Here is a 115,343-nt window from a genome sequence, read left to right as displayed (position 1 = left end):
GCACTGCTATACGTTTGCCCTTGTAACACAGTATCAATTGCAAAAGCATCAATCGAATGAATCGCTTGTTCCATACCTTGAATGGTCGCCGTACATACAGCATTCATGCTTTGAGTTTGGCTTTGTACTTCTCCGAAATACATATTTAAACTCATGCATTGACCTCCCTTGCTAATTTTTGTTGTTGATAGGAAAGGTCGTTTTCTAAATCACTAAGGTCTCGTCTTTCTTTAAGCAACGTTTCTTTTTTGTTTTCCAATTCAAATGTGACTTTTCTTTCAACATGTTGTGCATCTTGATATGTATTCATAAGAAACTGAGACATTTCTCTATCACCATGCCAAGTTCCTAAAATTCGATCAAACAAACGATGGCTTCGACCTCTCCATTCATAAAAATCCGCTTCCGCTTGTTCTTGAGCTTGAATCGCAGATTGATTTCGGTCTTGTTCTTCAAATACACTTCGTAACTTTTGATTTACTTGATTAATTTGTTTTTCAATATCTTGACTCATCTTTTTCCTCCTACTATTTTACTTTACGTAGGTTGTCACATTAGCGAAAAGTATTGTGGAGTTCGTTATCCATTCTCTCAAATTCATTAGATACCGAATGAATATTATCAACCGCTTGTTGAAAGGCAGCGGAAAATTGTTTCGTCAAGTCTAACATTTGTTGATTCGCTTCTTGTGCTTTGAAGTTAACAGATAGTGTTGTACGCGTCGCCTTTGTTATAGAACGATTTGTTGCACTTTGGATTATATTCGAAGCTGTTCTCATCTGCGTAGCAATTTGTTGTGCCGTTTGAAAATTACTTTGAAATTGTCCCATCACTCAAATCCTTTCTCTAATTTTCAGAACCTGCCAAAGAAATCCCAATAAATATATGAAAATTCCCTATCAATATCACTCTTTTTAAACGTGTGTCCAGCTAAGTTGGGCACGCAATCAAATGAGCCATACAATATAAGCTGTATGGCTCATTTGAAATACTTGTTATATAGAGTAAAACAATTTTTATTTCAAACCGAAATTACGTGATAATTCTTCATCATGAGAAGCAACAGCTTCTGCAGTTTTATTAAGCTGCATATTAATTTCTTGTAATAGCTGTGCAAAGTTTTGTACTTTTGGCTTTAATTGATTGAACTGTTGATCAAAACCTTCGAAAGCACGACCTTCCCATTCTCCTCTTAATTCATTTTGTAAGTTTTGTAGTTGACTTAAAATGTCCTCAATTTGATTTGCACCTTGTCCATATCGAGCCGCTTTCGATTTAAGCTCCTCTGGTGACATACGAATTTGTCCAGCCATTTTCATTTCCCCTTTAATACATAATGAGCAAAATATAAATTGGTTAATTTTACTAAATATATTATAAAGTATTATTTTGAACTTTAAAACATTTTATCTTTCTATTGAATATTAGAATATTAATATTCAACTTTTTCTTACTTTACAAGATTTTATGCAAAAAAGACCACCAAAAGGCAGTCCCTCAAAACTCAATCCCATCCCGCGCTCCACTACTTTCTCATACAAATAATTCGCAACGATAATATCTACTACAGCCAAACCAACTGATTTAAAAATAGTAATCTCTTCATCATTTTCGCGTCCGTTTTCCCCCGCTTAGGATTTGTCCAAGTTCGGCGTGGAGATTGCTAGTTTTATCGGAATTTGAAGATCACCTGTTTCTAGATTCTATTCAATTAAGCAATCCTACAAATGCCTCTTCTTCCTCATCTATAAAACCTACAAATATAATTTCTTCGATATCCTCATGATTAAATACAAATGTATACTCAGGATTAATATATCCTTCTGAATAAAAACAGCCAATATAGTCACACATCACAAGTTCTTTAATCCCAAGTTTTTGTTTTCTTCCATAGTTATTTATGTGAATTCAGCTCGTTTTTTTGTTTTGGGTGAAAAAAATTTTTAACTTGATGGCAATGTGGTGCTGCCCCTATTAGGCAAATTCGACAAAGAAAAGACACCCAAAGGTGCCTTCCTCCGACTTGAACCATCTTAATTTTATTGTGTTGTTATTATATAAGAAAAGAAGACATCGCTTAAGATGTCTTCTTTTACTTGTACACTTGGTGTTAAGAAGGTATTTATTGCTTAAAAACCATAAAAAAATATAACAATCATCGAGTAAACCTATTATAGCATCAATAAATAGAGTTTTTATATGAGTTTTTACATATATATAGATTTTTTTATGTTTTATCTATATAGTTAAATTGTCTGTTTCTTGTTTTAATTCGTTTGTTTATTTTGAGTGCTCCAGCAATGGAGCCTTTTTTTATGCAATAAAATATTTTCTTAGCATTACTTAGTTGATCTATATTAACTTTACCCTCTTAAATTATATCTATATTTTACCAAATAATTATATAGATAACCAGTTTTTTCTAATAATTTAGTGGGTTGATAATTTTAATGTTAGTTGTTAATACTTATAGGAAAATTCATCATGCAATGAAAATTGAGAAATCAAGAATTATAAAAAACTTATAGTATCTTTTGGAAGATTATATTTATAATTTGCATATTAATATGTTATAATTTAATTTCTAAAACTACCAAAAAAGGACTGCAAGTAATGGTGGTCTTTTTTATATTGGTGAGATTGTACTAGTATAATAAAATAGGATTAACTGTTTATTGTGAGTTTGATTGGTTATCCCTTCTTTCCATTTGGAAGGAAAGGGGGTAATATACCTATGGAGTTTTTGTTTGAGCTTCTAAAAGAATTTGTGAAAGCCATTGTACGTGAAGTGTCTGCGTATGTTTTTAGGAAACAAATTTTAGAAAAAGATAACAAAAAACCCACCCTTTTGCTTCCTCGTCGCCGTCGGAAGCAAAAGGGTGGGTTTCGTAAAAAATAAATGATCACGTTATATCCCTAATTGATTGTAAATTGATTTGAATACGTGAATTCACCACGATATTTAATTGCAGCGACATAAGTACCGCTTGTATAGCTATCTGTGATAGGGGTTTGCCAAATTTCTGTTCCAGGAATAAATTCTGGTTCTATTGTTTGGAATCGTTCTAGGGTACCATTTGTGTGGATTTTAAAAATTTTCATTTGCGCACCAAAATGTTCTCTACCAAAGTGCTGTGTTAAGTAAAATGTATCACCAGTTATTAAATTCCCAATCTTCCAATCTGGTTGATATGTACTTTCCTCTGAATTTTGTAAATCCACAATGGTTTTAAATCCCCAATCATCATTAAGTGGATCTGAGTAAGCTGCAGCTGCTTGTGAGGTAGGTTTACTCATTTCTATTGCAGTAAAACCGCTAAAAGTTAACGCCCCAATTAATGCTAATTTTCCTAACTTCATTATTGTTTCCCCCTATTAATTTTTATAATTTTCAAAACCGGAAATCATACACACATAATAATATAATCAACTGTATAATATTTCAAATAATTTCTGAAAAAAGTTATAAATACAAAAGAAAGATACCCTAAGGTGCCTTTTACGCTGTAACAAATTTAAATACATAGTACATAAAAAATAACAAAGATAGACTTGCTAATCTGCCAGCAGTTGATTCTTTCATAAATTTCATAAGTATCACTTTGACAATCAATGCTAAAAATAACGGTATAAACAGTACCATAGCAAGTTTGATAGCTAAGTCGTTTATAGTTGGATTAAACGCTTCAAAGTTAATAATGATATTCACTTATCCATCTTTTTATCTATTTATATTTATAATTAGATTTATATTGTTTTGACTAATATAGAGACGTTAATTTGAGAACCATTTATTTTTGGATTATAAGAGTACTCTCACATTTACGACAAGCGATCTTCTCTTCTTCAAAAATGAATAGATTCTCAGCATCACATTCTGGGCATACAACTGCAAATGGTGTTTTTATATTTTTATAGCATAGGAAAGAAAAGAATGCCATGATTAGAGCAGGTATAATAAGCATCATAATTAAGAATAGGCCCGCAAAAACGCCTGCAACTATGGAAAGTGGTTTCATTAGTTTTCTACCCACGGAGTTTACTTGATTATCCTTCTTACGAAAAGCAGTAACAATGTAAGTTTTGGTTTCTCTTAACGGCTCAAATGCATTTACCGTATTGTAATCTTGTTCATTCATAGTGGGATAGGAAGTGTTTGGTCCTTGATACCCTCGTTGTATATAATAGTTGTTTGACTCAGCTATTCGTGGTTTATACGAGATTCCAGTTCCAGGTATATAAGTTGTCGTTCTTGATTCAGGTGGAATGGAGTTCCCTCCCGTACCTGTGTATGTAAAGTTAATTTTCATACCCGGAGAAAACTGGATAATTCTACGAAATTTATAACCCATAATATTGTATCCTCTCTATCTAATTAATAGAATTCTTTGCTAATTACAACAAATTTACAGTTTCAAAATTAATATATTTAGTTATAATATATTAATTTAATATAAATATTTAAATTTAATAATTCAAGGCGTTTTATGAGTCCTTTTCTATAAAGAAAAGCCACCCACAGGTGCCTTCCTCCGACTTAAACCCTCTTAATTTTAATAATATGTATTGGACGCCAATCCAAATAGTATTTTACTACGTTAAGTTGTTTTGTTACTTGCTACACATATTTACTTTTTCTTGATACTTAATAATATGCTCTTTTGTTGCTGGATTCTGTTCGCCATTTTTTAATTGTTCAAGAACATTTTCCGCTTCATCACAACTCATTTTTTCTCGTTCTTTATCCTCAAATGATTGAGCTCTCCTTTTTGCATACTCTAAACTTTCTTGTTTCTCACGTGCTTCTTTCTCTGTCTTCTTTTGATTTACTTCTCTTTGTTTTTGCACTTGCGCTTCTTGCTGTTTATGGACTTGTTCCCGCTTTTGACGTTGTTGTTCTTGCTTCGCTTTTTCTTCAGCCTGTCGTTGTGCTTCAGCTTCTTGACGTTGCTGCTCTTCTTGCTTTGCTTTTTCTTCAGCCTGTCGTTGGGCCTCAGCTTCTTGACGTTGCTGCTCTTCTTGCTTTGCTTTTTCTTCTTCAGCCTGTCGTTGGGCCTTAGCTTCTTGACGTTGCTGCTCTTCTTGTTTTTCTTTTTCTTCGGCTTTCTGATCCTTATCAGCTTCTTTTTGTGATTTTTCTTCAACTTTAGAGTCATTAGAAGTACTTACTACTTTGTTAGTTGAGCATGCTGCTAATCCCATAATTAAAACGCAACTTGTGAGTGCGGTTAATAGTTTATTGTTCATAATATGTATCCCCCAGTATCTAAAATATAAGATTGCCTGAACTATCATAACAAACTATTAATCTGTATATTGTCATATTATGTCGAACACCAATAGAAAAGACACCAAAAGGTGCCTTTCTCCGACTTGAACCACTTTATTTTTAATAATATGTATTGGACTCCCATCCGAATATTGTTTTAACGTATTTATCCATATTTTGTTTGCGAAAAAATGAAAAGCATAATATCTTATTACTGCTTGTTCATAGCCTTTATCTGTTCTTCATAAACATATTTAGTAGTCATGAAGTCATTAGGGAAGTCATTGATCACTTTCTTCATAACATTTAGTTCTTCCTTAGATTTGAGTTCAATACCATTTATATAATCAAACGCCTTAGATTGTTCATCTGCTACGTAATTCTGTGTCATGTAATCATCTGGGAAGTCTTTCTTTGCTTTTTCTTTGACGGCATTCATAGCAGCTGTTTTATGGTAGCGATACATACAGCATTCATGCTTTGAGTTTGGTTTTGTACTTCTCCCAAATACATATTTAAACTCATGAATTGCCCTTCCTTCTTTATACAGTATTTTATAAGAAATTTATACCATGTTAAATTCCCAACTGTGCCAAATATTTTAATTTACTAAACACAATGAATTAATGAATTTCTTCTTTTAAAATAAAATTGTTAAACAAATGTTGAGAAATATCAAAATTTAATTTCCATTATATTCTATTCTTGCTATTATTTAATGTAAGACTATTCAGAAAAAGAAGGGATTATATGCGTGTTCCAGTGAAGGGGAATGAACAGATTTCAAAATTATTTAATGACTGGTATCAAGCTATACTACAACATCAAAATGTACAAGCAACAAACTTAAAACAAGAAGTTGAAGATAAGCTTTCCAGTATAAAAGAAGATAAAAATTTATTATTATACTATTCATTATTAGACTTTAGATATAAAGTACTAACCGATGGACTTAACATTACAAAAGATAGCTTTAATGAAATTAACTCCTTTGATATACCTGATAGTAGTTTTTTATCCTATTATTATCACTTCTTCCAAGCTATTCACAGCACAATTCTTGCAGATTATAATGAAGCAAAAGAATATTTTGAGAAGGCGAAAAAACTTTTAATGTACGCAATGGATGAAGTAGAAGAAGCTGAATTTAATTACCGTTTAGCTTCATTTTATTATCAAATCTATAAACCGCTTTTAGCTATTGATTACATACGAATAGCTAAAGATATTTTCTCTAAACACACAGACTATAAAATTAATGTAGCATTATGTGACAATGTTTTTGGATTAGCTTGTATAGATTTAAGGCAATTTGAACAAGCCGAAGAAAGTTTTAACACTGCCATAGATATTCTAAAAAGTAAAAATGAAAGAACATTGTTACTACGTGTTAGAAATAACATCGGACTATTATATGCAAATCAAAATCTATCCTCTTTAGCAATTCGTCACTTATCAGAGGTTACAGAAAATATACCAAATCACTTTAAAGCCCTATATTTACAAGCAGATGAAAATTTAAAATTAGGCGAAACCGCAGTAGCATCTCAACTCATCGAAAAAGGCTTAAACATTTGCAATGAATTAGCAAAGAAAGAATATCAATATCGCTTTAAGATCTTAGAAAAATTGAACAACACATCTAACACTACAGAATTAGAAGCTGTTGTATTAGCAGGAGTTTCATACTTTAAAAAGAAGAGTTATGGGATTGCATTGAAGAATATGCAGAACGATTGGCGAATAAATTTTATGCAGAGGAACATCATGCGAAGGCTAGTAAATATTTTTATATGAGTAATGAAGCAAAGAAAAAACTATTAGCTAAAGGGGCGTTAAAGTAATGAAAAAGTTTGGATTAACAATAGCAGGTTTAACGTTAGCTGGAATTATGACTTTTGGTATAAGTAACAACTTAGAATTTTCGGCATTAAACAAAGGTGACACACCTGCACCACAAAGACCTGATTTAGCATTTAGTGATGGGCATATTGGTACTTCTCCAGAATATACACATGGAGAAGGGTGGTCTTCATCTTACACACACGGGGAGCCTTGGGGTATAGCTGATGGTAATACTGGTGCACCTGCTTACGACCACGGAAGATCGCCTGCGCCAAAAGCTTAATTGTTTCATAAAGAAAGTCATACTACTTGTATGGCTTTTTCTTTATTTTAGTTACTTAAGCCCTACATTTTTATCTGATTTGCTTTTGCTGGTGTAGAAGAGGGAAAAGATATAGAAGCATAAAGTGAAACTTTAATCAGCCCTCACCAATTGGGCTTTTACGGGCAGCCCGCCCCCCTAACTTCTTTACTTTCGCTGAATTTTGAGGTGGGGATCTTACTGCCCGTTAATGCGGGATAAAAGAAAATCACCTGAAATGATGTGTACTCGAATAGTAGTACATAAAAAAATACAAATAACAATAAATTAAATCTCTTTAAAACAAAAAGGAGATGTCCCAGGCATGATACTAGGACATCTCCTTTACTTATCTAAATTTCTAAATTCTACAAAGCACTATCAATTAAACAATTATTAAATATATCTTCTATCTAAAACATCGTATTATCATTAGCTGCTTCACTTGGAATCTCTTGAATTACATCCCAGTGTTCGACAATCTTTCCATCCTTGATACGAAATATATCCACTATAGCAACTCCCTTATCTTGAGAATTAGTACGAGAATGTACATGAAGAGCAACTGTATCCCCTTCAGCTACTACACGTTTAATCTCTGCAGAGGAATTAGGATTTTTAACAAAATCCTCCTTAAAGAAATCCATGAAGGCTTTTCGTCCATCAGCAACAAAAGGATTATGTTGCTTATAATCTTCGCTAACATATTTAGGGATAATATCTATATTATGTTTGTTAAAAACTTCATTATAGAAATCAACTACCATCTTTTTATTCTTTTCATTTTCTTTCACTTCTTTTGATACAGAAGCAACATTCTCGCTCTTTATTGAGTTCCCTTTGTTATTACCGGTGGAAGCTTGATATACCAAAGTCGAAACTACTCCTAAAATAAATACAGAAATAATTGTTATGATTAAATTTTTCTCTAATTTCATATATCTCTACCTCTTCTACTTAAATAAGTTTTCTTCTATAAAAAGCTTGAAGAAGGAGAAACCTTCCCCAAAATGTAATGTCAGGGGTAATGTTAGGAATTTCATTTATCCTAACCTCCCCCTATACAAGGCATATCAGAAACGATTAACTCTAACTCAATACCTCATTAACAGTTGCACTGTCCACAATTTGAATAAACTTCTTAACCTTATCGTTCTCATCAAACTCATAAAGGTGACAAAAATCTGCTATGAACGATTTCCCTGTAGCTTTATATGTTCCACTATATTTTCCATAAACGATAACAGTATTGTTATTAAAAGTATAAACTTCATCTTTAGCGCTATAGTCATCCCATTCCGTGCCAAGACGTTCATGTACGTTTTTCACTACTTCATCTGGACCTATATAAGTACCTGCATATGGAAACCCAGCAGCTTCTGTCCAAGATACATTTTCACTTAAATACGTTTTGAACGCATCCAATTTCCCTTCGCCAGTTAACACATACGTTTCATGTAATAGTTTTTGATATTTATTCATATCATTAACCCCAAGGCATTTCTTTTGTTACAACTTTTGCGCTTAATTCTAATACACCTTTATTTGCATAGCCCGGATATGCTGCTTCAAGTTTCGCCACAAAATCTTTTGAAGTTCCACTTTCCTCAGAAGCTTGAACCGCAGTTCTTAGATAATCCATTGTCGCAGTAAGTGCTTGATTATTTAAGGATTTTTCGATTGATCCATGGCTAGGTACAATTATGTCAGCATGTAATGCTTGTAACACTTTCAAGTTCTCAATCCACGCCTCCATCGCCGCTTTTGAGCTAGTATCCGCTAAGAATACATGTATTTCGTTAAATACATCAATACCACCAATTAATACTTTCAGCTCTTTATTAAATAAGCTAGTTCTGTAATGATCTAAGCCTACTAGTTCAAATGTTAACCCCTGAAAATCAATTGTTTTTTCTTTAAACACTTGAGGTAATACCACGTTACTTGGTGCATTTTCTCCAAGGGCGTCTTTCCAAACTTTTAATTTCCCTAAGACAGAATGAACGATATGTTCAACAGTAGACTCTGTAGCATACGCTATAGCTTCTGGGTAAACGGCTTTAATGCTCTCTAATCCAAAGTAGTAGTCTGGATCCCCATGAATAATAAAGATTTTATCTAGAGATAAGTTGTTTTTTTTCAAATACTCTACAATTTCTTTCGAATCAGACTGCGTAAATTTTGAGTTTATTAAAAATGCATGTCCTGCTTTCTCAACTAATGTTGCTGTGACCATAAAGCTTTTTTCGTCCGAACTAAACACCGTTAATTTCACATCTTTTTGATTTGTATCGATTGTTTTAAACATAGTATGTTATTCTCCTTTTGTTAAAGTTATTAACTAATTATCATATTTTTATCTTGCTCCGATAAAATCTCCCACTCCCATTCATCTGAAAGTGTAATAGTATACCAGCGAATATTCCGGAGATGAATGTCAGGTGGCCTAAGATAACATGTTTGCTACTATATCCTAAATTTTCTTAATATAAATTTTTAAAACGCGCTTCAATTTTATCCGGCGTCATTACGCCACCACCAATAGGAATAATTTGATTATCCTTTTGTAAAAGTAAGGAAGGATAGCTATTAACACCAAGCTGTCGAACTTTATTGAAATCATTTTGGACATCTATTATTGTTTCTTGAGCGTTTAAACGTTCTAATACTTGTTCAGGGTCCAAACCATGCTCGATTGCAATCTTGCGATATGTTTCTGGATCACTCAGACTTTGGCCCTCATAATAAAACGCTTTTTGCATAGCCGAAGTGAATTCTAATAAACGGTCTGGCGCTAATGAGCGTAAAGCTGAAAAACCAATTGCAGCATCTTTCGAATTCATTTTAAAAGTCCCTTCCTCCACCAATTTTTGATAGGAAGGACCAAATTCAGCACCTGTAAGTTGATTAATTCTTTTATTTCCCTCTTCTATATATGAGAAGTTTTTCATTGGTAAATTATCTAAAAATAACCCTCCACATAAAACTGTTAACGGCATTTCAGTGTTTTTTTTGTAAAACCCTTTAATACTTTCTGAAAAGCCATAGCACCATCCACAATAAGCGTCCCATACGTAAATAAGGTTATCTTGTTTCGTCTCCATGTAAATCTCCTACCTTTATTTTTATTATCCAGCTCAACTAAATTTTTGATTTATATAAGTACATCTTTTTATACCTTGTTCTTTTTTAGATACCTTACTATATTTCCCCAAAACTAATATTTCCAAAGAAAGATCCACCAAGGTTTTTAACAAAAGATAACATTGCAACTTATTGCCCCGTAAAAGAAAATACTAAAGCTTAGAATATGCATTGATTTGAATGTGTTAGTAACTTTCTACACCGGGTGGCAACGTATGGACCACCATCCTTAATTAAATATATAAATCATATTTTTAGCAGATATTAGTTGTAACTAAATCGATTACATATTTATGTAACTATTTTAGTTACAACTAATATAGAAGTCAATTCTTTTTTTCGAAAACATTAAATTTCTACATTAATCTACAACCAATCCCACTCTTTAAAAAAATATATCAACGATTATTCGATTATATCGATCGTAACTCCGAATATATCAACGTTTCGACACAACATATCGATTTACCGACAAATTTCGAGCGCGTTATCTCCTAAACTAACAACCAATCCCACATCACGTTCACCTACAAAGAAAAAAAGCACCAGGTCCCCCCGATGCTTTCCCCCCTAAAACAAATGACAAGCCACCTGATGCCCCTTCGCAATCTCAACCATCTTCGGTACTTCTTGGGCACATTTTTCAGTAGCGAATTTGCAGCGCGTTCTGAATTTACAGCCGGATGGTGAGTTGAGTGGGCTTGGTACTTCTCCCTCTAGGATGATTCGTTCTTTGCCAGTGTTTGTTGGATCTGGTTCTGGCATAGATGAGAGTAGTGCTTGTGTGTATGGATGTGCCGGTTTTGTGTATAGGTCTTCACTATCGGCAATTTCTACTATGTTTCCTAAGTACATGACTCCGATTCGGTCTGATATGTGTCTTACCATGGATAGGTCATGTGCGATGAATAAGTATGTGACTCCTGTTTCTTCTTGGATGTCTTGCAGCATGTTTACGACTTGTGCTTGGACTGAGACATCGAGTGCTGAGATTGGTTCGTCACATAGGATAAAGTCTGGTTTTACAGATAGTGCACGCGCGATGCTAATGCGCTGGCGCTGGCCTCCGCTAAATTCGTGCGGGTAGCGATATAAGTGTTCTTCTTTTAATCCTACCTTTTTCAGAAGGTCTAAAATGATTTCTTTTTGTTCTTCTTTTTCGTAGGAACCGTGAATGTTCATCGGTTCGCTAATAATTTGGAATACGTTCATTGCCGGGTTTAATGATGCGTATGGATCTTGGAAAATGATTTGCATTCTTTTTCGATATTCTTTTAGTTCACTTTCCTTCAAACTTGCGATATCTTTTCCGTCGAATAAAACGTTACCTGAAGTGACGTCGTGTAAACGAATGATGCTTCTTCCTGTCGTTGATTTTCCGCAGCCAGATTCTCCTACTAATCCGAATGTTTCACCTTTTTTAATTGTGAAGCTTAAGTCATCAACTGCTTTTAACTGCTCTGTTTTTCTGCCGAATAGTCCTTTTTTAATAGGAAAATACTTTTTTAAGTTCCGAACTTCAATTAAGTTTTCTTCATGCATGGAAATCACCTACCGCCCTATCGTTTAACCAGCACATAGAACGTCTTTCGTTTCCGATTTCAAAATATGGCGGACGTTCTTTTTCACAAATGTCCATTTTATGTGGGCAACGCTCTGCGAATGGGCAACCTTGTGGCGGGTTTAATAAGTTTGGCGTTACACCTTGAATAGGAGCGAGTCTTTCTTTTACGCCGTTCGCTATTTTTGGCAAAGAGTTTAATAGCCCTTTCGTATATGGATGATTCGGCGATTGAAAAATATCAAATACAGGCCCTTCTTCCATAATAAGTCCGCCGTACATAACGATGACGCGCGTACAGTTTTGCGCAACAATTCCTAAGTCATGCGTAATAAGAAGTAACGCCATGTTCGTTTCGTTCTTTAAGTTTTTCATTAAATCTAGTATTTGCGCCTGTATTGTTACATCAAGTGCAGTCGTCGGTTCGTCAGCAATGAGAAGGTCTGGATTACAAGACATCGCCATTGCGATCATAACCCGCTGCTTCATACCACCGCTTAGTTCATGCGGATATTGTTTTACCCTTTCTTCTGGTGACGAAAGGCCGACTTGTTTTAACAAGTTGATCGCGATCTGCTCTGCTTCTTTCTTTTTCACTTTTTGATGACGTATTATTACTTCCGTCATTTGTTTCCCAATTTTTACGACTGGATTTAGCGCTGACATTGGGTCTTGAGAGATAAGTGAAATTTGATTTCCTCTAATAGAACGTAATTCTTTTTCAGATTTAGAAAGTATGTTTTCATTATGAAAAAGGATTTCCCCTTCTTTCACTTTTCCTGGCGACGTAACGAGAGACATAACGGACTTCGCCATTACACTCTTTCCGCTTCCAGATTCCCCAACGATACCGACTACTTCTCCTTTATTTAAGCGAAATGTAACGCCGCGAACCGCTTCAACTTCGCCACTTTCTATGAAAAAAGAAGTCTTTAAATTTTTCACTTCTAGTAGTTTTTCAGACACACTTCTCACTCCTTTCACTTAACACTTTAGTTTTCATGTCCGGCTCCTTTTGGTGCGAAAGCTTTCTTCAATGCTTCACCAATTACGTTAAAACTAAGTACCGTTAAAAGGATAAGGAATCCTGGGAAGAGTGTTAAATACCAAGCTTCACCTATATATCCTTGCGCATTGTTTAGCATGCTGCCCCAAGAAGAATCTGGTTCTCTAATACCTAAGCCTAGGAAACTAAGTGATGATTCCATTAAAATCGATGTCGCAATTGTTAATGTCGCGGCGATAATAATGGTTGATAAAATGTTCGGAATGATATGTCTTACAATAATCATAAGTGATTTTTGTCCTGATACTTTTGCATATAAAACGTACTCACGCTCTTTTACAGATAACGTTTCTGCCCTTACAATGCGGGCGGTGTCCATCCATGTTAGTAATCCGATAATAAGAACTAACGTCGTAATTCCTGGTTTTAAATAAGCATTTAATAGTAGCATTAAAAAGAATGATGGAATTGACATAAGCACTTCAACAACTCTCATTAAAAAGTTGTCTAGCTTTCCGCCAAAATATCCGCTAATTGTTCCAACTGCAGTACCGATTGTAATGGAAACAACCATCGCAAGGAAACCGACCGCAAGTGAAACTCGTCCGCCATATAACGCTCTCGTTAAGTAATCCCTTCCGTAATCATCCGTTCCGAAAGGATGACTCATACTTGGTTCTTGTAAGCGATCTGGAATTGACATTTTGCTAGGATCGTACGGCGATACAAATGCGAAAATTGATGCGACCGTTAAAACCGCAAGTATAATCACTCCCATTAGTACAAACTTATTTTTCGTAAAACTACTTTTTATCGTTTGAAATCTCCTATTATTCATTCCAAATCACCCCCTCATTCGAATGCGCGGATCTACTACGCCATATAAAATATCAGCAATTAAGTTACCGAGAATTAACATGAATGATGATAATAATGTAATTGCCATGATAATGGGATAATCAAATCTAAAAATAGCATTTACCCCAAGTGAACCAAGACCCGGCCATGAAAATACTGTTTCCGTAATAAATGCTCCGCCTACTAAACTTGGAATCGATAATCCGAAAATTGTAATGATTGGTATTAGTACATTTCGAAGTACGTGATTAAATAAAACCGTTTTCTTTGAAGCTCCGTACGCATATTGAATTTGTACATATTCTTCTTCTAATTGCTGAATCGTACTTGAACGAATATATCTCATATAAACAGATACGTTTTGGAACGCTAGCACCATGCAAGGTAAAATGCCGTGCTGGACAATATCCCAAACAGAATCTTGACCGACTGTACGCATACCCATACTCGGAAGAAGGTTCAATTTTAAAGAGAATAAGTAGACTAATAGTAGTGCAAACCAGAAAACCGGCATAGAAATACCAACGTATGAAATAAAGTTTACAATGCGGTCAAAGAACGAATTCTTTTTCACACCTGTAAATAGTCCAAGTGGTATTGCGATTACGAATGAAACGAGTAAAGATGATCCCATTAACCCAATTGTTGCGGGTAATCTTTCTGCGATAAGATCTAAAACAGGACGATGATTTTGAAGTGAGTAACCAAAGTTCCCTGTTAAAATGTTTTTTAACCATAAAAAATACTGCACGTAAATTGGTTGATCTAGTCCTAAACTTTTGCGAATACGCTCCACATCAATTGGACTCATATTTGGCGTTACAAAGTTTCGAACAGGATCGCCCGGTGCTAGTTTTATTAATAGAAAAGAAATAATAGAAATAACAAATAAAAGCGGAATTGCATTTAAAAGCCTCTTCGCAATTACTTTATACACAAACTTCCCCCTCAAGCTAAAGTGAAACTTTAATAAGTGGGGGGTGTCCATCCCCCACTTATTATTAGTTGAACCAATCGGGCTTTTACGGGCAGTTGATCTCCCATCTACTTCCTCGCATTCGTCAAATTTTGAGGTGGGAGCCTTACTGCCCGTTAAAGCGGGATAAAGAAGCTGATTTCCACCAGCTTCTTTATTGTTTCTTATTTCACTTCATAAATTTTAGATAGATCTTCAAACATTGTGACAGGAATTGCTTTCGCTTCTTTTAATCCATCAAACTTTTTATCTACTGCAATAACTGCTTTCGGATATGCAATTGGTAGATAAGGTACGTCTTCTCTAGCTGTCTCTTGAATTTTATGGTATAGCTCTGCACGTTTTGTTTTATCTGTTTCAACTGCAGCCTCTTCCCATAACTTATCGAAATCAGCGTTTTTATATCGTGCATAATTGTATTCAGCATTACTTAAGAATAAGCTCTTATATGAATCTGGCTCAGGTCCCATTATGTAACCACCAAACGTAATGTCATATTCTTTATTTTCTTTATCTAAGCCTTTTTCGCTTGCCGCACTAGCATCTAATGCATTTAGTTCAACTTCTAAGCCAACTTCTTTTAATTTTTGTTGTGTATATAACGCTAAGCTTTCCATAATTTTATTATTCGTTACATACATCACACGTACTTTTTCTTTATCTTTTACGCCAGCTTTTGCTAATAAATCTTTCGCTTCTTTTTTATCATACTTATAGTCTTTAATATCTTTCGCATAATACATAGCGTCTGGCGTTAAGATTGAATTTGCTGGTTCTGCAAATTCACCTGAAACGAATGCTGAGTTAATCATTTCTTTCTTATCTAACGCATGCGCAATTGCTTGGCGCACCTCTTTTTTCTTCATCAAATCTGTATTCATGTTATAAGATAAGTAGAATAATCTACCTTCAGGGAATGTCACCATTGAGAAGTTCCCAGTGCTATCTAATTTCTTAAAGTCTTGCGGCTCAATCATCTTCATGTTAATTTGACCATTTTGCAGTGAAACATTTGCTGTATTACGGTCTTTTACAACGCGGTATACGATAGAGTCTAATTTGGCTTTTCCACCTACATAATCATCAAATCGATCTAATGCAACGTACTCATCTGATTTATACTCTTTAAACTGAAACGGCCCTGATCCTACAGGCTGTAAGTTTTTCTTACTCTTCGCTAAATCTGCTTCCCCTTCAAATACATGTTTCGGAATTGGGAAGAAATCATTCATCACACCTTCGAAAGATGCGCTTACTTGTGGTAAAACGAATTGAGTTGTTAACTCATCTACCTTTTTCACCTCAAGCGGCTTTCCTTTAAAAATAAAGTTTTCACGACTTGAGCTATTTTGCTTCTCATCTAAAATAGATTGGAATGTAAATGCTATATCGTCTGATGTAATTTTCTTACCATCATGCCATTTTAAATTATCTTTTAGTTTCAATGTCCACGTTAATTGATCTTCTGAAGACGTAAAGCTCTCAGCAAGAACAAACTTTTTCTTACCGTCTTCCATATGATATAGCGGCGCATATAAAGCTTGCTGCACAGTTAATGACACACGATCATTCGCATAAAGCGGATTCATCGTATCTGGATTATCGCTAACACCAATCGTTAACGTTCCTCCATCTTTCGGAGTCCCTGATTTACTAGTACCCGCTTGCTTCGAAGAATCTTTTTCCCCAGAACAAGCCGCTAATGCAATAAGTAGTATTAGAACAAATGGTAATGCAAATAACTTCTGTTTCATCTTTCGGCCCCCTCGAACTGTTTATACCCATAAGAAAACTCGGAATTAATCCCGAGTTTTCTTATAAGTTTTAAATTACCACTACCTGTATGTAAAGTCAAACTTTTTCGTAAATGTGGAAAGTTTGAAATTTATTAATTCATTCTTGCCATAAAATATATTTATAAGGATGATAAAATAAAAAGACCACCAAAAGGTAGTCTCAAAACTCAATCTTATTCCCTCCCCCTTGCTCCACCGCTTTCTCATACAAATACTTCGCAACGATAATATCTACTACCGCTAAACCAACCGATTTGAAAATAGTAATCTCTTCATCATTTTCGCGTCCAGCTTTTTCTCCGCTTATAATTTGACCAAGTTCGGCGTGTATGTTGTTTGCTTTAAATAGACCTTCTTTTATCGGAATTTGGAGATCGCCTGTTTCATCTAGTGCTGCTTCTTTTGATTCAACTACTACTTTGTTTGCGTTAGCTATGGCGCTTGAAGGTAGTTCTTGCATGCTCGGTCTGAATGAGCCGACGGCGTTTACGTGGACGCCTTTTTGTAGTGTTTCTGAGAAGACTGGTGTGGATGCATTCGTAGTTGTGACGATAATGTCTGCTTCACGTATTGCTTCATTCAGATCCCTGTAAACGTAAGCAGGTTTGCCTAATTTCTCTTGCATGTATTGCGCAAATGCATACGCTTTTTCTTCTGTGCGATTGTATAAAATGACTTTTTCGATATCTCTAACCGCAAATATTGCTTCGGCAATTCCTTTCGCTTGTTCACCCGTGCCGATAATGCATAAAGTTTTTGCGTTATGACGAGCTAAATATTTTGTCGCTACTCCTGATAAGGCGCCTGTTCGGATCATCGTTAAGTACGATCCTTCTAGAAGTGCGAGCGGTTCTCCCGTTTGAAAGTCTGATAGCATCACAATCCCGTTGATCGTTTTCTTTCCTACCTGTTTGTTTTGCGGGACTACCGTTACTATTTTCACTCCAAGTGCCTCAAGCCCTTCCGCTACTGAAGGCATAATTAATGCCGTATTTCGCTCGTTCGCAAATGGTAATGAGCCCCTTATTGGTGTAATCGTTCTTTCTGCGGAAAATTCTTTTAAAGCAAGCGCCGCGTATTCAATAACTTCATTCATATTTACTAAGTTTCTTTGTTCGTTCGCGCTTATGACTAGCATATCTTTCCACCCCCTCCTCCTATCCTAACAAAAATCCTCGATTCAAATCATCTCTCGGGTCTACAACGAACTGATGAAATCCTGTAATAAAGGCATTCCCCGTTACTTTTGGAACGACAGCTTCATATGTATCTACTGCGGTTACCGACAATACTTCCCCCTCGAATTTCCCGTCAGTAATGCATTCATGGACGAAAATTTCTCCCTTTTGTAAAGCATCTTTTTCAAAAAGAGTTGCGATTCTTGCGGAAGTTCCTGTACCGCAAGGAGAACGATCTACTTGCCCATCAGCAAAGATTGTTACATTTCGTAAAGTTGCGTCTTCCCCTTTCGGTTCATCTGAGAAAATAACGCCGTATATCCCTTTTAATCCTTCTTCAAGTGGATGCTTCACTTCCATTTTGCTCTCGATGTAGTGCTTAATTTTACCGCCCCACGCTTGAATAGCAGATAAGTCTTTGAAATCGACTTTCAAGCCAAATTCTTTACAACCTACTACCGCATAAAAAGCTCCGCCAAACGCGATATCTACTTGAAATTCATAGTCATCTATTTTAATAGGAACGTCTTTTTTGTATACAAATGAAGGAACATTTTCAAATGATACGGACTCTACTTCGCTCCCATTATATTTTGCATACGCAATCACTTCTCCGGCAGGGCTGTCGATAATGAACTTTTGTTTCTCACCTGTCACTTCAAACATACCTGTTTCAATTCCAACTGTAATAACAGCGATAATGCCGTGACCACACATCGTACTCCAGCCTTCATTGTGCATAAATAAAACACCAAAATCAGCGTGAGTACTTGCTGGCGGTGTAATGATACAACCATACATTCCGTGATGCCCTCTCGGTTCATACATCAGAACTTCACGAAGGTAATCCAAATGTTCCATACAGTATGCGCGTCTTTCCAGCTGCGTTTCCCCTTTTATTTCTGGCACTCCGCCCGTAATAATTCGAAGCGGCTCCCCAGCTACGTGTGCATCAATGGTTGTATATATTTTAGTAACCTTCATTTCTATCTCTCCCCTATACGTTGATACTATTTCCAACGCAAGTACCATGCCAAATCGTATAGCATTACTTTTTTCAAATCCCCTCAGCAATGTGTATTCTTTTTTCAACAAATTCATATACAACTGTCTACTTTTTTATACATGGTGTGGATGTTACGTTATAAAACACCTCGATAACTTTGCAATTCCGCTCGTACACACATGCAGAATTCCTTTTATCATTATTATTTTCAATGTAAAGTTACTTCGCCCCCCAACATATACTGTTCAAAAACAAAAGGAAGTGATCCCATGTATTACGGAACAAAGGGCTGGTACGTAGCTGAACTAAAAAAATTAGGCGTACGCTATCACGAAGGACGAAAACTAGAAAGTTACCGCGGACACATATTACGCAATTTATTAATCGCACAACAAGAAAAATTAAAAGAACAGTAATAGACTCCTACCACAATATCAACTTATCTCCGCCTACAAACTGCCAATCAATCACACATCAAACTACACTAAAAAGGTCACCCAAACGGGTGACCTTCCTTTCTTATTCACAAACAAGAATTTGTCTAGTAAATGATCCTTTTCTTGTAATACAGCGATCTGTAATTTCAAATCCTGCTTCATGGATCATGTCGTCCATTGTCTCCATCGTTACAACGACTACCTTTTTAGCAATGCGGCGCGCACTTGAAAGAATGGAGAGCTGGTCTTCTGGTGTGGCATGCGTAAATAGGTCGTACGGCATATCGATAATGGCAACGTCGTAGTTCTCAGTAATTTCCTCGATTGGACCTTTTGTTACTGTTCCTTCAAATCCGAAATGTGCGATATTTTTTCTCGTTCCAAGAACTACAAGTGGATTTATATCTCTACCAACGATGTTAATCCCCATAGAAAGTGCTTCTACTACTACTGTTCCAATACCGCAGCACGGGTCAATTGCTCGTACTCCCTCTGGATTTGGTACAGCAATATTTGCAACTGATCTCGCAACACGTGTGCTAAGAGATGTCGAATAACTATGCGGTTTTTTTATGTGATGATACCAAACTGGTTCGCTTTCTACATAGTGCCCGAAGTACCAGCGTCCTCCTAGAGGAACAATCCCGAATACACGCTCTGGATTACGAACATCCGCTTCTCCTTCAATATGCATGCCGAGGTCTCGTTCAATAAGACGTCTTGCTCCATATTCAATTTTATTCTCTCCAACAAGGTCATTAATTTTAACGAAGATGACTTTGAACGTCGCTCCTGCCAAGTCAATTTGTTCCACTTGTTTCAAGATGCTTTCTAAGTCGTCCCCTTCATACATAACTTCAATTCGCTCTTTCATAAACGCACTTCTACTCGGGTCAATTTTGACATCACTTTTTAAAATATTAACGTGGGACTCCATTCCAAAGAACGAGCGCATTTCCAAGTAACATAAAGCACGCTCCTCCTCACGAAATGCATACGTATATATACAGGCAGGTGTTTTACTATGATTACTCAATCTATTATCATCCTCTATCGTTTTAAATTATTATGATTACAATTACTCAAATACTTTTTTATATATAAAATTAAATGATATCATATGTCGGAAATAAAGAGAAACGTTAATAAATAAAAGAGACTGCCAATGGCAATCTCTTTTTATTTATTAACGGAAAGAAGACACGTTGTTACCCATTTCTTCATAGTAATCTAAAATACCTTGATAAATAGCTTCCGCTGCACTTTGTCTCTGCGCTGGTGTAGCTATTTTATCTGCATCACTTTTATTATCTACAAATGCTAATTCTGCTAATACAGCTGGCATTGTATTTTCTCTAATTACGTATAAATCGCCTTTTTTCACACCACGATCTTTTGTTCCCAGTGCATCTACAAGACGCTCTTGAATTTTTTCTGCTAGTAAACGACTTTCTGATACGTTAGGATTTGTTCCTCTTGCTGTCGCTGATTCATAGTAGAACGTTTCTGTACCTTGTCCATTTTTACTTTCCGTACCATTACCATGGATACTTACAAAGATATCCCCATTATTTTTTTGAGCAAATTCTACACGTTTCTTTAAAGAATCAGAAGCACTTGTTCCTGGACGTGTATCATCTGTACGAGTGAATAACACAGTAAATGGTGTCTTTTTCTCAAATATTTTCTGTAATCGTAGTGATACATCTAATACAGTTTCACTTTCTTTCTCATAATAACCTGGATTACCTGAATCAACTCCGCCATGACCTGGATCAATGATAATCGCTTTTCCTTCTAAGAAGTTACCTTGCTTCACTGGATTTAATTGATTTTTATTAACCCATTGGAAACCAGCGCCCATGCGGATACGAATCCAGCTGCCGTTCTCTTCAATAACAGTTACTTGCTGTGCGTTATGTGTTCCCATTACTTTTGAAGAAGAAGAAGCCTCTGCATAAGTAGTGAATCCTTCATTAATAACTTCTGTTTTCTCTACTAGAGGTGTCCATTTATCACCGTTACTTGTTCCAATTTTGATCCATCCATCTCGTTCTTCTTTAATTTCGACCATTTGTGGATTATGCTGATTTGCACTAATCCCAGAACTTAATGATGGTGCGTGATATGTAATGAATTTTCTATCTATGTACATTTTCTTTGTTTCTACTGGACGATCACTATTCTTGCTAAATTTATCTGTTTGCGCAGTAAGCTGAGCTGCTTGTTCACGCGTAATAGAATCATTCGGTTTCCAGCCATTCTCTGTACCTAAAGAAAGTTTTAATTCTACTAAAATATTAACTTCTTCTTTACCCCAATGCTTCTCTAAATCAGCGAATTTTGTAGGAACTGGTCCTGTTACTTTGCTCTTCAAATTATACGCTCTTACAAGCATAGCTGCCATTTCAGCACGAGTTACTTTTCCTTCAGGATCAAATACTCCTGGTTCTCGCCCTTTAATAATATTCTCTTTTTCCATGGCTGCAATAAATGAAGCTGCCCAACTATTTTTTGCATCATTATAAGACGGCTTTGCATTTGGATCTACTTTAGCACCAATTGCTGTTGCGATAATCTTTGCTGCCTGGGCACGTGTTAAATTTCCGTATGGCATAAAGTTACCATCTGGCATACCGTTAATTACATTTCTCTCTACTAAATAATAAATTGCGTCTTTCGACCACGCACTATCTGAAACATCAGGAAATTTCTTCGTTTCTGCTAAACTACTAATTGGATGTGCTAGTAAATTTGCTGCTAATAAACCTGCGGCTATTGCTTTGTACTTCATGAAAAATAAATCTCCTCTCAAAACTTCATATTCATGCAACTTTTTCAATCAAGCTAACTAAAAAATATTAACTATTAATTAATTCCTTTCATAGTGTATAACATTATATATCTATAGTAAATACGTTTCCGGCCGTATAACAAAAATCGCATATATATAACTTATAATGAATGTATATAAAATAAAACTTTAATCAGCCCTCACCAATCGGGCTTTTACGGGATAAAAAAGCGATTAGGACATGTCTCCTAATCGCTTTGCCAAATAAAAAACTGATTAAAAATATTATTTTTAATTAGCTCTCTATTATCTATGAAATTATTCTTCAATTAAATTAGATATTACATATGCATACACTAATGCTTCTGTATGCGCAATAGAACTTTCATGTGTACGTTCAAATGCGTGAGAAGAATCAATACCCGCTCCAATTAACGCATGTTTCACGTCAAATCCCGCGTGAATCGCAGCTGATGCATCAGATCCGTAGTACGGATAAATATCTACTTTATATTCAATATGATTCTTTTTCGCAAGCTCTACTAAATGTTTACGTAAAGCGTAATGGTACGGGCCGCTAGAGTCTTTTGCACAAATAGATACTGTATATTCATCAGATGTTTGTCCATCACCTAACGCTCCCATATCAACTGCTAAGTATTCAACAGTTTCTTCTGGAATGTTAGAATTACCACCGTATCCAATCTCTTCATTATTAGAAATTAAGAAATGCGTCGTATATGGTAATGTTACGTTTTCATCTTGTAATCTTTTAATTAATTTTAATAAAATCGCAACACTTACTTTGTCATCTAAATGACGTGATTTTATGTATCCACTCTCTGTAATTTGAACGCGCGGATCAAATGAAACGAAGTCTCCTACTTCAATTCCTAATTCGCGTACTTCATCAGCTGAAAATACGCGCTCATCAATACGAACTTCAATATTTTTCTCATCGCGTTTTGCTTCACCTGCATCTTTATATACATGTACAGATGTTTGATGCATTAAAATCGTCCCTGTATACGTCTTGCCGCCTGACGTTTCAATTTCGCAATATTCTCCTTCTACAGAGTTCCAGCGAAATCCACCAATCATAGAAAGACTCAGGCGACCGTCAGGCTTAATTTCTTTCACCATCGCACCTAACGTATCAACGTGTGCCGTTAATAAGCGGTGCTGCGCATCATTCTTCCCTTTTACCGTTAAAATAAGAGCGCCTTTATTGTTACGTTTCGTTTCTACATTCCACTCACTTACATAGTTTTCAATAAAATTAATAATTTTTGCTGTATTTCCAGACGGACTCGGAATAGAGACAAGCCCCTTAATCAGTTCCATCGTTTCTTTCGTATGATGTGTCATTGTCGTTTCCTCCTCATTTTCTCTACTATTCAGTATACAAAATTCACCAGAAAACCTCTACTTATATAGCCTAATTTTCTAAATTGTAGTAAAATTCTTTTTAGTATACAAAAGGAGTCCTGAAATATGAATATATCAAAAAAATATATACACATTGCACTCATTTGGTTTTTAGCATCATTATTTTGTTTACAAGTTTCTTATGCCGTTCATACTACTACTTCTATTACAATCGGCTGGATATTAACAGCTATCTTCTTCATTATTAGCTTCATTGCAACAAAAAAGCATAGCGTTACTCATTAACGCTATGCTTTTCCTATAAAACTATTCTTCTGAAACATCTAATAAATAAATCCCTCTTTCAAATCCACCGCGCTCTACTTCTTTTTTCTTACGAAGGCGTTCCACATCTTCAATTGATGCACCTTCCGCACGTGCTAATGAAATGATTACTTCTAGTGCATCCGCAAGAGAATCTAGCGCATGTTCGCGTTCCTTCATAGAAGCAAATTCACGAATTTCTTCCGTTCCAATTTTCGCTAAAGCCTGTATGTATGCTTGACCTGTTAATTTTTGTGCTGTATACGTTTTTCCAGACATTAAAATCTTCTCTGGAACACGATCTCTTACTAACTTGTTATATGCTGACATCATTCATCCTCCTATATTTAATAACACCCGAGCTCTGCTTTATAGAACAACCATTTTTTCTTCACGCATGCACTTAACATATCAATTCCTGATCCATGTGCTCTTACATGCGGAAAGAAATAGTGCTCTGAGTCTTCTTCCTTACTGTATAAGGTTTGGTACTCATCTGGAATCGCTTCTTTTTTCACATCTTTTTCTTTCGTCACCCCGCCAGAAAACGCAACACTTGGATGTCCCTCAAAAAATAACGCAGTCCGAACTGCCAAAAATGGTGTACTATGCAAAGCATAATATGTAAGCAAAATAATAGTCATAATACCGATCATTCTCTTCATGTATTACTCCTTAAAAAAAGTGCTAACACAATTATACTAAAATGTGTTAGCACTTTCTCCCCTTTATCCCGAATTAACGAGCTAATAATCAGTGAGGAATGGACCACTTTATTCCCCTTTAAATGCTGGTAAACGTTTCTCTAAAAACGCAGCAATTCCTTCTTTATGATCCGCTGTTTGTCTCATTGCATATTGACCACGCTTTTCTAATTGCAATGTTTGCTCTAAATTAGAGCGATTTACTTCACATAAAATTTGCTTCGTTTGAATCATTGCTTTAATCGGTTTTTGTGACCATTCATTAATTTTTTGCTTCACAGCCGTTTGGAAATCTTCGCCGATTACTTCATCAATTAAGCCGATATCAAGCGCTTCTGTCGCTGATAATTTCTTACCTTCCCAAATAATTTGCTTCGTCATATTTTCACCAACGCGCTTTTGAAGGAAGAAATGACCGCCTCCATCTGGAATTAAAGCGATTCCAATAAAGTTCATTGCAATAACAGATGATATATCCGCCATTACATAATCAGCTGTTAACGCAATACTTAACCCAAGACCTGCAGTTGGTCCATGAATTGCACTAATAACAAGCTTCGGCATCGTATATAATGTCACGACAACTTCAGAAATGGTATTCATAATGCCATCAAACTTACTTTCATCATTACTTGAAAGCATCGATTTAATATCCCCACCCGCAGAAAAACCACGGCCGTTCCCGCATAACACAACAATATGCGCAGAACTTTCCGCTACTTCTTTCAACTTTTGTAATAACTCTTTTAATGTTGGCTCATCTAACGCATTTAACACCTCTGGGCGATTGACCATAACCGTTGCAACGTGGCCTTCATATTTCACAACGACAGATTCTGTTTTACTTGTTATTTCCATTATATATACCCCTCTTTTCTCCATAAAGATTATACTTATATAATTATAGAAAACCACTGAAAAATCCTTCTTTTTTCTCAATTTTCTGTCTAATAATCTCGCAATTTGTACATATACCGTATAAAACATACAATTCCGTTGAAAAATATAGAAATTAAAGTCGGTTTATCCATGCTTTTCATCTATTTACCATTACAATGAAATGGTGTATTCTTAAGTTTGATAAAAAAACAAATATTGAAATTCATTCGCCTTACTATGTAAAAAAGGCTTTATACCCATCTTTTGGGTGTTGTAATAAAGGAATGAAGAACTGGAGGAACATATGGTTACTAAGTTGAAACAAACGGATAACTACTTCCCACATTTCCTATTGCTATTCATTGTGTTTCAACCAATTTTAGATTTATTAACATCTTTTTCAATCTATATACTACACATGAGCGCAACAGTTGGAGTTGTAGTCCGTTTCGCCTTTATGCTTCTTGCATTAGGATACCTACTTCTTCATCACAAACAACAAGATGCGAAAAAGTACATCCTCTATTTATGTTTACTCGGAATCGCATTCGCAATCGGTCTTGTAAATAATATGATGGTTAAATCTCCAGTTTCATTTGGAGAAGAAGTTAAATTCATCTTAAAGAGCGTATATCCAATTGTGCTACTGTTTGGATATATTATCGCCTTTAAAGAACTAAGAAATAAAGAGTATGTATTCCATAAAATCATTACATATTTCTTATATGCAACTTTAATTTTAAGCATTACAATGATTGTCGCAATGCAAACTGGAACGGATTTCCCAAGCTATCCTCACTCAAAAATCGGTTCAAGAGGTTGGTTCTTCGCTGGAAATGATTTAAGTTCTCTTTTCGCCATTATGTTCCCAATCATTGTCTTATATTCGATTCATAAAACAACTTCTTTCTCGAAAATATATTACTGGATTCCAACAATACTTGCGATGTATGCAAGTATTATGGTGGGAACGAAAGTCGGATATGGCGCAATTGTTATTACATTAGGCGTAGCACTTTTCTTCTCATTCATTGAATATATGATAAATCGTAAAAAAGAAGAAAAAGGATTCACACATATTGTAAATACCGTTGTTGTCGCAGTTATACTAGGAGGTTTAATTGCTCTTACACCGCATACTCCTATCGCAAAAAATATGGGCATTCACATGCAAATATACGAATACAAAAAATCAGTACAAGAAGAGAAAGATCGAAAAGAAGGAAAAGTAATTAAAGAAGATCCAGAAGATGCAAAAAAACATGCAAAAGGTGAACTTACAGATTCTGAAGTAAAAAGTTTAATTTACAGTGATCGCGACAAATTCTTAAAAACATACAAACAATACTATAAAGACGCACCGCTTTCACAAAAACTATTCGGAATGGGTTACGCTGGTAACTACACAGATAAAATTAAATTAATTGAAATGGACTTCCATGACCTATTTTTCGCCTTTGGCATTGTCGGTTTCCTTATTTACCTACTACCACTTCTATACTTTGGTATTAAATTATTCATCCGCATGATCACAAACTTTAAGAAAATCATGAAAGTAAAGTATATGCTATTAGCGAGCACACTCATTCTATCACTTGGCATTGGCTTTATGTCTGGCCACGTATTAACAGCGCCAGCCGTTAGTATTTTCTTCGTTGTTATACTCGCTTATCTCATTGTTGATTTTGAAATTGAATAGAAAGAAGGTGCTACGAAATATCAGTAGCACCTTCTTTTTTATTTAATTAATGTTTTACATATTCTAAGCTTTCTTTTGCGATATACGCTTCAGTTACAGTAGGATTATCTGAAATAACTTTAATCCACGCTTTTCCATTTATTATTTCTTCACCAGTAACTGTGACAACTGCATTTGTATTTAAACGATACAGTCGCTCATTTGATATGCTAGGATTCTTTTTCACTTCCACGTTATTCATCACACGTGCAAGTTTGTACTTGTTGTATTCTTTTTTACCTAAATAAGAATCAAAACGGTTCATATGCCCCGCTACTTTTTTACCCCAGTTCGCATCAGATGCATATTTCGCATTTAAACCAGCAGCTTTATCACCTGTATATGTTGCTGTATAACGCCAATGTCCTGGATTTAAATATCCTTCATTCATGTATAATTTTGCTGCATGTTCAATACAATCTTCTTTTGAATTAAATGCTTCCCCGTTACCATATGGACTATCGTCTGTTGCTTTTAAACCAAATAAATTATTTTTATCTTTTGCAAGAGCGCTTGTTCCATAATAACTTTCATGAATTGCTAATGAATATAAGAATAATGCATTTACATTATACTTGCTTTCTACTTCTTTAAATTTCTTTCCTAAACCAATTAATGGAGAGTCTGGCTTAATCGATTTCACATAACTATCTAGTTGTTCAGCTGTATAATCTGTTTTCGAACGTAATGATAAATAATTGAAATATTGATAGAAAGTTTCGTCTCCAAATGTCTTTCCATCTACACTATACATTTGCTGTCCTTGCTTCATGAAAGAAGGTGCCACACCATATCTAAATTCTGTATATCCAGGTGAACTTGTATTATATGTATAATATTTATGGTATAAATATCCATCTGATTTCACATAATAAGACGACTGTTTCATTTCATTTGTAGGAATTAAAGTGATTTCATTCTTCTTCACATAACCTGTCAAACCAGAAAGTTGAACTTTCACACGATCTTCGCCAACTTCTAACACTTTCAATTCTGTTCCATACTGAATATACGTATATACTGTTGATAAATTCTCGTCATAAATATTAATGATGTTTTGCCCAGTTATTCTTTTCGCACTTGCAAAACCATCTTTAATCCATAAAAATTCGTTCTCGTATTTTACCGCATTCATACCTTTATTTTGAGCAGCCGTAACCGCTTCTTTATACGTATTATAGCGCTCTACTTCTTGCTCTGTTCCGTTTTCTCTTACATTTGTCACAACATATTTCTTAGTTTCTACAGGATTGCTATTTCCGTTTTTTTCAATCGTCTGAAGCATGCGATCCAACATAGCTGAAGCCATCCCTCTTGTAGCTGATAAATGTGGTCTAAATGTATTATCTTCTGGATACCCTTTAATAATTTGAGTAGCCACCATAACTTGCACATGCTCTTTATAGTTAATACTATCTTTATCAGTAAAGGTAAGCGGACTTACAGCTACTTTAATATTTTTATAGTCTAACGCTCGCTTTACCATTATCGACATTTCTTCACGTGTAATCACATCATTTGGTGAGAATGTCTCGTTCGTACGACCATTAATAATTTTCGCTCCATATGCTCTACTTACACCATCATATAAACCGTAAGTCTTCGGCACATCCTCGAAATTCGAATCAGCTTTCGGTAAATTTAAAGCCCTTGCTATGAATGTAGCAAACTCTGCTCTTGTTACTAATTTATCAGGCGCATATACATTGTCTCCATACCCCATTAAAACTCCTTTAGTAATAAGTGAACGCATATGCGTCTCAAACATATGTCCTGTAATATCATCATTTGCTGCATAACTTGAAATAGGAGTTAAAAGTAATGATCCCGTTAATGCCACTGCTGTTATACCTTTTGAAAAAGTCTTCAAGGTTATCCTCCTCGTAATCTACGAATTTATTATCACAAATTTGATTATATAATAATCACAATCATTTTAGCATAATAAATAGGAATTAAAATAAAACGTTTTTTAATTAGAATTTTCATTACATTCAAAACAAAACAAAAGACACTTTACTTTTTTAATAAAGTGCCTTTTTCCATATGATCAATGAGTTTCTTTGTTGCCTGTTTGCCTTGCAACCGAAGCTCATCTATTGTCAATTGTAACTCTTGCTGCACAGTTCCTTGTTGCATTAATTGCTTTTTCGCAATTTCATATAAATATTCAGCACTCCATTCGCCATCCACACTCCCTATAACTGGCTGATTCACTTGACTTAAAAACGAATCAATTTTCGGATCGTATGAAATCCCGACCATTGGAGTTTTGGCTACAGCAGAAAAAACAAGTGCATGAAGACGCATACCAATTAGTAATGAACATTGTGATAAAATGAATATTTTCTCGTCGATATCCATTTTATATGGAAGCATATACGTCTCTTCTCCCATTAAGTCTACTACTTCACGCGAAGCTTTTTGATCAAATGGCTCATGCATTGGAACAAATAAAATTTGGTATCCTTCTTGCTTTAATTTTTTTAATGCCGCAGCTAATTTTTTTATATAATCTTCTTTTGCATTCCAATAACGCACACTAACCGCGACTACTTTTCCATGTATCGAATGCTTTTGCAACCAATCCGATTGTTTTGTCCGTTTCCATGTTAAAACAGGGTCTGGAACAATTTCAATATCGTTTTTTATGCCAAGTTCTTTTAAATATAAAAACGAGTCCTCATCTCGAACTGATACATAGGAAGCTTTTGACAAGTTCCATTTTACTAATAGACGATTATATCCTTTTGTAATTGGACCTATTCCTTGTGAATAAATATAATATGGCTTTTTTAATAATCGAGCGAGTCCCATAATACCCGTATAATATAGAATACTCTTCGTACTTGTCTGATCTTGAAGAAGGCTCCCGCCACCGCTAATAACTCCATCACTGTTTTTGATTGCATGATAAACAGCTTTTATATTCCAGCGATCTACCGATTCTACACCATACCTTTCCTTTGTATATTTAGAATCATTTGATAGTACTACTAGTTCTATATCCGGGTTCTCTTTACTTAACGATTCAATAATTGATTGTAGAATCGCCTCGTCTCCAACATTATAAAAACCATAATATCCTGATAAGACTAAACGCACCCTAAATCTCCTCCAAAACTAGGTAACCGTTTATTTCATCTAACATAAACTGGTACCCATTCCTTACCTAAACACTTAATACCCTGCATAGTTTCCTCTTTATCAGCTCATATGAATTTTAATAAAAAATTAAATTTCTATATTTATCTTTTCAAAAATGGTATTTTTTTTATTGATATCCATTTTAATTTCAAAGCACATACACCATACAAAATGGCTGTAATACTTAATGCTATACCACTGAATAATAACGTCATAATTCTTGAAGATGTAACATCTATCACATTACATAGTTCATACAATCCTAGTCCGAAAATACATGCTATTGCTAGCACACCGAAAAAGCTTTTGAAATGAATAGAATAGGCAATATAGCTTCGAATATACAAATGATTTACAATACAAATCAATACGTAAGTAATTAATGTACTATACGCCGCTCCATCTATGCCAAACTTCTGCACTAACATAATGTTTAACACGACTTTCACACAACTCGCGCCAATAACAATCCATGCAGCTTGTGCAGAACGATTAATCCCCTGTAAAACACCTATTGATAATACCATAACCGCAGTAAAATACGAACTGCCAATCATAACTGTTAACATACTACTGCCTTTTACGTCTGTGAACAATCCGACATTTAACGGTACTGTTAATGCCATCAACCATATTGTTAATGGTGCTGTCAAAACATGCGCTAGTCGATTTGTATTTTGAATTGTTATTTTCGCCAAATTTATATCTCTTTTGGCCAATGCGGAAGTTAAGAGTGGTATTAACGGAAATACAATTGCACTTGCAAAAATAACAATTATTTGCGTGAATGCAAAACCGCGACTGTATATTCCAAATTGTTCTTGAATTTCTGTTGATGATCCTTGTAATACATGCGGTATTGTAAGCGAGTCTACTAAATTTAAAAGTGGCATTGATAAAGCTCCGATAGCGATTGGGATCGATACCCGCAATATCTTTTTGCCGTTTTCTCTTAAATCTCGGAGCGAATAGGAATTGCTTTTATTGTAGTATGGACTTCTATTATATTTTATACGCAAATATATAAGCGAACTAATGACTCCAAGAAAAGAGCCAACCATTGCACCACTAGTAATAACAGTATTGCTCTTATCCCACGATACTAGTATGTAAGCAATTATTAACATAAAAAACACACGTACAAATTGCTCAATGACTTGTGATACCCCTGTTGGTTTCATATCACCGAAACCTTGAAAATATCCTCTATACACCGCCATGTATGGCGCAATGAGTAATGCTAATGAAGTAATAAGCAACGGCATTCTAGTTTCTTGTCCACCGAGCATATTTGCAATTTCAATAGAAAATAATACAATGACTAAACAACCGAAAACGCCAAATGCTATCCCTATAATTGACGCTGATTTAAATAATTTCGCAATTTCCTTTTGCTTATTTTTTTCGTTCAACTCTGCAATTAGTTTCGAAATTGCAAGTGGAACTCCGGCTACCGATAGTGTAAGAGCAATCATATATACAGGAAAAACAAGGCGGAAAATACCGAGCACTTCATCTCCTGCAATATTTTGTAATGGAATTTGAAAAAAACTACCAAGCAATTTCGACAAAAAAGTTGTAATGGTTAAAATTGCTGCTCCTTTTACAAATGTTTTATTCATATTTTTTCTCTTTTCTTTTATACATATACTCTCAAACATATTGTTTTAAACGATAGGGATTCACTTTATCCCATTGGTTATCATAACAAATTTATTATAGGTTGAATACTTGGTTTTTTTTTCAAAATAGAAAAGAGAACCCATTTAAGCCTGTCTCTTCACAATATTTTTTCTAATTCCTTCCATTATATATGTACACACTATAACTGTTTCTGTTACGCCAAAAGAGCCCTTCCTCTCTATCACTGCGATACATATTACTAAAAACATTATAAGAATATCCCACAACTCTACATTATAATTTATGTAAGATTGTGAGATATTCTAATTACCATCTAAACACTTAAGATTTTCAATTGCTCTTTCTGTTCATCGCTTGCCATTACTACGATTGTTTTTTCAATACTCGGATGTACTTGCTCAAGCTTTACACTTGCTCCTACTTTACTTGATTGCTCAACAAAATTTAATAATGCCATAGCTCCTGATACATCCATATAGCGCACATCTTTCATACGTAAAACAACCGGTGACTTCACATCTTGTAAAGTAGAGAAAATACGATCTACTGATAGGAAAGAGAGCGGTCCTTGAATTGTGTACGTTTCTTCTTTTTCTTTTACGATAGAAGTTTTACGTTCTTTACATTTCACCATATATATGATGAACGAAAGAATAATACCGAATGCAACAGCAATCATTAAATCGAACTTCACCGTTACAATCATCGTTACGAGCATAACAACGACATCACCTTTAGGAGCGACATGCATCTTTTTCATGCTTCCCCAATCGAACATTCCAATACCAGTTAAAATTAAAATACCTGATAATACAGCAAGTGGAATATATTGTACGACCGAACCAAGACCCATAATAAAAATAAATAAGATAACACTATGCATACATGCCGAAAGTGCCGTTTTACCGCCACTTCTTATATTAACGATAGACCTTACAGTCGCACCTGCACCTGCTAATCCGCCAAACAATCCGCTCATCATATTACCGATACCTTGTCCGACCAGTTCTTTATTACTTTTATGACGTGTACCTGTCACATTATCCATTACGACCGATGTTAACAACGAGTCAATCGATCCTAATAAAGCAATACTAAGCGCTGGCAAAATAAGTGCTGGCAAAATAAGTGCTGCTATTCCTGTTCCACTTAAAGATGGAATATGAAGCGTAGGCATCGCTTCTGGAATGGTTCCAATCTTTTCAATTACTTTATTTAGTGAAAGATTTCCGATAATCGGTAACTTTACTGTAAGTCCTTCGAGTAGAGAAGAAAATAAAGGAAGCAAAGCTGTCACACCGACTAGTGCTACTAAACTAGACGGAATCGCCTTAATCCATTTACCAGAAACAATCATTACAATAATCGTTAACACAACAAGTAAAAAACTATTTTGTACGTGCTTTATTTCGCCTAAAATAATGATTAATGCAATACCATTCATAAATCCCGAAACGACAGGATACGGAATATATCGAACGTAAGAACCGAGCTTACATACACCGAATAAAATTTGAAATAACCCTGCCATCATAAAGGCAATAAAACTTGCCTCTAACCCGTGCGTCGCAATAACTCCTGTTGCAATAACGGTAATTGGTCCAGTTGGCCCCGTTACTTGCCCAGGTGTCCCGCCAAATAACGCTGCGAATAAACCTGCAAAAATTGCACCATACAATCCAACAAGCGCTCCCTCAGACGTTCCTGTCGCGGCAATACCAAATGCAATCGCAAGTGGCAACGCAACAATCGCAACAGTAAATCCTGCTAAACATTCCTTTGCTATTTTTTGAAACATAAAAAAACCACCTTTGTATAAAGTCCATGTTCCATTGTACACCTAAAAAGATACATTCGTTAGCTCACTTTTTACATTCTCGTGACGTAAACGGATTTAATGAAAAGTTTCTCCCTTATCTTTGGAAACAATTGCAACTATGCTATAATGAACAAATTAAATCTTTTACTATATACTTGGAGGCACTATGCTAACTTTTGAACAAAAATTATCGATTATTGAATCTTTCCCAGAACTAGAAAGAAAGAACGTATCATTAAAACGTGTAAACTTCCACTTTGAAGAAAGTCGTTTAGATAAAAAGAACGTTGTATTTCATTTACACCCAAATGGAAATGGATTTGTGTATGCAAGCGGTATTAAAGGTTACAAAACGGATGATAAAGGTATGGTTAACATCCGTGAGTTTTCAGCAGAAGAATTACGTTCAGTAATTGAGAAATCAATTGACCTTCTATCACAAGAAGAAGTAGTAGCACCTGTAGAACCTGCGAAAGAAGAAGAATGGCAGAACGAAGATGGTCATATTCTTACTCTTATTTCAGAGGATGACATGTGGAACGTGTACGCTGGTGTAAACTTAGACGGTACATTCAACTCTTATCCAGAAGCTGCGGAATACCTTGATGAAGAAGGCTTTTCACGCAAATAAAAATAGAAAGTGGGTATCCCCCACTTTCTATTTTTTTGTCCCTTTCAACGACTCCCTCAGCACAAACTTCTGCAACTTCCCGCTCGCATTACGCGGAAGTTCATCTACAAATAAATAATGACGCGGACGCTTATAATCTGCTAATTCGTCACTTTCTTTGCAATACGTTTCTAAATCTGCTTCTGTTATTGTTTCATCTTTCTTCACAATAACTGCCACCACACGCTCTCCCCATAATTCATCTGGCTCACCAAGTACCGCCACATCTAATATACCAGGATGACTATGAAGGAAATCTTCAATTTCACGAGGGTAAATATTTACACCACCGCTAATTACCATATCATCAACGCGATCTGCAACGAATAAATAACCATCTTTATCGAAGTATCCTAAATCACCAGAATGATACCATCCTTTATACATCGATTTTTTATTTGCCTCTTCGCGATTATGATAGCCAGACATCATAGTTGGGCCACGTAAAATAATTTCTCCCACCTCATAAGGAGGTAATACATCATCTGGTTCTGCTGGTGCCTCCTCGTTCGGTTTCACAATACGAACTTCATGGCTAAAGCATGGCGTGCCTGCTGAACCAGCTTTCGTAATTTGATCCTCCTCTACGAGAAACGCAACAACTGGTCCCATTTCTGTCATTCCGTATATTTGAACAAGGTCAATATAAAGACGTTCTTTACATTCCTTCACTAATGCCGGCGCCATTGCCGCTCCGCCATATATACCAATTTTCATTGAAGTTAAATCATACTGAGTTAAATCTTTTTGCAACAACATATTCCACATCGTCGGTGCTGCAAAGAACGTCGTAATCTTTTCTTCTTGAATCGTATGTAATACTGTTTCTGTATCAAAATGATGCAAAATGACATTCTTCCCGCCAACTTGAATGCGTGGTATGATTCCGGCATTTAATTCACCACAGTGATATAAAGGCGCAACAACAAGCCCCACACTATCTCTATTATATTTTAGGAAATACGTACAAATCATACTATGCTCAGTCATTTCACGATGACGATGTAACACACCTTTCGGATGACCTGTCGTACCGCTCGTATAAAGCATAGAACAAAAGTCCATTTCATCAATTTCGATATTTACTTTCTCAGAAGATGCTGCATTCACTTTTTCATGGTAGGAACTTGCATAGGAAGGTTTATCGTTTTCTATAGACCAAAAAGATGTATTTGGAAAATCTCGTTCAATGATAGCAACAGTTGACTCAACTGCTTTTTCAAAGACAACGACTTTCGAGGATGCGTCCTGAAGAATATAAGATACTTCTTTCGCCTTTAAACGAAAGTTAATCGGGTTAAAAATCGCACCAATTTTCGCACAAGCTAAGTAAACGTTTACAAATTCATGGCAGTTATATAAGTAAACAGATACCGTATCTCCCTTTCTTACTCCGTCTTCTAATAAAGCGTGTGCCGTTTTATTTATTTGTTCGTCCCACTGTTTATATGTCCAGCGAATATTTTTTTCAGGTTCCACTAACGCCTCTTTATTCGGATACTTACCAACAGATAAATCAAAAATTCTCCCTATCGTCATGTACATGCCAACAATTTCCCCCTTTTCTCTTTCATAAATCTATCATTTCGTCCATAAGTAGACATTGTCCTTCAATGTTTTGACTAATTTTTCTGATTATTATTGACATAGTTTTACAACACGTGCAAACCATTGGTACATGAAATTATATTGGCGATTTTTCGAATATATCGAACGCAATTCAATTTATAGCAGCGATTTTTCGAATATATCGCCTTACCGACAAAAGCTGACAATATAAAAAAGAGAGTGTTCCGATTTGGAACACTCTCCTTCTTATACAAATAGCTCTTCTAAAATTTTCAGTTTATCTTCTGTATATTTTACAAAGCCATCGTTATATGATTTTGGATCTTTCGGATTTGCGAAGTGCGTAATTGCCCCCGTCTTCGGATGAACAAATTTACTTGATGCACCGCAACCAAGTCCGATAATTGATTGTACTTCTTCCATAATGACAATGTTGTAAATACTTTCTTGCGTCGGCATTGCATAGCCAACGTTCTCTAAGTTACCTAAAATATTCTTTTGACGATATAGGTAGTATGGTACGTAATTATGCTTTTGCGTCCACTCTTCTGCTTCGTGCATCATCGCTGTAATCTCTTCGCGACCTGCTACTTTATATTTACGTTTGTTTTGTGTCATTTCAGAAGCACGTTTAAATGATAACGTATGAACTGTTAATGATTCTGGCATTAACTTTTCTGTTTCATCTAACGTATGCTTGAAGATATCTAACCCTTCACCAGGAAGACCAATAATTAAGTCCATATTAATATTGTTCATTCCCATTTCACGAGCTAAATGGTATTTCTCAATTGTTTCTTCTACAGTATGGTGACGTCCAATTGCTTTTAGTGTCTCTTGATGATATGACTGCGGATTAATACTAATACGGTCAATGTTCCATTTATTTAACACTTCTAGCTTTGCTGGCGTGATTGTATCTGGACGACCTGCCTCAACTGTTACTTCACGTACATTTTTCACGTCTGGGAACGCTTCGTACATTTCTTCATACAGCATATCCATCTCTTCTGCTGTAATACTTGTAGGTGTACCGCCGCCATAATAAATCGTCGTAACTTTCACACCTTTTTCTTTTAAAAACTTACCAATTTCACGAACTTCATAATGTAAACCACCTAAGAACGAATCAACAGATCCTTGGCGTCCATTAATCGCATAAGCCGGGAATGTACAGTATGCACATTTCGTTGGGCAGAACGGAATACCGATATAAATACTTACTTCTTCTTTCAAACGGTATAAATCCGGAACAACTGCTAATTGGCAATCAACAATGCGCTGAAGAAGTTCAATTTTCTCTTCATGAATTAAATAACTTTCACGAAGTTCTTGATGCGCTTCTTCTTTTGACATACCATTTTGAAGCATTTTATGAAGAAGTTTCGTCGGACGTACTCCCGTTAAAATACCCCAGCTTTGTTCAAGTCCAGTTAACTGCTGAAGAACAGAAAGATATACATAAGAAACAACGTGCTTCACTTGCTTCATACGCTCTTTTTCATCTGTGAAAGCAGATAAATCTTTCGAGAATGTTTCTTCATACACATTTCCTGTGCTAACATCCGTTAATCGAGCGGATGCTTTCACATTATCCTCAATGTGTATATCAACGATCAGATTCGCTTCCTCTTGTTCAAATCCAATCGTACTATCTTCAAAAAATAAGCCGCCAATATTTTGTAGCGGACGTAAAAAACGATCATCTTGTAACGTTTTAATTGAAATTAACACATTATCACCTTTTCATTTGCAAACTCTCTTTAGTTTACTTGAAGGGCGTTTACAGGTCAATACAGAAGGTTTTACCTGTTTCTCTTACAGTTTTTCAAATAATTCTTTTTATGAATATCGCTCATGTATATAGACATCGTGATTTTCTCTTGTTAAAATTTATTAGTACAAAAAATCGTTACATAGCGAAAATACAATATATAAAGGAGGAATGTTAACACTAGATTCCATAATCTAATGTGTTAAAAAAAATATGAAAAAGAAATTTTATAGTGTTTTAACTCTCTCTCTTGCATTACAAACTGTTCTTGCACCTACTTATTCATTTGCAGAGAGTGCTGAAAAATCCGCTGAAGTATATACGGAAGATCAAGTTTTTAAAAGTATTAAAGAGCATGTTAATGAGCATAGTACTCATGAAGAAGATATAGAGGTTACTGGCCAATTCCTACTATACACTTCAAAAAAACATTCATTATATACCGCGAATGATTTAAAAAACAAATCGAATATCGAGATTACAGAACAAGTTGTAACGGCGACAAAGAAAAAAGGAAATGCTTACTACATAACGACGCCAACTGGCGCTGGATGGATAGATAACAATGATAATAGCTTAGAAGTCCAAGAGATTCATAAACTATCTAATCAAAAATTAATCGTAAAAGAGGAAGCTTCCATACATGCCCTTCCGTTCCAATCGTTTAAAGAAGAAGGGAAACTGCAGCCACAAGTCATTACTCCTACTGAACAAGCTGGAAATTGGTTTAAAGTCCAAATAAATGAAACAGCAAAATGGATTTATGCACCTTCTTCTACATTTGAAGGTACAAAAGCTTCATTATTAAAAAACAGTCGTTCTGCTAAAAATAGTTTATTGAGAGCGCCAGAAGCTCTACAAACAAACAATATTTATGGCGTTACATTTAAAGAAATGATTGTCCCAAAAGGAAATGACGATATTCGCCCTGGCTACCCGATGGTGCCTAAATATATTACGATTCACGAAACGGCTAATACAGCGAAAGGTGCTAATGCTCTAAATCATGCAAAATTCTTAGATAATCAAGCACGCGGAACAGCTGATCGCGCCGCATCTTGGCATTTCACAGTAGATGATAAAGAAATTTATCAACATCTTCCAGTAAATGAAGTTGGATGGCATGCTGGAAATAAAACTGGAAACTATGAATCTATCGGAATTGAAATTGCCGTTAATCAAGATGGAAACTATGAAAAAGCGGTAGAAAATGCCCGTAAATTGGCAGCTTATTTAATGAACGACTTAAATATTTCTCTAGATAAGGTCCAAAAACATCAATTTTGGTCAGGAAAAAACTGCCCTGCGTTTATGATTCAACGCGGACAATGGAATGCTTTCTTAAAAGGAACTGAAACATACTATAAAGAAAACCAAAAAGATCCAGTAACTGATGACATTACAGGTGGATGGTATGAACAAGACATTCGTCAATTAGCAGCTAGAGGCATTATGCAAGGAGAAGGGAACGGCAAGTACTTCCCAGAACGTCTTGTAACGCGTGCTGAATTTGCTACATTAATTACTCGTGCTTTACAATTACCAAGTGGAAATGCTAATTTCACAGACTTAGAACAAGTACACCCATCTTTAAGAGACGGTATTAATCGTGCAGCAAGCGCAGGCATAATCCGCGGACGTGGTGATAATACATTTGATCCAAATACTACAATTACACGCGAAGAAGCTGTTATTATGATTGATCGTTCTCTAAAACACGCTGGTATTTTTGCAAAACAAGTTGAACTACCATTCGTAGACCAAAACTTAATTTACGCTAAAGAAGAAGTACAAAGAGTGTATGGATTTGGAATTGTAAAAGGTAATGAATTTAATCAATTCGTACCAAAAGGACCATCACAACGTGCACACGCAGCTGCATTTATAAACAGAATGCTTAGCGTAATTGAAGCTTAAAATATTTATCATTTATATAGATATTTTCATTTCATCTGTATTCACTTAAAAAGGCATCAGAGATTATACAATCTCTGATGCCTTTTTTACATCTTTTAACTATTTTTAGCCATGAATCTTAAACGTATTCCTAGTAGCAGAAGCATAAAACCGATGAATGGAACGTAATTCGTATTGTGTCCTGTAGCTGGAAGTTGTTGATTATTAGAAGAACCTTGTCCTTTTTCTGGTAAATTAGGTTTTTCTACTCCTTCACCTGGTTTTTCTGTTCCTTCACCCGGCTTCTCTGTTCCTTCACCTGGTTTTTCTGTTCCTTCACCTGGCTTTCCTGTTCCCTCACCTGGCTTCTCTGTTCCTTCACCTGGCTTTTCTGTTCCTTCACCCGGTTTTTCTGTTCCTTCACCTGGCTTTTCTGTTCCTTCACCTGGCTTTTCTGTTCCTTCACCTGGCTTTTCTGTTCCTTCACCTGGCTTTTCTGTTCCTTCACCTGGCTTTTCTGTTCCTTCACCTGGTTTTTCTGTTCCTTCACCTGGTTTTTCCGGACCTTTTTCTGTATCTTTTTTATTTGTAATTTGAAGTTTTACAAATTCAATTTTTTCATTAGAAATCGTAAATTTCATTTCCTTATCGGATAAAGTATATCCTTCTGGCGCTTGGATTTCTTTTAAAGTGTAATCTCCTGGTTCTAACTTCTTAGAAGTCGCTTTACCGCTCTTATTTGTTGTTAATGTGTCGATTTTTGTTCCGTCTTTCCAAATTTCAAACACTGCGCCTGCTAATATTTTATTTGTATTATTAGCGTCTACCTTTGTAATTTCTAATTGACCTGTAATTTCTTCTTTCACTTTTTCATTCATAACTTCTTGTTTTACTACTTCATTTGCTACAACATTTACTTCTACTGTCACTTCTAGCGCTTTATAACCTTCCGGCGCTTTCGTTTCCTCTAACGTGTACTTTCCTGGCACTAAGCTTTCGAATTTCACAACACCGTCTTTATTCGTAGTTTTCGCTTCTCCAACTACTTGACCAGCTTCGTTTTTCAGTTTAAATTCTGCGCCTTCTAGAACTTTCCCACTCTCTGCATCCTTTTTGATTACTTGTAAGCTTCCTAGTTCTTTTGCGTTTTCTATTTGTACTTCTACTACTTTATTTGCTTCCACAACGACTTCAATTTCTTCTTTTAACAATTTATATCCTTGTGGTGCTTTAATTTCTTTTAATGTGTACTTTCCTGGCTCTAATTTCTGAGAAATTACTTTACCTGCTTTATCTGTTCGTAATGTATCTACTTTCTTGCGGTCTTTATACACTTCGAATTCTGCATCTGATAATACTTTCGTTTTATCTTCCGCATCTACTTTTACGATTTCGAATTGACCAAGGCTCTTACCGTTCGTTACTTTTACATCAATAACTTTTTCACCGTCAACTGTTACATGAATTATTTGTTTTGTTAACTCATAACCTTCTGGTGCTTTTGTTTCTTCTAACGTATATTCACCTGGCACAAGTCCGTCTACTTTAACCGTTCCAGACTTATCTGTTGTAATTCCTTCTTTTACAACATTTCCTTTCGCATCTTTCAATGTAAATTCTGCTCCTGCTAAGCGTTTCGTTTGATCTTTATCATCCATTTTAATAATTTGTAGAGAACCTAAGATTTTTTCGTTTTCTGCCACTACTTTTACTACTTCTTTCTCGTTTTGAATTGTTACTTTCCATTCTTTACTTGAAAGCTTGTAGCCCGCTGGTGCTTTCGTTTCTTTCACTGTGTATTCACCTAGCGGTAATTTCGGTGACATCACTTTTCCACTCTCATCTGTTTTCAGTTCCGCTACCTTTTTACCATCTTTATACACTTCGAATTCTGCACCTGATAACAATTTCGTTTTATCATTCGCATCTACTTTCACAATTTCAAATTGACCTGTTACTTTTTCATTCGTAACCTCTTGTTTTACTACTTCGTTCGCTACAACGTTTACGTCCACTGTTACTTCTAACGCCTTATAACCTTCTGGCGCTTTCGTTTCTTCCAACGTATACTTTCCTGGCACTAAGTTTTCGAATGTTACAACACCAGCTTTATTTGTTGTTTTCGCCTCTCCAACTACTTGACCAATTTCGTTCTTCAGTCTAAATTGCGCGCCTTCTAGAACTTTCCCACTCTCTGCATCCTTTTTGATTACTTGTAAGCTTCCTAGTTCTTTCGCATTTTCTACTTGTACTTCTACTACTTTGTTTGCTTCCACAACGACTTCAATTTCTTCTTTTAACAACTTATATCCTTGTGGTGCTTTCGTTTCTTTTAATGTGTACTTTCCTGGCTCTAATTTCTGAGAAACTACTTTACCAGTTTTATCTGTTCGTAACGTATCTACTTTTTTACCATCTTTATACACTTCGAATTCTGCATCTGATAATACTTTCGTTTTGTCTTCCGCATCTACTTTCACAATTTCAAATTGACCTGTTACTTTTTCGGGGATCTTTTTATTCACCACATCTACAGTCACTACTTTATTAGCCTCTACATCAACAGATACTGAACTAGATGATAATTCATATCCTTTCGGTGCTGCTACTTCTTTTAATGTATAGCTTCCAACTGGAAGTTGTTTCGATAAGGCTTCACCTTTATCATCTGTAACAATTGTCTCCACAACTTTCCCATCTTTATCGATAACATCAAATTTTGCACCTGGTAGAAGTTGACCAGATTCACTATCTTTTTTCAATAATTTAAATTGGCCATTCTCTACTTTTTTCGTATTCTTCATAACAAGTTCAATTACGTTTGTATTATCAATTGTTACTTTGACTGGTGTATCAACTTTTATATATCCTTCTGGTGCATTTATTTCTTTTACAAAATAGTCACCAAGTGGTAAATCTTTAACTTCCGCAATACCCTTTTCGTTTGTTGTAACAGTAGCCACAACGTTATTATCTTTGTCTATAACATCAAATTTTGCGTCTTTTAAAACAATGTTTTCATCGTTTTCATCAACTTTTTTAATTTGTAAATGTCCTTTTTCAGCTGCTGGTTTATTCCACTTTGGCCAGTTAAATTTAAAGTTATGAACCTCAAAACCATCTCTTTGGTGTAATCCTCCAACATAGGCTTGTCCATTAATAGAACCACCTTTTGTTTCTACAACTGCATTAGGTGCAAACACACTACCTACTACACCATAACCTTTAGTTGTTATCTTTGTAGCATTAGGAAATACCCAAATTACCTTACTAGCTAACTCAGTAAAAGATGAATTAGGATCGTATGCTTGAGATGTATTAATTAAATCCGTTGCCATCCCAGTATTTCTTGTATCATACAAAATTGCACCGCCACCAAAACTCACTTCTTCTGCATCTGAATAAATAACAATAAAGTCTTTATTCTCTACATTCGGAAGAAAAACGTCTTTTACATCAAATGCTTTCTTTCCAGTTTGGCCTGAAGAGACATAAATATTAGGGTTGTTTACATCTTCACCGATTCCAAAGCTCATATTAAGTTTTGGCTTATCAGTGTGTAGTTTACTTGCATCCCCAATTACACCATCAACGTCTTTTCTAAATTCTTTAAACTTAGCATCAATCTCCGCTTGCTCTTTATAAGAGATACGGTCATATGATGTTTTCATTGCGCCATCTGGGTCACCGTCTTTTGTCATCGCCACTGTTCCATCTTGAATAATTACTTGTCCTGCTCCCGCTTTCGTAAATTGACCGCCTAGTAATAATGATGGATATCCTTCATCTACCCAAGTTGCTCCAGCTAAGTTATTTGCTCCAGTTGCAGCCGCTACGACTGTATAACTTGATGCGTTCATATTTTTCTGAACAGCCATCGCACCTTCAATATCCGCACTCGTTGCACTATGATCTCCAAAAATGATGGCGTTGTAATAAGATACATCACCTAAACCTTTTAATTCTGTTGTAGCTGCCTCTGCTTTAAATGGTAAATGGATTAAAAAATTCATACATATTAGTAATACAACTATTAAACTACTACTTAACTTTTTAACTTTTTGATTAAATGATTTCCTCAAGAAATTCATTCCTCCTTTTAAACTTCCTAAAACCACAAAAAGAAGTACATATCATATGTACCAAACCTTACTCACATTAACTTAAAATAATCCATTTAAATAAAACAAAGAAACACTACAACTACTTAATAAAATTGCTACAATTCATTTTTGAAATAATACGTGAACTAAAGTATCATGCGGAAATACTTTTACGTATGGGAGCCCAATAAAATTAATCTGAAGAATATTTCATGTGGTGTAACTGTTTTGGCAACATCATCCACTTTACATTAGTTTTCTGGAGGATTCAAGTGAATTGTATGAATCCCATACACAATTCACAATTTAAAACGTTTTCATTCCTTTTAATAAGCTCAATAAAAAAACGTAGCCACAAAGCTACGTTTTCCCTTCATTGTTTCGGTGTATTTTTATGATTCTTCAAAAACGGAAGCGGGAATTGCTTACGGAAATGCTCTTTAATCATATACTCTACACCGTTCTCACTATTTGAACGTGTGATCCAATCTGCTGCTTGCTTTAATTCTACAGGTGCGTTCCCCATCGCTACCCCAAGTCCCACGTTTTCAATAACCTCTAAATCTTCCATACTATCTCCAATCGCAACCATCTCATTTAGCGAAATATTTAAATGCTCTCCAAGCAATTGTAATCCGCGTAACTTCGATACATTTTGTGGCAAGATTTCTATTCGTTTTAAATCACATTCAACATACTCAATATCTTGGAACGCTTTTCTTAATGTATTTAGTCCGCGTTCTTTTTCACCTTTACTTTGGAAAATAACATCAATTTTTGGCGCCGCTACCGGATGGTCACGAAGCGCGTCACCTAACGAATCTACAAATTGAACTGGATAAAATAACGGATCTGCGCTTGATAATACAGTGCGCGCAATTAAGTTTGGTGTATTTCTCTCACGATTTCCTATCGAAAACCGTTCATGAGAAATACGTACGTTACAATCAAAGTGCTCTAACACTTGCACAATGTTAAAAGTCTTCTCTTCAGATAATCTCCTTTGAACGTACGGCTTATCTAAAGTTGCTGAAACGAAAGCACCACCATGTGTCACTAATATAGAATCTAATTTTAACGCCTTTGCTACTTTATGAGCGGATTGAAAATTACGACTCGTAAATAACGTAACGTATACATCTTTTCTTTTCACAAATTCAATTGTTTCTCTTAACCCTTTTGCAATTTTTCCATTGTTGTATAGTAGTGTCCCATCTATATTAAGAGCTAGTAAGCGATAAATCATGTCGCACTCCCCCTCTTCGCTGTTGTACTCTATCCATAATTTATGAAATAAATGTAGCAAATAGAACGAGTTAGAATTACTACTGAAAATTTGGTTTACTATATACATATACACTTAGCAAAGGAGATAGTACAATGCAGGCACCACCTTCCTTTTATGAAGGCGATACGTTAGAAGTCGCAAAAAAATTACTCGGACAAAAACTTGTTCATATTGTAGACGGAATAAAGCGAAGCGGAATCATTGTAGAAGTAGAAGCATATAAAGGCCCAGATGATAAGGCCGCACATAGTTACGGAGGCAGACGGACAGATCGCACAGAAGTTATGTTTGGTGCACCAGGGCATGCTTACGTATATTTAATTTACGGTATGCATCATTGCTTTAACGTTATTACAGCGTCAGTTGGCACCCCACAAGGTGTTCTCATTCGAGCACTTGAACCAGTAGACGGTATTGAAGAAATAAAACTAGCGCGCTTCAATAAAACAGACATTACAAAAGTGCAATATAAAAACTTAACAAACGGTCCTGGCAAACTATGCCGTGCACTTGGCATCACTTTAAAAGAACGCGGCGTATCGTTACAAAGTGATACGTTACATATTGAATTAGTTCCAAAAGAAGAACACATGTCATCACAATATAAAGTAACGGCGGGGCCCCGTATTAACATCGACTATGCAGAAGAAGCTGTTCATTATCCGTGGCGATTTTATTATGAGGGGCATCCGTTTGTTTCAAAGAAGTAAGCGATATCAACGATTTTTCGAATATATCTATCGTAACTTACAATATATCAACGGTTCGACAAGAAATATCGATTTATCGCCAAATAATAACATTACGAATAAAAGAAGACTGTTCCAAAATGGAACAGTCTTTCCTTCTTACTCTGCACCTTCCGCAGTTGCAATATTATCCTCTAAATTTTCTCTTGATAATTCAGCCGCCATAAAATCAGCTGTTTCTGGAAGTGCTAAATGCATATGAGCTTTTTGACAAATTTGGATCGTACAGTTTTCTATAACATAGTCGAAAACATGTCCGCCCCCGCTTCTTTCATCATCAATGTAATGTAAGTGGAATCCAGCTACCCCAATACCTTGCGCATAATCTGGTGTCCAAAATCCAGCAAGCGTACCTTCTGTATTTTCAAATGAAAAGATTGGTTGTGATTTCGTCACTTCAACGAGCGGTGTATACGGTTTTTCTTGTCTTGGAACAGTTCTCGTCCTTACTTCACGGAACGTACCGTCCATTCGAATACCGTAAAATAAGTTTTTACTTGGCATTAATTCATGTAATAACGCTTCAACTTCTTCACGATTCATCGGATGCTCTACCGTATAACTCATTTCTTTTTCAAAAAACGTTACAGTCGCAAATGGCGTTGTTTCTTCTGGCTCTACTTTTTCTGCTGAACCGTCTGAACGTAAATGATAAAATTCATTATCAAATGCAATCATTTCACCATCTAATTGATCAAATGTGCCGATGCCGAAATCACCATGTTTTTTCAAATCTTCAAAGCTAATCACACCATCATATATACCATCTAATAGCGCAAGCATTGTAGATGTTTGATATACTTCATTACTCGTTTTCGTTTTTTTTGCATCAATATCAATTAATTGCGCAACAGTCATCTCAAATCTGCCTCCATTAGTTTAATTGGTTTGGTAATAATTTTTCGCTTAATTTAATGTTGTCGCGATAGTCAATTGGAATATCAATAATGACAGGACCATCTGCTGCTAATGCTTCTTTTAATACCCCTTCTAATTCATCAGGTGTGTTAACACGAAGACCTAACGCCCCAAAACTTTCCGCATATTTCACAAGATCAACATCGCCAAACTCTGTAGCTGATGTTCTGCCGTATTTCATCATTTGTTGGAATGCAACCATATCATATGTGCCGTCTCTCCAAACAAGATGTACGATCGGAGAATTTAAACGTACTGCCGTTTCTAACTCCATCGCTGAGAATAAGAAACCACCGTCACCTGATACGGAAACTACTTTTTTACCTGGTTCTACTAAAGTAGCTGCGATTGCCCAAGGAAGTGCAACACCTAGCGTTTGCATACCGTTACTAAATAATAGTCTACGTGGTTCATAAGAACGGAAACATCTCGCCATCCAAATAGAATGGGAACCGATGTCACACGTAACAGTTGTATCATCACTAATTAAAGAACGAAGTGTGCGAATGACTTGAAGCGGATGCGTAACACCTTCAGAAGCACGGTTTGGAACTTCTGCTTGTTCTGATAATTTCGCGCGTAATCGTTCTAACACTGCTTCTGATTTCGTACTTAATACAAGTTTCGGTAATTTTTCTGCGATGCTATTTACAGTTAAGGCAATATCGCCAATTAATTCACGCTCTGGTTGATAGTCATGGTCGATATCCGCTTGATGATCATCAAGATGAATAATCGTTCTGTCTCCAAGTTTATTCCAGAATTTCGGATCATACTCAATTGGGTCATAACCGATAGAAATAACAAGATCCGCTTCTTCTAGTAAAATATCACCTGGTTGGTTACGGAATAATCCAACGCGGCCGAAGAAATGATCTTCTAGTTCACGCGAAATTGCACCAGCTGCTTGATACGTTTCAACGACAGGAAGTTCTGTATCTGCAATTAATTTACGAACGGCTTTCGTCACTTCATTTGTGCTCGCTCTCATACCGAGTAAAATAACTGGTAATTTCGCTGATTTTATTTTTTCTACTACATATGTAACATCATGTGTGGGAGCGATTCCAAGCTGTGGCTTAGAAAGCGCACCGATAGACTCTACATTCGTTTCCGCAGTCATAACATCTTGCGGAAGACTTACTAAAGTTGCTCCCGGATTTGTGGAGGTAGCACTTCGAAATGCATTTGATAGTGCTTCTGGTACATTATCCGGATGCTCTACTTCTACGCTATATTTTGTGATTGGTTCGAATAGTGCAGCATTATCCATAGATTGATGCGTACGTTTTAATCGATCCGTACGCGGTACTGCACCAGCTAAAGCAACAACGGGATCACTCTCCGCATTCGCAGTAACAAGACCTGTCGCTAAATTTGATGTCCCTGGTCCTGAAGTTACAAGACATACGCCCGGTTTCCCTGTTAATCTACCAATAGCAGCTGCCATAAATGCTGCATTTTGTTCATGACGACAAACGATTAACTCTGGTCCTCTTTCTTGCAATACATCAAATACAGAGTCAATCTTTGCTCCTGGAATACCGAAAACATGTGTAACACCTTGTTTAATTAAACAATCAACAACAAGATCTGCTCCTTTTGTTTTTGTCTTCACGTCGTTTGCTTTTACACCTGTACTCAAACTAATCATCCCTTTATTTCATAATGTGTGTAATAAAGACTTTAATTTCACCTAGTTAATTAATGTGGTGAAGTATCGTTATCATTATATTACAAATGCATTATTTTTCCAACAATATGAATTTGAAATTATTTTGACAACATCCAAAGAATACGCTTACAACCTTTTGTTTATCTTAAAATAACATTTTTATATCTCTCCTAAAAATGTACAAAAATACTTCCATCCATTCACATTATTAACAATTTTACAGTACCTTGCAAAGAATAATAGTAAGTGATATATTTGTAAATAATGGAACACCCATTATTTGGAATGTCATTTACAATTAGTATATCCCCCTTCAAAAGGAAGATACAGATTGTGCTGTTTAGAAAAAAGATAGGATTCTCAGCTGTAATTCATCATTTTATAAAGGAAAGTGATTGTTATGAACAAAAGTGAATTTTTAAAGCAACTTAGTTCTTCCCTATGGAATATGTCTAATTCAGAAAAGGAGGATATTATCTCGGAGTACGAAACTCATTTTATTAGTGGTAAACAAGATGGAATATCTGAAGAGGAAATTTCTAAAAAGCTAGGAAACCCTAAAGCTATCGCTAAAGAACTTAATGTTTCATATGCAATAAGCAATGCTGACAATAGGCGCAGCCTAAAAAATATTATGACAGCACTGTTTTCTGTTATGAGCTTAAGTGTTTTAAACTTTATATTTATCATTATCGCATTTTTCGTATTACTCTTTCTATTACCGCTTCTTCTAGCACTTATAATTGCTACACCATTATTAATTATTTCACCTATCTTATTAATAGGATTAGGATTCTTTAAAGGGTTTCATCAAATCAGTTATTCCGATGTTTATAATGTATTTATAGCTTTTTGCATCGGCTTACTAATATCCGTCATATCTTATCAATTAATAAAACATATATACTCACTTTTAGTTAAGTATTTAAAATGGAATTTAGCTATTTTACAAAGATACTAATGAATATAAAAGGAGATTAATATGAAAAAGTATATTTTATATCCACTCATGTTACTTACAATGTTATTTCTATCAGCTTGTTCAAACAGTGTACAACCTAAGGAAGAAAACGATGTACAATCTATTAAAGATGTTGCTATTAAAGTTCCAGAAAATATATTTAGTTCCTCAAAGAAAAATGAAAATATTAGTGAAGACGAAATGAAACAAAATATAAAAAGTTATTTAAATTATAGCGGAGAGTTAGACGAAAACATCGTTCCACTTTCATCCACTACATCCGATGAAAATATCACTGAATCTGACCGAGAAAAATTACAAAAACTAATAGAGTTAGCGAAACAAAATGATACAAACTTCCATAATTTTATTAGTAACAATACAATCCCTGATGATTACAAAAAGCCTTCAAAAGAAATATATGAATTTATTTCATCATCTACAGCACTTTCAGTAGAACTAGATCAAGAATTAGACAAACTCGCTCAAGATGGTAACTTATTCAAAACTGATTTTTCTTTTACAAAGCGCTTTGAGAAAATAAATGGGAGGAAACAAAAAGAGATTGAAAAGTTTTTGAACGAAAAAAATATTAAAACCTCAATTAACAGCAATAAAAAAAATTAGATGTATTACATACCCCTTTCAAAATAAGCAATAAGAAATGGCTATTTTGAAAGGGAGTTTTTGTGGTATAACTATTAAATTCCCTAAACAAAAAAGACGCTCCTAAACTAGGAGCGTCTTCCACTATTACGCTTGTTGTTGCACGCTATATAATTCTTCAAGTGGCTTCATGATAATTTTGTTAACGTCACCGATTACAACGTTTAGACGTTGCTCAGTTTCCATTAATTTTGTAATTTTAGCATCTTGTTGAATGCGAGCTACAACTTCTTGCGCTTGTTGATTGTCTTCTTCAGTGATTTCTTGGCCTTGCATCATTTTTTGTTGTAGGCTAAGTTGCATTGTACGGAACTCATCGAATAAGTTCTTTGAAGCTGTGTCAGCTTGAACGGCTGCGTAGCTCTCTTTTAACGTTTTGAAGTCATCGTTTTCAGCGATTGCTTTTTGTAATTCATATGCAACATCATGAATGTTCTTTGTCATTTTATTTTTCCTCCTTTAGAAGGCTAGCGCTTTTCACTCGCACTGCCTTTTCAGTGCATTTACATACGCACCTCTTCTTACCATATCAAACTATGCAAGAGATGTGAAGAAATTTCACTTTTATTTCTATGTACTCACCTTATTATCTAAGAAACAATAGTAACAATCCTTGCACGAGACCAATCATTCCGCCTAATAACGCTCCTAAATACGTAATCATTTTCAATTCGTTTTTCGTAATAGACAGCACTAAGTCTTCTAATCTTTCTGTTGAGAATGTAGACACTTCTTGCTGGACAATTTCCGCAAGGTGTAGATTGTTTAGTATACTCTCTACGTTTTCTGTTCCCCACTTTAAGCCTTCCGTTACTGCGCTTGGAACCAATTTTTCAATGATTGTTTCTCGAACTGGTTCACATACTTGCTGAACAGATTGATTTAAAAACTTACTCACTGTTTCCTCTACTTTAACTGCTGACAGCACGGAGCTTACAATCATTTCTTTCTCTACAAACGCTTCTAATTCTTTTACATCTCTTCCTTTTAACTTTTCCCACTCTTTTTGCAGTACATCAGTTAAAAGCTGCTTTGTACCATCTTGACCTAAAAATTTAATAACTTCTGGCTGCACACGATCCACTACACTTACATTTCCTAAAAACATTCCGACTAAGTTAAGTAGCGTTCCGCGAGAAGCAAAGAAATCATCAACCATTTTTGAAAGACGACCTTTCCCTTCTTCACTTTCAAAAAAGCTAATTCCTCGCTCTAAAATAAACGCCGAGACATTCGGAATCGCATTCTCTACTTTTTCATTTACAGAATGAGGTAAAACCTGTTCCCATGTATATGTATAATACTCTGCTAAAAATGCATGAATTTTTTCTGTAATTACATGTTCGATTTTTCGAGTCGCTTCTTCTTCTACATGCGCTACATTCCATTCTTCTAACATATGTCGCAGTGATTGTTCATTCGTAATTACTTTATCCACTTCCACTTGCGCCCAGTGGATTAAACCTTTTTGAAACTCTTCATTTGTTAGCTTTTTTCCGATTCCTTCTGGTGTTAACAAATGTTCTACAACCATTTTCCCTAATTGAACAGCAAGTTCATCACGACGCTTCGGAATTAATCCTGGTGTAAATGGAACTTGAAACTTTCCGATATAAATAGGACGATGAGGACGAAATAACATTTTTATCGCTAAATGATTCGTGTATCCCCCAATAATTGCTCCGAGTCCTGTCGTCGTTAACATATTTAACCATATATTCATTACAATCAACCTTTCACTTCTCCAAAACTATAGCATATCATCATACGGACAAAAGTATAATGGTATAAAAACGTATTTGCAATATATAGCTTCGCCTATTATGCAAATAGTAGTAAAGGAGTGATTTCGTTGGTTCTCGGTCTTTTAGCTTCTAAACTTCATTATGAGCAAACATATTACACCGAAATCGCTAAACGCGCTCGGCTTTATCATAATGTCGTTGCCCAGTTTACGCCATTTTGTATTGATCCTAAAACAGACCTTGTTTCTGGTCTTATTTACGATACAGATACAGGAAAATGGAAAGAGCAAACATTCCCTATTCCTTCTTATATATATGATCGTTATTCTTTTCACGAGGAAACAGACTCTGAAAAAGCAACATCAATTATTCACTCTTTGCACAATCGTCCTTCCACTACCTTTTTAAATAACACACTTATTAATTTAAGTGAACTACATGATTTATTTCTCACTAATAAGAAACTGTCTCCTTATATACCAAAATTTGAAATTGCAACGATACAAAACATTTTCAAACTGTTGTTAAAAACTAAAGATATTATTATACGCCCCACTAATATACATTCTAAGGATAACTTATATCGAATTGCTTACAAAAATAAAACGTTTCATATCGATACAGTAAATGAAAAATATCATACTTCTATTCCACTCAAACGGACAGACGAATTTATATCTTGGTACAAATCTAACATACCCTCATCACGTTACATAGCGCACACTATGCTACAACCACCAAATCAACTAACATATCCACTCCATATTCGAACCATTTTGCAAAAAAACAAAGAACAAACTTGGAATGTTATCGGTCAATTTATACAAAAAAGTTCATTTCCTAATCAGCTTTTACCCTCAGCAACAGACGATGATTCATTACATTCATTTTCAAAAATTAAATACGTACTATCTAGTACGGGTGTGCAACTATTGCACGACGCTTTACACGACATTATAAATGAAGTAGTCCAAACACTAGATCAGTCTTATTCTTCGTTATTTGAACTAGAACTTTCCACAATTATGGATCAAAAAGGTGCAATCTGGCTTATGTATGTCAACACAATCCCTCCTTACGAACAATACATTCGTCATAGTGATTCATTAGCTGAAAAGATATTTCACGGACCACTTAAATTCAGTCGCTTTACACCATAATGAAAGGAGGTAAACCTATTTTGAAAGAACATATATATACATTAAACATTTCAGATGAAAATCCAAATAGCATTACTTTACCTTACGTTTTTTCTATTACGCCGCCTATTACATCCCTCTCCTTCGGTATACGTCACATTGCAAGTGAAGAGGTGAAAATTCATTATTCCTTTACTCGCGAAATTATTATCGGGAAACATATTGCCGAAAAACTTTTACTACCTCAATCAACCACTATTCATGCATTCACACAAAACCAAACAATTATTTTCGGACCATTAATCGGCATTTTTACAACTGGCTTTAACGATGATTCTTCTAACCCTTTAGGAAATCGTTCAATTGCCCTCAGTGAGTTGTTAACACCACCATTTTCATTACGACCGTTCGTATTCGTCTTTGGCGTTCAACATATAAACTGGGAAGAAGAAACGATTGAAGGATATTTCTTTCAAGAGAAACAATGGATAAAGAAAAAGGTTCCTTTACCAAATGTCATTTACGATCGATTACCAAATCGACAAGCAGAAAATTACAAACCAATTGTCAGAGCAAAAAGAAAGTTAGAACATGACTACTCCATTCCATGGTTTAACCCAGGTTTTTTCAATAAATGGGAAGTTCATCAACTTCTTATGAAAGATGAATCAATTAGACCCTTCTTACCAAACACAGAAGCATTTCAGCATTTTGAACAAGTAGAGCGGTTTCTTGGCACGTATAAATCTGTGTACATGAAACCAATACACGGAAGCTTTGGTAGAAATATTCATCAAATATTTTATTCTCAAACAGAAAATTGCTACTACTGTCGTTATCGCGAAAATGAAGAAAATAAACTGAGAAAGTATCAATCATTAGAAACGCTTCTAAACCACGTATTAAAAGGACATGATTTAAAAAAGTTTATCGTGCAGCAAGGTATTTCGTTACTTCGCTTCGATGGGCAACCTGTTGATTTCCGCATTCATACAAATAAAAATCATTTCGGTAATTGGATAGTTAGTGCAATCGTCGCCAAAATCGCTGGCAAAGGCAGTTTAACAACGCACGTAAATAGCGGCGGTGATACAAAATTACTGCAAGAGCTTTTCCCAGATTCAACGAAACAAGTTCAAATTGAAAACAAATTAAAACATACTGCCTTACAAATAAGTTACGCGCTCGATGAACAAGTAACCGGAAATATTGGAGAAATCGGTTTTGATGTCGGTTTAGACACAAAGGAAAATCCGTGGCTCTTTGAAGCCAACTCTAAACCTGGGCGAACTGTATTCCAAGATGAAAAGTTAAAAGAGCAAAGTGAAATGACGCGCCAGTTATTTTACGAATATGCCGTCTACTTAACTGAACATTCTTTACGCGATACAAAAGAAAAAATGTCTCAAATAAAATCCAAGACTTCAACAAATACCGAACATATCCCTTCTCCTATGATTCACTCACAAATACAAAAACAAAAACTTCCACCTAGATAATAAGGTGGAAGTTTTCTATTTACACAAGTTTTACTACAACCTCTGTTTCCACGTTACATACTCCGCAATAAAAAATATGATTGCAATATTCATTTGAATTATTATGCGTTAAACCATCTACTGCACTTAATAATTCTTGATCCATATAGGCACTATAATCGTCTATGTAATCTACAGACTTCCCATAATCTTGGAGTATACTTTGGCAATTTTGACAAGAATATGTTTGTGATTCTAATGCGTTGCATAGCGGGCAAATCCCCATCATGATTCCTCCATACGTTATCGTTTAAAGCCTCTCTTTTTTAGATTGAAGAGAGCACCTACCCATGCATAGGAGCGGTCACTCCATCCCTACTTAAAAATAGAACTATGAAGTTGCTACCGATTTCATTTCAATAAATCATAAATAAGAAGCTAATGATTAGCCTACAAGTAGCAGGCTACAATGAGAAAATTATATTTAATATCCTCCTTAGTTTGGCCTGTTTTCTTAAAAATACAACGATTACTCTTATTTCATAATTTACGAAATCAATAAGTTTTTTTGACAAAATTTACAAATTATTATTTTGTATATCTTTCTAGGTAACATCCATACTATGAGTACAAACTTAATTACCGATGGATTAGCGCCAACCGGGGCGATAATCTGGTTCAACTCCAGCTAGTCCAACCAAAAAAACTTTTATAACTCTAAGGAGGATATATTCCTATGGCAAACCAAAATTCTTCAAATCAATTAGTAGTACCAGGTGCAACAGCTGCAATCGATCAAATGAAGTACGAAATCGCTCAAGAATTTGGTGTACAATTAGGAGCAGATTCTACGGCTCGCGCTAACGGTTCAGTTGGTGGAGAAATTACAAAACGTCTAGTTGCAATGGCTGAGCAAAGCCTTGGCGGATTCCACAAATAAATATAAATGGCAAAAAGGTCTCAGGGCATATACCCTGAGACCTTTCTTAATTTACTGCAACATTTGTAAAAACTTTTTCGTGCGTTCTTCTTTTGGATTTGTAAATACATCTTCTGGTGTACCTTGTTCGACAACGACACCACCATCCATGAAAATAACACGGTTCGCAATTTGATGTGCAAAACGCATTTCGTGCGTTACAATAACCATCGTCATGCCTTCTTTAGCAAGTTCTTTCATTACTTTTAAAACCTCTTGAACGAGTTCAGGATCAAGCGCTGAAGTCGGCTCATCAAATAATAACACTTCTGGCTCCATCGCAAGCGCGCGCGCAATTCCAACGCGCTGTTGTTGACCACCTGATAATTGAAATGGATATAAATCCACTTTATCTGCTAAACCAACTTTTTCAAGGAAGTAGTTTGCTTTTTTCTTTGCTTCTTCTTTCCCTACTTTTTTCACTGTAATGAGCCCTTCCATTACATTTTGAAGTGCTGTTAAATGAGGGAATAAGTTATGGTGCTGGAATACCATACCTGTTTGTGTACGAAGATTTACAATATCTTTCTTCGATACTTTTTGAGCAAAATTAAGCTCTTTATTGCCGATGCGAATGCTACCGGCGTTTGGTGTTTCTAGTACGTTAAGACAACGTAAGAATGTCGTTTTACCAGATCCAGACGGTCCAATAATAACAACAACCTCGCCTTTCTCAACTGTTAAATCTATATGCTTTAGTACGGTATTATCTCCGAAACTTTTTTGTAAGTGCTGAATTGAAATCATAAAAACAAAAACTCCTTTTGTAAAAGGATTATTTTAATGTGTAGCGTTCTGAACGCTTCTCTAACATCTGTTGTACGATTGATAATAAGAAACAAATAACCCAATAAATAAGACCTGCTTCAAAATAAACAATTAAAAACTCGTAGTTCATCGCCGCAATTTCCTGCGCTTTTCGGAACATTTCTGTTACTAAAATTAATGATGCTAATGAAGTATCCTTCACTAAGCTAATAAATGTATTCGAAAGCGGTGGAATTGATACACGCGTTGCTTGTGGTAAAATAACACGTTTTAATGCTTGTGGATATGTCATCCCAATTGTGTAAGCTGCTTCCCACTGCCCTTTCGGAATGGAAAGGATAGAAGCACGAATAATTTCAGATGCATATGCACCGACATTTAATGAAAATCCAACAACTGCTGCTGTATATGGCTCAACTTCAATATTAAGAGTTGGAAGACCATAGAAAATAATAAATAACTGTACAAGAAGTGGCGTTCCGCGAATGATAGATACATAGATACGAGCAATCCATTGTAAAATACGACTACCAGAAATACGTGCGAGCGCCGTTAACGTTGCCAGTATAATCCCGATAATAAATGTAATAAGCGTTAATGGAATTGTCGTAAAAACAGCTTCCTTCAGCATAGGCATGAAGGAAGACTGCATAATATCTATCCAAGTAGACAATCGATCTGAAACCAATGCACTACTTAGATACATTTTCACCGAACCATTTTTTCGTTATTTTGTCATACGTACCGTCTTTTTTCATATCTTCTAACGCTTTATCTACTTCTTGTACAAGCTTAGTGCTACCTTTACGGAATAAGAATCCACTTTCTGAAGCTTCTTTTTCAGTATCTACAATTTTAATTTTCGCATCTTTTTTCGTTTCTAAGTAGTTTAGTACTGATAACTTATCATTGATTGTGAAATCAACGCGTCCTGAAGCTAATAATTCTGCTGCCTGGCTAAATCCTTCTACACCAATAATTTCCGCACCATTTTTCTTAGCGATATCTGCATAGTTACTCGTTAAAGATTGTGCTCCTTTTAGTCCTTTTACATCAGCAAATGTAGCAGGCTTATCTTTATCTTTTGCAATAACTAATGCCGCTGAAGATGAAACGTATGGCTTAGAGAAATCGTATTTCTTTTGACGATCTTCACGAATACCAACTTCGTTTGCAACCATATCGAAACGTTTTGCATCTAGGCCAGCCAGTAAGCTATCCCATTGTGTTTCTTTAAATACAGGTTTTACACCTAAACGTTTTGCAACTTCTTCTGCTAATTCAACATCAAATCCAGTTAATTTATTGCTTGAATCGTGGAACGTAAATGGTGGGTATGTACCTTCTGTACCAATTACAAGTTCACCGCTTTGTTTAATCTTTTGTAAAGCGTCTTGACTAGCTGTATCTTTTTTCTCTTCTTTACCGCAGCCGGCTACAATCCCGATCGCTAAAGTAGTTACTGCAAGCACTGAAAATAATTTCTTCATGATAGTAATCCTCCAAGTATTCTGATAGGAATTTAAAAACTATATTGATTGTATGCAATCTTGAACAATTTTTCAATGAAAATGTTCTTATTTAGTTTATCCTTTTTCTTCATAATCAAACAAAAGGGAAAAATAACGCTACATACAAAAAATAAGTAACATTTTTTAATATAGCATTTATAAAGAAAAAGGTAAAACAATACTTCTTATTTAACTGTCGTAATTTGCTAAAGAGTCGACATGTTCATCAATAAAAAGAACTTGTGAAAATCACAAGTTCTCCTCCATATCTGTTAAGCACTCTGATTGCCTTCCATTTGCGTTTTATACATATCGTAATAACGCCCGCGCTTTTTCATGAGTTCATCATGAGAGCCTTTTTCTAAAATGGTTCCTCTATCAAGCACAATAATTTGATCTGCGCTTTTAATTGTTGAAAGTCGGTGAGCAATAATAAATGTCGTTCTTCCTTTTTTCACAACTTCTAGTGCTTGTTGAATCATCGCCTCTGTTTCTGTATCAATACTAGACGTTGCTTCATCTAAAATTAAGATAGCTGGATCAAAAGCAAGCGCCCTAGCAAACGAAATAAGCTGACGTTCTCCAGTGGAAAGCGTACTTCCCTTTTCTGTAATTTCTTCATTTATATTGTTTGCAAATCTTTCAGCACCAACATCACGTAGCGCCTTTACAATGCGCTCTTTTGAAATTTTTTCATTTTCTAAACTTACATTGGAAGCCACCGTCCCGCTAAAAAGAAACGGGTCTTGCAGTACGATTCCCATATGCTCACGAGTTGCTTGTTTCGGCATTTCTTTTACATCGTGACCATCAATCGTAAGTTTTCCTTTTTCAAACTCATAAAATTGAAAGAGTACATTCATGATAGAACTTTTTCCTGATCCAGTATGACCGACAAGTGCCACTGTCTCACCTTGTTTTGCTTCAAAAGAAATATTTTTTAACACTTCATCTTTTCCATTATAAGAAAATGATACATTATCAAATTTTACATTTCCTTTTAAACGAGGCATACGTTCTTCTTCTACCGCTTCTCCTTTTTCCTCTAACAATTCAAATACACGTTCTGATGCAACGCGCGCTTGCTCTAAGTTTGCAAGCTGGTTCACCATATTCGTAATTGGCGAGAATAATCGTGTTAAATAATCGACGAACGCATACAGTACCCCAAGTGAAATAATACCTGTAGCACTTAATGACGCACCGCCGAAATACCAGATTACTCCTGTGAAAGCGATATTTCTTAATACGGCTACTAAGTTATGCGAAGTCGCTGCATTTAAATTTAAAATTTTATTTTGATACTTAAAATAATCGCCATTTAATTCTTCAAACTCTTTTTTCGTTTCACGCTCTTGACGGAACGCTTGAATAATTGGCATCCCTTGAATGGATTCATTCACTGTTCCATTAATATCAGATAAACGAGAGCGCATTTTATGATTGTATACAGACGCATATTTTCTATAAAGAATCGCCCAAACAATTAAAATTGGGATAATTAATAAACATAATGAAGCGAGCTTCACATCTAATAAAAATAGCGCAGCGAATATCCCAATAATATAGATGATACTAGAAACGAATGTTGCCAGCACCGTTACATATAAATCACGAATGGCTTCTGTATCATTCGTCACACGCGAAACAATTTTCCCCGCCGGTAAATGATCAAAGTACCGAATTGGCAACGTTTGAATATGAGAAAAAACATCTTCCCTCATAATTTGAATAATTTTGTTCGCTGCCTTCTGCAAGAAGAACTGCTTTCCGTATGCAAATAATGATACGACTACTAATAAAGCGAAATAGCCACCACCAAGTAATAATAGACGGTTTATTTCTGGTTTATAAAACGCAAACACTTCTTCTTTCGTTAATGCCTTCGCTTTATACACTTGCACCGCCTTACCATTTTGAACGGTAATCATATCACCTTTTACAGTACGTGACCCTTCAATATTCACTTTATTCGGTACAAAATAATATTGAAAACCGACTTGCATCACACGTACTTCTTTACCTTTTGTCTCGCCTTGTTCAAAGCGATCACTTCGCTTATAAAAAGCGCCATTATATGAAACAGCTTCTTCACTCTTTTCTGTTTCATACCAAGGTTTCTCTATCCCGACGATATGATCATCAATCATCGTTTTAGCGACGAAAGGACCAGCAAGCTCTGCAATGACGAAAATAAATAACATTAACATCGCTGCAAAAATCGTTCCTTTCACTTTCATCGCATATTGAAATAATCGTTTTGAAACGCTCATATTTTCACCCCACTATCCGCACTTTCACTTTCACCTTGTTGTCTTTCAAACTGCTCAGCATACCAGCCTCCGCTCTGGATAAGCTGAGCATGTGTACCTTCTTCCATTACTTGCCCCTCATCCATAACGAGAATCCAATCCGCATGTTGTACGGCAGATAAACGGTGCGTCGTAATAATCGTCGTCTTTCCGCTTCTTTCTGTTCTTATATTTTCAATAATCGCTGCTTCCGTACGAGCATCAACAGCTGATAAAGAATCGTCCAAAATTAAAATTTCTGGATTTTGAATAACAGCTCGTGCAATCGAGATCCTTTGTTTTTGCCCTCCTGATAAAGAAACACCTTTCTCTCCAACGAGCGTTTCTAACCCTTCTGGTAAAAACTCTAAATCCTTTGTAAACGCCGCAATTTCAATTGCTTTCTCAAGTTCTTCTTCAGTCGCTTCCCTATTTCCGAATAAAATATTTTCTCTCGCTGTTTTTGAGAACAAAATATGTTCCTGAGGTACATACCCAATCCATCCGAGTACATTTTCATTCGTTATTTTATCTAATGTCACATCAGAGACCGCAATATCCCCATCTCCAAGCGGATATTGGCGAAGAAGCTGACGTACAAGCGTCGTTTTTCCGCTTCCTGTTTTTCCGACAACCCCTAGCGTTTCTCCTTGCTTTAATGTGAAAGAAACCTTCTTTAAATTTTCTTCAGTTGATGAAGGGTATGAGAAAGACACCTCATCAAACTGAATATAATCCGGCTCTTGCACAAGCTTTGGATGTTTTGGATTCTTTACATCTGGCTCATACGCTAACGTTTCATTCACACGGTCAAGCGAAGCATTTCCTCTTTGCATAACATTGATTAATTCACCAATTGCAAACATCGGCCAAATCATCATTCCTAAATACACGTTAAAAGAAACGAGTTCGCCAAGCGTCACCTTTGATTGGAACACAAGGTATGCGCCATACACTAAACCGATTAAATAACTAAGACCGACAAGCATTTTCACAGTTGGTTGGAATAATGCATCAATTCTCGCTACCTTCATATTTTTTTCGTAGACGTCATCTCCTAAACGATGAAATCTTTCCTGATCTGCATTCTCTTGTACATATGCACGAATAACGCGCACACCAGCTATTGACTCAAGTACTTTATCGTTCATATCACCAAACGCATCTTGCGCAACTGTAAATCTTTCATGCAGTTTTTTTCCATATATATTCATCGCATACGCCATAATTGGAAGCGGGATAAGCGCTGCAAATGTAAGCTCCCAACTAATTGTAAATCCCATCATAAAGACAATCGTAAGCATGTATAAACTAGAATCTACAAGCGTTAATATACCAAAACCAGCTGTCATAGCGATTGCTTTTAAATCATTCGTTGCTCTCGCCATTAAGTCGCCAGTACGATTTTTTTGATAAAACGTCGGTGTCATCTTAAGTAAATGCCCCATAAATTTAGAGCGCATCGTTTTCTCAAGTACAAATGCACCGCCAAACAATTGATGTTGCCACACGAAAGTAAGGCCATACCCAACGATCGTAACCCCTATTAAAATAAGAATAGACTGTATAATTGCTTCGTTCGATAACGTTCCTGTTTTGATATTATCTATCGTAACCCCTAACACTTTCGGGGGAATAACTTCAACTATATTTACAATTAAAAGAGCTCCAATGGCGATACTATATCTCTTCCAATGCTCCCTAAAAAACCATTTTAACTTTAGTAATACTGATAACAATGTAACCTCTCCCTTCTCGTTCTCTTTTAACTCTCACTTCTTTATCCACTATCCAAACCCATCACATTTACATTTCGTAACCCATACAATCTCATCACATTTTTCCACCTTCCAAAATTTCCATCGTAACCATACAAGGAAAAATAAACAAAAAAAAGCATACCGCCGCTTGACGATATGCACAAAAATGCATAAAAAGCGTACGTTACGATATACGCAACGTACGCTTCTTATAAGACAGAGAATGCCTTATATATCCGCACGGGTTGCGTAATGATATGAATGTTTTCTGCCATTTAACAGAGCTAAGCCCATTACATTTACGATTACAATCATTACGCACACCCCTTTCATTTATTTTCCATTTATAATCTTACAACTTTATTGAGTATTCTGTCAATTATTTTTTTACACATAATATAAAATACACGACAATCATAAAAAATGAAGAGGATTCATGATACGATAAATCAATTTGAAATAAGAGAATATTCCGTAAGAAAGGGCATACAAAATAAAAAAATAATAAGAAATCGTTTTCACAAACATTTCATTTGAAAAATGTTATCAAACCCCCTACAATCACCTTATACTCACTCTTACAAGTTGCTATTTTAGGAGGACTAATCATGACAACTAGCAATACTTACAAATTTTATTTAAACGGAGAATGGAGAGAAAGCTCTTCAGGAGAAACAATCGAAATTCCATCTCCATATTTACACAAAGTAATTGGACAAGTACAAGCAATTACTCGCGGAGAAGTAGATGAAGCAATTGCATCTGCAAAAGAAGCTCAAAAATCATGGGCTGAAGCTTCCCTACAAGATCGCGCAAAATACTTATATAAATGGGCTGATGAGCTCGTAAATATGCAGGATGAAATTGCCGATATCATTATGAAAGAAGTCGGTAAAGGCTATAAAGATGCGAAGAAAGAAGTTGTTCGTACAGCTGACTTCATTCGTTATACTATCGAAGAAGCTCTACATATGCACGGAGAAAGCATGATGGGCGATAGCTTCCCTGGCGGAACGAAATCTAAACTTGCGATTATCCAACGCGCACCACTTGGTGTTGTATTAGCAATCGCACCATTTAACTACCCAGTAAACTTATCTGCTGCAAAACTTGCACCAGCATTAATTATGGGTAACGCTGTTATTTTCAAACCAGCAACTCAAGGTGCAATTAGTGGTATTAAAATGGTTGAAGCACTTCATAAAGCTGGCCTTCCAAAAGGTCTTGTAAACGTAGCTACAGGACGCGGTTCTGTAATTGGTGACTACTTAGTAGAGCACGAAGGCATCAATATGGTATCGTTCACAGGTGGTACAAACACAGGTAAACATTTAGCGAAAAAAGCTGCAATGATTCCACTTGTATTAGAACTTGGTGGTAAAGACCCTGGTATCGTTCGTGAAGATGCTGACTTACAAGATGCTGCAAACCATATCGTAAGCGGTGCATTCTCTTACTCTGGTCAACGTTGTACAGCTATTAAACGTGTACTTGTACACGAAAACGTAGCGGACGAGCTTGTTGACTTAGTAAAAGCACAAGTAGCTGAACTATCAGTTGGATCTCCAGAACAAGACAGCACAATCGTTCCATTAATCGACGACAAGTCTGCTGACTTCGTTCAAGGTTTAGTTGACGACGCTGTAGAAAAAGGTGCAACAATCGTTATTGGTAACAAACGTGAGCGTAACTTAATTTACCCAACATTAATCGACCACGTAACAGAAGAAATGAAAGTTGCTTGGGAAGAGCCATTCGGCCCAATCCTTCCAATCATCCGTGTTTCTTCAGATGAGCAAGCAATTGAGATTGCTAACAAATCAGAGTTCGGTCTGCAAGCAAGTGTCTTCACAAAAGACATTAACAAAGCATTTGCAATTGCTAACAAAATCGAAACTGGTTCTGTTCAAATTAACGGACGCACAGAGCGCGGCCCTGACCACTTCCCATTCATTGGTGTAAAAGGTTCAGGTATGGGCGCACAAGGTATTCGTAAGAGCCTTGAGTCTATGACACGTGAAAAAGTAACAGTATTAAACTTAGTTTAATTTTATATGTAGAAGCTGATCTAGTTTTAGATCAGCTTCTTTTTATATCAAATAATTATTCATCCCTAATCACAAACTCTTCTCTATAATCTGATTATTACTATATCCATTGACGTATAAAAATTCATTTGTTACTCTTAAAGACGTTAATTTAATATTTAAATCCTCATTCGTATCTCGGTGAGGTAGAGGTTGCAATCATTAAGAGTATCATTTCAGGAGATGTAGTGGCATTGATGAAGGAATGAGAAAGGAATGGTTGCCGAAGTAAGTCGTGTCCACCATGCACACTTGCTGGGTCTGCATTTAATAAGTGCAGAACTGTCACAAACGTTTCGTTTGTGGAGAGCTATCGAGAGGTATGTCGTGGGTTTCTTATAAGATAGAAAGCATGTAGCGGCAGATTACGTGCTTTTTTTGTTTTGTTTGGGACTTCTCTTCCTGACTCAGGAAGACATACATATCTCCTCGCTTGACTTGGTTATACTAACTTTGGAGGTATTTTCTATGCAACAAAAAAAATGGGGCTTTTGGGTACTAACAGCTTTCGTTGTCGGTAACATGGTTGGCGCTGGTATTTTCATGGTGCCAAGTACGTTGGCACAAACAGCAAGCCCACTCGGTGTCACTTTAGCTTGGTTAACTACAGGGTTTGGTGTTTTAATGCTAGCTCTTGTTTTCGGTAATTTAGCAATTCGTCGTCCTGATTTAACGACAGGACCACAAAGTCATGCATATGCTTTATTCTCAACACCAAAAAAGAAAAAAATGGCTGGCTTCAGTATGGTATGGGGATATTGGGTTGCAAACTGGGCAAGTAACGTTGCCATCATTACATCATTTGCGGGATATTTATCACTCTTCTTCCCAATTATGAAAGATACACGACTACTATTTTCAATCGGTTCGTTTAACATAGAAGTCGGGAAACTAATTACATTTACTATTTGTTCTATCTTACTTTGGGGAACTCATATTATATTAACAAACGGTGTAAGTGGAGCTGGAAAACTAAACTTCTTAGCAACAACAACGAAAGTAACTGGATTCCTTTTATTCATCGTCGTTACGTTATTTGCATTCGAAGCTTCTAAGTTTGGACAATGGTACACACCGATGATCGATAAATCAGGTGTATCACACGGCCTTCTTTCACAAGTAAACTTAGCTGCTCTTACAACACTTTGGGCATTTATCGGAATTGAATCAGCTGTTCTTTTATCAAACCGTGCTGTTTCTCCAAAAACGGTAAAACGTGCAACAGTTGCGGGATTACTTATTACAGTTGCAATTTACTTAGGAATTACAATTTTAACAATGGGTGTACTTCATGTTGATAAATTACAAGCTTCGGAACGTCCATTAGCAGATGCGCTAAACGCTGCAATGGGTCATGGAGGCGGGAAATTGATGGCATTACTTGCTCTTACTTCCCTGTTCGGTTCTATCTTAGGCTGGATTTTATTAAGCTCAGAAGTACCATATCAAGCAGCAAAAGAAGGTTTCTTCCCTTCCTTCTTCACAAAAACAAATAAAAAAGGAAGTCCAATTTACTCATTACGATTAACAAACATTATGTCGCAAGTGTTCTTATTCTCAACATTATCAGGAACAATTGCGGAAGCTTATACATTCGTTATTACCGTATCAACACTAGCCTACCTCATTCCATATCTCGTTTCACCAATCTTCCAGTTAAAACTAGTCGCTACTGGTGAAACATATAAAAATGAAATGCGGGCAAGAATTACAGATGGTATAGTCGCAGTAATCGCACTCTGCTACGCACTATGGGTTATTAAAACCGGCGCATCCGATATAAAAACGTTCCTTCTCGGAATTGGTTTATTCGTAATCGGATTTGCTTTCTATCCATTAATGAATCGTGATCAGAAAAAAAATAACGAAAAGAAAAACGGGCAAGTTGCATAACGCAATTTGCTCGTTTTTTCTTTTGTAAAACATATATAATAGAACAAAGAGGTGAAAAACATGTCAATCGAATCGCTATGGAGCAGTCGCTTCCAACAACATATTCAAAATATCATTACATACTTTGCACGTATGATTAACGGTTTACTATATAGCTTCATCTTTATTTCATGCGTTGGTGCATATTATTATGCCCAGTTTCTAAAAGCATCTCCTTCTAAAGGAATATCTTTACTACTCATAACGATTGTACTTACATTCATTATAACGAGATGCCCTATCCGTACATTTATTCAAAAACCTGATGCTGTCTATTTACTTGCATTAGAAGAGAAACTAACATCCTATTTCAAAAAATCTCTTCTATACAATTACATCATTCAGCTTTTTCCATTATTATTTACTTTCCTTATTCTCGTACCACTTGCTATGCAATCATTGCAATTAACTGTACCTTTTTTATGTACAATCTTTATCGTGTTAATGATTACGAAAGCTTGGAACATGTACATACATTGGATCTGGCGTGATAGTCACGAAAAAAACATATGGCTGATCATTCGTATTACTTGTAACGCCTTAAACATTTACATGCTGTTTTATTCCGCGAATGTTCTCATATTGGGTGGATTACTCTTATTACTTGCTTTCTTGCTTATATACACGAAAAAACAGCCTACAAAACGAATACCGTGGGATTACATAATCGAGCAAGAAGAAAAAATGAACGTTCGTTTTTATCAATTCGCTAGCATCTTCACCGATGTTCCGCAACTGAATAAACAAGTAAATAAAAGAAAATGGCTTACAAATTGGATTGAACCTTTATTACATAAAAAACGAGCAACTTTCTTCTATTTACATACACTCGCATTTTTACGTGGGAATGATTATTTCGGTATATATATTCGCTTAGGATTGATCGATGCCTTCGCCTTATATTTTATACCAAACATATACGTAAAAGGCGCTATCGCTTATATCGTTCTATATATGATCTCTATGCAGCTTCGTTCACTATGGAAATATTTTTCGGGAAATATTATTGTAGCATTGTATCCAATCCATATTGAAAAACGAATGAATCAATTCCTTCGCTTAATCTTTATATTGTTAAGCATTCAACTCATTGTATTTTCAATTGTTATACTCCTTGCTACAGGACAATTTTTACATAGCCTTATCATTATGATTATCGGGTTACTCTGGATCAAATTTATTATTGTACCAAAAACGAAGCAACGCGTTTCTTCGTTTTAACGAAACGAATTGCCTTAAAAGCCAAGGAGAAAATGAACTGCACCCCAATTGTTAGACTGTGTCTAACAATTGGGATGCAGTTCAAAATAAATTATCTCCTTGGCTTTTTTATTTTTCTTCCTCAAACAAGAATCACTGAAACAACCGATATTTTATGATTTTTACATACAAAAACGATAATACATGTTTACATCCTAATAAAAAGGGTATGTATTAAATTAACAGGGCAAAGGAACTGGAGGGAATGAAAAAATACGAATTAAAGTTTCACTTTATAAAAGGCATTGCTCAAGGATGATTCTGGAACCGATACTATAATGTAAGGAGCTGACTGCAATGAGTAAAAAAATTGCTATTTTAATAACGGATTATTTCGAGGACACAGAATACACAGAGCCGGTAGAAGCTTTTAATCAAAAGGGATATGAATTAACAACCATCGAAATGGAAAAAGGTAAAACGGTACACGGTAAGCAAGGAAAAAGTGAAATCGTGATTGATAAAAGTATTGATGATGTTTCTCCAGAGAACTTTGATGCCCTCTTCATACCGGGTGGATTTTCCCCGGATATACTTCGTGCAGATGAGCGTTTTGTACGCTTTAGTAAAGCATTTATGGATGCGGAAAAACCCGTTTTCGCTATTTGTCACGGCCCCCAACTACTCATTACTGCACAAGCACTTGAAGGACGTGATGTAACTGGATATAAATCTATTGAAGTCGATTTAAAAAACGCTGGCGGAAACTTTCACGACAAAGAAGTAGTCGTATGCCAAAATCAGTTAGTCACAAGTAGACAACCGAAGGACATCCCAGCTTTTATTGAAGAATCGTTACGTATATTAGGATAGTTATTATAGGTTAACCAAAGTAGCTAAATGACTACTTTGGTTAACCTTTTTATTTGTATGAAAAGCCAAAAAAACTCATTTTCAATGATTTTGTGAGACGCCCTCTTTTCTCGTCCCAAAATTTCTTATCACTTTTCATAAACAGTTCTCATATAGTGAAAATGACTATATAATTCCTATCCATAAGTTAAATAATGATTTCGCACATATATAAATACACAAGATGGGAGCCTTATTTATGAATAACAATCCACCTTCAACGCCCCAAGACAACTCCGAAAACAATAGCCGTGACATTACACTGCAAACATTAAGAGTCATCGGACTCGTCGTCCTTATTAGTGGTTATATCCTCGTCGCTCTCTCTGAAGTAGGTGAGCTGAAAGTCTTATTAACAAATCCAAATAGCAATCCTGATTTAGCTGAAGTTGATCCGTTCTAAAAATTATATAAAAAGCGAGTCCCAGTATAACTGGTTCGCTTTTATATAGTTTCATCCAATTTGAGAAACATTTCTCTCATCCTCATACTTCTCCTTCCCTATCGCTTTCATAAATAGTAAAATACTGCTCATACCAACGATAAAGTACAGAGCACTCATGCCCCAAGATGCAATAAATGAACCTAGCATAACACCTAATGCCCCGTTCATTTTTGCCACTTGAAAGACCATTCCGTTAATCGCCATATAAGAACCTCTCGCCTCATTTGGCACCATATCTGCCATAATAGATTGACGCACTGGCACATACATCATCTCGCCTACCGTTTGGAAAAGCCCTGCAATTAATAAAATCCATAAACTATTGCTCGTTCCGAGTATTGTAAAGCCAATCGTGTAAATGAATAAGCCTACATATAAGATTCTCAAATCGTTAAAGCTTTTCAGCAATTTAATAAGAAGTGCTGAACATAACACAACTAAAATTGTATTCTCTGCTGATATCCAGCTCAGCATTCGAATACCCGTTAAATCAAACGTAAAACCATTACCGAAGAAAAATTGTACTGTTTCAAATTCCTTCTGCAAACGGACTCCTAGATAATTATTAATTTGAAACTCTAAAGACAATGTACATATACTTGCTGCACAAAAAATTAAAAACGCTTTATCTTTCATTACAACTTTATAACTATCCGCCATATCTTTTAATACATTTTTCTTCTCTACTGTTTTTCTAGCTACATACACCTCTTCCATATATACTGCCATTACATATAGAGTAATAATAGCAACAAGAGTTAATACGATAAACAATTGTAATCTATAGTTTTCAAATAGTAATCCACCAAATATCGCTCCGATTGCAATGGATAAGTTAATAGCCCAGTAGTTTATGCTGTACATCACTTTTCGATTTTCAGGTGTACTCACATCAATTAACATCGCCTCTGTCGCAGGATTCATAAGTCCAGACCCTAAACTATTCACTAACATAAACACAAATGTTAGCCATGGTGAGTCAACGTAATCCGAATTCGCAACTCCCATACAAGCAATGGAAATGACTTGTATACTTTGACCGATAATCATAACCTTTTTACGCCCAAGCCGATCCCCAACATATCCACCGTATAAACCAATTACTAATGAAGCTATGACATTAATAAGTAGTAAAGCACCAGCAATCACACTACCTAACTTTATTGAAAAATAAATCGCCATAAATGGAAAAATCATCGTGGACACAGTACGTGTTAAAAACGAAGTTATAATTCTAATTTTTATATTTCGATGCATACTCCAGAATCCCATTGTTTCCCCTCCTTATGCTTACTTATTTTACTTTGAAAAAAAGGAAGAAAAAGGTTAGAATATTCTAAAGAGTTTCCCCTTTTATAATAGAAGGAAGTGTATATATGAAAATTATGGACTATTACATTAGGCTAAGACTACATGCACAAGATCAACAACATATGCGAAATAGCTTACAAGAATTAGCGGCTGTTTTATATTGCAGTACGAAAAACGTAAAGATTTTATTAAAGAAAATGAGCGAGGAGCAATTAATTAGCTGGACTCCAGGGCGAGGCCGCGGAAATAAAACGGAAATTCTATTTATACATAATTTCGTAGAAGCGATTGAGTCCTATACAGATGAACTGTTAGCGCAAGAAAAATTAAAAGATATCTTTCTTCTTTAAAAAGAACCCCTACCCCCTGCACTTCAAAAAAAGATAGAAAATAAACTACATCATCATTTTGGATACGAACCTTCAAATGATATGTACGACGTATTAAAGATTCCTATATCGAGAAAGATATTCCCATTAGATCCGGCTTTTGTGGCTGTAACTACAGAGAGCCATCTTACGAGTCAAATTTTTGATACGTTAGTCGTCTATAACGATGTTACTGAAAAAATGGAGCCTCACATTGCGCATACGTGGGAATTAAGTGCAGATGGACTTACGTGGACCTTTTATTTACGAAAAGATATATATTTTCATAACGAAACAATTTTAACTTCTAAAGATGTACAATTTTCATTTGAAAGACTAAGGCAAGTTCAATCCCCTTTCGAATGGTTAACAGAAGAAATTATTCAAATTGAAACACCATCACCACTGCAAATTCGATTCCATTTAGCAAAACCAAATTTATTTTTCTTACACTATGTAAGTTCCATGCAGCTCGCTATTTTACCGCGTGATACGAGTATTCAAAATCATCATTATATAGGTACTGGACCTTTCAAGCTTGCTCATTACTCTGAAGATAATATCGTACTCGAAGCGTTCACCCATTATTTTAAAGAGCGCGCGTTATTAGACCGTATTGAATTTTGGGGTATTCCTGACCATGTGCAAATAGATGCTGATTATGAACTACCAAACGAAGAAGAAAATGAAAGGTACGACATACTAGTAGAAGAAATAGGCTGCATTTATGCTGGCTTTAACTTTACAAAACCTGGTCCCCACCACGACATTTACTTCCGAAAAGCTTGGAGAGAAATATATGATGTTGAAATGATACTTCGTAACATAGAGGGTAGACGAACAATTGCTGCATCAAGCTTCTTCCCTGAAAGAAGTCGCCAAGCTTCTAAAAGATCTTACTCTTTAGAAAAAGCGAAAGAGTATTTAAAAAAGAGCACCTATAATGGAGAAACGATACATATTTACTTCTTCGCATTTAAAGATAGTGCAAATGATGCATATTTCCTAAAAGAACAATGTGAAAGTTTAGGTATACAAGTAGCGCTTCACCCATTTCCCGTTTCAGATTATATGGATCGCTCTATTGATAAACATGCCGATATTATTTTCATGGGAGAAGTGTTTGCTGCCAATCATGAAATTGCATTCTTAAATGTATTTAAAAATAAAAGTTGCTTCGTAAATCGGTTCATGGACCCGCACTACGAAAAACAAATTAATTGTTTACTTGATACATTTTTATTAGAAGAAAATAAAGAGAAACGCTATGAGCTCATGTATAAGATCGAAGAATTTTTACAAACAGAACACATCATTTTATTTAACTATCACGTTTTAAAAAGAAAAACATATCCTTCTTCTTTAAAAAACGTAACAATTGATTCATTTGGTTGGGCAGATTTTGCGAAGTTATGGATACAACCATCCACTTATTAAAGTGTGAGTTTTTATAAAAAGAGAAGGTACTACCTCCTTAGTAGTACCTTCTTCACATACAAATATAAACTACTATTTAATTACTCCATCTAAATGATCTTTCAAGTTCAATAAATATTGCTCTATATCCGGATTCTTCACCACATCATAACAAGCAAAACTCTTTAACGGACTCATACCGAGAAACTTCTGCACGCGGTGTAAATGACTAAGCGTTGATTCTAAACTTTCTCCTTCAAAGAACTTCGTCTTATCTCCAAATGCTTTTTCAGGTGCATTCCAAGTTGTAGAGAACATATACTCTTTCTCTTTTAATAAACCACCTGTTCCATATTCATCTGCACCTTTAAAGAACAAACCGTATTCATATACTTCATCCATGTACGTTTTAAATAATCCTGGAACGCTAAACCAATAAATTGGTGTTTGATAAATTACAACATCGGCCCATAAAAATTTATCTTGTTCTTCTTTCATATTGTAACCATCTTGAATCGTTGTTGTTTTCACATGATGATTCTCTCCTAATACAGTAACCATATAATCAACTAACGTTCTATTTAATCGTCCTTCCTTTGTACCGTATTTTTCATGTCCATTTATAATGAATATATTTTTCATCGCTTTTCTCTCCCTTATTTTATTCCTCGGCTATTAACCCAAGTTGCTGTTTCAGCGTAAGATTATCTTCTAAATGCCAATCTTCGGTTATTTTTCCGTCTTTCACATGTAAAATATCAATGGCAAAAAAATTGATTTTCTTCCCATTATGCGTTCCTGTAAAAGAAAGACGGGCTGTTACTTTATCACCAACAACTAATAAGTCTTCAATCTCACAATGTATATCAGGAACGACTTTATGAAAATTTTGCGCTGCAAACTTTAATCCTTCAACACCTTGTGGACGGCCTTTTGGTAACGTATTATCGAAGAAACTTTCGGTAACAGTCTGCGGAATAAGTTCCTCCTTACCTGTATTCCAAAATGCATAAAAACGCTGCGCTGCATGAACCATTTCTGTCGCTTTCTCTTTACTTAGTGAAGAATCAATTGTCATTGCTTTTGGCTTTGGCATTTCTTTTAATAACTGGACTTCAGTTTTTTCCTCCACACCACATGCTACAAGTACAATACAAACAACAAACAAACTAAGAAATCTAAACAACTTTTTTATCCCCATGAAAATCACCTCCTCTTCATCTAAACCCTTTGTATTTCGTATTGCTATTGTATATTCACTATCTTCCTTTATGGAAGTAGTGATATTTTTTTCATATAGTTACTAAAAGTATAGTTTTGTGGTACTATAAAGCAAATTCATTCAAAAAATTTTATGGAGGCTTGTTCCATGAACAATATAGATCCAGTTGAATTAACGAAAGGTTTACCTGGCATACCTTGTCCTATCGCTAAAACGCTTGATGTAATTAGTACAAAATGGACGTTTCTAATCATTCGTGATCTTCTTATCGAAGGAACATTACGCTTTAGTGATTTACAAAAATCAATGGATGGTATTAGTCCAAAAACATTATCGCTTCGACTAAAAGAATTAGAATCTCAAGGCATTATAACGAGAAAAGTATATCCAGAAGTTCCACCTCGTGTAGAGTACACATTAACAGATAAAGGAAAGCAATTAGAGGGGATTTTTATTGAACTAAAACGGTTTGGATTAAGTTTATAAAATGAAACTTTAATCAGGATAAAACAAAAACCCCTTACCGTCGTGAAGTGAACCCGAATAGTGGTACATGAAAAAACACCTCCTGAATTCGCATACTAAGTATGCAAATTCATTGGAGGTGTTTTTCGTTTGAAGACAAGAGTTCATTACCCAGAAGAAACAAAGTGGAAAGTCATTGAAATGAAGAAAGACGGTTATTCAAATCGTGCAATTATGGAGAAACTCGGAATTAAAAATGTTTCCCAAATTAAGACATGGATGAAATGGTATCGTACAGATCAAACGTATCGTTTTCAACAACCTGTAGGAAAACAATATTCTTATGGAAAAGGACCAAAAGAGCTCAGTGAATTAGAACAGCTACGTTTAGAAAATAAACATCTAAAAACAAAATTACTTGTATGGGGAAAGTATCTGGAAATCGAAAGGGGCTGAAACCAGAAACTGTAGTTACTTTATGGAGAAATGTACAAACAAAAATAACGGTAAAAGACTTGTGTAACGTATTAGAATTACCCCGTTCTACATTTTATCGTTGGTTACAACGAACGGAAGATCTGAAAGATGATATAGAAGAAAGAGTAAAGGACGTCTGTCTTAGGCATAAATTCCGGTATGGATATCGAAGAGTGACCGCTACTCTTCGAAAAATGGGACTGTGTGTCAATCATAAAAAAGTATTACGAATCATGAGACAAAATCATATTCTTTCAAAAGTGCGTCGGAAGAAAAAGAAATATATCAATGGTGCGGAACCAATGGTAGCCCCTCATCGATTGGAGCGCCAATTCGATGCATCCAAACCAAATGAAAAGTGGTTTACGGATGTGACGTATCTCTTATTTGGAGAGCGTACCTTGTATTTATCAACGATCATGGATGCCTTTAATCGTGAAATTATTAGTTGTGTCATCAGCGAATCACAAACACTGACATTAGCGATGAAAACATTGAAACAAGCAATGAGAGGGCGAAAAGTAAAAGATGTCCTTCTTCACTCGGATCAAGGAAGTATTTATACAGCAAAAGAATTTCAAGCGTATGCCAAAGAAAACGGCATGATCACCAGCATGTCCCGGAGAGGAAATTGCCATGATAATGCCGTCATGGAAAGCTTCTTTGGTCATTTAAAAAGTGAAGCTTTCTATTCACAAAAGATAACAAAAGTATCCAACACAACTGTGCGAAAGATTGTGCTAGAATACATTCATTACTACAATTGTGTGCGAATTCAAGAAAAATTAAACCACCTATCCCCTAAAGAATTTAGGGAACAAGTGGTTTAGGTGTTTTGATTGGTGTCCCGTTTTCGGGGTTCACTTCATCGTAAGGGGTTTTATTACTTAGCAAAACTCTCAGCCAACTGTTTCTCTCTCCACATAAATGTAATGCCGAGACCAACTATTAAAACGACTCCTGAAAATGCATATGGATAATGAATATTCATATCAAATAATATTCCGCCCATCGCTGGTCCTGCGATATTTCCTAAACTCGTATAAGTCGAGTTCATACCAGCAACGAATCCTTGCTCTTTTCCAGCTGCTTTTGATAAAAACGTCGTTAAAGCTGGACGAAGTAAATCAAATGCTAAGAAAATGAAGCAAGTAACGAGAAGTACAATCCAATAATTAAAGACTACAGTTGAGACGAATGCTAATACTGCACCTACAATTAAACATATTTGAATTAACACTTTCTCACCGAACATGTCTACCAATTTGCCAAACATAAATACTTGCACAACTACCCCAAAGATTGAACTAATTGTAATAATTGCTGCGATATCTTTCGGCGAGAAGCCAAATTTATGATCAGAGAACAAGCTAAACACTGTTTCATACGCTGATAATCCGAATGCGAGTACAAATACGATAATGAATGCAATTGCATACATTGGATGTAATGATTTCTTTAAATCACCAATAAAACTTGATTCCTTCGTATTAGAAGAAATCTCTGCAAGTGCTTCTTTCGTTAACGGTTCTTTTAAAATAAAGATCGAAATCACACATGCTATAAAAGCAATTACTGCTGCAACGAAAAACGGCACACGTATACCGTATTCTGCAATAAATCCGCCGATTCCAGGACCTATAATGAATCCAGTACTAATAGCCGCAGATAAGTATCCCATCGCCTTTGGACGTTCCTGAATAGATGTAATATCCGCAACATATGCCGTAACACCAGGCATAATAAAAGCAGCACTAATTCCGCCTAATACCCTTGCTACATAAAGCATCCATACATCTTTTCCTAATCCAAAAAGAAGCTCTGAAACACCAAAAATAAATAATCCAATGATTATCATTTTCTTTCTACCGTAAAGATCAACCCACCGGCCTGTAATAGGTGAAGTAATGAGCTGTGCCATTGCAAACACTGCAACGAGATATCCCATCGTCTTCCCTGTTAAACCCATATCATTCATAAAGGACGGCATAACCGGAATGATTAATCCAATCCCTAAAAAAGCGATAAATATATTACTCAAAAGAATGACCAATACCATCTTTTGTTCTTTTATCGGTTTCTTCACTTTTTAACACCTCTTCCCGTAAGTTCCTCTCAAAAAATAATGCCCAAGAAGCTTTTTCTCTATCCTTCTATTTGTGGGCTAGTCATGAGTAGAGATGCCCCCTACTCGTTAGAATTTCACACTATCCTTCCACACATACATACGCATTAGGTGAATGACTATCATTCAGTTTTCCTCAAAAATGAACCTACCTTTTCAGACAGGTTCATCTCACTATTTCTTTATATGTAGTGCATGTGTTAAAAAATCTAGTACTTCTGCCTTTTGTAGCTCGACTTGCTCATCATCTTTATGATCATATAGATACACTTGTTCCGCTGCTGATTCAACTAGAGCGATAAATAACTTCGCTGTTCGCTCTGCGTGAACCGAATCACGAATTTCACCAGCTTCTTTTGCCTCATTTAAAAATTCACTTAGCCACATATAAAGGGGCTCATACACAGCTTCCCATTCTTTTATATGTTCTGTAGATGCAAGACCAGCATACATTAAAGCTTGTATTTCACGATATTCAGCTATAAAGTGAAACACCGCATCTATTACTTGCGTCACTTTACTTGAGAAAGGCGCATCGTTTTGCACTTTTTCTTTCACTGCAAGTATCATCTTTTCAACCATCACTTCTGCTATTGCAGGCATAACAGATAACTTAGAAGGAAAATATAAATAGAAAGTTCCTTGCGCAATGCCAGCTAATTTCACGATATCAGAAATCTTCGTTTTTTCGACGCCCTTTTCCTGAAACACTTCAATAGCTGCATAGACAATTTTCTCTTTTTTATTCATCATCTAAACCCTTTCACACGCATATTGAATGACTGTCACTCATTTTATAAGATAATCGATTGTACTGTCAATGATAGTGAACTCTAAGAGGAAATCATTTTTTTATAATAAAATCTCCTAATAAACAATTAGGAGATAAAAATACAATATACCTTTAAGAAAGTGCCTTTAATCCTGTCACTCCACATACAATAAGAAACACACTAATGATACGCGCTTTACTTTTCGACTCACCAAACAAGAACATGTTTAACAAAACTGCACCTGCTGTTCCGATACCAATCCAAACCGCATATGCGACACTTACTTGTAAAAATAAGAAGGAAGTATACAAAAATGCGAAGGATGTAGCAAACCCACCTATATAAATCGCACCATTGGCTAATGTCTTATCTTTACTATACATTTTAAGTCCTATCACACCGACTATTTCACTAATTGCAGCACAACATACGAAAAACCAACCCATTTTTAAGCAGCTCCTTCCACAGTTTCTTCTTTATTGTCAGCTAACTTTAAACCGATAACGCCGGCTACTACCATAAGAATGAAGAATAGTTTGCCTGCGCTGAAACTTCCACCGAAAAGAAATACATCCATTAAGAAAGTACCTACCGTACCAGCTCCAGCGAAAACAGCATATACAGTTCCTGTTGCAAGATGTTCACACGCTTTAGAAAGGAAGTGAAAATCAACAGCGATAACTCCTAAAATAATAATCCAATGCCACCAAGTATTAGCCGTATTAAAACCAAACACCCAAAAAATTTCAAAGATACATGTTAATATGACATATAACCAAGCTCTATTTTTCATACCTCTCACCTCTTATGACTGACTATCAGTCATTTTTATTTTAAAAAAATATACTCTTTCATCAATACTATATTAACCACTATCATCCTCATTTACCATTGTATTTGTTCCATTTCTAAGCTAACTGCATTCTGTCACATAAAAATGACTGAATGTCATTCATAAATATTGTACACGAATATTTTATAAACTGTCAATGATGAAAGATTATTTAAATTATCGTTCATCCGATTGTATATTTCTCAATAATCTGTCAATAATATTAGTAACATAATATTTTCTCCACTCCCCCTTGGAGAGATCCCTTTAATAGAGCAGTTAGCTTTTGCTAGCTGCTCTTTTTAATTTGTCCGCACACGATGATGAAATACTCATAGATCAAATCTATTTTTCATCACATAACAACATCTATTTATTTTCCAATGAGCACTTGTATGCACTAATTTTATTTTCGAGCATCTTCTCTGTAACTTCTAAGTTTTCTCTTTGAATCTGAATAGACTTCTTATGATCTTCTAGGAGCTGTAAACGCGCTTCGGTTGTATGCTCCCCTTCTGTATATAATCTAGCGTATTCTCTTATTTTCGCTATTGGCATTTGCGTTTGTTTTAATTTCATTACAAACTGCAACCACTTTATATGTGACTCTTCGTAAAGTCGATTTCCATTTGTATCGCGATTTGCCATTAATATATTTTCTTTTTCATAATAACGTAGTGTATATGTGCTCACTCCTAATAATTTTGCTACCTCGCTAATTGTGTACATACTAAAACCCCCTCCGCATGCCATTTATCCTCATACATTTTACGATCTTATCAAATTTATAAAAACCATTTGACTTAGAGTATACTCTAACAAATACAATCTAACCATAAATTAATTTGAACTTAGGAGGATTTTATATGAAATACACTGTTATTACTGGTGCAAGTTCCGGAATTGGTTATGAAGCAGCTTTAACATTTGCATCTCGCGGAAAAAATTTAGTACTTGTAGCTCGAAGACAAGAAGAATTAAACGGATTAAAATTGAAAATTAACGAAATGTATCCCGAGTTGGATGTTATCATTCGAAGAACTGATTTATCTGTCACTGAAGATGTTTATAAACTTTATGAAAGCCTACAAGCTTTTCAAATTGAAACATGGATTAACAATGCTGGTTTTGGTAATTTCGCCTCAATTGCTGAACAAAATTTAAATAAAATAGAGACTATGCTGCATGTCAATATAGAAGCACTAACAATACTCTCTTCCCTTTTCGTTCGAGATTATTCAATGGTTGATGGAACACAGCTTATTAACGTTTCATCGGGCGGCGGATACACGATTGTTGCTAATGCTGTTACGTATTGCGCTACAAAATTCTATGTAAGTGCATTTACAGAAGGGCTGTCTCACGAACTGAAGGAACAAGGCGCAAAACTGCAAGCAAAGGTTTTAGCTCCTGCTGCAACTGAAACAGAATTTGCGAAACGTTCATTTGATATTGATGAATTCCAATACGATAATGTTGTACCAAAATTCCACACTGCAAAACAAATGGCACAATTTATGCTCGATCTTTATGATAATGATAAAGTTGTAGGAATTGTCGACGGTTTAACGTATAACTATGAACTTAAAGATCCACTTTATAATTTTGCCGTGAGACAAACGAATTCAAATGCTTGATAACATCTCCATTTCTTATGAAATATATGTTCCCGCTATATATGTAAATAATAGTGGGAACTTGTTCTCTATAAATTTTTCACCCAACATACCGAACCATCGCCACTTCATCACAATAATCCACCTTTGGGCAATGTCTACAATCAATCCATACTTTCTCTGGCAACGCTTCTTTATTTACAAAATCAAATCCACACTTTTGAAAAAATACTGTTTCATATGTTAAGGAAATTACTCTTTTTACATTTATTTTCGTAGCTTCCTCCATTACATGATTTACGAGCATACGCCCTATCCCTTTCCCTGCATATGTATGCGAAACTACTAACGATCGTATCTCTGCAAGATCTTCCCCTAATACATGCAATCCAGCAACTCCAACAATTCTCTCATCTTCTTTCATAACATATAAACATTGCAAATATTGATAAAGAGACAAAAGAGAACGCGGTAAAACAACTCCCTCTTTTGCATAAATCTCAATAAGACTATAAATTTCTTTCACATCACTCGTAACTGCATTAAAGATTTTCATATTACATCCCCTTGCTCCCGATATTAATATTTATAACTTCGAATGAATTTTAATACATAATTCCATATAATAATACAGCTCTCTTTTCTCCTCGTCAATCACTTTATACAAACAAAAAACCAAGCAATCTAATCGATGCTCGGTTCCTCATTTCGTATCGGTAATACCGTCGAATATTTAATTTCACGAAGTGCTAAACTTGTCTGTATCCTTGTAATACCAAGCTTATTCAACTTTCTAATAAACTGCTCCAGTTCTTTACGATCACGATTTGCAACCTTTAATAAATAATCGTACTCTCCTGTTAAACAGTGACATTCTAACACTTCTGGCATTGATTCTAATTCTTTCTCCAACACTTCCAACTTGTCAAATTGATGAATATTCGTACTCATAAAAATAAAACATAATAAATCAAACCCAAGCTTTTCTTGATTTAAAATCGCAACTTGCTTATCGATGAAACCTTCCCCATCTAATCTTTTTATTCTTGCATGCATCGCAGCCGGTGATAAATTAACGCGACGTGCCAGTTCTGCATTACTTACTTGTGACTCCTTCTGCAATATATCTAAAATTTGTACATCCAAATCATCCAACACTTTAATAACAGACGACTCCATTACAATTCCCCCTTTTTTCTTACCGATGATTATTCGAAAAAACACCTTATAATTCATATAAAATTGAATATTTTTTCGTAAATACTATTTACAACTAAACATTTTATCGAGTTTTTATCATTATACAAAAGAATATATTACATAATAAAGAAAAATGCTAAAATTATTTACAATTCGTATTGATTACAAAAAAGGGGATTTTAGTATGCCTTATTTTTATGTCTTTTTACTATTACTAACGAGCTTATTATGGGGAGGAAATTTTGTCGTTGGGAAATCACTCGTCGATCATGCATCACCGATGACACTGACAAATTTAAGATGGATGATTGCGATTGTTTGTTTATTACCAATGGTATGGTTTAAAGAAAAGAAAATCCTTCCACCACGTACCGCAATAATTCCGTTAATATTGATGGGAATTTCAGGGGTCGCTCTTTTTAACATTTTTCAATTTTTAGCATTAGAAAAAACATCCGCTACGAATGTAGGTCTTATCTCTACGTTGAACGCAATTTCAATCACATTATTTTCAGTATTATTTCTAAAAGAAAAAGTAAATACACTTCAAATCCTATCCATGATTCTTTCATTCTTCGGGGTTATCCTCGTCCTATTAAAAGGTGATTTCTCACTTTTATTTTCACTACATTTTAATAGCGGTGATTTATGGATGATTGCAGCAGTTTGTATTTGGGGAATCTATTCTGTTTGTAGTAAATGGGCAACAAAAACAACTACACCACTTATGGCAACGTTGTACTCTGGTATTTTCGGCGTTATTTTATTACTACCGTTTAACATAGGTAGCTTCACTGTTTCAAATATAAATACTTCTTTCATCACATCACTTTTATATACTGGGCTTATTTCGACAGTTCTTTGTATGGTATTTTGGAATCTTGGCGTACAAAAATTAGGCGCAACTACATCAGGTATTTTTCTAAACTTCAATCCAATTTTCACAGCCATTCTAGCATTCATATTTCTCGGAGAAGAATTAACGTGGATACAAATTTTAGGGACAATTGTCGTTGTAACAGGATGTTATTTATTTTCTCATTTCAAAACTGTTGCCGTTCAGCCTGTTAGACCTTTAATGCGAAAACATTCTTAATGAAAAAACATCGTCATCTGGGTTGGCGATGTTTTTATTTACTCTTCATTTCTTTTATATACTGCTTTTCCTCTTCTGGCGATAAACGTTCCGTCGCCTTGCCAGTATCTCCACCTTGAAGGCTCCATAAAAAGTTGTGCTCCTCAACGGTTTGAGAAAAATCTCCTTTTTCCCATCTATTTATAATAGAAAATAACTTCATTTTATATTGAAAGCCTGTACTATTTTCAATATCTCTTTTTACATTAGAAATTTCCTTTTTTGTCATCTCTACAAATCCCCATTTTTCAGAGGATTTTACCTTTTGGTGCACCATTTTATGCATAGTAGAAATAATTTCACCTTCACTAATTTGCGAAGCTTCTTCTGCGGCTTTTTTCTCTTTTTCGTTTGCCGCTCGCTCGGTTTGAATATTTTTATTTTCTTTTTCCACATATGCAAGCAATTTCTTTCCGCCAACTATAGAAGAGAAAATTACCATAATGGTAATACATATACCTACAATCCATTTAAAAAGCATTAGCTCTTCATTGCTTCCTTAACAATATAACTATCTACATATTGCTTAAACTTCACGATTTTTCCGTTCTCAAGTTGCCATACATGAACAAATTCTGCTTCAAATGATTTTCCTGTTTCTTTATAAACTCCAGAATACATACCTTCAGCAATAATTACATCTTTTCCGTTTACTTCATGATATGTATTTACACTTGCTTTATAATCATCCCATTCTGATCCTAAACGGCTAAACACATTTTCCATTATAGCTTCTACACCTTTATATGTTCCGCCATACGGGAAACCTTCTGCCTCTGTCCATTCCACTTTTTCAGAGAAGGCTTCTGCTAAATGCTGTGCATTCGAAGAAGCTGATCCTTCATACGTGCTTTGAATAATTTCTAAATTTGATTTAGGCATATTACTTCCTCCCGTTTATTTATTTCTACACAAGACGTAACCAACATAGTTACATCTTGTGTAAAAAAATATTTAAATTGTTTTACTCTTAATCTATTTGTTGTAATTATTATAGTTACAATTATTCTTCAAGTCAACAATTTATAAATAAAATTTACTTCGTTTTCATTACTTTCTCTTTTAAGAAACGATCTACATATCCTTCTGCTTTTACTACGAATAAATACGCACCCATTGATAATAATGCAAGATCTAATTCATATCCCGGATTCTTTCCATCTCCTAATAAACCTGCTGCTCCATTTACCTTTACGATAGCTCCAGCTAAAATAAGAGCGAATAACAATCCTACATATCGGACACCTAAACCGATAATTAATAATATACCACCAACTAATTCAACTGTTGCTACGCCGTATGCAAGGCCACCTGGTAAACCGATGCTTGTAAACCATCCTGCTACGTTATCGATACCTGATTGAAACTTTGCTAAACCGTGTGCAAAGAACGTAACTCCTAACACGATACGAATAATTAAATTCCCAATATATTGATTCATTTTGAACTCTCCTTTTTGTTTTGTTATGGTGAACTTTTATTTACAAGTCAAAACAATACGGTATTTTATTTCATTCGTCAAATACTTTTTTAAAGGAAACAAAAAACATTATCCGTTTTACGGATAATGTTTTCCTACAAAATAGCGCTAATTCAAGCTTTTATTCTATCACATAGAAAAAGTTGAAACATTTTTCCAACGCCAATATAAGGCAGTAAAGAAACGTCCTCTTCCATAACCATTCCAACAACATTCACTTTCTCATCTACAGGTAAATCATGTGTAGCAACTTGTATCTCGCCTGCATATCTACCGTACAATTCATTATCAATTGTAATGCTGCCTTTCTTTCTTACAATTGTATGCATCGGCTGTAAAACCACTCTATTTCTTTCCCTTGATTCTACAGATCGAATAACATCACGAGCCGGATCTAGTCTATTTGTATGCACTTGCTCCACCACTTTTAATACTTCTTTATCAGTTATAAATGATTTGTAACGCAATGGAATAATCCCTCTACTCGCACTAGCTACTTCTTGCATACTTTCCAAACTTGCGCTTATATCTCCAATCAATACTTTATCAACACCACAATCTTGAACAAGTTCTAAGTACGCTTCAAGCGGGCGCATATGGCGATGTTTTTCTAACGTTGGCAACCCTTCATGTAACGGACCACGTTTTTCCGCATCTCCTGGAATAAATGCCATCGTTTTTATTCCGCACTCCTGTAAATATTGATTTTGCTTTTGTAAGAAGGACTTTGCTAGTCCTGTCTCTGGACGTGGGTAAAAATTATGCCATGCTTCTACATTCTCTACTCTTATATGTTCTGCAAGTAATTCTTTCCAAAATGGCTTTATAATCGTACTCGCATTTAAAGCTACTTTCATCTTATGAGATACGCTTGCAATTTCTTTTGGCGCAATGCCGTAATCCATTCTTAAACCGGTAATGCCCCAGTCCAATAGTTCTTCCACATTTTCATATGTTAGCCCTAAATGGTGTAACGATTTTGGAGAAACATCAATCATTAACTCCATTTCATGTGCAAGAGCTTGTTTCCCTAATATTTGAATTAACTCTTTATACGTATTTGGATCATCTTCTGGAATGTGCAGTGATGTAAAAATAGATGTAAACCCATTTTCCTTCGCTACTTTTAGCCACTCTTCTTGTTTCTCTACTCGTTCTTTTGAAAGATAAATGGAAACTCCGATCATATAAATCTCCCTTTCTATTAATAGAAAAAGAGAAAGGAACCCCTTTCTCTATATGTTTTCTGCCATTTCTTCTTTAAATCCGAAGAAGTACGTAAAGATAAATCCAAAAGCATATGCAATTACTAAACCTAAGAAATATAGTAAATATTTATTGTCAGCAATTAACGGAATTAAAGATAGCCCTGATACGCCAATTCCAAGAGAAGCTGTTTGCATAACTGCTTGGAATGCACCACCGACAGCCGCTCCTAAACAAGCAGTAATAAATGGTTTCCCAAGTGGTAATGTCACCCCGTATAATAACGGCTCACCAATTCCTAAAAAGCCAACTGGCAATCCACCTTTAATTACATTTCGAAGTCGCTTGTTTTTTGTTTTCACATAAATCGCAATTGCTGCGCCCACTTGTCCAGCACCAGCCATTGCGAGTACTGGCAATAAAGGTGTTACGTGTGTTTGATTAATGAATTCCATATGAATTGGTGTTAAACCGTGATGCAATCCGACCATAACGAGAGGTAAAAATGTTCCGGCAAGTACTGCGCCAGCAAATGCTCCGCCAATATTTAAAATAGCATTAATTCCGCTCGTAATACCATCTGATAAGAAACCTGCTAATGGCTGAATGGCTAACATCGTTACGATACTTACAACTAATACAGTAATGAGTGGTGTCACGATAATATCAACTGCATTCGGCACTGCTTTTCGAACTTGTCTTTCCACTACAACCATAAGCCATGCTGCAAAAATAACTGCGAATAATCCGCCCCGTCCGGGCACTAATGCTTCACCAAACAATTTTACGTTTGCCATCGCCGGGTTAAAAATTAAAATACCAGCAATTGCCCCAAGAACCGGTGTCCCGCCGAACTCTTTCGCTGTATTCCAACCAACTAAAATTCCTAAGAATGTAAAGATACCGCCGCCAATGAGTAGTAACATTTGTAACCACGTTGCATTTGGATCAGCACCAGCGTTTTTCGCAAAGTTAGCAACCCCGTTTATAATTCCTGACGCAACAAGTCCTGGAATTAACGGAATGAAAATACTTCCTATTTTTCGTAAAAAGTTTTTCACCGGTGTATTATTTTTCTTCTTAATCTCTGATTTCATCTCTTGTCCAATATCTTCAAGGTGATGATCTGCTACCTCACCAATTCGTAGCCCTGTCAAACCTTCCATTTCAGCTGCTACTTTATTTACTGTTCCGGGACCAACGACAACTTGAAGCGTCTCATCTTCAATCACACCCATAACGCCTTCAACTTTTTTTAAAAGGTCCATATTTACTTTACTTTCATCATGAAGCGTTAATCGTAGTCTCGTCATACAATGAGCAATACTACGAATGTTTTTTATTCCTCCAAGTTGCTCCGAAATTTCCTTGGCCATTCTCTCTTCTTTCTTCATAATAGAATCCCCCCTCCCTATTATTTTATAGTGCTTTCTTCACAAACCCTTTTGCGTATTTTAGTTTCTCCAGTGCTTCCCCATACTCACACTGCAACAACACCATAACAATCGCAGCTTTTACGTTACGTTCTGCCTTTTCATAATACTCTCCCGCTACTTCATAACTAGCGCCTGTTGCTTCCACAATAATGCGTTTTGATCGTTCTACTAACTTTTCATTTGTAGATTGAACATCTACCATTAAGTTTTTATATACTTTCCCAACACCAATCATAGAAGCTGTTGAAATCATATTAAGTACTAATTTTTGCGCTGTACCAGCCTTTAAACGCGTTGATCCTGTTAATATTTCTGCACCTGTCTCTACTTCCACGTTTAACTTTGCATATTTACTTATTTCAGCATTTTTATTACAAGAAATACTCGCTGTACTCGCTCCTACGCTCTGTGCGTATTTCAAGCCACCAATTACGTAAGGAGTTCTGCCACTTGCAGCAATTCCAATCACTGTGTCTTTCTCATTTAATCCAATACTTTTTAAATCTTCTTCTGCTAACTCTTCGCGATCTTCGGCACCTTCCACCGCTTTAGTAAACGCTTTCAATCCACCTGCTATAAATCCTTGCACCATTTTATCATCCGTGCCAAATGTCGGCGGACATTCCACTGCATCTAGAATACCTAAACGACCACTCGTACCAGCACCAATGTAAATTAAGCGTCCCTCTTCTTCAAAAGATTTAATAACAGTCTGTACAACCTTTTCAATTTGTTCTATCTCTTTTTCAACTGCTAACGCAACAGTTCGATCTTCTTCATTCATACTTTGCAACACTTCTTTTATGCTCATTTCATCCAGATTCATTGTTTTCTCATTACGATGTTCTGTCGATAAATTTTCTAACATATTTCCACCCTCTTTGAAATTATATTTCACACTTTTATTATAACTTCAAGAAACTAAAAATCAATAACTCTTTCTTATTTTATGAAATAAAATTTCACAACATGACATATTTGTGTCAAAGATAATAAAAAAGATGAGTCTCCTCACCTTTTCTTCTACTTTAACTTCCGTAACCGCAACGCTTCTTCTCGCGTCTCCATAAATTGATCCAATACTTTATTGCCAATTCGGTTGAAAGTAATCACATATAAAGCATCAATCATATTCAGTTGCGTCATTCTCGACGCAATACTTGCAATACGATGATCTTGTTCTACATCTGGCATACAAAGACGAATGTCCGCTTCTTTATATAAGGGGGATGATTGATCTAGCTTCGTAATTCCAATAACAGTTGCACCTTGTCTCTTTGCATACTGCGCCATTTCAAGCACATCTCTCGTTCGACCAGATGTTGAAATCGCAACAAATATATCGCCTTCTTTTAAATTTGTCACAAGCGGCAACATCATATGAAAATCAGATAGCATCATCGCTGTAAATCCGAGCCGCGTAAATTTATAAGCCCCGTCCATTGCTGGCGTAGCTGATCCGCCTACTCCGTAAAATATAATTTTATCCGCATTGACAATACGATCTGCAGCTTTCTCAAGTTCCTTCTTATCTATCGCAGTAACACTCGCCTCAATCGCAGCTTTATTCACATAAGTGACTTTATTAAACAAATCGTACGGGCCATCTTCCGTATTCATCACTGAAAAATCGTTAATATTATAATCAGCAATCGTTAATTCACGAACGAGTGCTATTTTAAATGCTTTAAAGCTCCCAATCCCAATCGACTTACAAAAGCGAACGACACTCGCTTCACTTGCGCCTGCATTCGTTGACACTTCTTTCGTCGTTAAATTCGGTACAATCTCTGCATTCTCCATTATGTACATGGCAACCTTCTTCTCAGCTGGTGAAAATTGATCCATATTACTTTCAATTTTAAATAGTAATGTTGAAGCTTTCACTATTTAACCTCCACTTCTTACGGTTGCGTTCACTTATTTTCTCTTACTTCAAGAAGGTAAAAACCATCATCGCCAGGAGGATGAAACACATTTACAATGCGATTCCCTTTTTGATAAACAGTTCTTTCTCCTTCTGTCCACTTCTCTTTCCAACCGTTCATCCAAATCGCAACATCAGGTAAAAAAGCAGTATATTTCAGCTTCTGATCGTACTCACCATCTGCTTCTTCCGAAAAAATAGAAACCGGAAAATCTTTCACTTTTGATTCTTTCCATGCAGTAAATGGTATACATACTGCAATAAGTACAATTACACCGATAACCTTCTCCTTCGTAATCTTCACACTTCCCTCTCCTTGTCATATCACATACATAGATTTTACCATAATTACAAACCCTTCATGCTATATGATCGTTGCTTTTAGGAATAAAAAAAGAGCTTACCTACATCAGATAAGCCCTTCCTCTCTATACAAAATATTTCTTCAAAAGTGGCGGTGTAATAATCGTCGTCAATATAACAACAATAACAATCGCTGTGAAATTTTCTTTCGCTAATAAATTCGCCGTAAGTCCATTTGCTGCGATGATAAGCGCTACTTCACCACGTGATACCATCCCCGCACCAATACTAATAGAAGATTGGAGATTAAATCCTGTCAGTCTCGCTCCTAAACCTGATCCGATTAACTTTGTGAAAATTGCAATGAGAGTCATAATAATAATGAACCAAAGCTGGCTTCCAATGCCTTGAAATGTAATTTCCATTCCGATACTTACGAAGAATACTGGAACAAATATTGCATAAGCAATCGGTTCAATTTTATGTTCCACCTCATGCTTATACTCTGTTTGAGAAATAGCAATTCCTGCTGCAAATGCTCCAATAATGCCTGCAATCCCCATCATTTCACTGTAATAAGAAAAAGAGAAGCAAATAATAAGAGCCGCGCTAATTAACGCTTCTGTTACACGAAGCGGGACAAGCATTTTCATAATCCAAGGAACGACTTTCCAAGCAATAAAAACAATACTTACAAAGAAAATAATTTTCTTTGCAATGACAAGTGTTATATTAACATCTTGTGTTCCTAAAAAACTCATTACAAATGCCAATAAAATAACGACAATGACATCATCAAATACGGCAGCACCTAAAATTGTTGTACTTTCTCTCGTATTCATTTTTCCTAGATCACGTAGCGTCTGCACCGTAATACTAACCGATGTTGCGCAAAGTAATAACCCTAAAAAAATGGCATGGGACTGCATTAATCCAAACAGCAATCCTGTTACATAACCACCGATGAAAGGAAAAATAATTCCACCAGCCGCTACTGCAAATGACGATTTCAAATTCCGATTTAACTCTTCTAAATCTGTTTCAAGTCCCGCCATAAACATAAGTAACAAAACACCAATCTCACTCAATTCATCAATCAGTTCAGAACTATTAATAATACCTAATACAGCCGGACCGATAATAATACCGACAATTAACTTACCAAGTACAGAAGGCTGACCAAGTCTTACACTAATGTCACCAGCTAATTTCGTACAAAGTAAAATGACGACAAGTTCAAAATAAAATAACATAGCATCTGCTCCTACTTTAACTTTAATCAGTGGGTCGTTAACCCCCGTCCATTTCTGCAAGTAGTTTCCCCTATTGATCCGCATTTTATTTGTCATATTTTTATTTGACAAAATATTCTGAATTATATTAAGATTAATCCAGCAATTTTAAAAACTACATACCATAACTGCACCTCCACTTCCTTACTTACTCTTTTTTAACGGGCTCATACTATAGTCGTAGTTATGGAAATGAAAAAACGGGGGGAGAGTCCAAAGTGAAGTCATTATTACGAAAAAAAGCGCTTAGTACTGAATCACCAAAGCAGCTAGATAGAACATTAACTGCACTCGATTTAACGTTTCTAGGAATCGGCGCCGTAATTGGGACAGGGATTTTTGTATTAACAGGTATTGTTGCAGCAAAACATTCTGGTCCTGGTATTATGCTATCATTTCTTATTGCTGCATTTACTTGTGCTTGTGTAGCCTTTTGTTATGCTGAATTTGCTTCTTCTATTCCTGTCTCAGGAAGTGTGTATACTTACGCATACATGACAGTCGGAGAAGTCGTCGCCTTCATCGTCGGCTGGTGTTTAATGCTCGAATATTTACTTGCCGTTGCAGCAGTAGCTGTCGGTTGGTCTGGTTATTTACAATCTTTACTACAAGGATTTAACATCCATCTTCCCGCCATAATCGCCTCGGCCCCTGGCGTAGGAAAAGGTGGTCTCATTGATTTACCAGCTGTCTGCATTTTACTTCTTATTACTGGCCTTTTAAGTTTTGGTATACGCGAAAGCGCACGCATTAATAATATTATGGTTCTTATCAAGTTAGCCGTTATTATCGCCTTTATCGTAGCAGGTGCAAAATATGTAAAACCTGAAAATTGGACACCGTTCATCCCATTCGGATACGACGGTATTATTACTGGGGCTGCCACTGTGTTCTTCGCCTTCTTAGGATTTGATGCAATTGCAACCGCTGCAGAAGAAACGAAAAAACCGCAGCGTGACTTACCAATTGGTATTATCGGTTCTCTTCTTATTTGTACTGTTTTATATATGATTGTATCTTTCGTTTTAACAGGTATGGTTCCTTATACGCAATTAGACGTTTCTGATCCAGTTGCATTTGCATTGCATTTCGTTGGTGAGGATACAATTGCAGGACTACTCGCTGTTGGAGCGATGACTGGAATGACAACCGTTCTCTTAGTCGTTATGTATGGACAAGTTCGCGTTTCGTATGCAATGAGCCGTGATGGTCTACTTCCAAAAGCGTTAGCACGTGTAAATAAAAGAGTAAAAATCCCTTTATTAAATACGTGGATTACTGGCGTTGTTGCTGCTTTATTAGCAGGACTTTTAGATTTACATTTGCTAGCGAATTTAGTAAACATCGGCACGTTAACAGCCTTTACATTCGTTTGCTGCGCAGTACTTATTTTACGAAAAACACACCCTGATTTAAAACGTGGATTCCGTACACCTTTCGTACCTGTATTACCAGTTGTCGCGATTCTTTGCTGCTTATATTTAATGATCAATTTGTCTAAAACAACATGGATTAGCTTTGCAGTTTGGCTTATAGTCGGCTTATGCTTCTATTTCTTCTACTCTAGGAAACATAGTCATTTAGCTATTGAAAAAACAAATGATGAAAAGAAAAAAGCATAACAAAATAGCTCGCCGATAAAACGGCGAGCTACCTTCATATCTTATTATTTTTTTTCGTCAACGATTGTAAAATGATGAATATGCCAATGCAAGCTGTAAACCATGCCCAATTTCCTATTGGTGTCGAGTATTTAACCATTCCAATACCTACAAGCAATAGGAAAATAATCACCTGATATATGAGCTTCCACTTTTGCATATATTCCCTCCTTTACTTCGTTCCCTTCTTTTTATTCTTCCAGGCATTCAAACTATCAAAGAAAAAGTTAATAAATAACGTTCCTAGTCCTGCTAATAAAAAAGTCATTAAAAATAAAACCCAAATACTTTTCTCTTTTAAGAAATAATATCCTACAAGGAGCACAACCGCGATCCATACATATTCAAGAATCCTTTTTAGCTTTTTCTGTTCCAAATTATTCGCTCCTTCATTCTATGCTACTTTTAGTATAACAAAAAAGAAGCCTATCATGATAAGCTTCTTTTCTTCTCTCTTATTTGTTCATACTTTTGTCAACGAGTGAAATCGCATACTCTAATGTACGATTCATCGTTTCTACCTGTGCATCTTTTACTTCCACATCTTTTAATACAGCTTCTGCAACTGTAATTTTTTGTTGCAATGATTTCACTGAACCATCTGTTACATTTACAGCTTGCGCTTTCTTCACTACTGCTTTTGCAGATTCAATATTGATCTGTAATTTTTCTTTCGGTGTTTTTGGTTGTTCTTCTGCCACTTTTGATTGTACAAATGTTACATTAGCTGTTTTTAATTCGTTATACGTTTGAATAATTTGTTCCCCAGTACTTCCTACATTTTCGAACGCTTGCTTTGCAATGTTATAGCTTTTCTCTAGTTCTTGAAATGCTTCCTTTGAATATTGACCTGGCTTATCACCAAATTCATACGTACCAGCTAACACTTCTTTTACTTTTCCAAGCTCTTCAAATAACGCAGTTACTTGCTCTAACTTCGTACGGTTAGAAAACTCATTGTACGCTGCTAATACTTCTGAAGAACTTAACGCTTTACTATATAATTTCGCAAGCGCAATTTGTCCGTTTAACGGAATACCACCATTTCCGTTACTATCAGGATCCGCTCCAAGTGCAAATGGTACGTTTGGATGATACACTTTCCCAGTAGCTGGCTGGCTATTTACTTTTTTACCATCTACGTAAATTGCCACTTCACTTCCGTTATATGTTCCTGTTAAGTGATACGTTTTATTTGCTGCTAATTTCGTTCCAACACGTTTATAGCTACCACCAATATGAGCCCACAGTTCTACAGTTCCATCGCCTGTAGATTCAAAACCAATTCCACCGCTCTCTGTATTTTGCAAAATACCTTGGCCACGGATTTGATTCATTGAAAATACCGTTTCTAGCGTAAATGTATTTGCTACTTTCTCTTTTTGTGCTGCTGAAAATGGAAGGTATCCAAATGTATTAGATTGTCCGTTTAACTTCATAACATTCTTTTTCAATGCTTTATCATATTCAATAGTCACATTGCCCTTCACATCACCTTTTGTACCAAATGGTGAATTGTCTTTAAATGTACCATCTGCAAAGTTTACATCAAAAACATCAGCTTTTGGTACTTTCACATTCGGGTCAATATTATCTTTTTTCGTAGTAATTTCCGCAGTTAACGGCTGCGCGGTTTCATTGCCAAATGAATCAATCGCAAAGACTTCAAGTGTATATGTTTTCCCGCCATCTAATCCTGCAAGCGTAAACGTAAGATCTTTCGGCACTGGATCACGATAAAACTCTGAGAATGCTAACAATTTATTTTTTATTTCACCCGTTTGCTTATCTCTAGCCTGTACACGGTAAGAGTGAACAAGAAGGTTGTCCAATGCTTGCGGGAATGTTACTGTTGCCGCATTTTCTGTTACATTTGATACAGCAAGCTTTGCATCCTTAGCAAAGTAAGGCTTTTCTTTATCACGATCTTCTACATGTGTAAATGTTTCTTTCTTTGCTGGTAATTTAATTTTCCATGGCTCGCCTGTCCAAGAATTCGTATGGAAATCTCGTCGATTAATCGTTACTTCTTTATCGTCTACTTCTACTAATAAACCTTGGCTTAATGCACGCGATTCTGAAGGAGTATTCCCTTGCACTTTGCCACCCTCTACCTCCATATAGCTTACAGAAGAGGTACCAACAGATGTAAAGTCCTTTTGATGAATCGATCTTGGATCATCTAATGGATAATGTGAATGACCTGAAAACGTAATGACTTGCGGATATTCTTTTAATACTGCATTAATTTTTGCACTATCCTTTGTTCCCCATTCTTGGCTACCGTACACTGTATCTTTAATATGTTGATGTAAAAATACAAAAATCGGTTTTTCTGGATCATCTTTTTGCGCCTTTGCCATTTCTTCTTTTAACCAATTAATTTGTTTGTCCGAATAATACCCATGTGTCGTTTCATTTTCTGGAGACATTACGATAAAATGATACCCTTTTACCACTTTATGATAATAAATTGATTCCATTCCTGTTTTTTCTAAGAAACGCTTCTGCGCTCCTTCTACAGATAAACCGTTCCAATAATCATGATTACCAAGAGAATTCATTCGTACTGCATCTTTATTTGCATTTTCGTTATATACTTGCATGAAACGATCATATTGCTGCACAGACCCTGAATCAGTAAAATCTCCCACAATTACGAACGCATCTTGCTTTGGTGCAAGCGTATTGAACTGTTCAATCGCTCTTTTCCAGCGAAACATATCATCTGTTCCACTATTTTTAATATGAACATCACTTACAACTGGGAAAACTATTTTCTTCTCATTTGGTGCCTTTTCTTGCTTTTTCTCTTCCGCTTTGACTGATGTACTCCACGGAAATGATACAAATGCTAATACAAAAACCATCAATAATCCAATAAGACCTTTTACTTTTCGTAAAGCAATTCTTTCCACGTGAATCCTCCTCATAATAATTGATTCATTACAAGGGCTATTTTATCTAATACATGTTAATGTCGTTTAAATAACAAATGAACTTTATTAGATTTTTGTAAATATACAGTTAATTAGAAATTAAGTCCAACATTCCTCGTACTATTGTATACAACCACCTTTTGTCTAAAAGAGTCTGATCATTCTTTTCCTATGACTATTCACATATAATCTTTTCTATAACACTAATGATAAGTTAAGGTTTAAGCCTATTAGACAATTTTAATTTTTAATATTCCCTTCTTTTTTTAACACATCGGCCATGCTTTTACATTTAATAGTAGTAAAAGACAACTTAAAAGGAGGGGTTGTATTGAAGAATAAAAAAAATATCGGCTGTTTCGCTCCTTTATCTATTATTTGTCCAGACCCTTGTCCACCGCCCCCTCCTCCAAATCCAAATTGCGAGCGAGTAACAAATGAATTTGCAGGGAATTTCCTTATAACTAATAACACCATTCCTTCTACCAAAGATGCATCACAATCAATGATACTGTGGCAAAGTGATGGGATACTACTTATATCAGGTACTGTCTCAGTTTACAATAGTACTAGCAGCACAGAAGCAATTACAATTCAGATCGTTGGAGCCGTAACCAATATTTTCACTGTGTTTCCTGGTAATACAATATCGTACACAGGAAAAGACTTACAATCGGTCAGTATTATCAATATAACAAGTAATCCTTCACTATATTTAGAAGGCAAGTACTGTTGTGAATTTACATGTTGCTTATAGAATACCAATTTCATTACTTTCTCAAAAAAAAGCATACCGTTCACGGTATGCTTTTTATGAGATTGGATAACGTACTGTAATACAAAACTCACCTTGATTAACAGTCGTTCCTGTCGTAGTAATTCGGACAGTAGTAAAATATCGGACAGTGAAAGTACCACTACTTTGTGGTTGTACAGTAATTGTATCAACTACTGTTGCCCCTACTAAAAAATCAACTGTAATCGGGTTGGCTCCCACATCGTATTTCACGTAACCTGAACCATATACTTCTTGCGTGATATTATTTGTATATACAATTTGAGTACCAGCACCTGTAATAGACCAGTCTGTACATACTTGGTCTTGCACAAGTGTTTTATTAGAACAACAAGACAAACTGGAACTTCTCATTCCCATTTTGAACCTCTCCTATTCTGCTATGAAAGTGGATAACGTGTTGTAATACAAAATTCTCCCTGATACGTTCCAGCAGGTGTTGCAGGTAACACAACTTGTATACTATCAAAGCGGCGATACGTAAAAGCAATACTCGTTCCTGGGTTTAATGTTTGTGTATCAATTGTACCCCCAGCAGAATCAAGTACCTCTACAGTAATTGGGCCTGGTCCAACATCATATTTAACAAAACCAGTACCAACTACGTTTTGGTTAATATTATTTGTATAGAGAACATTATCAATTGCTGTTGCAACTACAGTAGCAGACCACGGACTACACACTTTATCTTGCACATAATTTTTATCTGGACAACAAGTTAATGCTGACCCTGAGCACTCACAAGACATAGTTGTTTCCCCTCTCTCTTTTATATTCCCTATATGTGTATGTCCCTCAGAGTCTTTTGCCTGTACTATTCATCTATTTTCAAAAAATATTCAAATGACTAGATAGATTCCGTTTTATTTCTTTTCTTCATATATTTATAGACAAAGATACTAGCAACGATAAGAATAACGCCTCCTAATATCGGTAGCATATATTGCCCAACAACATCCGCTGCCTTTTCCCAATGCGGACCTAATTTCATTCCAAAATAAACATACAAAGTCGTTAACGGGAACATTGCTACAAATGTATATATACTAAATTTCCATATGTTCATTTTCGCCATACCACATGGAACAGAAATAAGCGTTCGAACTCCTGGCACAAAGCGTCCAACAAATGCTACAACCGGTCCATATTTCTCAAAGAAATCATCTGCTTTTTGAATTTGTTCTTCTTTAATGAAGAAGTATTTCCCGTATTTTATTAATAGAGGACGACCGCCGTAATAACCGAGTGCATATAACGTTAAAGGTCCTGTCGTTCCGCCGAGGGTTCCGGCTAGTACAGCAAGCCAAAAATTCATATCTCCCTCGTACACCCAATAACCAACCATGGGCAAAACTACTTCTGCTGGAATAAATTCAAACGTTAATGCTAACACAACTCCAAAATAAGAAAACTGCTTTAAAAACTCGATTATATCTAAAATAATTTGCTCCATATTTTTAACTCCTATCCTACGTTTACGTTATGCTTTTCTTGTAATTGAACTGGCGCCATTTTTACAATTCGGTTCAAAATAAATAACACAATTCCAATATCATCTAAAATACCGATAAACGGTAAGAAGTCTGGAATTAAATCGAGCGGCATCGCAACATAACCAACTAAAAACGCAATAGATAAAATTTTCTTCTTTATTGAAACCTCTTTTGAAGTGAAAAAGTCAAATAGGAATGGAACAAATCGGCGAACATGAAATACAACTCTTAATCTACTAATAAGTTTTTTCATTTTTATATCTCCTCTCTTTGTATACAAAAAGGACCCTACCAAACATGGTAAGGGTCCTAAAAAAGACAATAAGGGGCCTTTACCATTGCTGGTAAAGGTCTCACTAACAACGAAACGTTGCCAATAAAGCCGAGGGTTTCTCCCTGTAATGACGACTTTACTGTAATAAGTTACTCCCCTTTATAGACAATTTTATACACTCACATTAAAATATTTCGAAGGGCTTGTCAATATATTTTATATCTCAGGCTCTCCCGCTTACTCTTCACTAAAAAAGCAAATAAACGTATAGGAAATTTCTTACTATCTCATAATATACATAATCATTTTTAAGGAAAGGAGAGACTTCATTTGCATACCGTATGGAAAGGTGCACTCTCACTTGGATTATTAAATATAGGAATTAAACTATATAGTGCTGTAGAAGAAAACGATATAAAATTTTTAAGTCTTCATAAAGAATGCTTAACACCTATTAAATATAAAAAATTTGCTCCTGATTGTACGGATGAAGAAATTGATGATAAAGATATTGTAAAAGCCTATGAATACGCACCTCATAAGTACATTATTATAGATGAAAAAGAATTAGCTGAGTTGCAAAAAGCTCACGAACCAAGATCTATTCGTATTATATCTTTTGTCCAAAATAACGAAATTGATTCTGTTCTCTACGATCGTTCTTATTTTATAGGCCCTACCTCAGGACATGAAAAATCGTATTTATTATTAAAAGAAGCACTTGAACGTACGAATAAACTTGGTCTTATCCATATTTCCATTAGAAAAAAACAACATTTAGCTATTATCCGTAACTTTGAAGATGGGCTTATATTACAAACTATTCACTACCCTAATGAAATTCGCGATATAACAAATACACCTAACTTACCAAGTAATGAAAATTATCCGATTCAAAAACAAGAACTCACAGCAGCAATCAATTTAATCCACCATCTTACAAATCCTTTTGAACAAGAAATGTATACAGATGAGTATAAAGAAGCACTTACCGAACTAATCGAAAACAAAATTGAACAACAGGAAAAAACCGAAACAATCTCTCCTGCTCCAAATATCATCAATATTATGGAGACATTACAGGCAAGTATTGAACAAGCAAAAATAAAAAGAGAAAATAAAAAAGAAAAAGAGGCCAAATAAAATTGACCTCTTTTTTCTTTAAAGCGGATTACACTTTGGCATCTCAAGTCCAGATGATTGTGCTAATTTTAATAAGTAATAACATTCTTCTCTTGCCATATGATCTGCCATTCTAGCAGATAATGCACTTAATATTTCATTCGATAACTCCAGCTCTTCAACCTCATGGAGAAAATGCGAAAATAATTTTAACTCAAGTGAAACATCTTTTGTAAACTTCTTTAATGCAGGAAAATGATGAAGCTCTGTCCGTAAGTACCCCGTCATCTCAACTGCCTTTAAGTAAAATTGTTCAAAATGCTTCGTGAATCCTTCACTTTTCTCTTTTAATCTTTTTTCAACAAGATCTAGTCCACCAGAAATAGATCCTGCATGACCAGCCGCATCTGTTAACCAAACGAGGTGATAATGTAATTCATGAAAAACAGGCGGAACTTCTCCTTTCTTTAAAAATTCTAACACTGTTATATACTCTTCTACTTCGTTTACCATATGATTGATGAAAGTTGGCGTAAAATGAATAGTGATTTTTCCCTCGAGTTGTTTCTGTATAATACTTAATTTAAACATTCTTATTTCCTTTGCGGCTCGTTCTGCCTCTTTTGAAAATGTAATGAGATTCACATTATGTACTTTATTTAAAAGATTCGTAAATGTTTCAAGAAAATAAGCGGCCTTCTTTATATCCTCTTTTTCCTTCGGAGCTAATGCATCAAGTAAAAATTGCGAATGATCAGTAAGCACCTTTAGCCAAAATTGATGCTCAAACAACGCACTTTCTTCATAATTTCTCTCCACTAAATCCCCTCCTTTTATTCGGCCTTCTCTATCACTTGAAGTTTATATCCATCTGGGTCTTGTACTACAATACTCTTCTCACTTTTGTTTTCCGTATATAAAATTTCATAAAACGCTAGCTTCTTTTTTAACTTCTCTATGTTAGAAATCGAAAATGTTAAACCATCGCATGAATTCGTAACACTCTTCTCTCTTCCTCCTAACATGCGATTCATAACAAAACTAATTCTCGTTGAATCGGCATCATACCAAACACCTGTAATATCTAATTGTGGTCTTTCTGAACTAGGTGTTATTCCTAAAATTCCTTCGTAAAAATACAGAGTTTCCTTTAAGTTCTTTACTTCTAACACAATTAAATTTTTTACATTCTCCACATTCATTCCCCCTGCACTTATTACTTTTTTATATGTGTCATAAAGGCCTATTATGTCTGAATACAATACGTAGTAATGAACATTTAAGGAGGTTTATTCGTGAATAAATATATGAGATCATTCGTGCCCTATCATAGTCCTCTCGATCCTTGTCCTCCTATCGGAAAAAAATATTATTCTACTCCTCCTAATTTATTTTTAGGCTTTCAACCGCCAAACTTACCGCAATTCACGCCAAAAGAAGCACTACAAAAAGGGACTTTATGGCCTGTTTTTTATGACTATTATGAAAATCCTTATAAAAAAGGGCGGTGACTACTGACGTGACTCAATCGCTACCAGAAGAATACTATCAGCTTTTACTGGAGCTTCAAGAACTGGACTTTGTACTAGTTGAACTCACTCTTTATTTAGATACACATCCAGATGACACCGCTGCGATTAATCAATTTAATGATTTTTCCTATAAACGGAGAGTATTAAAACAAAAGATGGAAGAAAAATACGGACCACTCCAACAGTTTGGAAACAGCTATTCTAATGCCCCTTGGGAATGGAGCAAAGGTCCTTGGCCATGGCAAATATAAAGGAGAGAAACTATGTGGATTTATGAAAAGAAATTACAATACCCAGTTAAAGTGGGAACTTGCAATCCAGCACTTGCAAAATTATTAATTGAGCAATACGGCGGTGCAGATGGCGAGTTAGCTGCTGCACTACGGTACTTAAATCAACGTTATACAATTCCTGATAAAGTCATTGGCCTACTTACTGATATTGGCACAGAAGAATTTGCTCACCTTGAAATGATTGCTACGATGGTTTATAAGCTGACGAAAGATGCGACCCCTGAACAAATGAAAGCTGCTGGTCTTGACCCTCATTACGCTGATCATGACAGTGCTCTTCATTACCATAACGCTGCTGGTGTTCCATTTACTGCAACCTATATACAGGCTAAAGGTGATCCAATTGCCGATCTATACGAGGATATTGCAGCTGAAGAAAAAGCACGCGCAACATATCAATGGCTCATTAACTTATCAGATGATCCAGATATAAATGACAGCCTACGCTTTTTACGTGAACGAGAAATTGTCCATTCACAACGTTTCCGAGAAGCAGTTGAAATTTTAAAAGAAGAACGCGATAAAAAAATATTTTTTTAAAACACGTATCCTAGCGATATGTGTTTTTTTGCGTTAAAAGTTAAATCCTTCCTATTAAACATATAAATAGTATATTTATTCGATTTAATGCATTATTTTTTAATATTTTCAAAATTCCCTATTGCTTTCTAGTCATCAGACCTTTAAAATAATAACAGTTACTCGACAAATTATTTGAATTTTCGACAAAAAATACTCATTAGGAGGATTTTCTTTATATGCGTACAACTTTAAAACCAGCGCAAATACTTTCGATTAGTTTATTACTATTCGCAGTTTTCTTCGGTGCTGGTAATATGATTTTCCCGCCCCTTCTTGGTCTTTCTTCCGGAGAAAATATGTGGGTTTCCATTACAGGATTTATTATTACAGACGTCGGTTTATCTTTACTTGCTATCGTTGCTGTTGCCCTTGCTGGTGGTAGTTTTAACACTTTAGCGAGCCGTGTTCACCCAAAATTCGCAGCAGTATTCGCTATCATTATTTATCTTTCAATCGGCCCACTATTTGTTATTCCACGAACTGGATCTGTATCTTATGAGATCGGGATTGCACCACTTTTCCCAGATCAATGGTATTCTATGTTAGTTTTTAGTGCGATTTTCTTTACAGTCGTTTACTTCTTATCATTAAATCCATCCAAGCTAGTAGATCATATCGGTAAAATATTAACACCAATTTTACTTGTAATTATTGCAATTATGGCAACAAAAGCGATTCTTTCACCAGGAACGTTTGCAGAGCCTATCGGTGACTATAAAGACATCCCGTTTTTCAAAGGATTTCTTGAAGGATTTTTAACGTTAGATGCAATTGGCGCTCTCGTACTATCAACAATTGTTGTAAATGCAATTCGTCAAAACGGTATACAAGAGAAGAAATCTATCGCGAAATATACAATCATTTGCGGAAGCATTGCTGCTCTATTCTTAACAATTGTTTACTTCTTACTCGGTTATATCGGCGCTTCAAACGGCAACTTAGGGCAATTCGAAAACGGTGGTCAACTATTAGCTACTGTTATGTATCAATTCTTTGGGACAAGCGGTAATGTTTTATTAAGTATCGCCATTATCTTCGCTTGTTTAACGACGGCAATTGGTGTTGTAAGTGCATTTGCAAATTACTTCACAACAGTGCTAACAAATGTTTCATACAAAAAGCTTGTGCTATACGTTTGTATCTTTAGCTTCGTTATTTCAAACTTAGGATTAAGCTTATTAATTAAAATCACATTACCTGTATTAATTATTTTGTACCCAATTACAATCATTTTAGTTTTCGTATCATTTATCGACAAATATACGAAACGTAAACCTTCTGTCTACATCGGAGCGATGATCGCAGCATTTATTATTAGCTGTATTCATGCACTTGATAATGTGGAAATGATACCAAGTTTTATCGCTAATATCGTACACACCATTCCTTTTTATAACTTAGGAATTGGCTGGATCATTCCAGCCATAATCGGTGGTATAATTGGATACTTTATTCCGCAAACAGAAGCTGCAGGTGAAGTTTCTACAAAATAAAGAAAAGAAGCAAGCATGAAATCCATGCTTGCTTCTTTTTTTCGCTTCACATCGTATGTTTAAAAGTAAATAACTCTTCTTTTGACTGCACAGCAGATTGTTCCTCTTCTATATCAGCCTTCTTTATCTCTCCGCCTAACCTTACTTTCATCATTGCCTCTTCTATACTTTTTACGATCATATTTCCTGAAAAAATGGTAAGTCCAAAAAATGTAATGGGAACGAGCGGGATCCACGGATTCACTGTTAATGATCTAAAATAGACTCCAATTAAGCCTGACCATTCATGTGTGTATGATTCTATTTCTTCTATCGGTCCTAAAAACTGAACTGTTCCGCCAAAGAATATTTCTAGTAACCCTAAGTGCAGTAAAATAGTAAGAGTTTGCGTAAACTGCTGAAAAAATACAAGTATAAACGTCATATAGAGATGCGGGAAAATATGCTTTATAACAATATGCCTTCTCGATCCACCTAATATGCACGCAGCTTCAATAAATTCTTCGGTTCTCAACTTACGGACTTCCTTCGCAACATACAGTGCAATAACTGGCATCACAAGCATTACAAGTAATAAAACTTGAAACGAAGCCCTTTCAAAAAAGGTTGTTGTTTCCTCTCCACTCCCAAATGCATTTGCAAAGTGAAGAAAAAAGTACGCAATCATAACTGTTGGAATAACTGTAAAACTATCAAAGAAAGCCTCAATTTTTGAAAACCCTCTTTTTACATATGTTCCAAGCACAACACCAAAAAACACACCTATCACCATTCTAAGTGCCGCAATTAAAATAGATATACCAATCGTCCACTTCGCACCTTCAATGACTAAATGTAACAGGTCGTATCCTTTCCGGTCTGTCCCGAGTAAAAATTGTGATGAAGGTGAAAACGGTGGCACTTGTGGATTTTCATCCGCATCATATTGCAATGTAACTTGCCTAATGTGTCCATCATTCCATAACGTATTTCCGATGCTCAAAAGAACTAATAGGAGAAGAAACCCAATGCTTATCCAAAATCTTTTATCACGTTTTATATACGTCCACATATTATAATCTCTCCTTCATCGCAGCCGGAATGAGATAATGAAACAATTTAAATAAAATAAAAACCGGAATATAAATAAGCAGTACACTAACGATGAAAACCTCCACCCTAATACCCTCGTACGATTTTAAAAACATGAAAATACCACCCGTATTAAAAATCCATTCTATAATATATAAATTAGATAACATAAAAAAGATATTCGTTTTCGCAAAGAATAGTGTACTAAGCAACACATTTCGTAAAATATGACGATTTAAAATATGAAAGCGCCCCAGCCCTTTCGCCTTAGCAAATAGTACATAATCTTTTTCTAGTTCATTTTCAAAACGAAGCACTACCATTTTTACAAACATAATCGTAGTCGGGATGCTCAAACACAATATTGGCAACCCTCTAATCGACTCGCCTCCAATTGACGCAATTTGAAAAGGTAAAAAACCTGTTTGTTTAAAAAACCATACAACTAAAATTTGTGATACTAAAATAAGAAGAATATCTGGAATGGATTCTAGGAAGATAAGAAATGATTTAATTCGATGTTGTATACGCGGTGAACTACTCATAATTACATAAACGATACAAAATGCTACAAATAATGAAATGAAAAAAGCAGCCAAAAAAATAATAATCGTTTCTTTATAATGGACGAACAACTGTGGAAATAAAAATTTACCTCTCACATATTGCAAATTGGAAATATCCATTAAGTTCACAAACACTTCTTTTAAACTCTGTATGTACTTTGATACATCCACCTTAAATCCATAAAATAATTTCGGCAAAGCCCCTAAAATAATAATCCCCAAAATCGAAATAAGAAATTGAATCGTCACTTCCATTCCATTCAAAAATACCTTTTTGACCATTTTCGCCCTTCTCTCTCTATAATTTACCCCTTAATTCTATTCTTAATTTTCTGAATTGTAAATATTCAATAGATAAAAAATCGCTAGGTTATGACCCTAACGATTCTTTGTGTAACTGTTTTTCTCTTTTCACAAATGGCATATACAAAATAAAACATCCAATAAGTGCAGCTATCTCTAATGAAATAATATAGTAAGGATGCGGTCCTAACATATCGAGTAATGAAGCTGTTTCTGGCTTATGAGCTAAAAACATATAATTACCACCTGTTTTGTAATTTACAAACGAAACAATCGGAATCAATATGTTTAAAAATATCATCGTACGTTTAATAGATTGTAATGTAGGACGATACCCTTCTACCCAAGTCATAAAGAGCGGTGTCCAAATGAGCAATACATGTGCGATGAAATATTCAATGAAACGAAAATGTGGAAAAGTATACTGCAAGTTCGGCGTTAAAATGGCTTGTGATGCACCAATAATTCCTGTAAAAAATACAATCTCATATATGCGGTAACTTTTCGTTACAATCATAATCGACGCTAATAATAAACTAATCGTACATAACTCAAACGGTAATGAAGTGCCTAGCTCAAAAATCCCTGCTTTCCATTCCCACATATAGAGCCCAATTTCACTCCCTATAAATAGAAATGCAATCGCATATCGAACCGTTATATTCCACTCACTTTGACGCAATAAATCTTGGTATTGATACAGAAAAAATATCCCCACCAACATAATAAATAATATAAGGACGTGTTGTCTTGAGTATGGAATAAACGATTTTAATGGATGCGCACTAAAATAAGCTTCCATCTTCCTTCCTCCTCTCCTTCATACAATATTATTGTAAGAAAGAAACAATGAGTCAATTCATTTGCTTATACTAGGACAACCTCTACCTTACATTTACATATTCATACCTTACAAAACTGTAAGGTTATTGTAAGCTAAAACGATTTGTCAGATTCTTCTCCTCTTCTATACTTAATGTAGATACTAAAACGAACGAAAAGGTGATAAATAGATGAAAAAGAAAAATAAAGTGTTAATTACTAGTGTAGTAGCAATTGGAATTGCAGCTGGATCATACTTTGCATTTGCTGGTGGTGGCGGTTCAGAAGTAGCAATGGCATATAGCGGATATAAAGTAACTGAAAAACAAATCCAAAACGCGCAAAAATTTGGTGGCGAAGTTATTCCAAACGGAATTGAAACTATTTCATTCGATCCAACAAAAGGAACATATGAATTAGCTGTAAAAAAAGGCGATGAAGTGAAAAAAGGTCAGCTTCTGTTTAAATACAATGACCCTACTGCTAAACAAGGTGTAACAGAAGCAGAAATGCAAAAGAAAATCGCACAAAAAGAAGTAACGTTGTTCCAAAAACAAATTGATGCAGCGAAACAAAAATTACAAAAAGATAAAAATGCAGGCCTTCCTGCTGAAGCATTAAAAGCATCAGAAGTTGAAGTTGGGCAATTAGAATCACAACTTGAAATGAAAAAGTTTGAAGTTGAAAAAGCTGATGAAATGATTAAAGCAGCAAAAGAAAAAGTAAACACACTTTCTGTAACAAGTCCTGCTGATGGCGTAATTGATGATATCGTGAAAACTGCTGACGAAAAAACAGGTATGAGCGGAATTACTCTTCGTCACGCTGGTCAATTTAAGGTAAAAGGTCAACTTTCTGAATATGAGCTTGCTAGTATGAAAGTTGGGCAAGAAGTAACTGTTTCATCAAAAACTGTCGCTGGTAAGACTTGGACAGGAAAAGTAACAGAAATCGGTTCTACACCATTAAAGAGCATGGATGAAAATAAAACTGTTTCTAACTATCAATTCACTGTCACTTTAGATAATAGTGACGAACTACAAAACGGCTTCCACGTTTACGTAACAAGTAAATCTGGCGAAGCAACTGGTACAATTGTTCCGAAAAGCAGTATCGTGAAAAAAGGTGACAAAAATGTTGTCTTCGTTGTAAAAGACGGTAAAGCGAAAGAACAAGCAGTTACTGTTGAATTCGAGACTGATAGCGAAGCAAAAGTTTCTGGAGTGAAAAAAGGAGAGGAAATTATCTCTAAACCTGAAAAAGACTTAAAAGATGGTATGGAGGTTGTCGCCCAGTGATTAACTTAAAAGGCATCACGAAATCCTTCCAAAATGGTGCAGAATCCGTTCAAATATTACACGGAATTGACGTAACACTGAACCAAGGAGAATTCACTTCTATTATGGGACCTTCTGGTTCTGGTAAATCAACATTAATGAACATTATCGGTTGCTTAGATAAACCGACGACAGGTACGTACGAACTAGCTGGACAAAACATTTCAAACATGTCTGAAACAGAACTTGCACATGTTCGTAATAAAGAAATCGGATTCGTATTCCAAAACTTCATGTTATTACCGAGACTTACAGCACTTCAAAATGTAGAGCTACCTCTTATTTACGCTGGAGTCGATAAAAAGGAAAGACGTGAGCGCTCATTAGCTGCTTTAACAAAAGTCGGTTTAGCTGATCGCGCTACTCACTTACCGAATGAATTATCAGGTGGACAAAAGCAGCGTGTCGCTGTTGCACGCGCAATCGTAAATAACCCAAAATTCATTTTAGCCGATGAACCGACGGGAGCACTTGATACGAAAACAAGTACACAAATTATGGATCTCTTTTACGAATTAAATAAACAAGGCTCAACAATCATTATGATTACCCATGACCGTGAAATCGGGGAAGCTGCAGCACGTCAAATTGTAATTCGTGACGGAAATATCGTCCAAGATTGGAGAGGTTAATTTTGAATACGAGTGAAAATATACGCATGGCCCTTTCCTCTATCTTTGCTCATAAAATGCGTTCCATCTTAACGATGTTAGGTATTATTATCGGTATTAGTGCCATTATTACTATCATTTCAATGGGTGATGGTACAAACGCAAAGTTTAAAAAAGAATTAGGCCAAGGAAAAGATAACGAAGTAACGATTTACTACAACAATCCTGATTACGGAACGGATAGTGCCAAAATCACACCTGATATGCTAAAACGTCTACAAACTATACCAGGCGTAAAAGATGTGTATCCAGACGTAAGTATGAAAGTAAAAGCATCTGCTGGTTCAAAAGATGTAAATCTTGATTTAAAAGGTGGAACAGGCGCCTTTATGACAGATTCGAAAATAAAATTAGTTCACGGTCGTGAATTAAATGACAGTGAACTAAACCAAGCAATCCCTGCTGTTATATTAAATGAAGAAGCTTTCAACAAATTATTTAATAGTGGTTGGGAATCAAATCAATACACGGATATAAAAGGAAAGCCGTATAAAATAGTCGGTGTATACGAAACGAAAAACGACTTTGGAATGCCTATGCCTGAAGGTTATACATCACTTGAAAATGCACCTGTAATTTCAGGAGTAAATGAGTATGACTCCGTAAGATTAACAATGACCTCTCCGACAGAACGTAAAAGTGTAGAAAAACAAGCCGTTTCTGTCTTAAACGAACTGAAAGCTCCTAAATTTGAGCACAAATTCGAAGCACAAGACTTAGGTGAATTTACGAAACAACTAGACGAATCAATCGGTATGATGAAAATGGTATTCGGTGGTATTGCTGCTATCTCCTTACTTGTTGGTGGTATCGGTGTAATGAACATCATGCTCGTATCTGTAACAGAACGTACACGTGAGATTGGTATTCGTAAAGCTCTTGGTGCAACACGTGGTAAAGTATTAACACAATTCTTAATCGAATCTTGTATTTTAACAGGACTTGGTGGTTTCATCGGATTCATGCTCGGTATTTTCTTCGCTTGGATCGTCTCAATCTTTGCTGGATGGCCACTCGTTGTCTCAAAAGAACTTGGACTTCTTGCAGTAGGTATTTCAATGCTGATCGGTATTGCATTCGGACTACTACCAGCTAACAAAGCTGCAAAACTTGATCCAATTGAATGTTTACGATATGAATAAACAAAAACGTAGGAGTTTACACTCCTGCGTTTTTTATTTACCTATTAAATCGAGTTTCTTCTATTATATATGTTTCACGTTACAACTATCATTCTATTACTCTTCATTATTTATAGGTACTAAGGCTATTATCTAATCCTATTATTGCAAAAATACTATGTAACAGACGAAAATCAAGGCGTAATTTTTTCCATACTTCGACTGATTTTGTAACAATTATATCGATATTTCATTAAATTTCACCTCATTTATATCTTTTTACGTCTAAAAAGATTATTATTTCATAACTATTTTTCATTTAAACAGTAAAACGCACTACTTTTGTAACATTATAGATATCTTCAAGAAACATTGCTGTAACATTATTAATGTTACAGCAATTGAAATACTACTCATTTTGTGTTCCATATGCCCTAATACGCCAAAAAACAACAAGGAAGCGCTATCAGGATATTTATGGAATTGTTACAGAATATTAATGCCCCGTTACGAAAGCTTTGTAATTTTATGTTTTTCGCAAATAAGAAAATAATGGTTGCTATAATGAGGTCAACGAAAACAAATGCAATGGAGGCTATTATGAAAAAATTTATGGGTATAGCAACAGCAGCGGTTTTTGGTCTTGGGATTTTCACAACATCTGCTAAAGCAGAAACGATCGTAACGACTGACGTACTAAACGTACGAGAAAACCCAACTACTGAATCAAAAGTTGTAGGAAAATTATTAGATGGATATAAAGTAAATGTTTTACATACAGAAAATGGTTGGTCAAAAGTTCAATTGAATAGCGGTAAAGAAGCTTTCATAAGCGCTGACTATACAAAAGACACTTACTACGTAACAGCAAACGTATTAAACGTACGTGCTGGAGCAAACACAGACTCAGAGATTCTTGGTAAGTTGAAAAAAGATGATGTAATCGAAACAACACACCAAGTACAAAATGATTGGATTCAATTTGAATATAACGGAAAAACAGCTTATGTTCATGTTCCTTACTTAACAGGTAAAGCACCAGTTAAAGTTCAACCAGTAGTTAAAGTTGAAAAAACAACTACAGTTCAAGATACAGCTAAAGTTCGTGAAGCAGTTAAAGCTCAGGAAGTAGCTGAAACTCAAGCAAAAGCTAAAGCAGTGGAAGCAACTAAAGCTCGCGAAGCAGCTGAAGCTCAAGCAGAAGTTAAAGCTCAAGAAGCGGCTAAAGCTCGTGAAGCAGCTAAGGCTCAAGAAGCAGCTAAAGCTCAGGCAGATGCTGAAGCTCAAGCAGAAGTTAAAGCTCAAGAGGCGGCTAAAGCTCGTGAAGCAGCTAAAGCTCAAGCAGATGCTGAAGCTCAAGCAGCGGCTAAGGCTCAAGAAGCAGCTAAAGCTCGTGAAGCGGCTAAAGCTCAAGAGGCAGCTGAAGCTCGTGAAGCAGCTAAGGCTCAAGAAGCAGTTGAAGCTCGTGAAGCGGCTAAGGCTCAAGAAGCAGCTAAAGCTCGTGAAGCGGCTAAAACTCAAAAACCAGCTACACAACAACCTGTTGCAAAAGAAACTGAAACTAGTGCACCATCATCTTCTCGTGAGTTACGTGTTGTAGCAACAGCTTATACAGCAGATCCACTTGAAAATGGTTATAAAGCAGGCGACCAAGTAAAATCAGCTTTAGGCCACAACTTAACAGCTAATCCAAACATGAAACTAATTGCAGTTGATCCAAGTGTCATTCCATTAGGTTCAAAAGTATGGGTTGAAGGTTACGGAGTAGCAATCGCTGGTGATACTGGTGGAGCTATTAAAGGTAATAAAATCGACGTTTTAATGCCAGATAAAGGTTCATCAAGTAGCTGGGGACGTAAAACAGTTACAGTTAAAGTATTAAACTAGTCAGTAAAAAAGAGTCAGTCTCATCGTGAAGTGCACCCCAATTGTTAGACACAGCCTAACAATTGGAGGTGCATTTTTTATGGCTAAATTTTCTTCAAAAGAAAAAATCCAAGCGGTGAAACGATATTTAGATGGTACAGAAAGTGGAAAAACAATTGCTAAATCTATAGGAGTTAACCCTAGCGTACTTCGTGAGTGGATTAGACGATATGAGTCTTCAGGTGAAAAGGCCTTTGAAAAGTGCTATACATTCTACCCAGCCCAGTATAAACTAGATGTACTTTATTATATGAATGAACACGGGACATCTATCAGAGAAACAGCGGCACTTTTCAATATACCGTCTTATGAAACACTTCGGAAATGGAAAATAGCTTATGAAACAGGAGGATTGGATGCCCTACAATCAAAGAAAAAGGGGCGTCCAACCATGAAAGATAAAAAAATAAAACCAGTAGATGAAGGATCAATCGAAGCCTTACAAGCGGAAAATGAGCGTTTACGTATGGAAAATGCATATTTAAAAAAGTTGAATGCCTTAGTTCAAAACAAAGAAAAATCACCAAACAAGACAAAGCGCAAGTAATCTACGAGTTAAGGCATGAATTTCCTATCAAGGAGTTACTTCAACTCGCAAACATTCCACGTAGTACGTACTATTACTGGATGAAACGTTTTAATCGTCCTGATCCAAATGCGGAGGTAAAAGAACGGATTCAAGCTATTTATAATGAACACGATGGGTGTTATGGTTATCGTCGTATTCGTGATGAACTTATGAATCGTGGACACAAAGTAAATCATAAAAAAGTGTATCGCCTTATGAAAGAATTAGGGTTAAAATGTCTGGTTCGTATGAAAAAATATCGCTCTTACAAAGGGACAGTTGGGAAAATTGCGCCAAATATTTTAAATCGCAACTTCCAAGCTGAAAAACCAAATGAAAAGTGGGTTACAGATATTACGGAGTTTAAGTTATTTGGGGAGAAGTTATACCTATTACCAATGTTGGATTTATTTAATGGTGAAATTATCACGTATACAATTGGTTCAAGACCGACCTATTCCCTTGTTTCAGCGATGTTGGAACAAGCTCTTTATTGTGTAACCGATCCGGATAAACTCCTCATTCACTCTGATCAAGGTTGGCACTATCAAATGAAACAATACCGTCATTCTCTTAAGAATTGTGGCATAACTCAAAGTATGTCTCGCAAAGGAAACTGTTATGACAATGCCGTTATTGAAAATTTCTTCGGTATCATGAAATCGGAATTTCTATATCGAAAAGAATTTGAAAGTATAACACATTTCAAACAAGAATTAGCAAAGTATATAGAATACTATAATCATAAAAGAATTAAGGCAAAATTAAAGGGTATGAGCCCAGTACAATACCGGGCTCATACCCTAGAGGCTGCCTAATGAAACGACCTGTCTAACTTTCGGGGGTCACTTCATCGTTGAGGCTGGCTCTTTTTTTACTCTATTAAACTACTGAAAAATGACATAGTAAATGAAATTATATCAACGATTTTTCAAATATATCTATCGTAACCTACAATATATCAACGATTTTTCGAATATATCTATCGTAACTTATAATATATCAACGATTCGACAAGAGATATCGATTTACCGACAAATTTTGACGTTAAAAGTACTTTAATATTAAAAAGGCGGTCCAAAATTTGGAACGCCCCCTATCTTCCCTATTCCACACAAGTAAACTGCGTCCAAGCTCCTACATAATTTAGTAAGAATAACTCCTCTTCCGCAATTGTACCGACGATATTTTTCCGTTCATCTATCGGCATTTCTTTTAAAATGATTTGCAGTTCACCTTTATACTTTCCGAATGAGTTATTACCAATTACAACTTGCCCTCTTTCCTGCAGCACACTTTCACGCACTGGGAAGTCATAGTCTTTGTACTTTTTACGTACTTCTGTAGAACGTACCATATACTCTGTTATGTCGCCGCGTCTTACGTGTAATTCTTGCAGCGTCGCTCTCTTCTCTACTTCAGTCGCTTCGTCTACAAAGTGCACTTTTAGCTGTAACATGTAGCGATTTAAGTTTCCTAGTTTCTCTAACTCTTCCTCACTCGCATAAGCATTTCCGATAATGACATCATCGATTAGCCCTGTTGCCCATAAATGCTTCGCTTGTACTTCAATTGGTAAATTACGATGCTCTTCTAACGTACATAATCCGTCGTTAATATCCCATGGACCGATGTTTGCGGCATGTGATGTAATAAAGGCTGCACTGCGAATACCATGCTTTTTAAAGCGTTCACTGCAGCGAATGAAATAATCATACGGAAGACCAGTGAATTTTTGCGGATAAAAATTATGGCAACCAATTAAAGCTGATTTATTTGCTTGATGCGAAAGAATATTTTCTAAGTACGCAATATCGTTACTTACATTTAACTCAATTTGTAAACCGTACGGATTATTCGTCATTTTCGCTTCCGTTAACCCGTCAAAGCCTACATCTAAACGAATACCGTCTGCGCCTAACTCTGCGAAGAATGATAGATCGCTATAACTAATACCAAGCTGATCAAACACAGCCGGAGCTACATCTAAAATAACTTCCATATTGTTATCTTTTGCGTGATTAATAATCTCTTTAAATTCAGCTACAATTTCTTCTTTCGGACGATTCACAGATAACAAACAAGTAAATATTCTTGAAAAACCGTGTCGTGCCGCTACGGAAATATAAGCCATATCTTTTTCTTTCGTTGAATGTTCTGGATAAAGTGAAATCCCTAATTTACGCTCCATGCTTTTGCATCTCCTTCACACGTTGTATTAATGCCATGCTCGTAAATCTATATTTTGCAGATAAACACGTTGCACATAAAATTGTCGGTACAATAATTACGTACGGTGATTGCAATCCTAACATTACATATGCACCCATTGAACAACCGATTAATAAAACTGATACTAGTAGTAACACTAATAAAGATTTACTTTGTACCCATTTCGAATAATGGGCAATACACTGTCCGATCACGAATGTAATTAAGATGATAATTGCTCCGAGCATTCTGTTTTCTCCTCTCCTGCTAATTGTTGTTTCTCATACATTTTGAAGAATGGATAGTAAATAACGAATGAGATCGCAAAGTTAACAAGTACAAGTACACCAGCCATAATTGTCCAGTCCGTGCTAATAATCGCTGCAATTGGTGCTAACATCGTAAATGGCAGTTTCGCCATCATGAGTGGAATCATACCTGAAACAACTGCGAAATATGATACTGTCGTTGTCACTAGCGGTGTAATAACGAACGGAATAATTAAGATTGGGTTCATTACAATCGGAGCCCCGAAAATAATTGGCTCGTTAATATTGAATAAACCTGGTACGAATGATAATCTACCTAACTCTTTTAGGAACTTAGATTTAGAGAACATAAACATAATTACTAAAGCTAACGTTGATCCTGATCCGCCAATCCATACGAACCATTGAATGAATTGCTCTGTAAATAAGTTTGGTAACTGATGTGCATTTCCTGTAGCCGTGAACACTTCCATATTTTCAAGAATTGCTGAATCCCACATCGGACGAATGATTGGTCCTAAAATCGCCGGTCCATGTATACCAAATGACCAGAAGAACACGATTAAGAATACTGTTAATAAACCACCGAATAAGTTATTTCCTACTAGTACTGATTTTAATGGTGCGATTAAGTATGTAATTGTTGTATTTACATCGAATTTCAAACCGTAGCGAATGCCCCAGAATAAAAGAATAACTACTAATGTTGGAATTAATGCTGCAAACGAATTTGAAACTGCTGGTGGTACACTGTCTGGTAATTTTATTGAGATATTATGCTTAATCATAAAATGATAAATTTCTACTGCAATTAATGCTGTAACAATTGCGCCGAATAAAGACGTTGCACTTAATGTTCCTACTGAAATATATCGACCTGCATCAATAACACCTGGTACAGCTTTCGTAATTTGAATTGGTTCAACTGATGCTAGTAAAAAGGCGAGTACAGATAGTAGCCCTGCACTTAATTGATTGAGCTGATAAAAGTTCGCGAGCGAAGCCCCTACACCAAACGCTGCGTATAAGGCCATTAGTCCTACTGTAAATCGGAATGGAATATCTAAAATATGGCGAAACGGTGCAATCCATTCCATATATGCATCAATTGGTAAATTTAAAAAGATAACGAAAAATGACCCGACGATCGTTAACGGTAATGTAGAAATAACCCCATTTCGAATTGCCAATAAATGTCGTTGTCCTGCAATCTTTTGCGTTGTTGGCATAATCTTTTGTTCCATAAAACTCATAAACCCATTCATCAATAGCCCTCCTCTTTCTCTCTACTATAAAAGAATGAAATAAACTTTATAACATTATAATGTTTATATTTAAAAAGATATAATTATACTAAGACTAATTGTTCTGCTTGCTTCAGTACTTTCAAACCATCACACATGCCATAATCTCGTTGGTCTATAATTGCAACTGGTATGTTGTATGAGTTTGCAAGAAACTCTACAGCTGGAAATAAATATTTCACTTGTGGACCAATTAAAACGACATCAGCTTCCTTAATTTCAAGTTTCACGAGTTCTGAATCAACCGCCTTAATTTTATAATTCTTCCCCTGTTTCTTTGCCTCTTCTTGCATTTTTCTTACGACCATACTCGTTGACATACCTGCTGCACAACATAATAAAATATACATCTTATACTGTCACTTTCTCTTCCACTCGTTTATGAAGAGTAATAAATTCTTCAGCTAGTTCTTTCACTGTAATTGCATTCATTAAATGATCTTGTGCGTGCACTAACAGTAAACTGATTTCTGCATGATTTCCTCTTGCCTCTTCTTGAATTAAATCCGTTTGAATACGATGAGCTGCTGAAATTTCTTCACTAGCAAGTTCCATCTTTTCACCCGCATTCTCAAAATCTCCTTGTCTTGCAAAAGCGATTGCTTCAAGCGCCGCGCTTCTCGCGTTGCCACCATGTAAAATTAACGCAAATGGAGTTTGCATATCAGTCATTTTAAATTCCCCCAAGCTATATGTTTTCTATATTTTTATCTTATTATGAAAACGCATACAATTAAACATAAAAAACTTCCGTTATGTAACGGAAGTTTTTATATACTTTTTCAAAATGATAATAAAATCTCTTGAAAATCTTCAATCACCTCGGTCTGAGTTAGCTTCTCTATCACACTTTGACTAGACATAATATCATATAAAAAATCATAAAGCCTTTGCAAATCTTCATTATTATTGCGCTTTACACTAAATAAAATAATTACTTGTACTTTTTTATCTCCCCAATCAACAGCCTTTTCAAGTGTGCAAAACATCAAAAAAGTTTCCTCACTTAATAACTGCATCGGATGCGGGATTGCAACTGAATTCCCAACCGCTGTCGGAGACGTATTTTCTCTTTCCATAACAGAAGCATAAAAGTTTTCTTGTACATAATGTTTCTCAGCAGCTTTCTCACATAAAAACTGAATAACATCCTCTTTCGTAGAAGCACTATGATTTAAGAAAATTAAATCTTCCTTAATATAAGGCTGCACACTCGTATTCACATGCGTAAACAACCGCTGACCAATCAATTTAATCTCTTTATCATCAAATATTGAATTCACTTTTATAACTGGCACAGGCAAACCACTCGGTATATGAATCGTACTAATAATACAATCTATTTTTTCTTTATAAATATCTTCTACTTTCAATTGATAATAACCTGTAATACCTACAATCTCTAATTTATCTCGGAACTGTGATAAAATTTTATATTTCAATAGTTGTGCACTTCCTTGACCAGTCGCACAAACTAATAAAAATCTTTTCTTTTGATTCTGCTCCTGCAAACGGCTCATCGCTCCGCCGAAGTGAATAGCAATATAACCAATTTCACTTTCAGGGATCGATTCACCCGTATATTCACCAATGATATCTCCAACAAGAACCGCAATTTCAAAAGCATACGGATAATTCTTTTTCACTTCTGCCAAAAGAGGATTTCTCGTATTTAACTTATACTTCAAACGATTTAATAACGTTTTTAAATGAATACCAAATCCAAGTAATAATTCTTCATCATAATAAAAAATAAGATTCCGTTCTTCCGCTACTTTAAAAAGAATATGTTGCATAAATGCATATATATCTTTTCCTAATAGCTCTTCTACATTTTCATAGCGATCTCTCGTTGTAACAGCAGTACTTAATAAATGCATCGTCACATATAATACTTCTTCTTCTGGAAATAAAAATTTTAACTCTTTCTCTAAATCTCCTAAAATCTGCTTCGCAATTGTATATTCTTTCTTTATTATAAGTTCTGATTGCTCCGCATGCAGTTCTTTCATATAATGTTGACTTTGACAACGCTTTAATGCGATTGCAATATGAATGACTAAATTATCAATTTCTATATCAGATAAATATATTG

At 35.6% G+C, this 115,343-nt stretch carries 114 protein-coding genes, 6 pseudogenes and 1 riboswitch (2 of these 121 running past the window's edge); of the genes and pseudogenes, 36 read left to right on the top strand and 84 right to left on the bottom strand.

From position 1 onward, the window contains the following. The 6 genes and pseudogenes from JFU02_RS24115 to JFU02_RS24090 all read right to left on the bottom strand — a co-directional run. Positions 1-155 carry the 5' end (the start) of a pre-toxin TG domain-containing protein gene (locus JFU02_RS24115; protein WP_201071750.1) on the bottom strand. The gene continues 1,270 nt to the left of window position 1, outside the view, so 155 of the gene's 1,425 nt are visible here — the first part of the coding sequence; the start codon lies at positions 153-155; the stop codon falls past the left edge of the window. Beyond that, entirely contained in the window at positions 152-514 is a 363-nt protein-coding gene (locus tag JFU02_RS24110) for a DUF3958 family protein (RefSeq protein WP_201071747.1), read from the bottom strand. Before JFU02_RS24110 ends, JFU02_RS24115 begins: the two co-directional genes overlap by 4 nt. Positions 515-554: 40 nt before the next feature. Beyond that, a complete protein-coding gene (locus tag JFU02_RS24105; RefSeq protein ID WP_201071745.1) occupies positions 555-830 on the bottom strand; it encodes a TIGR04197 family type VII secretion effector in 276 nt (91 codons plus the stop codon). Positions 831-1,016: 186 nt separating this feature from the next. Beyond that, on the bottom strand, positions 1,017-1,313 hold the full coding sequence (locus tag JFU02_RS24100; RefSeq protein ID WP_000918591.1) for a WXG100 family type VII secretion target: 297 nt from the start codon (positions 1,311-1,313) through the stop codon (positions 1,017-1,019). A gap of 126 nt (positions 1,314-1,439) precedes the next feature. Beyond that, positions 1,440-1,610 (bottom strand): annotated as a pseudogene (locus JFU02_RS32225) (hypothetical protein); the annotation flags it as partial. Between the two features lie 97 nt (positions 1,611-1,707). Continuing rightward, positions 1,708-1,893 (bottom strand): annotated as a pseudogene (locus JFU02_RS24090) (DUF4176 domain-containing protein); the annotation flags it as partial. Between the two features lie 841 nt (positions 1,894-2,734). On the opposite strand from JFU02_RS24090, the gene JFU02_RS24085 reads away from it, so the two are divergent. Continuing rightward, a complete protein-coding gene (locus JFU02_RS24085) occupies positions 2,735-2,899 on the top strand; it encodes a hypothetical protein (protein ID WP_000394761.1) in 165 nt (54 codons plus the stop codon). 17 nt (positions 2,900-2,916) lie between these two features. Here JFU02_RS24085 and JFU02_RS24080 read toward each other — a convergent pair whose 3' ends face one another. The 5 genes and pseudogenes from JFU02_RS24080 to JFU02_RS24065 all read right to left on the bottom strand — a co-directional run. Continuing rightward, on the bottom strand, positions 2,917-3,360 hold the full coding sequence (locus JFU02_RS24080) for a DUF5065 family protein (RefSeq protein WP_000765890.1): 444 nt from the start codon (positions 3,358-3,360) through the stop codon (positions 2,917-2,919). Positions 3,361-3,499: 139 nt separating this feature from the next. Further along, positions 3,500-3,709, bottom strand: a complete 210-nt coding sequence (locus JFU02_RS32645) for a hypothetical protein (RefSeq protein ID WP_001021327.1) — start codon at positions 3,707-3,709, stop codon at positions 3,500-3,502. An 82-nt stretch (positions 3,710-3,791) separates the two neighbouring features. Then, positions 3,792-4,352 (bottom strand): DUF4236 domain-containing protein, encoded by a 561-nt coding sequence (locus JFU02_RS24075; RefSeq protein WP_000540749.1) that lies wholly within the window; start codon positions 4,350-4,352, stop codon positions 3,792-3,794. Between the two features lie 259 nt (positions 4,353-4,611). Further along, on the bottom strand, positions 4,612-5,247 hold the full coding sequence (locus tag JFU02_RS24070) for a YgdI/YgdR family lipoprotein (RefSeq protein WP_201071743.1): 636 nt from the start codon (positions 5,245-5,247) through the stop codon (positions 4,612-4,614). A gap of 233 nt (positions 5,248-5,480) precedes the next feature. Further along, a pseudogene (locus JFU02_RS24065) lies at positions 5,481-5,720 on the bottom strand (hypothetical protein); the annotation flags it as partial. Positions 5,721-6,019: 299 nt separating this feature from the next. On the opposite strand from JFU02_RS24065, the pseudogene JFU02_RS24060 reads away from it, so the two are divergent. Both JFU02_RS24060 and JFU02_RS24055 read left to right on the top strand, forming a co-directional pair. Next, positions 6,020-7,113 (top strand): annotated as a pseudogene (locus tag JFU02_RS24060) (response regulator aspartate phosphatase). After that, the gene (locus JFU02_RS24055) at positions 7,113-7,397 is read left to right on the top strand and encodes a hypothetical protein (protein ID WP_000713394.1); all 285 of its coding nucleotides are present in this window, start codon (positions 7,113-7,115) and stop codon (positions 7,395-7,397) included. Before JFU02_RS24060 ends, JFU02_RS24055 begins: the two are co-directional and overlap by 1 nt. Positions 7,398-7,828: 431 nt before the next feature. On the opposite strand, the gene JFU02_RS24050 is transcribed toward JFU02_RS24055, so the two are convergent. The 11 genes from JFU02_RS24050 to JFU02_RS24000 all read right to left on the bottom strand — a co-directional run bounded on the left by JFU02_RS24050 (position 7,829) and on the right by JFU02_RS24000 (position 18,918). Beyond that, entirely contained in the window at positions 7,829-8,353 is a 525-nt protein-coding gene (locus JFU02_RS24050) for a nuclear transport factor 2 family protein (RefSeq protein WP_000764192.1), read from the bottom strand. 151 nt (positions 8,354-8,504) lie between these two features. Next, positions 8,505-8,897, bottom strand: a complete 393-nt coding sequence (locus JFU02_RS24045; protein ID WP_001046368.1) for a nuclear transport factor 2 family protein — start codon at positions 8,895-8,897, stop codon at positions 8,505-8,507. 4 nt (positions 8,898-8,901) lie between these two features. After that, positions 8,902-9,723 carry an MBL fold metallo-hydrolase gene (locus JFU02_RS24040; protein ID WP_098285854.1) on the bottom strand — a complete coding sequence of 274 codons (822 nt, stop codon included), beginning with the start codon at positions 9,721-9,723 and terminating at the stop codon, positions 8,902-8,904. Positions 9,724-9,898: 175 nt separating this feature from the next. Beyond that, a complete protein-coding gene (locus JFU02_RS24035; protein WP_201071741.1) occupies positions 9,899-10,519 on the bottom strand; it encodes a DsbA family protein in 621 nt (206 codons plus the stop codon). Positions 10,520-11,129: 610 nt separating this feature from the next. Next, a complete protein-coding gene (locus JFU02_RS24030; protein WP_000544136.1) occupies positions 11,130-12,101 on the bottom strand; it encodes an ABC transporter ATP-binding protein in 972 nt (323 codons plus the stop codon). Then, positions 12,094-13,086 (bottom strand): oligopeptide/dipeptide ABC transporter ATP-binding protein, encoded by a 993-nt coding sequence (locus tag JFU02_RS24025; RefSeq protein WP_201071738.1) that lies wholly within the window; start codon positions 13,084-13,086, stop codon positions 12,094-12,096. Before JFU02_RS24025 ends, JFU02_RS24030 begins: the two co-directional genes overlap by 8 nt. Positions 13,087-13,112: 26 nt before the next feature. Beyond that, the gene (locus tag JFU02_RS24020; protein ID WP_001065310.1) at positions 13,113-13,964 is read right to left on the bottom strand and encodes an ABC transporter permease; all 852 of its coding nucleotides are present in this window, start codon (positions 13,962-13,964) and stop codon (positions 13,113-13,115) included. Between the two features lie 6 nt (positions 13,965-13,970). Beyond that, a complete protein-coding gene (locus JFU02_RS24015) occupies positions 13,971-14,921 on the bottom strand; it encodes an ABC transporter permease (RefSeq protein ID WP_061667401.1) in 951 nt (316 codons plus the stop codon). Positions 14,922-15,124: 203 nt separating this feature from the next. After that, positions 15,125-16,714: an ABC transporter substrate-binding protein gene (locus JFU02_RS24010; protein WP_098223615.1), complete on the bottom strand. Its 1,590-nt coding sequence runs from the start codon at positions 16,712-16,714 to the stop codon at positions 15,125-15,127. Positions 16,715-16,916: 202 nt separating this feature from the next. Next, the gene (locus tag JFU02_RS24005) at positions 16,917-17,894 is read right to left on the bottom strand and encodes an ornithine cyclodeaminase family protein (RefSeq protein WP_098223616.1); all 978 of its coding nucleotides are present in this window, start codon (positions 17,892-17,894) and stop codon (positions 16,917-16,919) included. 19 nt (positions 17,895-17,913) lie between these two features. Then, on the bottom strand, positions 17,914-18,918 hold the full coding sequence (locus tag JFU02_RS24000) for a proline racemase family protein (RefSeq protein ID WP_000869128.1): 1,005 nt from the start codon (positions 18,916-18,918) through the stop codon (positions 17,914-17,916). A gap of 208 nt (positions 18,919-19,126) precedes the next feature. Between JFU02_RS24000 and JFU02_RS32220 the strand changes: the two are divergent. Beyond that, positions 19,127-19,356, top strand: a pseudogene (locus JFU02_RS32220) (YflJ family protein). Between the two features lie 103 nt (positions 19,357-19,459). On the opposite strand, the gene JFU02_RS23990 reads toward JFU02_RS32220, so the two are convergent. The 3 genes from JFU02_RS23990 to JFU02_RS23980 form a co-directional block, all read right to left on the bottom strand. Next, positions 19,460-20,413 (bottom strand): TRM11 family SAM-dependent methyltransferase, encoded by a 954-nt coding sequence (locus tag JFU02_RS23990; RefSeq protein ID WP_000064976.1) that lies wholly within the window; start codon positions 20,411-20,413, stop codon positions 19,460-19,462. Positions 20,414-20,563: 150 nt separating this feature from the next. Beyond that, on the bottom strand, positions 20,564-22,171 hold the full coding sequence (locus tag JFU02_RS23985) for an N-acetylmuramoyl-L-alanine amidase (protein ID WP_201071736.1): 1,608 nt from the start codon (positions 22,169-22,171) through the stop codon (positions 20,564-20,566). A 318-nt stretch (positions 22,172-22,489) separates the two neighbouring features. Next, complete coding sequence (locus JFU02_RS23980) at positions 22,490-23,539, bottom strand: M42 family metallopeptidase (protein WP_201071734.1); 1,050 nt, start codon at positions 23,537-23,539, stop codon at positions 22,490-22,492. Positions 23,540-23,665: 126 nt separating this feature from the next. Here JFU02_RS23980 and JFU02_RS23975 point away from each other — a divergent pair, with 126 nt between their 5' ends. After that, positions 23,666-23,845 carry a hypothetical protein gene (locus JFU02_RS23975; protein WP_001027087.1) on the top strand — a complete coding sequence of 60 codons (180 nt, stop codon included), beginning with the start codon at positions 23,666-23,668 and terminating at the stop codon, positions 23,843-23,845. Positions 23,846-23,866: 21 nt separating this feature from the next. Here JFU02_RS23975 and JFU02_RS23970 read toward each other — a convergent pair whose 3' ends face one another. The 3 genes from JFU02_RS23970 to JFU02_RS23960 all read right to left on the bottom strand — a co-directional run bounded on the left by JFU02_RS23970 (position 23,867) and on the right by JFU02_RS23960 (position 25,449). After that, entirely contained in the window at positions 23,867-24,193 is a 327-nt protein-coding gene (locus JFU02_RS23970) for a nucleoside triphosphate pyrophosphohydrolase (protein ID WP_001277348.1), read from the bottom strand. A gap of 17 nt (positions 24,194-24,210) precedes the next feature. Next, a complete protein-coding gene (locus JFU02_RS23965; RefSeq protein ID WP_098838755.1) occupies positions 24,211-24,528 on the bottom strand; it encodes a hypothetical protein in 318 nt (105 codons plus the stop codon). A 108-nt stretch (positions 24,529-24,636) separates the two neighbouring features. Then, the gene (locus JFU02_RS23960; protein ID WP_001999174.1) at positions 24,637-25,449 is read right to left on the bottom strand and encodes an enoyl-CoA hydratase; all 813 of its coding nucleotides are present in this window, start codon (positions 25,447-25,449) and stop codon (positions 24,637-24,639) included. 301 nt (positions 25,450-25,750) lie between these two features. On the opposite strand from JFU02_RS23960, the gene JFU02_RS23955 reads away from it, so the two are divergent. Next, on the top strand, positions 25,751-27,145 hold the full coding sequence (locus tag JFU02_RS23955; RefSeq protein ID WP_201071732.1) for an O-antigen ligase family protein: 1,395 nt from the start codon (positions 25,751-25,753) through the stop codon (positions 27,143-27,145). A gap of 46 nt (positions 27,146-27,191) precedes the next feature. Here JFU02_RS23955 and JFU02_RS23950 read toward each other — a convergent pair whose 3' ends face one another. From JFU02_RS23950 to JFU02_RS23935, 4 genes are all read right to left on the bottom strand, one after another. Next, on the bottom strand, positions 27,192-29,054 hold the full coding sequence (locus JFU02_RS23950; protein ID WP_061667406.1) for an S-layer homology domain-containing protein: 1,863 nt from the start codon (positions 29,052-29,054) through the stop codon (positions 27,192-27,194). A 146-nt stretch (positions 29,055-29,200) separates the two neighbouring features. Further along, positions 29,201-30,289: a polysaccharide pyruvyl transferase CsaB gene (gene csaB, locus JFU02_RS23945; protein ID WP_061667407.1), complete on the bottom strand. Its 1,089-nt coding sequence runs from the start codon at positions 30,287-30,289 to the stop codon at positions 29,201-29,203. 143 nt (positions 30,290-30,432) lie between these two features. After that, positions 30,433-31,953: a putative polysaccharide biosynthesis protein gene (locus tag JFU02_RS23940; RefSeq protein WP_001044002.1), complete on the bottom strand. Its 1,521-nt coding sequence runs from the start codon at positions 31,951-31,953 to the stop codon at positions 30,433-30,435. Positions 31,954-32,288: 335 nt separating this feature from the next. Beyond that, positions 32,289-33,773 carry a SulP family inorganic anion transporter gene (locus JFU02_RS23935; RefSeq protein WP_201071730.1) on the bottom strand — a complete coding sequence of 495 codons (1,485 nt, stop codon included), beginning with the start codon at positions 33,771-33,773 and terminating at the stop codon, positions 32,289-32,291. A gap of 187 nt (positions 33,774-33,960) precedes the next feature. Here JFU02_RS23935 and JFU02_RS23930 point away from each other — a divergent pair, with 187 nt between their 5' ends. Further along, a complete protein-coding gene (locus tag JFU02_RS23930) occupies positions 33,961-34,425 on the top strand; it encodes a hypothetical protein (protein ID WP_061667409.1) in 465 nt (154 codons plus the stop codon). Positions 34,426-34,452: 27 nt separating this feature from the next. Here JFU02_RS23930 and JFU02_RS23925 read toward each other — a convergent pair whose 3' ends face one another. Both JFU02_RS23925 and JFU02_RS23920 read right to left on the bottom strand, forming a co-directional pair. After that, positions 34,453-36,009 (bottom strand): fatty acid--CoA ligase, encoded by a 1,557-nt coding sequence (locus JFU02_RS23925; protein WP_061667410.1) that lies wholly within the window; start codon positions 36,007-36,009, stop codon positions 34,453-34,455. A gap of 270 nt (positions 36,010-36,279) precedes the next feature. Next, positions 36,280-37,767 carry a coproporphyrinogen III oxidase gene (locus JFU02_RS23920; RefSeq protein WP_000908777.1) on the bottom strand — a complete coding sequence of 496 codons (1,488 nt, stop codon included), beginning with the start codon at positions 37,765-37,767 and terminating at the stop codon, positions 36,280-36,282. 253 nt (positions 37,768-38,020) lie between these two features. On the opposite strand from JFU02_RS23920, the gene JFU02_RS23915 reads away from it, so the two are divergent. Next, entirely contained in the window at positions 38,021-39,724 is a 1,704-nt protein-coding gene (locus tag JFU02_RS23915; RefSeq protein WP_061667411.1) for an S-layer homology domain-containing protein, read from the top strand. A gap of 95 nt (positions 39,725-39,819) precedes the next feature. Here the strand turns inward: JFU02_RS23915 and JFU02_RS23910 are convergent, their stop codons facing one another. Together JFU02_RS23910 and JFU02_RS23905 are read right to left on the bottom strand one after the other, a co-directional pair. After that, the gene (locus JFU02_RS23910) at positions 39,820-43,785 is read right to left on the bottom strand and encodes a SpaA isopeptide-forming pilin-related protein (RefSeq protein ID WP_201071727.1); all 3,966 of its coding nucleotides are present in this window, start codon (positions 43,783-43,785) and stop codon (positions 39,820-39,822) included. Positions 43,786-44,179: 394 nt separating this feature from the next. After that, on the bottom strand, positions 44,180-45,052 hold the full coding sequence (locus JFU02_RS23905) for a Cof-type HAD-IIB family hydrolase (protein ID WP_000640414.1): 873 nt from the start codon (positions 45,050-45,052) through the stop codon (positions 44,180-44,182). A gap of 134 nt (positions 45,053-45,186) precedes the next feature. On the opposite strand from JFU02_RS23905, the gene JFU02_RS23900 reads away from it, so the two are divergent. Continuing rightward, positions 45,187-45,804, top strand: coding sequence for a DNA-3-methyladenine glycosylase (locus JFU02_RS23900; protein ID WP_001148776.1), 618 nt, complete (start codon positions 45,187-45,189; stop codon positions 45,802-45,804). Between the two features lie 138 nt (positions 45,805-45,942). Here the strand turns inward: JFU02_RS23900 and alsD are convergent, their stop codons facing one another. Together alsD and alsS are read right to left on the bottom strand one after the other, a co-directional pair. After that, entirely contained in the window at positions 45,943-46,701 is a 759-nt protein-coding gene (alsD, locus tag JFU02_RS23895; RefSeq protein WP_000215018.1) for an alpha-acetolactate decarboxylase, read from the bottom strand. Between the two features lie 16 nt (positions 46,702-46,717). Then, positions 46,718-48,406: an acetolactate synthase AlsS gene (gene alsS / locus JFU02_RS23890; protein ID WP_061667599.1), complete on the bottom strand. Its 1,689-nt coding sequence runs from the start codon at positions 48,404-48,406 to the stop codon at positions 46,718-46,720. A 430-nt stretch (positions 48,407-48,836) separates the two neighbouring features. On the opposite strand from alsS, the gene JFU02_RS23885 reads away from it, so the two are divergent. Continuing rightward, positions 48,837-49,397, top strand: a complete 561-nt coding sequence (locus JFU02_RS23885) for an HAAS signaling domain-containing protein (protein WP_001042978.1) — start codon at positions 48,837-48,839, stop codon at positions 49,395-49,397. A gap of 21 nt (positions 49,398-49,418) precedes the next feature. Further along, positions 49,419-50,024 carry an NDxxF motif lipoprotein gene (locus JFU02_RS23880; protein ID WP_000760029.1) on the top strand — a complete coding sequence of 202 codons (606 nt, stop codon included), beginning with the start codon at positions 49,419-49,421 and terminating at the stop codon, positions 50,022-50,024. Positions 50,025-50,150: 126 nt separating this feature from the next. Here JFU02_RS23880 and JFU02_RS23875 read toward each other — a convergent pair whose 3' ends face one another. Then, positions 50,151-50,507 carry a YlbF/YmcA family competence regulator gene (locus JFU02_RS23875; protein WP_201071724.1) on the bottom strand — a complete coding sequence of 119 codons (357 nt, stop codon included), beginning with the start codon at positions 50,505-50,507 and terminating at the stop codon, positions 50,151-50,153. A 142-nt stretch (positions 50,508-50,649) separates the two neighbouring features. Beyond that, a complete protein-coding gene (locus tag JFU02_RS23870) occupies positions 50,650-51,786 on the bottom strand; it encodes a DUF445 domain-containing protein (RefSeq protein WP_201071722.1) in 1,137 nt (378 codons plus the stop codon). A 129-nt stretch (positions 51,787-51,915) separates the two neighbouring features. On the opposite strand from JFU02_RS23870, the gene JFU02_RS23865 reads away from it, so the two are divergent. Together JFU02_RS23865 and JFU02_RS23860 are read left to right on the top strand one after the other, a co-directional pair. Next, complete coding sequence (locus tag JFU02_RS23865; protein ID WP_000242804.1) at positions 51,916-52,968, top strand: YheC/YheD family endospore coat-associated protein; 1,053 nt, start codon at positions 51,916-51,918, stop codon at positions 52,966-52,968. Between the two features lie 20 nt (positions 52,969-52,988). Further along, entirely contained in the window at positions 52,989-54,446 is a 1,458-nt protein-coding gene (locus JFU02_RS23860) for a YheC/YheD family endospore coat-associated protein (RefSeq protein WP_201071720.1), read from the top strand. 19 nt (positions 54,447-54,465) lie between these two features. On the opposite strand, the gene JFU02_RS23855 is transcribed toward JFU02_RS23860, so the two are convergent. After that, positions 54,466-54,711, bottom strand: a complete 246-nt coding sequence (locus JFU02_RS23855) for a hypothetical protein (protein WP_000510474.1) — start codon at positions 54,709-54,711, stop codon at positions 54,466-54,468. 450 nt (positions 54,712-55,161) lie between these two features. On the opposite strand from JFU02_RS23855, the gene sasP reads away from it, so the two are divergent. Then, entirely contained in the window at positions 55,162-55,365 is a 204-nt protein-coding gene (gene sasP / locus JFU02_RS23850; RefSeq protein ID WP_000013338.1) for a small acid-soluble spore protein, SasP family, read from the top strand. 51 nt (positions 55,366-55,416) lie between these two features. Here sasP and JFU02_RS23845 read toward each other — a convergent pair whose 3' ends face one another. The 5 genes from JFU02_RS23845 to JFU02_RS23825 all read right to left on the bottom strand — a co-directional run bounded on the left by JFU02_RS23845 (position 55,417) and on the right by JFU02_RS23825 (position 61,713). Continuing rightward, a complete protein-coding gene (locus tag JFU02_RS23845) occupies positions 55,417-56,151 on the bottom strand; it encodes an amino acid ABC transporter ATP-binding protein (RefSeq protein WP_000623613.1) in 735 nt (244 codons plus the stop codon). A 28-nt stretch (positions 56,152-56,179) separates the two neighbouring features. After that, positions 56,180-56,878: an amino acid ABC transporter permease gene (locus JFU02_RS23840; RefSeq protein WP_000281496.1), complete on the bottom strand. Its 699-nt coding sequence runs from the start codon at positions 56,876-56,878 to the stop codon at positions 56,180-56,182. Beyond that, on the bottom strand, positions 56,865-57,662 hold the full coding sequence (locus JFU02_RS23835; RefSeq protein WP_000732844.1) for an amino acid ABC transporter substrate-binding protein: 798 nt from the start codon (positions 57,660-57,662) through the stop codon (positions 56,865-56,867). Before JFU02_RS23835 ends, JFU02_RS23840 begins: the two co-directional genes overlap by 14 nt. A 293-nt stretch (positions 57,663-57,955) precedes the next feature. After that, on the bottom strand, positions 57,956-59,956 hold the full coding sequence (locus tag JFU02_RS23830) for an ABC transporter ATP-binding protein (protein ID WP_000116621.1): 2,001 nt from the start codon (positions 59,954-59,956) through the stop codon (positions 57,956-57,958). Further along, complete coding sequence (locus tag JFU02_RS23825; protein ID WP_000953784.1) at positions 59,953-61,713, bottom strand: ABC transporter ATP-binding protein; 1,761 nt, start codon at positions 61,711-61,713, stop codon at positions 59,953-59,955. Before JFU02_RS23825 ends, JFU02_RS23830 begins: the two co-directional genes overlap by 4 nt. Before the next feature lie 629 nt (positions 61,714-62,342). Here JFU02_RS23825 and gapN point away from each other — a divergent pair. From gapN to JFU02_RS23800, 5 genes are all read left to right on the top strand, one after another. Further along, positions 62,343-63,782: an NADP-dependent glyceraldehyde-3-phosphate dehydrogenase gene (gene gapN, locus JFU02_RS23820; RefSeq protein ID WP_000213644.1), complete on the top strand. Its 1,440-nt coding sequence runs from the start codon at positions 62,343-62,345 to the stop codon at positions 63,780-63,782. A gap of 178 nt (positions 63,783-63,960) precedes the next feature. Beyond that, positions 63,961-64,142: riboswitch (Lysine riboswitch) on the top strand. Positions 64,143-64,289: 147 nt separating this feature from the next. After that, complete coding sequence (locus tag JFU02_RS23815; protein ID WP_001186292.1) at positions 64,290-65,714, top strand: amino acid permease; 1,425 nt, start codon at positions 64,290-64,292, stop codon at positions 65,712-65,714. A gap of 60 nt (positions 65,715-65,774) precedes the next feature. Further along, entirely contained in the window at positions 65,775-66,974 is a 1,200-nt protein-coding gene (locus JFU02_RS23810; RefSeq protein WP_201071718.1) for an ABC transporter permease, read from the top strand. 336 nt (positions 66,975-67,310) lie between these two features. Continuing rightward, the gene (locus tag JFU02_RS23805; protein WP_000037542.1) at positions 67,311-67,826 is read left to right on the top strand and encodes a type 1 glutamine amidotransferase domain-containing protein; all 516 of its coding nucleotides are present in this window, start codon (positions 67,311-67,313) and stop codon (positions 67,824-67,826) included. A 238-nt stretch (positions 67,827-68,064) separates the two neighbouring features. Then, positions 68,065-68,268 carry a hypothetical protein gene (locus JFU02_RS23800; RefSeq protein WP_001063872.1) on the top strand — a complete coding sequence of 68 codons (204 nt, stop codon included), beginning with the start codon at positions 68,065-68,067 and terminating at the stop codon, positions 68,266-68,268. Between the two features lie 51 nt (positions 68,269-68,319). Here JFU02_RS23800 and JFU02_RS23795 read toward each other — a convergent pair whose 3' ends face one another. After that, positions 68,320-69,582: an MDR family MFS transporter gene (locus JFU02_RS23795; protein WP_000508233.1), complete on the bottom strand. Its 1,263-nt coding sequence runs from the start codon at positions 69,580-69,582 to the stop codon at positions 68,320-68,322. 104 nt (positions 69,583-69,686) lie between these two features. On the opposite strand from JFU02_RS23795, the pseudogene JFU02_RS23790 reads away from it, so the two are divergent. Continuing rightward, a pseudogene (locus tag JFU02_RS23790) lies at positions 69,687-71,426 on the top strand (SgrR family transcriptional regulator). A gap of 72 nt (positions 71,427-71,498) precedes the next feature. Here the strand turns inward: JFU02_RS23790 and JFU02_RS23785 are convergent. Both JFU02_RS23785 and JFU02_RS23780 read right to left on the bottom strand, forming a co-directional pair. Next, a complete protein-coding gene (locus tag JFU02_RS23785) occupies positions 71,499-72,047 on the bottom strand; it encodes an NAD(P)H-dependent oxidoreductase (protein ID WP_000789194.1) in 549 nt (182 codons plus the stop codon). A gap of 19 nt (positions 72,048-72,066) precedes the next feature. Beyond that, a complete protein-coding gene (locus tag JFU02_RS23780) occupies positions 72,067-72,606 on the bottom strand; it encodes an ester cyclase (RefSeq protein WP_000511568.1) in 540 nt (179 codons plus the stop codon). 168 nt (positions 72,607-72,774) lie between these two features. Here JFU02_RS23780 and JFU02_RS23775 point away from each other — a divergent pair, with 168 nt between their 5' ends. Next, a complete protein-coding gene (locus JFU02_RS23775) occupies positions 72,775-73,113 on the top strand; it encodes a winged helix-turn-helix transcriptional regulator (RefSeq protein ID WP_001059470.1) in 339 nt (112 codons plus the stop codon). Positions 73,114-73,242: 129 nt separating this feature from the next. After that, a protein-coding gene (locus JFU02_RS23770; protein WP_097821174.1) for an IS3-like element ISBt2 family transposase occupies positions 73,243-74,399 on the top strand; the annotation gives its coding sequence in 2 pieces (ribosomal slippage) (positions 73,243-73,495 and positions 73,495-74,399; 1,158 coding nt in all). 53 nt (positions 74,400-74,452) lie between these two features. Here the strand turns inward: JFU02_RS23770 and JFU02_RS23765 are convergent. The 5 genes from JFU02_RS23765 to JFU02_RS23745 form a co-directional block, all read right to left on the bottom strand. Next, the gene (locus JFU02_RS23765; RefSeq protein WP_086406522.1) at positions 74,453-75,655 is read right to left on the bottom strand and encodes an MFS transporter; all 1,203 of its coding nucleotides are present in this window, start codon (positions 75,653-75,655) and stop codon (positions 74,453-74,455) included. A 213-nt stretch (positions 75,656-75,868) separates the two neighbouring features. After that, positions 75,869-76,447 (bottom strand): TetR/AcrR family transcriptional regulator, encoded by a 579-nt coding sequence (locus JFU02_RS23760; protein WP_001996782.1) that lies wholly within the window; start codon positions 76,445-76,447, stop codon positions 75,869-75,871. A gap of 151 nt (positions 76,448-76,598) precedes the next feature. Next, positions 76,599-76,913 (bottom strand): DMT family transporter, encoded by a 315-nt coding sequence (locus tag JFU02_RS23755; protein WP_000539667.1) that lies wholly within the window; start codon positions 76,911-76,913, stop codon positions 76,599-76,601. A 2-nt stretch (positions 76,914-76,915) separates the two neighbouring features. Next, positions 76,916-77,260, bottom strand: coding sequence for a DMT family transporter (locus tag JFU02_RS23750; protein ID WP_000796020.1), 345 nt, complete (start codon positions 77,258-77,260; stop codon positions 76,916-76,918). Between the two features lie 408 nt (positions 77,261-77,668). Further along, on the bottom strand, positions 77,669-78,052 hold the full coding sequence (locus JFU02_RS23745) for a MerR family transcriptional regulator (protein WP_003306379.1): 384 nt from the start codon (positions 78,050-78,052) through the stop codon (positions 77,669-77,671). A gap of 113 nt (positions 78,053-78,165) precedes the next feature. Here JFU02_RS23745 and JFU02_RS23740 point away from each other — a divergent pair, with 113 nt between their 5' ends. Continuing rightward, positions 78,166-78,936 (top strand): SDR family NAD(P)-dependent oxidoreductase, encoded by a 771-nt coding sequence (locus JFU02_RS23740; protein ID WP_000878084.1) that lies wholly within the window; start codon positions 78,166-78,168, stop codon positions 78,934-78,936. 79 nt (positions 78,937-79,015) lie between these two features. Here JFU02_RS23740 and JFU02_RS23735 read toward each other — a convergent pair whose 3' ends face one another. Then, entirely contained in the window at positions 79,016-79,471 is a 456-nt protein-coding gene (locus tag JFU02_RS23735; RefSeq protein WP_000689150.1) for an N-acetyltransferase, read from the bottom strand. A 128-nt stretch (positions 79,472-79,599) separates the two neighbouring features. Then, positions 79,600-80,094 carry an Lrp/AsnC family transcriptional regulator gene (locus JFU02_RS23730; protein ID WP_000446097.1) on the bottom strand — a complete coding sequence of 165 codons (495 nt, stop codon included), beginning with the start codon at positions 80,092-80,094 and terminating at the stop codon, positions 79,600-79,602. 205 nt (positions 80,095-80,299) lie between these two features. Here JFU02_RS23730 and JFU02_RS23725 point away from each other — a divergent pair, with 205 nt between their 5' ends. Then, a complete protein-coding gene (locus JFU02_RS23725; RefSeq protein ID WP_001146235.1) occupies positions 80,300-81,211 on the top strand; it encodes a DMT family transporter in 912 nt (303 codons plus the stop codon). 34 nt (positions 81,212-81,245) lie between these two features. On the opposite strand, the gene JFU02_RS23720 is transcribed toward JFU02_RS23725, so the two are convergent. From JFU02_RS23720 to JFU02_RS23680, 9 genes are all read right to left on the bottom strand, one after another. Then, a complete protein-coding gene (locus JFU02_RS23720) occupies positions 81,246-81,731 on the bottom strand; it encodes a PRK06770 family protein (protein WP_201071716.1) in 486 nt (161 codons plus the stop codon). Next, entirely contained in the window at positions 81,731-82,132 is a 402-nt protein-coding gene (locus JFU02_RS23715) for a nuclear transport factor 2 family protein (protein ID WP_001126709.1), read from the bottom strand. Before JFU02_RS23715 ends, JFU02_RS23720 begins: the two co-directional genes overlap by 1 nt. 154 nt (positions 82,133-82,286) lie before the next feature. Next, entirely contained in the window at positions 82,287-82,691 is a 405-nt protein-coding gene (locus tag JFU02_RS23710; protein ID WP_001077751.1) for a DoxX family protein, read from the bottom strand. Between the two features lie 152 nt (positions 82,692-82,843). Then, positions 82,844-83,917 (bottom strand): DUF871 domain-containing protein, encoded by a 1,074-nt coding sequence (locus JFU02_RS23705; protein ID WP_086406524.1) that lies wholly within the window; start codon positions 83,915-83,917, stop codon positions 82,844-82,846. Between the two features lie 48 nt (positions 83,918-83,965). Further along, positions 83,966-85,330 (bottom strand): PTS transporter subunit EIIC, encoded by a 1,365-nt coding sequence (locus JFU02_RS23700; RefSeq protein WP_000711293.1) that lies wholly within the window; start codon positions 85,328-85,330, stop codon positions 83,966-83,968. A gap of 25 nt (positions 85,331-85,355) precedes the next feature. Beyond that, entirely contained in the window at positions 85,356-86,240 is an 885-nt protein-coding gene (murQ, locus tag JFU02_RS23695) for an N-acetylmuramic acid 6-phosphate etherase (RefSeq protein ID WP_000892346.1), read from the bottom strand. 155 nt (positions 86,241-86,395) lie between these two features. Then, a complete protein-coding gene (locus JFU02_RS23690; RefSeq protein WP_000648167.1) occupies positions 86,396-87,259 on the bottom strand; it encodes a MurR/RpiR family transcriptional regulator in 864 nt (287 codons plus the stop codon). 29 nt (positions 87,260-87,288) lie between these two features. Next, positions 87,289-87,603 carry a hypothetical protein gene (locus JFU02_RS23685; protein ID WP_000704955.1) on the bottom strand — a complete coding sequence of 105 codons (315 nt, stop codon included), beginning with the start codon at positions 87,601-87,603 and terminating at the stop codon, positions 87,289-87,291. A 124-nt stretch (positions 87,604-87,727) separates the two neighbouring features. Then, positions 87,728-88,951 (bottom strand): cation:proton antiporter, encoded by a 1,224-nt coding sequence (locus tag JFU02_RS23680; protein WP_050427771.1) that lies wholly within the window; start codon positions 88,949-88,951, stop codon positions 87,728-87,730. Between the two features lie 161 nt (positions 88,952-89,112). Here JFU02_RS23680 and bcaP point away from each other — a divergent pair, with 161 nt between their 5' ends. Further along, on the top strand, positions 89,113-90,516 hold the full coding sequence (gene bcaP / locus JFU02_RS23675; protein ID WP_000838714.1) for a branched-chain amino acid transporter BcaP: 1,404 nt from the start codon (positions 89,113-89,115) through the stop codon (positions 90,514-90,516). A gap of 34 nt (positions 90,517-90,550) precedes the next feature. Here the strand turns inward: bcaP and JFU02_RS23670 are convergent, their stop codons facing one another. The 4 genes from JFU02_RS23670 to JFU02_RS32640 form a co-directional block, all read right to left on the bottom strand. After that, positions 90,551-90,715 (bottom strand): hypothetical protein, encoded by a 165-nt coding sequence (locus JFU02_RS23670; RefSeq protein WP_086406527.1) that lies wholly within the window; start codon positions 90,713-90,715, stop codon positions 90,551-90,553. Between the two features lie 12 nt (positions 90,716-90,727). Then, the gene (locus JFU02_RS23665; protein WP_000435797.1) at positions 90,728-90,931 is read right to left on the bottom strand and encodes a hypothetical protein; all 204 of its coding nucleotides are present in this window, start codon (positions 90,929-90,931) and stop codon (positions 90,728-90,730) included. A gap of 79 nt (positions 90,932-91,010) precedes the next feature. Then, on the bottom strand, positions 91,011-93,473 hold the full coding sequence (locus tag JFU02_RS23660) for a LamG-like jellyroll fold domain-containing protein (protein ID WP_000439560.1): 2,463 nt from the start codon (positions 93,471-93,473) through the stop codon (positions 91,011-91,013). A gap of 261 nt (positions 93,474-93,734) precedes the next feature. After that, the gene (locus JFU02_RS32640) at positions 93,735-93,983 is read right to left on the bottom strand and encodes a hypothetical protein (RefSeq protein ID WP_003306373.1); all 249 of its coding nucleotides are present in this window, start codon (positions 93,981-93,983) and stop codon (positions 93,735-93,737) included. On the opposite strand from JFU02_RS32640, the gene JFU02_RS23655 reads away from it, so the two are divergent. Further along, positions 93,868-94,251 carry an S-Ena type endospore appendage gene (locus JFU02_RS23655; protein WP_232294445.1) on the top strand — a complete coding sequence of 128 codons (384 nt, stop codon included), beginning with the start codon at positions 93,868-93,870 and terminating at the stop codon, positions 94,249-94,251. The genes JFU02_RS32640 and JFU02_RS23655 overlap by 116 nt on opposite strands. Positions 94,252-94,305: 54 nt before the next feature. Here JFU02_RS23655 and JFU02_RS23650 read toward each other — a convergent pair whose 3' ends face one another. The 4 genes from JFU02_RS23650 to JFU02_RS23635 all read right to left on the bottom strand — a co-directional run bounded on the left by JFU02_RS23650 (position 94,306) and on the right by JFU02_RS23635 (position 96,036). Then, positions 94,306-94,650, bottom strand: coding sequence for a DUF3992 domain-containing protein (locus tag JFU02_RS23650; protein ID WP_000525819.1), 345 nt, complete (start codon positions 94,648-94,650; stop codon positions 94,306-94,308). A gap of 20 nt (positions 94,651-94,670) precedes the next feature. Continuing rightward, a complete protein-coding gene (locus JFU02_RS23645; protein ID WP_001277542.1) occupies positions 94,671-95,039 on the bottom strand; it encodes a DUF3992 domain-containing protein in 369 nt (122 codons plus the stop codon). 98 nt (positions 95,040-95,137) lie between these two features. Further along, a complete protein-coding gene (locus tag JFU02_RS23640; protein ID WP_000435017.1) occupies positions 95,138-95,743 on the bottom strand; it encodes a DedA family protein in 606 nt (201 codons plus the stop codon). Between the two features lie 11 nt (positions 95,744-95,754). After that, complete coding sequence (locus JFU02_RS23635; protein ID WP_000733844.1) at positions 95,755-96,036, bottom strand: YkvA family protein; 282 nt, start codon at positions 96,034-96,036, stop codon at positions 95,755-95,757. A 351-nt stretch (positions 96,037-96,387) separates the two neighbouring features. Between JFU02_RS23635 and ku the strand changes: the two genes are divergently transcribed. After that, positions 96,388-97,200, top strand: coding sequence for a non-homologous end joining protein Ku (ku, locus tag JFU02_RS23630; protein WP_201071714.1), 813 nt, complete (start codon positions 96,388-96,390; stop codon positions 97,198-97,200). An 18-nt stretch (positions 97,201-97,218) separates the two neighbouring features. Here ku and JFU02_RS23625 read toward each other — a convergent pair whose 3' ends face one another. Then, positions 97,219-97,998 carry a DUF2935 domain-containing protein gene (locus JFU02_RS23625; protein WP_098223098.1) on the bottom strand — a complete coding sequence of 260 codons (780 nt, stop codon included), beginning with the start codon at positions 97,996-97,998 and terminating at the stop codon, positions 97,219-97,221. Positions 97,999-98,012: 14 nt separating this feature from the next. Further along, positions 98,013-98,381, bottom strand: coding sequence for a VOC family protein (locus tag JFU02_RS23620; RefSeq protein ID WP_003276813.1), 369 nt, complete (start codon positions 98,379-98,381; stop codon positions 98,013-98,015). 93 nt (positions 98,382-98,474) lie between these two features. On the opposite strand from JFU02_RS23620, the gene JFU02_RS23615 reads away from it, so the two are divergent. From JFU02_RS23615 to brnQ2, 4 genes are all read left to right on the top strand, one after another. Beyond that, entirely contained in the window at positions 98,475-98,690 is a 216-nt protein-coding gene (locus JFU02_RS23615) for a spore coat associated protein CotJA (RefSeq protein ID WP_001046257.1), read from the top strand. A gap of 8 nt (positions 98,691-98,698) precedes the next feature. Further along, entirely contained in the window at positions 98,699-98,962 is a 264-nt protein-coding gene (locus JFU02_RS23610; RefSeq protein WP_000194492.1) for a spore coat protein CotJB, read from the top strand. Positions 98,963-98,974: 12 nt separating this feature from the next. Further along, positions 98,975-99,544, top strand: a complete 570-nt coding sequence (gene cotJC / locus JFU02_RS23605) for a spore coat protein CotJC (protein WP_000265273.1) — start codon at positions 98,975-98,977, stop codon at positions 99,542-99,544. A gap of 218 nt (positions 99,545-99,762) precedes the next feature. Beyond that, positions 99,763-101,079 (top strand): branched-chain amino acid transport system II carrier protein BrnQ2, encoded by a 1,317-nt coding sequence (brnQ2, locus tag JFU02_RS23600; RefSeq protein ID WP_061667634.1) that lies wholly within the window; start codon positions 99,763-99,765, stop codon positions 101,077-101,079. A 46-nt stretch (positions 101,080-101,125) separates the two neighbouring features. Here the strand turns inward: brnQ2 and JFU02_RS23595 are convergent, their stop codons facing one another. From JFU02_RS23595 to JFU02_RS23585, 3 genes are all read right to left on the bottom strand, one after another. Continuing rightward, on the bottom strand, positions 101,126-102,130 hold the full coding sequence (locus tag JFU02_RS23595; protein ID WP_061667635.1) for an ABC transporter permease: 1,005 nt from the start codon (positions 102,128-102,130) through the stop codon (positions 101,126-101,128). A 1-nt stretch (position 102,131) separates the two neighbouring features. Then, a complete protein-coding gene (locus tag JFU02_RS23590) occupies positions 102,132-102,998 on the bottom strand; it encodes an ABC transporter permease subunit (RefSeq protein WP_061667636.1) in 867 nt (288 codons plus the stop codon). Between the two features lie 88 nt (positions 102,999-103,086). Further along, positions 103,087-103,821, bottom strand: coding sequence for a YwaF family protein (locus JFU02_RS23585; protein WP_097888280.1), 735 nt, complete (start codon positions 103,819-103,821; stop codon positions 103,087-103,089). Between the two features lie 211 nt (positions 103,822-104,032). Between JFU02_RS23585 and JFU02_RS23580 the strand changes: the two genes are divergently transcribed. The 5 genes from JFU02_RS23580 to JFU02_RS23560 all read left to right on the top strand — a co-directional run bounded on the left by JFU02_RS23580 (position 104,033) and on the right by JFU02_RS23560 (position 110,282). Continuing rightward, positions 104,033-105,139 carry an efflux RND transporter periplasmic adaptor subunit gene (locus JFU02_RS23580; RefSeq protein WP_061667638.1) on the top strand — a complete coding sequence of 369 codons (1,107 nt, stop codon included), beginning with the start codon at positions 104,033-104,035 and terminating at the stop codon, positions 105,137-105,139. After that, a complete protein-coding gene (locus JFU02_RS23575; RefSeq protein WP_000609100.1) occupies positions 105,136-105,810 on the top strand; it encodes an ABC transporter ATP-binding protein in 675 nt (224 codons plus the stop codon). The genes JFU02_RS23580 and JFU02_RS23575 overlap by 4 nt, the downstream gene beginning before the upstream one ends. A 2-nt stretch (positions 105,811-105,812) precedes the next feature. After that, positions 105,813-106,991, top strand: a complete 1,179-nt coding sequence (locus tag JFU02_RS23570; protein ID WP_001097711.1) for an ABC transporter permease — start codon at positions 105,813-105,815, stop codon at positions 106,989-106,991. Between the two features lie 456 nt (positions 106,992-107,447). Beyond that, entirely contained in the window at positions 107,448-108,857 is a 1,410-nt protein-coding gene (entC, locus tag JFU02_RS23565) for a cell wall-binding protein EntC (protein ID WP_201071712.1), read from the top strand. A gap of 79 nt (positions 108,858-108,936) precedes the next feature. Further along, positions 108,937-110,282, top strand: a protein-coding gene (locus JFU02_RS23560; RefSeq protein WP_097960410.1) for an IS3-like element ISBth10 family transposase whose coding sequence is annotated in 2 segments (ribosomal slippage) — positions 108,937-109,378 and positions 109,378-110,282 — 1,347 coding nt in all. Because the reading frame shifts where the segments join, the coding sequence is not laid out codon by codon here. Positions 110,283-110,569: 287 nt separating this feature from the next. On the opposite strand, the gene JFU02_RS23555 is transcribed toward JFU02_RS23560, so the two are convergent. The 6 genes from JFU02_RS23555 to JFU02_RS23530 all read right to left on the bottom strand — a co-directional run. Next, positions 110,570-111,655, bottom strand: a complete 1,086-nt coding sequence (locus JFU02_RS23555) for a DUF871 domain-containing protein (RefSeq protein ID WP_000440073.1) — start codon at positions 111,653-111,655, stop codon at positions 110,570-110,572. Further along, the gene (locus JFU02_RS23550) at positions 111,645-111,923 is read right to left on the bottom strand and encodes a hypothetical protein (protein WP_000900042.1); all 279 of its coding nucleotides are present in this window, start codon (positions 111,921-111,923) and stop codon (positions 111,645-111,647) included. The genes JFU02_RS23555 and JFU02_RS23550 overlap by 11 nt, the downstream gene beginning before the upstream one ends. Beyond that, positions 111,899-113,209 (bottom strand): PTS sugar transporter subunit IIC, encoded by a 1,311-nt coding sequence (locus JFU02_RS23545; protein ID WP_001013057.1) that lies wholly within the window; start codon positions 113,207-113,209, stop codon positions 111,899-111,901. Before JFU02_RS23545 ends, JFU02_RS23550 begins: the two co-directional genes overlap by 25 nt. A gap of 83 nt (positions 113,210-113,292) precedes the next feature. Further along, a complete protein-coding gene (locus JFU02_RS23540; RefSeq protein ID WP_000275644.1) occupies positions 113,293-113,598 on the bottom strand; it encodes a PTS sugar transporter subunit IIB in 306 nt (101 codons plus the stop codon). A gap of 1 nt (position 113,599) precedes the next feature. Beyond that, the gene (locus tag JFU02_RS23535) at positions 113,600-113,920 is read right to left on the bottom strand and encodes a PTS lactose/cellobiose transporter subunit IIA (RefSeq protein WP_000131324.1); all 321 of its coding nucleotides are present in this window, start codon (positions 113,918-113,920) and stop codon (positions 113,600-113,602) included. A gap of 110 nt (positions 113,921-114,030) precedes the next feature. Next, on the bottom strand, positions 114,031-115,343 hold the 3' portion of the coding sequence (locus JFU02_RS23530; RefSeq protein WP_201071708.1) for a BglG family transcription antiterminator. The gene runs 628 nt beyond the window's last position; only the last 1,313 of its 1,941 coding nucleotides appear in the window; the start codon falls outside the window, past its right edge — the gene reads right to left on this strand; its stop codon occupies positions 114,031-114,033.

Source organism: Bacillus sp. TH13, from assembly GCF_016651175.1.
In the GTDB taxonomy this organism is placed as follows: domain Bacteria; phylum Bacillota; class Bacilli; order Bacillales; family Bacillaceae_G; genus Bacillus_A; species Bacillus_A thuringiensis_S.
The sequence above is the reverse complement of the archived record's forward strand: the minus strand, read 5'-3'. Positions and strand labels throughout refer to the sequence as shown.

Coding starts and splice junctions, on each gene's coding strand:
- JFU02_RS24005 (WP_098223616.1), bottom strand. CDS start 17,894: ATGCTAGTCATAAGCGCGAACGAACAAAGAAACTTAGTAAATATGAAT.
- JFU02_RS23905 (WP_000640414.1), bottom strand. CDS start 45,052: ATGATTTATCGCTTACTAGCTCTTAATATAGATGGGACACTACTATAC.
- sasP (WP_000013338.1), top strand. CDS start 55,162: ATGGCAAACCAAAATTCTTCAAATCAATTAGTAGTACCAGGTGCAACA.
- JFU02_RS23670 (WP_086406527.1), bottom strand. CDS start 90,715: ATGCAAAAGTGGAAGCTCATATATCAGGTGATTATTTTCCTATTGCTT.
- JFU02_RS23590 (WP_061667636.1), bottom strand. CDS start 102,998: ATGGTCAAAAAGGTATTTTTGAATGGAATGGAAGTGACGATTCAATTT.
- JFU02_RS23835 (WP_000732844.1), bottom strand. CDS start 57,662: ATGAAGAAATTATTTTCAGTGCTTGCAGTAACTACTTTAGCGATCGGG.
- JFU02_RS23545 (WP_001013057.1), bottom strand. CDS start 113,209: ATGAATGGGTTTATGAGTTTTATGGAACAAAAGATTATGCCAACAACG.
- JFU02_RS23650 (WP_000525819.1), bottom strand. CDS start 94,650: ATGGGAATGAGAAGTTCCAGTTTGTCTTGTTGTTCTAATAAAACACTT.
- JFU02_RS23930 (WP_061667409.1), top strand. CDS start 33,961: ATGCTAACTTTTGAACAAAAATTATCGATTATTGAATCTTTCCCAGAA.
- JFU02_RS24000 (WP_000869128.1), bottom strand. CDS start 18,918: ATGAAGGTTACTAAAATATATACAACCATTGATGCACACGTAGCTGGG.
- JFU02_RS23555 (WP_000440073.1), bottom strand. CDS start 111,655: ATGGAGCGTAAATTAGGGATTTCACTTTATCCAGAACATTCAACGAAA.
- JFU02_RS23845 (WP_000623613.1), bottom strand. CDS start 56,151: ATGATTTCAATTCAGCACTTACAAAAAAGTTTCGGAGATAATACCGTA.
- JFU02_RS24050 (WP_000764192.1), bottom strand. CDS start 8,353: ATGAAATTAGAGAAAAATTTAATCATAACAATTATTTCTGTATTTATT.
- JFU02_RS23595 (WP_061667635.1), bottom strand. CDS start 102,130: ATGTGGACGTATATAAAACGTGATAAAAGATTTTGGATAAGCATTGGG.
- JFU02_RS23980 (WP_201071734.1), bottom strand. CDS start 23,539: ATGACACATCATACGAAAGAAACGATGGAACTGATTAAGGGGCTTGTC.
- brnQ2 (WP_061667634.1), top strand. CDS start 99,763: ATGCGTACAACTTTAAAACCAGCGCAAATACTTTCGATTAGTTTATTA.
- JFU02_RS23760 (WP_001996782.1), bottom strand. CDS start 76,447: ATGATGAATAAAAAAGAGAAAATTGTCTATGCAGCTATTGAAGTGTTT.
- JFU02_RS23550 (WP_000900042.1), bottom strand. CDS start 111,923: ATGCTCGGAGCAATTATCATCTTAATTACATTCGTGATCGGACAGTGT.
- JFU02_RS23710 (WP_001077751.1), bottom strand. CDS start 82,691: ATGAATCAATATATTGGGAATTTAATTATTCGTATCGTGTTAGGAGTT.
- JFU02_RS23935 (WP_201071730.1), bottom strand. CDS start 33,773: ATGTTTCAAAAAATAGCAAAGGAATGTTTAGCAGGATTTACTGTTGCG.
- JFU02_RS23960 (WP_001999174.1), bottom strand. CDS start 25,449: ATGGAGAAAAGAGGGGTATATATAATGGAAATAACAAGTAAAACAGAA.
- JFU02_RS24075 (WP_000540749.1), bottom strand. CDS start 4,352: ATGGGTTATAAATTTCGTAGAATTATCCAGTTTTCTCCGGGTATGAAA.
- JFU02_RS23940 (WP_001044002.1), bottom strand. CDS start 31,953: ATGAATAAAACATTTGTAAAAGGAGCAGCAATTTTAACCATTACAACT.
- JFU02_RS23830 (WP_000116621.1), bottom strand. CDS start 59,956: ATGAGCGTTTCAAAACGATTATTTCAATATGCGATGAAAGTGAAAGGA.
- JFU02_RS24020 (WP_001065310.1), bottom strand. CDS start 13,964: ATGAATAATAGGAGATTTCAAACGATAAAAAGTAGTTTTACGAAAAAT.
- JFU02_RS23900 (WP_001148776.1), top strand. CDS start 45,187: ATGCAGGCACCACCTTCCTTTTATGAAGGCGATACGTTAGAAGTCGCA.
- JFU02_RS23975 (WP_001027087.1), top strand. CDS start 23,666: ATGAATATATCAAAAAAATATATACACATTGCACTCATTTGGTTTTTA.
- JFU02_RS23800 (WP_001063872.1), top strand. CDS start 68,065: ATGAATAACAATCCACCTTCAACGCCCCAAGACAACTCCGAAAACAAT.
- JFU02_RS24040 (WP_098285854.1), bottom strand. CDS start 9,723: ATGTTTAAAACAATCGATACAAATCAAAAAGATGTGAAATTAACGGTG.
- JFU02_RS23840 (WP_000281496.1), bottom strand. CDS start 56,878: ATGTATCTAAGTAGTGCATTGGTTTCAGATCGATTGTCTACTTGGATA.
- JFU02_RS23885 (WP_001042978.1), top strand. CDS start 48,837: ATGAACAAAAGTGAATTTTTAAAGCAACTTAGTTCTTCCCTATGGAAT.
- JFU02_RS24080 (WP_000765890.1), bottom strand. CDS start 3,360: ATGAAGTTAGGAAAATTAGCATTAATTGGGGCGTTAACTTTTAGCGGT.
- gapN (WP_000213644.1), top strand. CDS start 62,343: ATGACAACTAGCAATACTTACAAATTTTATTTAAACGGAGAATGGAGA.
- JFU02_RS24045 (WP_001046368.1), bottom strand. CDS start 8,897: ATGAATAAATATCAAAAACTATTACATGAAACGTATGTGTTAACTGGC.
- JFU02_RS24100 (WP_000918591.1), bottom strand. CDS start 1,313: ATGGCTGGACAAATTCGTATGTCACCAGAGGAGCTTAAATCGAAAGCG.
- JFU02_RS23985 (WP_201071736.1), bottom strand. CDS start 22,171: ATGAAGTACAAAGCAATAGCCGCAGGTTTATTAGCAGCAAATTTACTA.
- JFU02_RS23780 (WP_000511568.1), bottom strand. CDS start 72,606: ATGGGGATAAAAAAGTTGTTTAGATTTCTTAGTTTGTTTGTTGTTTGT.
- JFU02_RS23620 (WP_003276813.1), bottom strand. CDS start 98,381: ATGAATGTGGAGAATGTAAAAAATTTAATTGTGTTAGAAGTAAAGAAC.
- JFU02_RS23915 (WP_061667411.1), top strand. CDS start 38,021: ATGAAAAAGAAATTTTATAGTGTTTTAACTCTCTCTCTTGCATTACAA.
- JFU02_RS23715 (WP_001126709.1), bottom strand. CDS start 82,132: ATGCCTAAATCAAATTTAGAAATTATTCAAAGCACGTATGAAGGATCA.
- JFU02_RS23870 (WP_201071722.1), bottom strand. CDS start 51,786: ATGAATATATGGTTAAATATGTTAACGACGACAGGACTCGGAGCAATT.
- entC (WP_201071712.1), top strand. CDS start 107,448: ATGGAATTGTTACAGAATATTAATGCCCCGTTACGAAAGCTTTGTAAT.
- JFU02_RS24070 (WP_201071743.1), bottom strand. CDS start 5,247: ATGAACAATAAACTATTAACCGCACTCACAAGTTGCGTTTTAATTATG.
- JFU02_RS23810 (WP_201071718.1), top strand. CDS start 65,775: ATGTCAATCGAATCGCTATGGAGCAGTCGCTTCCAACAACATATTCAA.
- murQ (WP_000892346.1), bottom strand. CDS start 86,240: ATGTTAGAAAATTTATCGACAGAACATCGTAATGAGAAAACAATGAAT.
- JFU02_RS23535 (WP_000131324.1), bottom strand. CDS start 113,920: ATGACTGATATGCAAACTCCATTTGCGTTAATTTTACATGGTGGCAAC.
- JFU02_RS23965 (WP_098838755.1), bottom strand. CDS start 24,528: ATGAAGAGAATGATCGGTATTATGACTATTATTTTGCTTACATATTAT.
- JFU02_RS23745 (WP_003306379.1), bottom strand. CDS start 78,052: ATGGCATGCGGAGGGGGTTTTAGTATGTACACAATTAGCGAGGTAGCA.
- cotJC (WP_000265273.1), top strand. CDS start 98,975: ATGTGGATTTATGAAAAGAAATTACAATACCCAGTTAAAGTGGGAACT.
- JFU02_RS24085 (WP_000394761.1), top strand. CDS start 2,735: ATGGAGTTTTTGTTTGAGCTTCTAAAAGAATTTGTGAAAGCCATTGTA.
- JFU02_RS23880 (WP_000760029.1), top strand. CDS start 49,419: ATGAAAAAGTATATTTTATATCCACTCATGTTACTTACAATGTTATTT.
- JFU02_RS23730 (WP_000446097.1), bottom strand. CDS start 80,094: ATGGAGTCGTCTGTTATTAAAGTGTTGGATGATTTGGATGTACAAATT.
- JFU02_RS24010 (WP_098223615.1), bottom strand. CDS start 16,714: ATGAAACAGAAGTTATTTGCATTACCATTTGTTCTAATACTACTTATT.
- JFU02_RS24055 (WP_000713394.1), top strand. CDS start 7,113: ATGAAAAAGTTTGGATTAACAATAGCAGGTTTAACGTTAGCTGGAATT.
- JFU02_RS23645 (WP_001277542.1), bottom strand. CDS start 95,039: ATGTCTTGTGAGTGCTCAGGGTCAGCATTAACTTGTTGTCCAGATAAA.
- JFU02_RS23735 (WP_000689150.1), bottom strand. CDS start 79,471: ATGAAAATCTTTAATGCAGTTACGAGTGATGTGAAAGAAATTTATAGT.
- JFU02_RS23815 (WP_001186292.1), top strand. CDS start 64,290: ATGCAACAAAAAAAATGGGGCTTTTGGGTACTAACAGCTTTCGTTGTC.
- JFU02_RS23585 (WP_097888280.1), bottom strand. CDS start 103,821: ATGGAAGCTTATTTTAGTGCGCATCCATTAAAATCGTTTATTCCATAC.
- JFU02_RS23750 (WP_000796020.1), bottom strand. CDS start 77,260: ATGAAAAATAGAGCTTGGTTATATGTCATATTAACATGTATCTTTGAA.
- JFU02_RS23700 (WP_000711293.1), bottom strand. CDS start 85,330: ATGAAGAAAGAAGAGAGAATGGCCAAGGAAATTTCGGAGCAACTTGGA.
- JFU02_RS23775 (WP_001059470.1), top strand. CDS start 72,775: ATGAACAATATAGATCCAGTTGAATTAACGAAAGGTTTACCTGGCATA.
- JFU02_RS23755 (WP_000539667.1), bottom strand. CDS start 76,913: ATGGGTTGGTTTTTCGTATGTTGTGCTGCAATTAGTGAAATAGTCGGT.
- JFU02_RS23855 (WP_000510474.1), bottom strand. CDS start 54,711: ATGGGGATTTGCCCGCTATGCAACGCATTAGAATCACAAACATATTCT.
- JFU02_RS23635 (WP_000733844.1), bottom strand. CDS start 96,036: ATGAAAAAACTTATTAGTAGATTAAGAGTTGTATTTCATGTTCGCCGA.
- JFU02_RS23795 (WP_000508233.1), bottom strand. CDS start 69,582: ATGGGATTCTGGAGTATGCATCGAAATATAAAAATTAGAATTATAACT.
- JFU02_RS23805 (WP_000037542.1), top strand. CDS start 67,311: ATGAGTAAAAAAATTGCTATTTTAATAACGGATTATTTCGAGGACACA.
- JFU02_RS23680 (WP_050427771.1), bottom strand. CDS start 88,951: ATGACAAATAAAATGCGGATCAATAGGGGAAACTACTTGCAGAAATGG.
- JFU02_RS23720 (WP_201071716.1), bottom strand. CDS start 81,731: ATGCTTTTTAAATGGATTGTAGGTATATGTATTACCATTATGGTAATT.
- JFU02_RS24030 (WP_000544136.1), bottom strand. CDS start 12,101: ATGCATGAAGAAAACTTAATTGAAGTTCGGAACTTAAAAAAGTATTTT.
- JFU02_RS23955 (WP_201071732.1), top strand. CDS start 25,751: ATGGTTACTAAGTTGAAACAAACGGATAACTACTTCCCACATTTCCTA.
- JFU02_RS24110 (WP_201071747.1), bottom strand. CDS start 514: ATGAGTCAAGATATTGAAAAACAAATTAATCAAGTAAATCAAAAGTTA.
- JFU02_RS23740 (WP_000878084.1), top strand. CDS start 78,166: ATGAAATACACTGTTATTACTGGTGCAAGTTCCGGAATTGGTTATGAA.
- JFU02_RS24105 (WP_201071745.1), bottom strand. CDS start 830: ATGGGACAATTTCAAAGTAATTTTCAAACGGCACAACAAATTGCTACG.
- JFU02_RS23705 (WP_086406524.1), bottom strand. CDS start 83,917: ATGATCGGAGTTTCCATTTATCTTTCAAAAGAACGAGTAGAGAAACAA.
- JFU02_RS23640 (WP_000435017.1), bottom strand. CDS start 95,743: ATGGAGCAAATTATTTTAGATATAATCGAGTTTTTAAAGCAGTTTTCT.
- JFU02_RS23580 (WP_061667638.1), top strand. CDS start 104,033: ATGAAAAAGAAAAATAAAGTGTTAATTACTAGTGTAGTAGCAATTGGA.
- JFU02_RS23875 (WP_201071724.1), bottom strand. CDS start 50,507: ATGACAAAGAACATTCATGATGTTGCATATGAATTACAAAAAGCAATC.
- JFU02_RS23785 (WP_000789194.1), bottom strand. CDS start 72,047: ATGAAAAATATATTCATTATAAATGGACATGAAAAATACGGTACAAAG.
- JFU02_RS23970 (WP_001277348.1), bottom strand. CDS start 24,193: ATGTCAGCATATAACAAGTTAGTAAGAGATCGTGTTCCAGAGAAGATT.
- JFU02_RS23925 (WP_061667410.1), bottom strand. CDS start 36,009: ATGTACATGACGATAGGGAGAATTTTTGATTTATCTGTTGGTAAGTAT.
- alsD (WP_000215018.1), bottom strand. CDS start 46,701: ATGACTGTTGCGCAATTAATTGATATTGATGCAAAAAAAACGAAAACG.
- JFU02_RS23540 (WP_000275644.1), bottom strand. CDS start 113,598: ATGTATATTTTATTATGTTGTGCAGCAGGTATGTCAACGAGTATGGTC.
- JFU02_RS24035 (WP_201071741.1), bottom strand. CDS start 10,519: ATGGAGACGAAACAAGATAACCTTATTTACGTATGGGACGCTTATTGT.
- JFU02_RS23725 (WP_001146235.1), top strand. CDS start 80,300: ATGCCTTATTTTTATGTCTTTTTACTATTACTAACGAGCTTATTATGG.